Origin of the sequence: Streptomyces sp. NBC_00663 (assembly GCF_036226885.1) — a bacterium.
Taxonomy (GTDB): domain Bacteria; phylum Actinomycetota; class Actinomycetes; order Streptomycetales; family Streptomycetaceae; genus Streptomyces.
In genome coordinates, this window is record NZ_CP109027.1 from 57,672 (window position 1) to 173,014 (window position 115,343).

The 115,343-nt window shown below is 69.6% G+C and carries 91 protein-coding genes and 5 pseudogenes (2 of these 96 cut by a window edge); 42 read left to right on the top strand and 54 right to left on the bottom strand.

Annotation, left to right across the window (positions count from 1 at the left end):
- From OG866_RS00240 to OG866_RS00265, 5 genes are all read left to right on the top strand, one after another.
- Nucleotides 1–187: the 3' portion of a hypothetical protein gene (locus OG866_RS00240; protein ID WP_443063630.1), read on the top strand. It extends 146 nt beyond the left edge of the window; 187 of the gene's 333 nt are visible here — the last part of the coding sequence; the start codon falls outside the window, past its left edge; its stop codon occupies nucleotides 185–187.
- A 592-nt stretch (nucleotides 188–779) separates the two neighbouring features.
- On the top strand, nucleotides 780–3,482 hold the full coding sequence (locus OG866_RS00250; RefSeq protein WP_329331211.1) for an ATP-binding protein: 2,703 nt from the start codon (nucleotides 780–782) through the stop codon (nucleotides 3,480–3,482).
- Complete coding sequence (locus tag OG866_RS00255) at nucleotides 3,479–3,877, top strand: hypothetical protein (RefSeq protein WP_329331212.1); 399 nt, start codon at nucleotides 3,479–3,481, stop codon at nucleotides 3,875–3,877. Before OG866_RS00250 ends, OG866_RS00255 begins: the two co-directional genes overlap by 4 nt.
- Nucleotides 3,878–6,799, top strand: a complete 2,922-nt coding sequence (locus OG866_RS00260; protein ID WP_329331213.1) for a hypothetical protein — start codon at nucleotides 3,878–3,880, stop codon at nucleotides 6,797–6,799. It begins immediately after the preceding gene.
- Nucleotides 6,796–7,947 carry a C40 family peptidase gene (locus OG866_RS00265; protein WP_329331214.1) on the top strand — a complete coding sequence of 384 codons (1,152 nt, stop codon included), beginning with the start codon at nucleotides 6,796–6,798 and terminating at the stop codon, nucleotides 7,945–7,947. The genes OG866_RS00260 and OG866_RS00265 overlap by 4 nt, the downstream gene beginning before the upstream one ends.
- Before the next feature lie 51 nt (nucleotides 7,948–7,998).
- On the opposite strand, the gene OG866_RS00270 is transcribed toward OG866_RS00265, so the two are convergent.
- Nucleotides 7,999–8,505: an NUDIX hydrolase gene (locus tag OG866_RS00270; protein ID WP_329331215.1), complete on the bottom strand. Its 507-nt coding sequence runs from the start codon at nucleotides 8,503–8,505 to the stop codon at nucleotides 7,999–8,001.
- 391 nt (nucleotides 8,506–8,896) lie between these two features.
- On the opposite strand from OG866_RS00270, the gene OG866_RS00275 reads away from it, so the two are divergent.
- From OG866_RS00275 to OG866_RS00310, 8 genes and pseudogenes are all read left to right on the top strand, one after another.
- Nucleotides 8,897–9,388 (top strand): hypothetical protein, encoded by a 492-nt coding sequence (locus OG866_RS00275; RefSeq protein WP_329331216.1) that lies wholly within the window; start codon nucleotides 8,897–8,899, stop codon nucleotides 9,386–9,388.
- Nucleotides 9,361–12,000 carry an ATP/GTP-binding protein gene (locus OG866_RS00280; RefSeq protein ID WP_329331217.1) on the top strand — a complete coding sequence of 880 codons (2,640 nt, stop codon included), beginning with the start codon at nucleotides 9,361–9,363 and terminating at the stop codon, nucleotides 11,998–12,000. Before OG866_RS00275 ends, OG866_RS00280 begins: the two co-directional genes overlap by 28 nt.
- A 338-nt stretch (nucleotides 12,001–12,338) precedes the next feature.
- Nucleotides 12,339–12,602 (top strand): hypothetical protein, encoded by a 264-nt coding sequence (locus tag OG866_RS00285; protein WP_329331218.1) that lies wholly within the window; start codon nucleotides 12,339–12,341, stop codon nucleotides 12,600–12,602.
- 92 nt (nucleotides 12,603–12,694) lie between these two features.
- On the top strand, nucleotides 12,695–13,294 hold the full coding sequence (locus OG866_RS00290) for a hypothetical protein (RefSeq protein ID WP_329331219.1): 600 nt from the start codon (nucleotides 12,695–12,697) through the stop codon (nucleotides 13,292–13,294).
- Nucleotides 13,291–15,891 carry a hypothetical protein gene (locus OG866_RS00295; protein ID WP_329331220.1) on the top strand — a complete coding sequence of 867 codons (2,601 nt, stop codon included), beginning with the start codon at nucleotides 13,291–13,293 and terminating at the stop codon, nucleotides 15,889–15,891. Before OG866_RS00290 ends, OG866_RS00295 begins: the two co-directional genes overlap by 4 nt.
- A 196-nt stretch (nucleotides 15,892–16,087) precedes the next feature.
- Nucleotides 16,088–16,703 (top strand): annotated as a pseudogene (locus OG866_RS00300) (DUF2637 domain-containing protein); the annotation flags it as partial.
- A gap of 115 nt (nucleotides 16,704–16,818) precedes the next feature.
- A pseudogene (locus OG866_RS00305) lies at nucleotides 16,819–16,932 on the top strand (substrate-binding domain-containing protein); the annotation flags it as partial.
- Nucleotides 16,933–17,575: 643 nt separating this feature from the next.
- Nucleotides 17,576–17,914: a hypothetical protein gene (locus tag OG866_RS00310; protein WP_329344590.1), complete on the top strand. Its 339-nt coding sequence runs from the start codon at nucleotides 17,576–17,578 to the stop codon at nucleotides 17,912–17,914.
- Between the two features lie 312 nt (nucleotides 17,915–18,226).
- On the opposite strand, the gene OG866_RS00315 is transcribed toward OG866_RS00310, so the two are convergent.
- From OG866_RS00315 to OG866_RS00325, 3 genes are all read right to left on the bottom strand, one after another.
- Nucleotides 18,227–19,387 carry an alpha/beta hydrolase gene (locus OG866_RS00315; RefSeq protein ID WP_329331221.1) on the bottom strand — a complete coding sequence of 387 codons (1,161 nt, stop codon included), beginning with the start codon at nucleotides 19,385–19,387 and terminating at the stop codon, nucleotides 18,227–18,229.
- A gap of 65 nt (nucleotides 19,388–19,452) precedes the next feature.
- Entirely contained in the window at nucleotides 19,453–20,475 is a 1,023-nt protein-coding gene (locus tag OG866_RS00320; RefSeq protein WP_329331222.1) for a zinc-dependent alcohol dehydrogenase family protein, read from the bottom strand.
- Between the two features lie 78 nt (nucleotides 20,476–20,553).
- Nucleotides 20,554–21,792 carry an MFS transporter gene (locus tag OG866_RS00325; protein ID WP_329331223.1) on the bottom strand — a complete coding sequence of 413 codons (1,239 nt, stop codon included), beginning with the start codon at nucleotides 21,790–21,792 and terminating at the stop codon, nucleotides 20,554–20,556.
- Between the two features lie 138 nt (nucleotides 21,793–21,930).
- Here OG866_RS00325 and OG866_RS00330 point away from each other — a divergent pair, with 138 nt between their 5' ends.
- From OG866_RS00330 to OG866_RS00340, 3 genes are all read left to right on the top strand, one after another.
- On the top strand, nucleotides 21,931–22,878 hold the full coding sequence (locus tag OG866_RS00330; RefSeq protein ID WP_329331224.1) for a helix-turn-helix transcriptional regulator: 948 nt from the start codon (nucleotides 21,931–21,933) through the stop codon (nucleotides 22,876–22,878).
- Between the two features lie 1,268 nt (nucleotides 22,879–24,146).
- Nucleotides 24,147–24,731: a hypothetical protein gene (locus OG866_RS00335; RefSeq protein ID WP_329331225.1), complete on the top strand. Its 585-nt coding sequence runs from the start codon at nucleotides 24,147–24,149 to the stop codon at nucleotides 24,729–24,731.
- A 176-nt stretch (nucleotides 24,732–24,907) separates the two neighbouring features.
- Nucleotides 24,908–28,552, top strand: a complete 3,645-nt coding sequence (locus OG866_RS00340) for a hypothetical protein (protein WP_329331226.1) — start codon at nucleotides 24,908–24,910, stop codon at nucleotides 28,550–28,552.
- A gap of 80 nt (nucleotides 28,553–28,632) precedes the next feature.
- On the opposite strand, the gene OG866_RS00345 is transcribed toward OG866_RS00340, so the two are convergent.
- The 3 genes from OG866_RS00345 to OG866_RS00355 all read right to left on the bottom strand — a co-directional run bounded on the left by OG866_RS00345 (nucleotide 28,633) and on the right by OG866_RS00355 (nucleotide 30,966).
- Complete coding sequence (locus tag OG866_RS00345; RefSeq protein ID WP_329331227.1) at nucleotides 28,633–29,310, bottom strand: hypothetical protein; 678 nt, start codon at nucleotides 29,308–29,310, stop codon at nucleotides 28,633–28,635.
- A complete protein-coding gene (locus OG866_RS00350) occupies nucleotides 29,311–29,982 on the bottom strand; it encodes a toll/interleukin-1 receptor domain-containing protein (RefSeq protein WP_329331228.1) in 672 nt (223 codons plus the stop codon).
- A 480-nt stretch (nucleotides 29,983–30,462) separates the two neighbouring features.
- Nucleotides 30,463–30,966, bottom strand: coding sequence for an IS3 family transposase (locus OG866_RS00355; RefSeq protein WP_329331229.1), 504 nt, complete (start codon nucleotides 30,964–30,966; stop codon nucleotides 30,463–30,465).
- A gap of 747 nt (nucleotides 30,967–31,713) precedes the next feature.
- On the opposite strand from OG866_RS00355, the gene OG866_RS00360 reads away from it, so the two are divergent.
- Complete coding sequence (locus tag OG866_RS00360; protein ID WP_329331230.1) at nucleotides 31,714–32,001, top strand: alpha-hydroxy-acid oxidizing protein; 288 nt, start codon at nucleotides 31,714–31,716, stop codon at nucleotides 31,999–32,001.
- Nucleotides 32,002–32,103: 102 nt separating this feature from the next.
- Here the strand turns inward: OG866_RS00360 and OG866_RS00365 are convergent, their stop codons facing one another.
- Entirely contained in the window at nucleotides 32,104–32,796 is a 693-nt protein-coding gene (locus OG866_RS00365) for an SDR family oxidoreductase (protein ID WP_329331231.1), read from the bottom strand.
- A 174-nt stretch (nucleotides 32,797–32,970) separates the two neighbouring features.
- Between OG866_RS00365 and OG866_RS00370 the strand changes: the two genes are divergently transcribed.
- Nucleotides 32,971–33,279: a transposase gene (locus tag OG866_RS00370; RefSeq protein WP_443063479.1), complete on the top strand. Its 309-nt coding sequence runs from the start codon at nucleotides 32,971–32,973 to the stop codon at nucleotides 33,277–33,279.
- Nucleotides 33,280–33,937: 658 nt separating this feature from the next.
- Here OG866_RS00370 and OG866_RS45150 read toward each other — a convergent pair.
- Nucleotides 33,938–34,309 (bottom strand): annotated as a pseudogene (locus OG866_RS45150) (hypothetical protein); the annotation flags it as partial.
- A gap of 332 nt (nucleotides 34,310–34,641) precedes the next feature.
- On the opposite strand from OG866_RS45150, the gene OG866_RS00380 reads away from it, so the two are divergent.
- Both OG866_RS00380 and OG866_RS00385 read left to right on the top strand, forming a co-directional pair.
- Entirely contained in the window at nucleotides 34,642–35,358 is a 717-nt protein-coding gene (locus OG866_RS00380) for an AMP-binding protein (protein WP_329331233.1), read from the top strand.
- A 2-nt stretch (nucleotides 35,359–35,360) separates the two neighbouring features.
- Nucleotides 35,361–35,618: a hypothetical protein gene (locus OG866_RS00385; RefSeq protein WP_329331234.1), complete on the top strand. Its 258-nt coding sequence runs from the start codon at nucleotides 35,361–35,363 to the stop codon at nucleotides 35,616–35,618.
- 251 nt (nucleotides 35,619–35,869) lie between these two features.
- Here OG866_RS00385 and OG866_RS00390 read toward each other — a convergent pair whose 3' ends face one another.
- Complete coding sequence (locus OG866_RS00390) at nucleotides 35,870–38,236, bottom strand: LuxR C-terminal-related transcriptional regulator (RefSeq protein ID WP_329331235.1); 2,367 nt, start codon at nucleotides 38,234–38,236, stop codon at nucleotides 35,870–35,872.
- Nucleotides 38,237–38,497: 261 nt separating this feature from the next.
- Between OG866_RS00390 and OG866_RS45155 the strand changes: the two genes are divergently transcribed.
- Together OG866_RS45155 and OG866_RS00400 are read left to right on the top strand one after the other, a co-directional pair.
- On the top strand, nucleotides 38,498–38,812 hold the full coding sequence (locus OG866_RS45155) for a hypothetical protein (RefSeq protein WP_443063480.1): 315 nt from the start codon (nucleotides 38,498–38,500) through the stop codon (nucleotides 38,810–38,812).
- A 373-nt stretch (nucleotides 38,813–39,185) separates the two neighbouring features.
- A pseudogene (locus OG866_RS00400) lies at nucleotides 39,186–39,373 on the top strand (response regulator); the annotation flags it as partial.
- A gap of 87 nt (nucleotides 39,374–39,460) precedes the next feature.
- Here OG866_RS00400 and OG866_RS00405 read toward each other — a convergent pair.
- The 4 genes from OG866_RS00405 to OG866_RS00420 are packed head-to-tail and all read right to left on the bottom strand — an operon-like array spanning nucleotide 39,461 to nucleotide 44,253.
- On the bottom strand, nucleotides 39,461–40,582 hold the full coding sequence (locus tag OG866_RS00405) for an XdhC/CoxI family protein (protein WP_329331236.1): 1,122 nt from the start codon (nucleotides 40,580–40,582) through the stop codon (nucleotides 39,461–39,463).
- Nucleotides 40,575–42,701, bottom strand: a complete 2,127-nt coding sequence (locus tag OG866_RS00410) for a xanthine dehydrogenase family protein molybdopterin-binding subunit (protein WP_329331237.1) — start codon at nucleotides 42,699–42,701, stop codon at nucleotides 40,575–40,577. The genes OG866_RS00405 and OG866_RS00410 overlap by 8 nt, the downstream gene beginning before the upstream one ends.
- Complete coding sequence (locus OG866_RS00415) at nucleotides 42,698–43,690, bottom strand: FAD binding domain-containing protein (protein ID WP_329331238.1); 993 nt, start codon at nucleotides 43,688–43,690, stop codon at nucleotides 42,698–42,700. The genes OG866_RS00410 and OG866_RS00415 overlap by 4 nt, the downstream gene beginning before the upstream one ends.
- Nucleotides 43,687–44,253, bottom strand: a complete 567-nt coding sequence (locus OG866_RS00420) for a 2Fe-2S iron-sulfur cluster-binding protein (protein ID WP_329331239.1) — start codon at nucleotides 44,251–44,253, stop codon at nucleotides 43,687–43,689. The genes OG866_RS00415 and OG866_RS00420 overlap by 4 nt, the downstream gene beginning before the upstream one ends.
- A gap of 238 nt (nucleotides 44,254–44,491) precedes the next feature.
- Between OG866_RS00420 and OG866_RS00425 the strand changes: the two genes are divergently transcribed.
- On the top strand, nucleotides 44,492–45,070 hold the full coding sequence (locus tag OG866_RS00425; RefSeq protein ID WP_329331240.1) for a TetR/AcrR family transcriptional regulator: 579 nt from the start codon (nucleotides 44,492–44,494) through the stop codon (nucleotides 45,068–45,070).
- A gap of 505 nt (nucleotides 45,071–45,575) precedes the next feature.
- A complete protein-coding gene (locus OG866_RS00430) occupies nucleotides 45,576–46,049 on the top strand; it encodes a transposase (protein ID WP_329331241.1) in 474 nt (157 codons plus the stop codon).
- A gap of 192 nt (nucleotides 46,050–46,241) precedes the next feature.
- Here OG866_RS00430 and OG866_RS00435 read toward each other — a convergent pair whose 3' ends face one another.
- From OG866_RS00435 to OG866_RS00465, 7 genes are all read right to left on the bottom strand, one after another.
- Complete coding sequence (locus OG866_RS00435; RefSeq protein ID WP_329331242.1) at nucleotides 46,242–46,700, bottom strand: DUF3237 domain-containing protein; 459 nt, start codon at nucleotides 46,698–46,700, stop codon at nucleotides 46,242–46,244.
- Nucleotides 46,697–47,521: an ABC transporter ATP-binding protein gene (locus OG866_RS00440; RefSeq protein WP_329331243.1), complete on the bottom strand. Its 825-nt coding sequence runs from the start codon at nucleotides 47,519–47,521 to the stop codon at nucleotides 46,697–46,699. The genes OG866_RS00435 and OG866_RS00440 overlap by 4 nt, the downstream gene beginning before the upstream one ends.
- Nucleotides 47,514–48,533, bottom strand: a complete 1,020-nt coding sequence (locus OG866_RS00445) for an ABC transporter ATP-binding protein (RefSeq protein WP_329331244.1) — start codon at nucleotides 48,531–48,533, stop codon at nucleotides 47,514–47,516. Before OG866_RS00445 ends, OG866_RS00440 begins: the two co-directional genes overlap by 8 nt.
- On the bottom strand, nucleotides 48,530–49,402 hold the full coding sequence (locus OG866_RS00450) for an ABC transporter permease (protein ID WP_329331245.1): 873 nt from the start codon (nucleotides 49,400–49,402) through the stop codon (nucleotides 48,530–48,532). The genes OG866_RS00445 and OG866_RS00450 overlap by 4 nt, the downstream gene beginning before the upstream one ends.
- The gene (locus tag OG866_RS00455; protein WP_329331246.1) at nucleotides 49,399–50,349 is read right to left on the bottom strand and encodes an ABC transporter permease; all 951 of its coding nucleotides are present in this window, start codon (nucleotides 50,347–50,349) and stop codon (nucleotides 49,399–49,401) included. The genes OG866_RS00450 and OG866_RS00455 overlap by 4 nt, the downstream gene beginning before the upstream one ends.
- The gene (locus tag OG866_RS00460) at nucleotides 50,346–52,001 is read right to left on the bottom strand and encodes an ABC transporter substrate-binding protein (protein ID WP_329331247.1); all 1,656 of its coding nucleotides are present in this window, start codon (nucleotides 51,999–52,001) and stop codon (nucleotides 50,346–50,348) included. The genes OG866_RS00455 and OG866_RS00460 overlap by 4 nt, the downstream gene beginning before the upstream one ends.
- 79 nt (nucleotides 52,002–52,080) lie before the next feature.
- Nucleotides 52,081–53,772, bottom strand: a complete 1,692-nt coding sequence (locus OG866_RS00465) for a CocE/NonD family hydrolase (RefSeq protein WP_329331248.1) — start codon at nucleotides 53,770–53,772, stop codon at nucleotides 52,081–52,083.
- A 117-nt stretch (nucleotides 53,773–53,889) separates the two neighbouring features.
- On the opposite strand from OG866_RS00465, the gene OG866_RS00470 reads away from it, so the two are divergent.
- The 5 genes from OG866_RS00470 to OG866_RS00490 all read left to right on the top strand — a co-directional run bounded on the left by OG866_RS00470 (nucleotide 53,890) and on the right by OG866_RS00490 (nucleotide 61,681).
- Complete coding sequence (locus tag OG866_RS00470; RefSeq protein ID WP_329331249.1) at nucleotides 53,890–54,486, top strand: TetR/AcrR family transcriptional regulator; 597 nt, start codon at nucleotides 53,890–53,892, stop codon at nucleotides 54,484–54,486.
- A gap of 213 nt (nucleotides 54,487–54,699) precedes the next feature.
- The gene (locus OG866_RS00475) at nucleotides 54,700–56,169 is read left to right on the top strand and encodes an amidase (protein WP_329331250.1); all 1,470 of its coding nucleotides are present in this window, start codon (nucleotides 54,700–54,702) and stop codon (nucleotides 56,167–56,169) included.
- A gap of 637 nt (nucleotides 56,170–56,806) precedes the next feature.
- Entirely contained in the window at nucleotides 56,807–58,492 is a 1,686-nt protein-coding gene (locus OG866_RS00480) for a carboxylesterase/lipase family protein (RefSeq protein ID WP_329331251.1), read from the top strand.
- A gap of 109 nt (nucleotides 58,493–58,601) precedes the next feature.
- Nucleotides 58,602–59,951 (top strand): alpha/beta hydrolase-fold protein, encoded by a 1,350-nt coding sequence (locus OG866_RS00485; RefSeq protein ID WP_329331252.1) that lies wholly within the window; start codon nucleotides 58,602–58,604, stop codon nucleotides 59,949–59,951.
- A gap of 17 nt (nucleotides 59,952–59,968) precedes the next feature.
- Nucleotides 59,969–61,681 (top strand): carboxylesterase/lipase family protein, encoded by a 1,713-nt coding sequence (locus OG866_RS00490; protein ID WP_329331253.1) that lies wholly within the window; start codon nucleotides 59,969–59,971, stop codon nucleotides 61,679–61,681.
- A gap of 63 nt (nucleotides 61,682–61,744) precedes the next feature.
- Here OG866_RS00490 and OG866_RS00495 read toward each other — a convergent pair whose 3' ends face one another.
- Nucleotides 61,745–63,463: a carboxylesterase/lipase family protein gene (locus OG866_RS00495; RefSeq protein WP_329331254.1), complete on the bottom strand. Its 1,719-nt coding sequence runs from the start codon at nucleotides 63,461–63,463 to the stop codon at nucleotides 61,745–61,747.
- Nucleotides 63,464–63,622: 159 nt separating this feature from the next.
- Between OG866_RS00495 and OG866_RS00500 the strand changes: the two genes are divergently transcribed.
- The 3 genes from OG866_RS00500 to OG866_RS00510 all read left to right on the top strand — a co-directional run bounded on the left by OG866_RS00500 (nucleotide 63,623) and on the right by OG866_RS00510 (nucleotide 68,853).
- Entirely contained in the window at nucleotides 63,623–64,309 is a 687-nt protein-coding gene (locus tag OG866_RS00500; protein WP_329331255.1) for a carbohydrate ABC transporter permease, read from the top strand.
- A gap of 335 nt (nucleotides 64,310–64,644) precedes the next feature.
- Entirely contained in the window at nucleotides 64,645–66,411 is a 1,767-nt protein-coding gene (locus tag OG866_RS00505) for a tannase/feruloyl esterase family alpha/beta hydrolase (protein ID WP_329331256.1), read from the top strand.
- A gap of 1,020 nt (nucleotides 66,412–67,431) precedes the next feature.
- Nucleotides 67,432–68,853, top strand: a complete 1,422-nt coding sequence (locus tag OG866_RS00510) for a PHB depolymerase family esterase (RefSeq protein ID WP_329331257.1) — start codon at nucleotides 67,432–67,434, stop codon at nucleotides 68,851–68,853.
- A gap of 31 nt (nucleotides 68,854–68,884) precedes the next feature.
- On the opposite strand, the pseudogene OG866_RS45160 reads toward OG866_RS00510, so the two are convergent.
- Nucleotides 68,885–69,319 (bottom strand): annotated as a pseudogene (locus OG866_RS45160) (ISKra4 family transposase); the annotation flags it as partial.
- Between the two features lie 153 nt (nucleotides 69,320–69,472).
- On the opposite strand from OG866_RS45160, the gene OG866_RS00525 reads away from it, so the two are divergent.
- The gene (locus OG866_RS00525; RefSeq protein WP_329331258.1) at nucleotides 69,473–69,595 is read left to right on the top strand and encodes a hypothetical protein; all 123 of its coding nucleotides are present in this window, start codon (nucleotides 69,473–69,475) and stop codon (nucleotides 69,593–69,595) included.
- Nucleotides 69,596–69,911: 316 nt separating this feature from the next.
- Here the strand turns inward: OG866_RS00525 and OG866_RS00530 are convergent, their stop codons facing one another.
- The 18 genes from OG866_RS00530 to OG866_RS00615 all read right to left on the bottom strand — a co-directional run bounded on the left by OG866_RS00530 (nucleotide 69,912) and on the right by OG866_RS00615 (nucleotide 89,005).
- A complete protein-coding gene (locus tag OG866_RS00530) occupies nucleotides 69,912–70,106 on the bottom strand; it encodes a thiamine pyrophosphate-dependent enzyme (RefSeq protein ID WP_329331259.1) in 195 nt (64 codons plus the stop codon).
- A 71-nt stretch (nucleotides 70,107–70,177) separates the two neighbouring features.
- Nucleotides 70,178–70,648, bottom strand: coding sequence for a hypothetical protein (locus tag OG866_RS00535; RefSeq protein WP_329331260.1), 471 nt, complete (start codon nucleotides 70,646–70,648; stop codon nucleotides 70,178–70,180).
- 309 nt (nucleotides 70,649–70,957) lie between these two features.
- Nucleotides 70,958–72,205 carry a lactonase family protein gene (locus tag OG866_RS00540; protein WP_329331261.1) on the bottom strand — a complete coding sequence of 416 codons (1,248 nt, stop codon included), beginning with the start codon at nucleotides 72,203–72,205 and terminating at the stop codon, nucleotides 70,958–70,960.
- A 59-nt stretch (nucleotides 72,206–72,264) separates the two neighbouring features.
- Nucleotides 72,265–73,131: an ABC transporter permease gene (locus OG866_RS00545; protein ID WP_329331262.1), complete on the bottom strand. Its 867-nt coding sequence runs from the start codon at nucleotides 73,129–73,131 to the stop codon at nucleotides 72,265–72,267.
- Between the two features lie 32 nt (nucleotides 73,132–73,163).
- Nucleotides 73,164–74,201, bottom strand: coding sequence for an ABC transporter substrate-binding protein (locus OG866_RS00550; protein ID WP_329331263.1), 1,038 nt, complete (start codon nucleotides 74,199–74,201; stop codon nucleotides 73,164–73,166).
- A gap of 14 nt (nucleotides 74,202–74,215) precedes the next feature.
- Complete coding sequence (locus OG866_RS00555; protein WP_329331264.1) at nucleotides 74,216–75,793, bottom strand: carboxylesterase/lipase family protein; 1,578 nt, start codon at nucleotides 75,791–75,793, stop codon at nucleotides 74,216–74,218.
- Nucleotides 75,794–75,834: 41 nt separating this feature from the next.
- On the bottom strand, nucleotides 75,835–76,536 hold the full coding sequence (locus OG866_RS00560; RefSeq protein ID WP_329331265.1) for a GntR family transcriptional regulator: 702 nt from the start codon (nucleotides 76,534–76,536) through the stop codon (nucleotides 75,835–75,837).
- A 75-nt stretch (nucleotides 76,537–76,611) separates the two neighbouring features.
- On the bottom strand, nucleotides 76,612–77,463 hold the full coding sequence (locus OG866_RS00565) for an amidohydrolase family protein (RefSeq protein ID WP_329331266.1): 852 nt from the start codon (nucleotides 77,461–77,463) through the stop codon (nucleotides 76,612–76,614).
- A 40-nt stretch (nucleotides 77,464–77,503) separates the two neighbouring features.
- Entirely contained in the window at nucleotides 77,504–78,487 is a 984-nt protein-coding gene (locus OG866_RS00570; RefSeq protein WP_329331267.1) for an ABC transporter substrate-binding protein, read from the bottom strand.
- 106 nt (nucleotides 78,488–78,593) lie between these two features.
- The gene (locus OG866_RS00575; RefSeq protein WP_329331268.1) at nucleotides 78,594–79,472 is read right to left on the bottom strand and encodes a hypothetical protein; all 879 of its coding nucleotides are present in this window, start codon (nucleotides 79,470–79,472) and stop codon (nucleotides 78,594–78,596) included.
- A gap of 39 nt (nucleotides 79,473–79,511) precedes the next feature.
- Nucleotides 79,512–80,681: a DUF3500 domain-containing protein gene (locus OG866_RS00580; protein ID WP_329331269.1), complete on the bottom strand. Its 1,170-nt coding sequence runs from the start codon at nucleotides 80,679–80,681 to the stop codon at nucleotides 79,512–79,514.
- Nucleotides 80,682–80,751: 70 nt separating this feature from the next.
- On the bottom strand, nucleotides 80,752–81,663 hold the full coding sequence (locus OG866_RS00585; protein ID WP_329331270.1) for a hypothetical protein: 912 nt from the start codon (nucleotides 81,661–81,663) through the stop codon (nucleotides 80,752–80,754).
- 5 nt (nucleotides 81,664–81,668) lie between these two features.
- Complete coding sequence (locus OG866_RS00590) at nucleotides 81,669–83,321, bottom strand: thiamine pyrophosphate-binding protein (RefSeq protein ID WP_329331271.1); 1,653 nt, start codon at nucleotides 83,319–83,321, stop codon at nucleotides 81,669–81,671.
- Complete coding sequence (locus OG866_RS00595; protein WP_329331272.1) at nucleotides 83,318–84,385, bottom strand: amidohydrolase family protein; 1,068 nt, start codon at nucleotides 84,383–84,385, stop codon at nucleotides 83,318–83,320. Before OG866_RS00595 ends, OG866_RS00590 begins: the two co-directional genes overlap by 4 nt.
- A gap of 70 nt (nucleotides 84,386–84,455) precedes the next feature.
- Entirely contained in the window at nucleotides 84,456–85,316 is an 861-nt protein-coding gene (locus OG866_RS00600) for an HpcH/HpaI aldolase family protein (protein WP_329331273.1), read from the bottom strand.
- Nucleotides 85,313–85,978: an SRPBCC family protein gene (locus OG866_RS00605; protein ID WP_329331274.1), complete on the bottom strand. Its 666-nt coding sequence runs from the start codon at nucleotides 85,976–85,978 to the stop codon at nucleotides 85,313–85,315. The genes OG866_RS00600 and OG866_RS00605 overlap by 4 nt, the downstream gene beginning before the upstream one ends.
- A gap of 215 nt (nucleotides 85,979–86,193) precedes the next feature.
- The gene (locus OG866_RS00610) at nucleotides 86,194–86,988 is read right to left on the bottom strand and encodes an ABC transporter ATP-binding protein (RefSeq protein WP_329331275.1); all 795 of its coding nucleotides are present in this window, start codon (nucleotides 86,986–86,988) and stop codon (nucleotides 86,194–86,196) included.
- A 970-nt stretch (nucleotides 86,989–87,958) separates the two neighbouring features.
- Nucleotides 87,959–89,005: a LacI family DNA-binding transcriptional regulator gene (locus tag OG866_RS00615; RefSeq protein ID WP_329331276.1), complete on the bottom strand. Its 1,047-nt coding sequence runs from the start codon at nucleotides 89,003–89,005 to the stop codon at nucleotides 87,959–87,961.
- A gap of 108 nt (nucleotides 89,006–89,113) precedes the next feature.
- On the opposite strand from OG866_RS00615, the gene OG866_RS00620 reads away from it, so the two are divergent.
- From OG866_RS00620 to OG866_RS00635, 4 genes are read left to right on the top strand one after another with little or no spacing between them, the layout of a single operon-like run.
- Nucleotides 89,114–90,292 carry a phytanoyl-CoA dioxygenase family protein gene (locus tag OG866_RS00620; protein ID WP_329331277.1) on the top strand — a complete coding sequence of 393 codons (1,179 nt, stop codon included), beginning with the start codon at nucleotides 89,114–89,116 and terminating at the stop codon, nucleotides 90,290–90,292.
- 17 nt (nucleotides 90,293–90,309) lie between these two features.
- Entirely contained in the window at nucleotides 90,310–90,540 is a 231-nt protein-coding gene (locus OG866_RS00625; protein WP_329331278.1) for a hypothetical protein, read from the top strand.
- Nucleotides 90,541–90,563: 23 nt separating this feature from the next.
- On the top strand, nucleotides 90,564–91,568 hold the full coding sequence (locus OG866_RS00630) for a Gfo/Idh/MocA family protein (RefSeq protein WP_329331279.1): 1,005 nt from the start codon (nucleotides 90,564–90,566) through the stop codon (nucleotides 91,566–91,568).
- Nucleotides 91,565–92,584: a Gfo/Idh/MocA family protein gene (locus tag OG866_RS00635; RefSeq protein WP_329331280.1), complete on the top strand. Its 1,020-nt coding sequence runs from the start codon at nucleotides 91,565–91,567 to the stop codon at nucleotides 92,582–92,584. Before OG866_RS00630 ends, OG866_RS00635 begins: the two co-directional genes overlap by 4 nt.
- A gap of 81 nt (nucleotides 92,585–92,665) precedes the next feature.
- Here OG866_RS00635 and OG866_RS00640 read toward each other — a convergent pair whose 3' ends face one another.
- The 4 genes from OG866_RS00640 to OG866_RS00655 are packed head-to-tail and all read right to left on the bottom strand — an operon-like array spanning nucleotide 92,666 to nucleotide 96,722.
- The gene (locus tag OG866_RS00640) at nucleotides 92,666–93,688 is read right to left on the bottom strand and encodes a Gfo/Idh/MocA family protein (protein WP_329331281.1); all 1,023 of its coding nucleotides are present in this window, start codon (nucleotides 93,686–93,688) and stop codon (nucleotides 92,666–92,668) included.
- A gap of 27 nt (nucleotides 93,689–93,715) precedes the next feature.
- Nucleotides 93,716–94,618 (bottom strand): ATP-binding cassette domain-containing protein, encoded by a 903-nt coding sequence (locus OG866_RS00645; protein WP_329331282.1) that lies wholly within the window; start codon nucleotides 94,616–94,618, stop codon nucleotides 93,716–93,718.
- A gap of 5 nt (nucleotides 94,619–94,623) precedes the next feature.
- Nucleotides 94,624–95,703 (bottom strand): ABC transporter permease, encoded by a 1,080-nt coding sequence (locus OG866_RS00650; protein ID WP_329331283.1) that lies wholly within the window; start codon nucleotides 95,701–95,703, stop codon nucleotides 94,624–94,626.
- Nucleotides 95,703–96,722 carry a sugar ABC transporter substrate-binding protein gene (locus OG866_RS00655; RefSeq protein WP_329331284.1) on the bottom strand — a complete coding sequence of 340 codons (1,020 nt, stop codon included), beginning with the start codon at nucleotides 96,720–96,722 and terminating at the stop codon, nucleotides 95,703–95,705. The genes OG866_RS00650 and OG866_RS00655 overlap by 1 nt, the downstream gene beginning before the upstream one ends.
- A gap of 327 nt (nucleotides 96,723–97,049) precedes the next feature.
- Here OG866_RS00655 and OG866_RS00660 point away from each other — a divergent pair, with 327 nt between their 5' ends.
- Both OG866_RS00660 and OG866_RS00665 read left to right on the top strand, forming a co-directional pair.
- Nucleotides 97,050–98,549, top strand: a complete 1,500-nt coding sequence (locus OG866_RS00660) for a CoA-acylating methylmalonate-semialdehyde dehydrogenase (RefSeq protein ID WP_329331285.1) — start codon at nucleotides 97,050–97,052, stop codon at nucleotides 98,547–98,549.
- Between the two features lie 2 nt (nucleotides 98,550–98,551).
- Nucleotides 98,552–99,325, top strand: coding sequence for a GntR family transcriptional regulator (locus OG866_RS00665; RefSeq protein ID WP_329331286.1), 774 nt, complete (start codon nucleotides 98,552–98,554; stop codon nucleotides 99,323–99,325).
- Nucleotides 99,326–99,406: 81 nt separating this feature from the next.
- Here OG866_RS00665 and OG866_RS00670 read toward each other — a convergent pair whose 3' ends face one another.
- The 7 genes from OG866_RS00670 to OG866_RS00700 form a co-directional block, all read right to left on the bottom strand.
- Nucleotides 99,407–100,255: a sugar phosphate isomerase/epimerase family protein gene (locus tag OG866_RS00670; RefSeq protein ID WP_329331287.1), complete on the bottom strand. Its 849-nt coding sequence runs from the start codon at nucleotides 100,253–100,255 to the stop codon at nucleotides 99,407–99,409.
- A gap of 229 nt (nucleotides 100,256–100,484) precedes the next feature.
- Nucleotides 100,485–101,372, bottom strand: a complete 888-nt coding sequence (locus OG866_RS00675; RefSeq protein ID WP_329331288.1) for a sugar phosphate isomerase/epimerase family protein — start codon at nucleotides 101,370–101,372, stop codon at nucleotides 100,485–100,487.
- On the bottom strand, nucleotides 101,369–102,319 hold the full coding sequence (locus OG866_RS00680; RefSeq protein ID WP_329331289.1) for an NAD(P)-dependent oxidoreductase: 951 nt from the start codon (nucleotides 102,317–102,319) through the stop codon (nucleotides 101,369–101,371). Before OG866_RS00680 ends, OG866_RS00675 begins: the two co-directional genes overlap by 4 nt.
- A gap of 4 nt (nucleotides 102,320–102,323) precedes the next feature.
- Nucleotides 102,324–103,541, bottom strand: a complete 1,218-nt coding sequence (locus OG866_RS00685) for a Gfo/Idh/MocA family protein (RefSeq protein ID WP_329331290.1) — start codon at nucleotides 103,539–103,541, stop codon at nucleotides 102,324–102,326.
- A 20-nt stretch (nucleotides 103,542–103,561) separates the two neighbouring features.
- Nucleotides 103,562–104,332 carry an HpcH/HpaI aldolase family protein gene (locus OG866_RS00690; RefSeq protein ID WP_329331291.1) on the bottom strand — a complete coding sequence of 257 codons (771 nt, stop codon included), beginning with the start codon at nucleotides 104,330–104,332 and terminating at the stop codon, nucleotides 103,562–103,564.
- Entirely contained in the window at nucleotides 104,329–106,287 is a 1,959-nt protein-coding gene (iolD, locus tag OG866_RS00695; RefSeq protein WP_329331292.1) for a 3D-(3,5/4)-trihydroxycyclohexane-1,2-dione acylhydrolase (decyclizing), read from the bottom strand. Before iolD ends, OG866_RS00690 begins: the two co-directional genes overlap by 4 nt.
- A 30-nt stretch (nucleotides 106,288–106,317) precedes the next feature.
- Nucleotides 106,318–107,760: an aldehyde dehydrogenase family protein gene (locus OG866_RS00700; RefSeq protein ID WP_329331293.1), complete on the bottom strand. Its 1,443-nt coding sequence runs from the start codon at nucleotides 107,758–107,760 to the stop codon at nucleotides 106,318–106,320.
- Nucleotides 107,761–107,948: 188 nt separating this feature from the next.
- Here OG866_RS00700 and OG866_RS00705 point away from each other — a divergent pair, with 188 nt between their 5' ends.
- Nucleotides 107,949–108,869 carry a 2-hydroxy-3-oxopropionate reductase gene (locus tag OG866_RS00705; RefSeq protein ID WP_329331294.1) on the top strand — a complete coding sequence of 307 codons (921 nt, stop codon included), beginning with the start codon at nucleotides 107,949–107,951 and terminating at the stop codon, nucleotides 108,867–108,869.
- An 82-nt stretch (nucleotides 108,870–108,951) separates the two neighbouring features.
- On the opposite strand, the gene OG866_RS00710 is transcribed toward OG866_RS00705, so the two are convergent.
- Nucleotides 108,952–110,346, bottom strand: a complete 1,395-nt coding sequence (locus tag OG866_RS00710) for a hypothetical protein (protein WP_329331295.1) — start codon at nucleotides 110,344–110,346, stop codon at nucleotides 108,952–108,954.
- A gap of 266 nt (nucleotides 110,347–110,612) precedes the next feature.
- On the opposite strand from OG866_RS00710, the gene OG866_RS00715 reads away from it, so the two are divergent.
- Nucleotides 110,613–112,010 (top strand): alpha/beta hydrolase-fold protein, encoded by a 1,398-nt coding sequence (locus OG866_RS00715; protein WP_329331296.1) that lies wholly within the window; start codon nucleotides 110,613–110,615, stop codon nucleotides 112,008–112,010.
- A gap of 12 nt (nucleotides 112,011–112,022) precedes the next feature.
- On the opposite strand, the gene OG866_RS00720 is transcribed toward OG866_RS00715, so the two are convergent.
- Entirely contained in the window at nucleotides 112,023–113,384 is a 1,362-nt protein-coding gene (locus OG866_RS00720) for an aminomethyl transferase family protein (protein WP_329331297.1), read from the bottom strand.
- Nucleotides 113,385–114,449: 1,065 nt separating this feature from the next.
- On the opposite strand from OG866_RS00720, the gene OG866_RS00725 reads away from it, so the two are divergent.
- Nucleotides 114,450–115,343, top strand: the 5' portion of a protein-coding gene (locus OG866_RS00725) for a cytochrome P450 (RefSeq protein WP_329331298.1). It continues 336 nt past the right edge of the window; only the first 894 of its 1,230 coding nucleotides appear in the window; it begins with the start codon at nucleotides 114,450–114,452; its stop codon lies beyond the right edge, outside the window.

Consider the following 115,343-nt stretch of genomic DNA (forward strand, 5'->3'; position numbering starts at 1 on the left):
CGGGATCGGCGCCCTGCTCCTGATGATCGTGGCGCTGGGGTTGTACAACTCGCGCGAAGACCTGGCGAACATGTTCGAGGACGAGGTCAACAACCCCGCCCAGGGCGCACCCGCTGTCCCCGGCATCATCTCCCCGCCACCCGTGTCCGTATCAGAGCACACGCCGTCCAAGCGAGGGGGGCTGTGAGCGCGGCGGGCGCGGTCGCCGCGCCTCGGGTAGGCCGCTTCTACACCGCAGCCCGGCGTCACCCCTGGGTGCTGGGAAAGGTCGCCGACTGGAAGATCCCGCTTGGCCCCTACACGCCAGCGCAGCTCGCGGTCGCCGTCGGCGGCGGATTCCTCCTGTTCAAGACAGTCAGCTGGTGGTCGTGGCTGGGACCGCTCCCGGTGATGCTTTGGCTTCTGGCCGTCTGGGCGGTGCGCCGCCAGACCATCCGCGGCCGGGCCCCGCTGCAGGCAGCCCTCGGTCTCCTGCTGCTGGGCTGCCAGCCGCAGGGCGGCCGGATCGGCGGGCGAGCCGCCCGCGACCGCCCACCCCGCCCTTTGACCGGCGGCTTCACCATCGAAGGCGCGCCCGCACCACGCCCCGCCTCACACCGGGCCCCGTCCCGCACCGCCCGACGGCGCACCCCCGAGGCCCTGCGCGGGCCGGGCCACGCCGCCGCGCCCCGACCCGCCGCGCGCCGTCCTCGGCATGCAGCTGTGGGCCGGCCGACGGCGAAGCCAGAGTCAGGTATGCAGCAGCTACTGGTTGCTGGCGTGCCGTGTGGGGGTGCGCGGTGAGGGTTCCGATCCGGCACATCGCCGGGCATCTTCTGTGGTCCGTGCAGGGCAGCGTATGGGCGATATACCGCCTGCATCCCCGCCCCGACGCGCAAGGGCAGGTCGAGGAAAGGGTGCAGGGCACCTATGTGCCCGCCGCGGTCCGCGATGAACAGCTCGCCAAAATAACCCACTTGGTGCGTTCGCTGTCCGGGGCGCCACGGCTGTTCGGGCTGTGCGCGCAGGTCGATCCGGGTGAGGTCGCGTTGAAGATGATCGAGGGCATCGAACCCGCCGAGCAGACGTCCAGCGCGGGCCCGCATCCATGGGTGGAGAACGTCGAGGCCGCGCTCGAGCTGCTGGACGAGCAGGAGATGCACCAGCGCACGCTGTGGCTGGCCGTGCCGCTGCGTACCGACTCCGCCGGACTGCAGGTGTCGGCCCAATTGGGTGCGGTGTGGGCGGAGTTCGCGCCGATGCTCGGCCTGCGGGCGGCGCCGGTGTCCCGGCGGGAGGTGAACGCGTATCGCGAGCAGGCCGCGAAGGTGCAGGCGGCGCTCGCCGGCGGCATCGCTTTTCGCCCGGCCCGTGCGGCGGAGATCGTGTGGATGATCCAGCACGCCCTGCACCGCGGCCTGCCCGAGCCGCTGCTCGCGGAGTCCGAGGGCAGCGGCCTGTACGGCGGGCACCTGCACCACGGGGTACTGCGCTCCCCCAGCTACGCCGACCTCGGACAGGTGCGCCTGCAGGAGGGCGGCATCGACACCGGCCTCGACGACGCCGGCGAGTTCCGCCGACCGACGCAGGTCAGCCGGTCGGGGCGGGCGGCGTGGTGGCGGCGCACGGCCGGCTCGCCGCTTGCGCGGCGCTGGCTTCAGGTGGAATCCGACACCGGCACCGGCTACCAGGCCCAGCTGGTGCTGGCCGAGTGCCCGCCCGCCGTCAGCCAGGGCACGGCTGATCTGTTCGCGCAGCTGGAGAGCCTGGACTTTCCCGTCGACTACACCATCGATCTCACCCTGGTGAGCGCGGAGAAGGCGCGCACGCAGGTGCAGCGCAAGAAGAACGAACTCATCGACCAGGCCGACCAGTACGACGCCCGCCCCACCGGCATGCCCGCCTCACTAGCCGAGGCCGCCCGTGACCTGGGCGAGCTGGATGCCCGGCTGTCGCGCACCGGGGTGGAGGTGGAGGTGCAGTCGGTGACCGTGCTGACCGTGTGGGGGCCGAACGCCGCCGTCTGCGATGCCCGCGCCCGGGCGCTGGCCGCGCTGCTGGCCGGCGCCGACTACCGGGCCGTGCGCCCGGCGGGCCTGCAGGAAGCCCTGTTCACTGTGGGCCTGCCCGGCACGGTGCGGCCGGGCGTGGCACGGGAGTTCACCCAGCACCAGGTATCCGAGGACTGGGCGCTTTCCGGGGCCTTCACCTCCGCGGAGGTGGGTGATCCGAACGGCATGTTCCTGGGGATCGATCTGGACTGCGGTACCACCCGCCCCGTCATGATCAACGTGGCGGATGCGCCGAAGCAGGACGCGTCCGCGTCGATGGGCATCGTCGGGGATCTCGGCGCCGGCAAGAGCGTCCTGCAGAAGCTGATCGCGGAGGCGGTGTGGGCGCGCGGCGGCTGCGCGATCTGTATCGACCGCACCCCGGTACGTGAGTGGGCCACGTTCGCCCGCACCGCGGCCGGCGGCCGGGTGCAGATCGTCGACGCCGCCCGGGCCGAGGTGTCCATCGACCCGTTGCGGATGTTTGCCGGGCCGGAGGGACGCCACTACGCCCTGTCCTACCTGACCCTGCAGCTCGGCGTCGGACCGATGAGCACGCACGGCGAAGTCCTCCACCACGCCGTCGAGCAGGCCGCCACCAGTGACGCACCGTCGATGCGGCGCGTGGTGGAGGTTCTGCAGGACATGGCCGGCCAGCAGCCGGGCCGGCGCCAGGACGCGGCCGCAACCCTTGCCGGACTCCTGCACGTGGTCGCCGGCAACTCCCTGGCGGCGATGGTCTTCGACCCCGCTCTGCCCCCGGTGCGGCTGGACGCGTCCAGTGCCTGCGACATGATCGTGATCACGACGGCCGGGCTGAAACTTCCTCCCAAGGCCGCCTTCGCCAACCCCGAGATACTCCACCAGCAGCCCCTGGAAGCGTTGATCGGCCGGGCGGTCCTGTATCTGATTGCCGCGCTCGCCCGGCAGAGCGCCTTCGAGGACCCCGGCCGCTTCACCGCCGTCGTGCTGGACGAGCTGTACTGGCTGACCTCGTCGGCCGAAGGCACCGCCCTGGTGCACGAGATCCTCCACGACGGACGCAAACACGGCGCCGGACTGATCGCCGGTTCCCACGACGCCGAAGAACTCGGCCCCGACCGCGGCCTGATGGCCTACCGGGCGCTCGCGCGGACCACGGACCGGGAACGGGCCCGCCGCGGACTGGAGTTCGTCGGCCTCGACCCAGGCGATCCAGAACTGCTGCGGCTGGTGACCACCGGCCTGTCCCCGGTCGGCCAGCGGGGCCGGGAAGGCGAGTTCCTGCTGGCCTGCCCGCGGCAGAACACCGGCCGCGTCAAGGCGATCATCCCCCGCATCGCGCGGATCGCCTCCTCCATCACCACCACGCCAGGCCCTCGAACAAACCCTCCGCCCCCATCTCCCCCACCTGGCGCCGCCGAGACCAGCACCGCGGCCGCGGTGGCTCTGCCCAAGGAGAACACGGGATGAGTATCCGTCCCTTACTGCCTGCGTCCCGGTCGCCGTTCCCCTCCCGCGCCCGGCGCCTGGCCGCCGCGGCCGGCGTCATCGGCGTCATTGCCATGCTGGCCGCTCTGGTCGCCCTGCTCATCACGGCGGGACGGCCCGAGCCCTGGTGGTCCCAGGCCGACGCCACGTCCCACACCTCCGCCTCCGCCGCCCCCGCACCGCGACGCGAGGGGTGTGACCTGATCGCAGGCCCGGCCCGCACCTACTGCGAGCACGACCCCGTCTCGCCCGGACCGCTCGCACCCAGCGGGCAGGACGTGGCGCGGGCAGTGTGGCGGCTGATCCCCATCGCATCAGGCCTGGCCGCGCTGATCGTCTGGCGCCGCAGCAGGGCTCATACGCGAGGTGGGTGCTGAATGTCCCGCCTCCCTCAGCCCTGCCGCCTCTCCTACCACCGGCTCCGGCCGGCCGTCACGGTCGTGGTCCTGGCCCTCGTGTTCGTCGTCGTCAACACCCAGGTCGTGTATGCGGCCAGCGGCGACGGCGACACGGGGGATTTGCTGTCCCCGCTGAACATCACCTCCAGCGAGGGCATACCGATCGACGGCTACGAACTGGGCGCCCAGGGCGGCTCGATCTTCAGTTTCCAGTCGCAGTCCCTGGCGTTCGCCCTGTCCGGGCTGTTCACCGTGATCCGGCTGCTGGTCGGGCTGGCCGGGTGGGCGATCGAGCTCGCCTTCCGCTTCCCCCTGCTGACGATCCTCATCAAGCCGGCGCAGCGGGTCGCCGACGCCTACAACACGGTCGTCGTCGACACGATGGGTCTGAAGGGGCTGCTGCTGGCGTGGGCGTTCATCTTCGCCGCCTTCATGATCGTGCGGGGGCGCATCGGGCGCGGCCTGGGCGAAATCTTCCTCACCCTGACGATCGCCGCGCTCGCCGCGTCCGCGTTCGTCCGCCCCGACTACCTGCTCACACCCAACGGTCCGCTCGGGCAGAGTCAGCAGGTGGCCGCCGAGGTCGCCAAACAGAGCGTCAACTCCTACGACTGGGGCGGCAAACTCGCCTCCTTGAGCCCCTGCGACCGGATGGCCGGCGTGCAAGAGGCCAAGTGCCTTCAAGAAGAGGCCGAGGCGCCGGTCGCGGCCACGGAGGTGGCCCGCCCGCTGCAGGACTCGATCACCAACGCGCTGATCGTCAAGCCGTACATGCTACTGGAGTACGGGCGCATCCTCGACCCGGCCAAGCCATCCGACCGCAAGGCCTACGCCGTCCACCTCAAATGGATCACGGGGGGCTACAACGCGGGCAGCGGAGAGGTCAGCGAGGAACGCAAGGACACCTGCAGCAAGATCAAGGGGCCGGCGAAGCAGTACTGCGAGCAGGAAGGCAACTCGAGTGACGCCGCGGCTGACATCCCGGAAGGCGCGGACGATTTTGGGCTCGCGCCGGGCCAGTCGCTGGCGGATGTCGACAGTGCCGCCTTCAGTGACGAGGGACGGCAGTTCGCCGCCTTCCTCGAGGATCTGAAGAACGCCGGGGACGTGGGCAAGGCGTGTGCCGCCTACGCCGAGAAGCCCACCTGGTGGCGGGTGGGCGGCGCGTTCCTGCTACTCATCGCCGCGTTCTTCATCTGCGGCATGCTGCTCTCCAGCGCCATCGTGCTCCTGGGCACCCAGGGCATCGGCGCCGCGGCAGCGGCAGGCGGGGCGATGACGTTCATCGCGGCCATGCTGCCCGGCCCGCCCCGGCAGTCGGTGTGGAAGTGGCTGTCGATCTGGGGCATCGCCATCTTGGCCATGGTCGGCATCTGCGCGTTCGTGCCGTTCTTCGGTATCGCCGTGGACGCCACCGTCACCGACGGCCCCGATCTGATGGTCGAGCGGATCCTGCTCATCGATGTCCTGGCGATCGCCGGGGCGGCCGGGCACCGCCGCCTGGTGACCGGCATCAGTTCCTTCGGGCGGCGCATGGCGATGCGGATGCGCTACGCGAAGATCGGCGGCACCCACCTGCCCGGTGACACCTCCGAACTCGGCGCCGCCCTCGCCATGAATTCCCCTGCCGCACTTGGCGGTTTCGGCGGCGGCTTGCGTGCCTTCGCCGGCGGCGGGGGCCGGTTCGCGATGCTCGGCACCCGCCAGCGGCTGATGGGCGCCCTGTCGTCGGTGTTCGACGGGGCGGGCATGCCCATCGACACCGGCCGCATCCTCGCCGACGCCACCGCCGAAGCCGGACGCGGGCTCGCACCGGTCACCGCGGCCGCCGCCGTAGGCGGACTCGGCGCCCGCCTCGGCCTGAGTGGCGCACGGCTCGGGGCGAGGGGCGCGCACTGGCTGCTGATCGGGCGCCGCCCCGACCGGGACAAGCTCGCCCAGTGGCAAAAGCCCACCGCCGACGGAGATACGCACCCCGGCGGCCCGTCCGGTGGAGGCGCAGGCTGGGGCGGTGGTGGGGGGCCGCGGCGGCCGGGCGGGCCACCGGACCGCTACCGCAACGACGACGGACAGATCATCGACCCGCGCACCGGCGAGGTGCTGCACGACCAGAACCGTGACCGCACCCTGCTGTCCACCCGCGCCCACAACCGGCTCGTGCGCTACCGCGGTTACCGCATTCTGCACCGCGGCGGCCGGATGCTGTACGGGGCCACCGTCGGCCTGCCGGCCAATGCCCGCCGGGCCCGGCAGGGCGGTTCACGCTACTCCCAAGACGCCCGCCAGCAGGTGCTGGTGTGGGGAAACACCGGCCGCGAGGACCGACGCGCCTGGGGCGACATGGGCCGGCACACCGCCCAGGTCACGCGCGAACACCTCGACGACCGCGGCGGCACCGGCCCCTTCACCGGCGCCCGCCGCCTGCCCACCACCCCCAGCACCCCTACCGTCACTCGCCCCGCTGCCGCGGCAACGGCCTCGCCACCATCTGCGGCAGACGATGCCGACGCCAACGTGCCGGATCCGTCTGTCCCGCTCACCCGGGAACAGGCCCGACGCCGCGCGGAAGGTCTCCGCGCGCCACGGGCAGCGAGTCGGCCTCCTGCAGGCGGGCGAGCACCAGGGCCGGTCCTGTCGTCCACTCGGTCTGCTGCCGGGCGCGGGCACTCGGGCTGGCCGCCTGCCGGCGGTTCGTCGAACGCCCCCGCGCCACAGTCCGGCCCGCCCGCAGAGCCGTCTGCACCGCACCGGGCGCGTCCTGGTCGTGCCTCCGGGCCCTCCATGCAGCCGGATGCCACCGGGCCGGCTTCGCGGGAGCAGGCACGACAGATGATCCAGCGGATCATGCGGCGCAACGAAGAACGCGCCCGCCGCGAGGGGGAAGGCGGTGAGCCCGAGTGAGGCCCCGCCGGCGCCGCCTGGGGCGGTGGGCCTGCCTGGTGGTGCTGTTGCTGTCCGTGGCCCTCTGCTGCACTGCGCCCGTCTCGGGCGCGATCAGCGCCTACCTCGCACTGCAGGCCGGTGCCGGAGCCGAGGACGGGATCGCCGAGGGCGGCAGCGCGGCGGACATCCCGGCCCGGATGCTCACCGCCTACAAGAGGGCCGTGCAACTGACCGGCCGGCATGTGCCGACATGCCGGGGCATGCGGTGGCCGATCCTCGCCGGAATCGCCAAGGTCGAATCCAACCACGCCACCGGCCACACCATCACCGCGAGCGGCGACATCCGCCCCCGCATCTATGGCGTCCTCCTCAACGGGTCCGGGGCCGGCGGCAACACGACCCCTGTCCCGGACACCGACCACGGCCGCTGGGACGGCACAGCGAGCGGTGAGCGTGCTGTTGGCCCCTTCCAGTTCCTGCCCTCCACCTGGCAGAACATCGGCGAGGACGCGAGCGGCGACCAGGTGGCTGATCCGCACAACGCCGACGACGCCGCGCTCGGCGCCGCCCTCTACCTGTGCGGCGACGGACGGGACCTGACCCAGCGCTCCCAACTCAAAGCGGCGATCTACCAGTACAACCACTCCACCGCGTACGTGGCGAACGTCCTCGGATGGATCGACCAGTACACGGGGGCCGCCAACAGCCCGGGTCTGAACGGGGTTTCGGGCACGGTCCGTACCGTCATCGAAGCGGCGCTCGCCCAGCGGGGCGTGCCCTACTCGTGGGGCGGCGGCAGCACCACGGGTGCCTCCTACGGGATCTGCTGCTCACCCAGCGGCAAAAGCGGTACGCACATCAAGGGCTTCGACTGCTCGGGCCTGACCCTGTACGCGTTCGCCCGGGCGGGCATCCGCCTGCCGCGGACCGCGGCGGCACAGGCCGGGGTGGGCCGGCGCATCCCCGCCAGTCTCGGTACCGGCGCGCTCAAGCCGGGTGACCTCGTCTTCTACGCCTACGCCCCCGGCCGCGATTCGACGATCTATCACGTCGGCCTCTACCTCGGCAGCGGGCAGATGATCAACGCCGCCCGTCCCGGCACCGTCGTCCGCCTCGACGCTGTCAATGCCATGTCCGGCTACGCGGGAGGAGCCCGCCTGCTATGACCACCATCTCCGCACGCAGTCCCGTAACGATGCGGCACCGCGCACCGCAGTTCACTCCGCTACCGCCCGTCCGGGCAGGGCCTGATAGCGGTCGAAGGCCTCCCGCGCATCCTCAACGAACTCCCTATGCCGGGCCAGCACGGAAAGTTCGCGCTCGGCCAGCCAGCCGTACCAGGCCACTTCCGAAGGGTCCGGCTGGACGGGACGGGTGACGACGGCCTCGTGCACAGCGAGCCAGTACGGACTGATCACACCCCGGCACAAAAACTTGAACAGGAAACGAGGGCAGGCATGCACACCTACTTCTTCCACCAACTCGCGCGCAGCAGCCTCCTCATACGACTCGGCCACGGTCACTGCGCCCCCGAGCATCCAGTTGATCTGTCCCGGAAACAGCGCCACACCTTCGGGACGCCGGTGCACCAGGAACCGTCCCTCCCCATCACGGCACACGATCGTCGCTACCCGGTGCAGCCACCCGCGACGAATCGCCTCTGCCCGCTCGACCACGGCCAGCACCTCGTCGTGCTCGTCCACCCGCTCAACCAGCTCACCCATGGGGCACACGATGGCAGAGGAAACCGACCAGCCTTCCGCAGCGGGCCCTGCGCCCGGCAACACCAGCTCGTGCCATGCCCGCAAGCAGAGGGCGGGTGCGCTCATCGATCCGGCCCACAGCCCGGCCAGAACGCTGCGGAACGCCCCGGGTTATCGGAGCCATGGGCGACACGTCGGATCGCAGACCTCACCTCAGCGCTCACCTCGGCTGCTTGTGGTCCTCGTGTTCCTTCTGGTGAGCGCCGGTATCGCCCTGCTGGCCATGGCACATGCCCAGCAACCGTCCACGACAGCGTCCACGCCACCCGCACCCGCCGACGCATCCGGGGCCAGGACAGGCCTGTCCGCTGCGGCTACCGGCCCATCCTTTGCGGCCACCAGCCCGCCGGAGGTGACGGTTTCAGCTGCCGGCGGCCCGTCTGCCGCCGCGAGCACCGGCACCACGCCCACAGCGTCGCCTCCAGCCCGCTCTACGGCGGGGCTGGCACCGCACGGCGAGGGCGCGGCAGGCGACCGCGTCATCCAGGCCGCGCTCGAAAAGGCCTGGCCCGCCGATCTTCCCGCCGGCCAGGAGCGGGAGCTGCTCGCCGCGGGACGCGACCTGCTGAGGGCGGATGCCACCGGTATCGGCCGCATCCGGTGGCCCACAGTCTTTCCCGACCCCCACCGAGGGATCGCGCCGGGGTTCGCTGCCGCACGCTTTCGCATCCAGGCCGCGATCGCCCGCCGCGCCGGCCGCCCGGACAAGGTGGTGGTGCATCTGGTGTGGGCCGGTGCCGACCGCGGTGGCACCTACACCGACCTGCGCCTCAGCGACTGGTACTTCACCCGCACCCACACGAAGGGAGCACCCGTATGGGCCCCGCAACAGCCCCGCACCTGACCGCCACACACAGCCTTGCCTCAACGGCGGCGGCCGGCCCAGAAGATGACCTGCTGAGCGGAACGGTCGAGGTCGCGGGTTGGCTGTTCGGACACTGGTGGGTGCTGGTGCTGACCGTGGCCGGCATCTGGGGCGCGGCCGAGTGGCTCATCCGGCGTCTTGCCGCACGCGCCTCCGCGGAGCGGATGGCTCTGGAGCTCGTCCCCAGACGGTATTTCGACCCTGGTCTGGAGGAGATCTTCCGACGCGGTGTCCAGCTCGCCCGTGCGTCCACGGCCATGCCGTGGTGGGTACCGCGGCGGGCGAAGGCGGTGCAGATCCGGTTGCGCGCTGACGGCAGTACGCCGCTGCGTTACCGGATCGAGGGCCCGGCCGGCGGACAACGGCTGCTGTCCATCACCCCGTTCGGACCAGCCGTCACCGTCCAGCGGGCCCGCCCCATCCACGACGGCCCGCGCACGCACACGGTGCGCGCGGAATTCGTCCTGCGCGGCACACCCACCGCGCCACTGCGGGAGGTGCCGCTGGCCCCGGACCCACTGCAACCGCTCATCGACGCGGTCTCGGACCTGCGGGCCGAACTGGGCGACCTCGCCGAACTCCGGCTCGACCTCCAGCGCGCCCCGAAGTGGGCGCTGCGCGCCCGCCGCGGGCAGTTGATGAGTGCCGCCCGCCGCGCCGAGCGCCGCGAGGCACAGCGCGCGGCCCGGTGGCTGCGCCACGACACCGCCGGCCTCGAGGACTCCCTCGCTGCCCAGCTCCGCCAGCTCGTCACCGGCCGCGACATCGGCCCGGGCAGGCGGCTGGTGATGCCGCCGGTGCCGCGGCGGGTGGAACGGGAGGAGGCACTGGGAAAACTCGCCGCCGACGACCACCTCGTGCGGGTGCAACTCTTGGTGATGTGCGCCTCCAACACCCAGGGGCGCGCCGAGGCCCGCCTCGCCCAACTCCAGGCCGCCCTCGACGTGTTCGGCGGCCGCTCCCGCTGGGCGATGCGCGGGCTGCGGCTGGGCCCCTGGCGCCTGGGCGCCGATCACTGGCCCACCCGCCGTGGCTTCGAACAGCGCTGGAACCTCGGCCTGTGCCGGCCGCCCCGGGCGAACTGGGTACGGCTGGAAGAGATCACGGGCTTGCTGAAACCCCCCACCGTGCACTGCCGTCTGCCGCTGCTCCCTACGGACCTGCCCACCTTCCGCTTCGGAGATCCCGACCTGCTGCTCCAGGGCATCTACCACCATCCCGACGGCCGCCGCCGCCTCGTCGCGACCCACACCGCGGAGACCCTGTTCGAGTGCGCGGTCGGCAAAGCCGGCGGCGGCAAGACCGAACGCGCCCTCGCCCAGGCCATCGCCTACGCCCACGCCGGTGGCGCTTTGATGTTCCTCGACCCGCACCGCGACTCCTGGCCCCGCGCCGCCCCCTTCCTCGCCCACCCCCACCTCATGGCGCGCATCGCCCTGATCGACCTCAACGCGGTCGGACCGGATCCGCTGCTCAGTTCGTGGAATCCCCTGGCCCTCCAGCACGGCCACGCCCCGCACGAGGTCGTGGAAGCGGTCACGGACGCCTTCGCCTCCGTGTTGGGCTGGGACGACGCCACCGCGCCCCGCGCCCTGACCATCCTCACCGCCGCCCTCACCGTGCTCACGGCCGTCAACCAGACCGCCTGCCAGGCCGGCCAGCTAGAGGATCAGGCCACCCTCTTCCAGATCCGGCCCCTGCTCACCGACCCCGACTTCCGCGCCGCAGCGCTGGCCGCCACCTCAGGCCGGCTCGATGCCGACACCCGGTCGTGGTGGCAGACCGTCTTCCCGCACCTGCCCGCGGACGCCTTCGCCGTCGTCCTCAACCCGCTGGCCCGGCTCGCCGCTCACCCCGTCACCCGCGCCTTCCTCGGCCAACCGTCCGGCGTCTACAACAGCCGCGCCGCCATGGACAACCAGCTCATCGTGTGGATCTGCCCGGCCGGCACCGGACCCACCGACCGCCTTGTGACCGCACTCATCGCCCGCGACCTGCTGCGCGCCGTCCGCTCCCGCCGCGACACCCCCGAACAGCAGCGACGGCCGTTTCGGCTGTACTTTGACGAACTGATCACCCTCACCGGAGCCGCACCGGAAACCATCGCCGCCATGTTCGAGGACTTCCGCAAATACCGCGTCAGCGTCCACGGCATGACCCAACTCCTGGGACGACTCCCCGCACCGGTACGGATGTCACTGACCCAGAACGCCTCCACGCTCGCCTCCACGGCCGGCTCCACCGCCGCCATCGCCCCCATCACCGCCGAATGGGGCGACACCCCCACCCCTCACGAAGTCGCCGCACTCGACCGGTTCGAGCACTACACCACCGTGACCGTCCACGGACGACGCATCGGCCCCCTGCGCCTGACGGGACCCCACCTCAACGACGTCTTCGCCGACCAAGCCCGCCCCCACCACACCCGAGCCCTCGAAGCCGCCGCCCACACCACCGCCCGCGCCCGCCCCCTGACCGAACTCACCGCCACCGCCGCCGCCCAGCAAGCCCGCGTCACCGCCTTCGTCACCCAGCATGCCGCCATCACACCCCCCACACGCCCCAGCACGGAGAACGGGGGATACCAATGACCACCACCCCTGCCCGGCGCCCCGTCCCCTCGGGCACCGCTCCCTGTCAGATCGCCGCCCCACACCCGATAGCAATCCTCCGTCCCCCGCGTCAGTGAAACCCCTGCCGGCCCTGTGGTGCTGCAGGGCATCGCAGCCCACGGACCACCGCGAAGGCGCGGTGACCCGGCCGGGAGCGGCGCTACGTCGAGAGGTCGCGGCGACCATCGAATGTCGCAGCTCTGCAACTACCCCGAAACCACTTGCACTTTGCTTCAGTAAACAATAGATTCGCTCCTGTCACTCAATGCACAGCCGCATACCCCGCCCGCCACTAGCTGCACTTGAGGGAGGAACCCATGCACCGTCCCACACCTTCAGTTCGCAGTCACGAAGCATCAGATACGGGTGATCGTGAGAGCACCGGTGACGCCGCGGGCCCGGACAGGTGGCCCCCGTCCACCCAAGCCGTCACCCACATCGGCCGGGCCTGCGTCATCCAAGGCCACACCGACTTCACCCCCGACGACCTGCGCCTGGTCCGTGACCGCTTCCCGCACCGCCACGTCACCCTCGACGGCGACGTCATCACGGTCTGGCCCACACCCCTCCCCCGTCCCTGACCACAACACCGGCGCACGGCCGGCAACCGCCGCGCCCGCCACCCAGAACCCTCACCAAGCGCCCTCCTACTGCCGAAAGGAAGAGCGTTCCCATGACCAGCCTGGGCACCACCAGGTTCACCCGGCGCCTGTTAGCCGTCACGATCACAGCAGGCCTCACCCTCACCACCACCCACTGCGCCAGCCCCCCACCCACCCCTCAAGCCGACCACACCGCATCCACCCCCACCCTCACCGCAACCGACGCCCCCGCCGACAGCAGCACACCCCACGCGCAGACCGGCCAGGCGAAAGCCCTGCTGGCCGAACTCGACGGGCCCGCCAGCCTGACCCTCGCGCTCACCGCGGCCGAACGCGACCACAGCGGCTACCTCACCCTGCGCGGCATCCTGCGCAACGACGCAGACGTCCCCGTCACCGTGCCCGCCCAACTACGCGGCACCGAGGACAAAATCGTCCAGACCAGCCCCTCCCTGGCCGGCGCCACCCTCATCGACTTCACCCACCACAAGCGCTACTACGTGCTGCGCGACACCGACGGCAACCCCCTGACCACCATCGGCCTGACCCGCCTCAAAGCCCGCCAGAAGGTGGAGGTGTTCATGCAGTTCCCCGCCCCACCCGCCACAACCGACCGCGTCGGCTTCCAGATACCCCTGTTCGACACCGCCACCATCACCATCACCGGATGAGGCGCGCCGTCATGCACTCACTGCGAGCACACCTGACGGCCCACCGCCTGGCCCTCGTGTTGGTCCTCATACTCGTGTCGGCCGACGCCATCGGCACAAGCCGAGACCTCACGACTACAGCAACCACCGCCCACAGTCGCGCTGGATCTGACGCCCCGTCGCCGACACCCTCCCTGGCGCTGCGCCCCGGCGCCCGCCTCGCGCCCGAGCGTGTCCTGGACTTCTTCTCCACCCCGCTGGCGTTGGACTACGTCATCACCGACCAGGACGCTGCACCCCCCGACGACGGCGCTGGCGGGCCGCACGCCTCCAGCACACCCGGCCGAGGCAGTGGCGAGGAGCCCGGCACAGCCACCGCCGAAACGTCCGCACCTGTCACGCCCAGCGACGGCGCCGCCTCAGCAACGGCATCGGCCGCGCCGTCCAGCGCCTCCTCCCCCGCAGGCGCGCACTCCTCACCCCCGTCCGGCGCCGGCCACACCGTGAGCCTGTACAGCCTGCTCGGCACCACCGCGCTCCTCGTAGCCGCCGTCACCGCCGCCCTCGCCCTGCGCACAGCCCGACGACGTACCCAAGCCGGTCGCGACACAGACACAGCGCCGAGCGCGGACTCATTGACTGCGGCGGACGGACCACAGGACCTCATGCTCCTGGATAGGGCACTGCGCACCATGGTCCACCACCATGCCCAGCTCCCGCAGTCGGCAGGCCTGCCTGCTCTACGCGGCGCCGTCATCGCCACCACCACCACCGTGGAGCTCCTGCCAGAGGACCTCCACACCGAGCCGCCCGCGCCGTTCACGGCCAGCGACGACGGCCACTGGGAACTGCCGGAAGGCGCCGACCTCCTGAACGCCGAAACCGCCGCCCAGGTACCCGCCCCCTACCCCTCGCTGGTCGCCCTCGGCACCACCGATGACGGCGAACTGCTGCTCCTTAACCTCGCCTCGCTGCGCGCCCTGCTCCTCGACGGCACGCCCGAACACATCGGCGAGGTGTGTACCGCTCTGGCCGTCGAACTCGCCACCAGCCCCTGGAGCGACCACCTCGACCTCATCACCGCCGGCTGCGGTGACGGCCTCGCACCCCTCCTGCCTGCCGTACGGATCACACACGCACCTGACGCATCGCACGCCCTGCACGAGGCCAGTGAACGACTCCTGGAAACACACCAGTTACCTGACACGCGCCAACAGCCGCTGCTGGTGCTGTGTGCCAGCCCGCTGGATACCGACACCGCCCGGCAGTTCGCCGACCTCACCACCACTCTCCGCCCCCGCCCCCTCACCCTGATAGCCCCCGCCCACACCACCGCACTCTGTCTTGAAGACGCGCCCGTCCTGGACGCCTCGGCCCACCAGGCGCAGTACCTCGAGCATCTGGACGCGCACGTCACACTGCAGCGCCTCACCCCGGCCGCCCACCAAGAGATCGCCACGGCGCTCCGGGACGCGGCAGCGACACATCCACCCGGATGGCACAACGCCGGACGCGACACCGGGCAGGACGACGTACGGGGCGCCCCCGCTCCTGCCCAAGGCGAACAGACCTCCGGCACGGACCTGCCCACACCCGGCATGTCTTCGGTCAGCGGTCCTCCGGCCGTGCCAACGACCCCCGTTGACGACAGTCCCGGCGGTGAGGACGGCATCTTCCCCGCACTGCTCACTTCGCTCCGCCCGGCCGGCCCCGGACCCATGCCTGACGCCGCCCCGGCTTCTGACCGCAGCCAGGGCTCCAACCCAGCCGAGACGACTCCCACCGCTCAACCCCCCGCACAGGCCATCAACCCCCAACAGCCCGGAGACACGAGCGCTCGACGCGCAGCAACTGCGGTGGAGGGAACTAACCGGAATGCGCCGCAGATCCGGGTGCTGGGACCGGTCGAGGTCGACGGCGTCGACACCGGCGGACACGGCCCGCGCATCGCCCAACTCGCTGCGTTGCTCTATTTCAAGCCCGGCCGCACCGCCGACACCCTGCGCACCGACATGGACCCCGCCCACCCCTGGTCCACCACCACCCTCAACGCCCGCCTCCACGGCCTGCGTTCCGCGCTCGGCAAAGACCCCACCGGCCACCCCTACGTCCCCCGCCGAAAAACCGGCGACGACCCCTACCACCTCCACCCCGCCATCACCTGCGACTGGACCTACTTCCAACACCTCACCCAACACCTGGCATTCGACGGCCCCGACCAGCTCGTTCATGTCGAACGGCTCGAAGAAGCCCTCGCTCTGGTCCGCGGTACGCCCTTCGACGGCAAAGCCCTGCCCTGGGCCGAACCACTCCAGCAGGAAATGACCACCGCCATCACCGACGTCGCCCACACCATCGCCACCCGCCGCCTGAACCCCGGCCCGCAGCACGACCTCGACAAAGCCCGCCAAGCCGTCTCCCACGGCATCGACGTCGACGACAGTGCTGAAATCCTCTACCGCGACTGGATCTTGGTCGAGGAAGCAGCCGGAAACCGGCACGGCGTCCACACCGCCATCACCCGCATCCAACACATCAACCGCAGCCTCAACCGCCCCCTGGAAGAAGACACCGAACGCCTCATCAACACACTGCACGGCCCTGCCCGCCACACCTAGGCCACCACCCATGACCACCACACCCCGAACCACACACCACCAACAACCCACCAGCCACGCCACCACCCACAGCCGGCCGAGACCTCCCGCGCCACCCCCGCAGGCCCGAAGCACCCCTCAACCCGCCACACCCGCACCCGGGACCGCGTCAACCGGTACAGCGGCGCCGGCGGCGACCAGGACACAGCGGCTCCTCATCGCCGCGATCGCTATCGGCGCCGTTCTGATCGCCGGGATCGGTTTCACCGGCTCCTACACCGCCGTCCGCGACCTCGCTGCCAGGAAAGGCTTCGGCAGCTTCGCCTACCTGTTCCCCATCGGCATCGACGCGGGCATCTGTGTCCTGCTTGCCCTCGACCTCCTCCTCACCCACCACCGCATCCCCCTGCCCCTGCTGCGCCACACCGCCTGGCTCCTCACAGGAGCCACCATCGCGTTCAACGCCGCCACCGCCTGGCCCGACCCTCTCGCAACCGGCATGCACGCCGTCACCCCCCTGCTGTTCATCACCACCATCGAAGCCGCCCGCCACGCCACCGGCCGCCTCGCCCATATCACCGCCGGCACCCACATGGACGGTGTCCGCCCCGCACGCTGGCTCCTCGCCCCCGCACCCACATTCCTGCTGTGGCGGCGCATGAAACTCTGGGAACAACGCTCCTACACCCAAGCCCTCACCCTCGAACAACAACGCCTCCTCCACCAGGCCCGATTGCGGAGCCGCTACGGACGTGCCTGGCGACGCAAGGCCCCCGCCCAAGCCCTCATCCCCCTGCGCCTCACCCGCTACGGCATCCCCCTCCCCCACACCACCCCACCCCCACCGGTCACACCTAGTCACACCACCCCGCCACCCGACCCACAACCAACACCCCGCCGAGCGCCGTCCTCGCCTTCAACGACCGCTGTGCCACGGGCGTCCTCGACGTCCTCCTGCGAGCCGGTGTCACCGTCCCCGACGAAGTCTCCGTGGTCGGCTTCGACGACACCCGCCTGGCCCGCCTCGCCCACATCGACCCCACCACCGTCGCCCACACCTGACGGCCATGCGCAGCGGCTGCGGGCCGTCTATCAGGCGTTCACCACTGCCAGCCGGTCGGCATCCACCCCCACGCACTGGACCTGGTGGTACCGACAGGGCAGCCACCCCTCCGCGACCGACAGCCATACACGCCGTGCAGGTGCGGCCGGCAGGACCGATCCCGCACGTCACGTTCCACCACCGGATGATCCACACGCGAGATACGTGTCCAGCCCGGCCACCCGCCCGCAGACCGGACCCGGCCCAGGCGGCACCCCGCTCATCCACCATGAGTACCGGGAGCCGGACCCTGCGGACACCTCCGCCCCCACACCTGTGCAACTCGAAGACGGCACCGGACCCGCACCCGAGGTCCATCGGTCCACGGCCCTTGCACCGAGAAAACAGCCGGTCACCGGCTCCACCCGTGGCCCCCTTACCCCGCCCCGCGAGCCAGACCCTCCAGCCACACCCCGAACACAGCGGACCGACACCCGAGACGACCCCAGACCGCCAAACCCCCCACCCCACCAGCCGACCGAACACCCGCCCGCCACCGCCCCACACGAGCACCACCCCCCGCACCCCGACGGCGACAACGCCTCACTCCAGACCTCCAGCAGCACCCGGCTGACCCTGACCGACCGCTACTACCTCGAATGGATGAACTACCAGAGCCAACACGGCACCGAACCCACCCCCGAACAACTCTCCACCCACCTCGCCCAGAAAGGATTCCTGGGCCAAGGCGGCAAACCCCTCAGCCCCTCAAACCTCCGCCGCCACCTCCTCAACTGGCGCATCTACAACCTCTGGACCACACACCACACCCCCAACGAAGCCCCGTCCGCCGCCGACATCGCCCACCAATGCGCCACCCACCACATCACCGGCCAGTACAACCGCCCCATCACCCCCACCTACATCACCCAACACACCCACGAATTCCAACGACGCCAACACACCCTCACCCACCACAACCACCACCCCCAGCAGCCCTGAACAACCCCGGCACACACACCACCCCACACCCGGTCACCAACACCACAACCCGACAACACCACCACCCCTCGTTTCGCCACTCCAGCAAAACCGGAGACCCCCGGTCACAGGTTGATCACGCCTGAACTGCGGCTTCGGTCGAGCAAAACACGCCGGCTTCCACCGGACCGGCGAGCTATCTGCCACCGCAACTGCACGAAGCATGGTGCTGCCCACCAGCTCCGACGCTTGCAGCCTCCGATGGACGAGTAATGCTCTTCGACCAGGACCGAGCGCGACCGCCTCCGCTCACGCGCCTTGGCCGATCTCCCGTCAGGCGGCGAGGTGCTCGGTGAAGAAGCGCGTCAGCTTGTCGAACGGGATCAGGCCGACGCGGTCGTAGAGGTCGACGTGACCGGCACCGGGAACCCAGTGCAGCTCCTTCGGTTCGGCCGCACGCGCGTAGGCGTCCTCGCTGAACTCCCGGGAGTGCGCCTGGTCGCCCGTGATGAACAGCATCGGCCGCGGCGAGATCGTCTCGATGTCGTTGAACGGGTAGAAGTTCATGAACTTGACCTCACCGGTCAGCGGACGGTGCGTCGTCAGCTCGGGCGACGAACTGCGCGGCGTGTACTCGCCCCTCTTCGTACGGTAGAAGTCGTAGAACTCACGCTCGATGTCGCTGGACTGGGGAGTGATCTCGTGCGGCGTCCCCGTCGTGTACACGGTCTCACCGCCGGTGAACTCGACGTAGCGCTGCTCGTAGGCCTGCGCGAGAACTTCCTTGCGCTGCTGGAGCGACTGACCGTGCCGCAGACCATTGCGGTTGACGGCTCCCATGTCGTACATGCTCACGGTCGCGACCGCCTTCATACGCTGGTCGAGCTTGGCCGCGCTGACGACGAAGCTGCCGCTGCCGCAGATCCCGAGCACGCCGATCCGCTCCCGGTCGACGATCCGCTGGGTCCCCAGGAAGTCGACGGCGGCGCTGTACGCCTCGGAGTAGACATCGGGGAGCACCGCCTGCCGCGGGCTGCCCTCGCTCTCACCCCAGAACGGCAGGTCCAGCGACACGGTCACGAACCCCTGCTCGGCCATCTTCGTGGCGTACAGGTTCGCGCTCTGCTCCTTCACCGCACCCATGGGGTGCCCCACGACGATCGCGGGATGAGTCGTGTGCCGGTTCAGGTTCTTGGGCGTGAAGAGGTTTCCGACGACCGTCATCTTGTACTGGTTCTTGAACCGGATCTTGCGGACGGTGACGCGGTCGCTGGTGTAGAAGTTGTCCGCGCCGTGCGACAGGTCGCCCGGTTCCGTAGCCCTCGACGAGGGCTTCGGCGCGCTGTACTGCGGGGTCGCCGACGCCGCAGCACCCGTCAAGGACGTCACCCCGACCGCGGCTGCTCCCACTCCGGTCGCCTTGAGCAGGGCACGACGGCCGAGCCCGGCACCGCTGCTGCCGTCGCGCTTCTCAGTCTCCTGCTTCTCGTTCATCTTTTTTTGATCTCCTCGTTCCGATGTGTGGGGGTAGCGCAGGTCAGGAAGGCGGGTGAGGTGTCTCAGAGGGTGAGGAGCACCTTGGTGGCGCGGCGCTCGTCCATGGCCTTGTAGCCTTCGGGGGCCTGGTCCAAGGGCAGGGTGAGGTCGAAGACCTTGCCGGGGTCGATCTTGCGGTCCCAGATGAGCTGGATCAGGTCCGGCAGGAACCGACGTACCGGAGCGGGACCGCCCAGCGCGTGGATGCCGGCGAAGAACAGCTCGATCCCGGGAATGCTCACGTCGTAGTTCACGCCCACGTAGCCCAGGTGCCCGCCGCCGCGGGTGGCGCCGACGGCCTGCATGAACGATTCCTGGGTACCGACCGCCTCAACGACCGAGTGGGCGCCGAGACCGTTCGTGAGTTCCTTGATCTTCGCGATGCCCTCGTCCCCGCGCTCCTCGACGATGTCGGTGGCGCCGTAGTAGCGGGCCAGCTTCTGCCGCTCGGGGTGGCGGGACATGGCGATGATGCGTTCCGCGCCGAGCTGCTTCGCGGCGAGGACGGCCATGAGGCCGACCGCGCCGTCGCCGACGACCGCGACCGTCTTGCCGGGCCCAGCCTCGGCGGCCACGGCGGCGAACCAGCCGGTGCCGAGCACGTCGGAGGCAGCGAGCAGGGCGGGGATCAGCTCGGGGTCGGGCTGTCCCGGGGTGGCGACGAGCGTGCCGTCGGCGTGCGGGATACGAGCCTTCTCGGCCTGGGTGCCGATCCCCGCGTGGACGAACTCTGCGTGCACGCACTTCGACTGGAAGCCGGCCTGGCAGATCTCGCAGGTGTTGTCGGAGATGACGAACGATCCGACGACGAAGTCGCCAACCTTGACGTTCCTCACCTCGGAGCCGACCTCCTCGACCACGCCCACGTACTCATGGCCCATGAGCGTGTGATCGGCGGGCTCGATGCCGCGGTAGGGCCACAGGTCGGAACCGCAGATGCAGGTCGCGGTCAGCTTCACGATCGCGTCGGTCGGCTCGACGATCTTCGGGTCTTCACGCTCCTCGACCCGGACGTCACCGGCCTTGTGCATCACTACGCCACGCATGTGTGGATCTCCTTGTTTCTCGTTGACTGTGCTTGTTGACTGTTGCCTGCCGGCTGTTGCTTGCCGGCTGTTGCTTGTCTAGAGACCAGGCGCCGGACGGCGGCGGTGGACAAGCGCGATCACGATCGTCGGGATCAGGGTCAGCGCCGCGACTGCGGTACCGACCACGGCGGGGCCCGTGGCTCCGAGGGCCGAGCCGAGAGCGAGGCCGGCGATCCAGGAGCCGGCCGCGGTGCCGAGATTGAACGCCGACACGGTGAGCGCGGACCCCAGGGTGGGTGCCCGGCCCGCGAATCGGACGGCCAGGGAGATCAGTACCGGGTTGGCACCGAGCCCGAACATTCCCAGCAGGGCGACCAACACGATCGTGGGGGCGGCGTAGCCCGACAGCAGGCAGATCGCCAGCAGGATGACCGTGGTGGACGCCGCCGCCGTGATGGTCGTCGCATACGGGCGGACATCTCCGAGCCGGCCCCCGACGAGGAAGCCCACCAGGGCACCGGCGCCGAAGCCGACGAGCACCAGCGGCACGAGCGCGGAGGCGAGGCCGGCATGGTCGGTGAGCAGCGGCGCAATGTAACTGTAGGTTCCGAGCACGCCACCGTTGGTGGTCGCGCAGGCGGCCAGCGCCAGCCACAGGCGGCCGGAGCGCAGCGCCGACAGTTCGGATCGGATCGACACTGCTCGTTCACCCGCGCCGTCGTGCGGGACGTAGCGGGCGATCAGCGCCATGGCGGCGGCTCCCAGGACCGCGAGCGCCCAGAACGGCCCCCGCCAGCCCGTGAGCTGCCCGGCGAATGCGCCGAGCGGCACACCGACGACATTGGCGAGCATGGCACCGGAGCCCACCACGCCCAGGGCGCGGGAGCTCGCGGCGGGACCGGCGATGCGCGTGGCGACCACGTTGGCCACGGCCCAGAACGCTCCTGTCGCCAGCGCGGTCAGGAACCGTGCGGCGAGCAGCAGTGCGAAGCCGGAACCGAGGGCGACGATGACGTGTCCGGCCGCGAAGACGCCCAGGGCGAGCACGAGCGTCAGTCGCGCGGGCAGCCGCAGTGTCAGCATCGCCATGAGCGGAGCGCCGACGATCATTCCGACCGCGAACCCAGTGATCAGCAGGCCGGCCCGAGCCACGCTCACCTGCACGTCGCCCGAGATCTCCGGCAGCAGACCAGCCACCACGAACTCGGTCGTGCCCATCAGGAAGGTGCCGAGCGCCAACACGTAGATGACGAGCGGAAGCCGGGCGGGCGACCGCTCGCTCGCTCCGGCACCCAGGTCCGCGGGTGCGTGGAGAGTTTCTCCTCGCGTGCTCATTGACTCTCTTCTCCAAGGGGGACACGGTCGAGCTGCGAGACCCACGAAACCGGCTCCATCGCGCGGGAAGAAGGTCGTGTTTATGGGGGGTACAAGCTCAACCTCCCTTTCCGGCGGCTTCCGCCTACCGTGGAGGACATGGATCAGCAACCCGACAACCGCTCCGAGATCCGGGACTTCCTTGCCACCCGGCGCGCCAAGATCACCCCGGAGCAGGCCGGGCTGCCCACCAGCGGCCGACGCCGGGTCCCAGGGCTACGGCGCGAGGAGGTCGCCGTACTCGCCGGCGTGAGCACCGAGTGGTACACGCGGCTGGAGAAGGGCCACATCAGCGGTGTGTCCGAGGACGTCCTGGACGCGGTCGCCCGCGCGCTGCAACTGGACGAGGAAGAACGCACCTACCTGTTCGACCTGGCCATGGCCGCCCAGCGGTCCAGTCGCACGCCCCGTCGACGCAAGGCCGTGGACATCCCACCCCGCGTCCAGTGGCTGCTCGACTCCATCACCCTGTCCGCGGCATTCGTGACCAACGGCCGTATGGACATGGTGGCTTCCAACGCACTCGCCCGCGCCCTGTTCGCGCCGCTGTTCGACAGCGAGACCACGGACGAACGCGGTCGCCCCAACTTCGCCCGGTACTGGTTCCTCGACCGTGGCGCACGCGACTTCGCCGGCGACTGGGATCGCGCCGCGAACACCACCGCCGCCATGCTGCGCGTCGAAGCCGGGCGCTACCCGCACGACAAGGCGTTGCGCGAGCTCATCGGTGAGCTGTCCACCGTCAGCGCCGAGTTCCGCACGCGTTGGGCCGCTCACAGCGTGCGCATCCACCACGGCGGCGTCAAACGCTTCCACCACCCCGTCGCCGGCCCACTGGAACTCACCTACCAGCCGATGGACCTCCCCATCTCCGCCCACGAGGCCCACTCCCTGACCCTCTACACCGCCGAGCCGGGCACCACCGACGAAGACCGGCTCAAGCTCCTCGCCAGCTGGGCAGCCACCCCTGCCGAACACCAGAGCCGACCCACCGCCCACGCTGAGCCCAAGGAGAGCGGCACCGACACCCGCGGTCCGTCCCAGTGAGGCCGGGCGTGCAGTCCCTGGGGTGCAGGCGAGCCATTCACATGCCTCGTCGTCATGAAGGCCAGGCACCAGGCGGCGTCGGCCTTCACCTCGGTGAGCCCCCTGGCAGGGGCCGTCGACAGGCCCTCCAGCACCTCGCGGTGGTGCTCACGCCCGGTCAGGGCCTTGAAGGAGCCAGCCCATCATTGTCCACCACGGTAGATCTCGACGTGCGTGACCAACTCGCGCAGGCTCTGCGGGTCTTCGCCGACGCCCTCGGGGCCGCCGTCACGCCGGTGGACGTCAGCAGCAGGGCTGGGACTCCTCCGAAGTGCACCCCTGTTCAGGCACATGGCCGCCCAGGGCCATGTGTTCCAGCGCCAGACAGGCATGGATGAGCCCTCAGGGACGTGCCCGAGCTCCAGGCGTTGTCCGGCGGCCAGCGGCAGCGCTCCGCCATCGCCCAGTAGGCAGCGTCTGCCAGGCAGAAGTATCTCTACGGAACAGCTGGTCAGTGCGACCGCAGTCGCATTTCCAAGGTCCGCCGCAGGGCGCACCACCCGTGATCGAGTTCAGCCAGAGCGGGCTGACAAGAAGACACCTCGTACATGTACTTCCGAATGCATCCGCCGCCTGAATGGCCCCCGCAGACTGGCGTTGGACCACATTCAACGCCCGGAATGCCCGGATCTGCCGCGCGGACGGTGGACAGGGGCGACAATACGCGGACGCGGATTCGACCCGGATTCGACCCGGACAGTTTGTTCAATGAGAGAACATGGCCTCTGACCTGCGGAAATGTAGAGCGGCAGACGAGTCAGGTTGTACGCCGGGTTCGCATCCCGTTTCATACTCCTCCACACGGCCGCCGATCCGGTGCGGGGGCGGGGCACTCCCGGAGCAGGGCCATCGGCCCGACTTCGACCGGCTGATCAAACGTTCCCCGAAGGAGAGATCCGCCCTTCCGGTGCGGTCGCGGATCAAGATCCGGGCCATTCGCGGGCCAGAACGCTCACCATCTCCTTCGAGGCCATTTTCGATGGTCAGCAGCCTGTCACCTCTGTACCACCAGCAGACCAAGAATCTGCTGGTGCCCCCTGGGCGCAACGTCGGCCACCTTAATTGCCGTGAAGAACCGGATTCGTGATCAGTCAGGTATGGCCGCAGGGGCACGACTGGTTGACGCGGAACCACCCCAAGGGATTCCTCAAATTCTCCAACTCCGTCACGCTTCAGCCCCTATAGTGCCGCTGCCTGGACCGGAGCATGATGAAGCGTGAGGTAGAGCCTTGGCCATGTTGATACTTACGTCTCTGCCAGGCGCAGTGGTGGGTCTCATCCTGGCCGTGTTGTTCGAAGATCCACTCAAGGACACAGCGGCACGCGTCGTAGGCCGGGTACGTAGACCCAACAGGGAGATCGCCGGCGAGTGGGCAACGTACTGGGGCGTCGAATCGGACCCGACCTCCTCGCCCACGGCTCGCGTGACCACTACCACGATCATGACCTTTAGCCTGCAGCACCTGCGGAGCCGAGTGACGGGCAGGGATGTTGAGCGCTCAGCAGCCGGGATAACTGCCAGCCTCAAGGACGAGACTTTCCTAACCGGGACGTGGTACGACCACACCGGGGAGCGCTACCAGTGGGGATCCTTCCAGCTGTGGTGGTCCCCTAACGGCCAGGGAATGATCGGTAAGTTCACAGGCAAGGACTCCAGGAACCACATCAACCATGGCATCTGGCTCTGGGCACGGAAAGAACACGATCTGCTAAAGCTCGCAGACATTGCGAGTGAGCGAGGCTACCAGTTCGATGACCTGGAAGCCTTCAAGGAGGGAATCAGAACCGCCCTGTCGCAGACATCACCGAACTAATTGCGCCCCGTCAGGCGATGGGCGTTTTTCAACGTAGAAGATCATGCATTGGATGCAGGGCCCACATCTTCCCTGGCGAACCTCGGTAGCGAGGCCGCATGCGCGGGCCACCCGGCGGGTACGGTGAGGATGAACTCCAAGCCACTCTCCAACCAATGAGGCCACGGCATCAACTGATGGATGAGCTTGAAGGGGAGGGCGGAGACCCCCCTCGCGAACCTTGCCCCGAAGGTCGCACCGCATCGACTGGCAACATCTTCCACGGGCCCGCAGCGCTCGTCCAGGGCACCGGAAACACCCAGATCAACCACTTCGGCGGTGGCCCTCAAGATGACCGCGAAGACCAACTGACCGAGTATCTCGCGGCCGCTCTGGACGTCTCGAAGGAGCACCCGTACCCCGCAGTATTGCCACGGTCGAGGCCCTCGCTCGACGACGTCTATGTCCGACAGCGTCTCGGCAATCTAGCCGAAAACGGTGTCCCTCTCGAAGCCGGCGCACTCGAACGGATCCTGACGGGTGAGCGTACATGCGTTGTCCATGCAGGTGCGGGTGGCGGGAAGTCCAGCCTGTTGCGCACCCTGCTGGCGATGGGCGCGAAGCGGCACCTTGACAGCACGGAAGAGGGGCCCGTACCGGTGCTTGTCCCCGCCGCGGCATGGGAGGGTCGATCGCTGTCCGAGGCGCTGGCCCTCGCCGTTCGGCTGGAATTGAAGGGTCTGGTGCGGACGCTGCCACCGCGACTGTTCGAGCACGCTCCGAAACCGGGGGCTTACTGGCTCGTCCTGGTCGATGAACTGGATGAGATCGCAGATCCAGTGCGGCGTCGCAAGGTGCTGCTCAAACTGAAGGCGATCGAAAACAGGCAGCGGGAACCGGGGTACCGCAAGCGGCGCGAGCCACGGTACCGCTTCGTCATCGCCACCCGCCCACTGCCCGAGGGCGAACTGAAGGTGCTCGGGTCAGGTGTCGCTCACTACGAGCTGGAACGGTTCCAGCTCACGGACGTGGAAGCAGTCGCTCACCGTTGGTTCGGCGCCCACGGTCTGAGCGATCCTCGCGGTCAAGCTCGAGTGTTCGTCGCGGATCTGAATCGATCGCGATTGGCGGGACTGGCGCGCATCCCTCTGACCGCTTCCTTGTTGTGCCAGCTTCGCGCAGCGGCGCCCACAGCCCCGTTGCCTGGGGTCCGCGGCGAGATCTACAACGAGTTCGCACGCCTGCTCCATGAACGGCAGTACAACCCTGCCGAGCCGGGTAATCCCCGTGAACTACCTGCCGGATTCCAGCGATACAACGATGCTGCCGTGGAGCGGGCCGAGCATACGCTCACCCGCCTCCCAGACCTCATCGACTATCTAGCCGACCAACGGCGCACCGGTAATCCGCTCAGCGCAGTCGAGATCGTATGGTCGCACCCCGACGCCGAGGCCCCGCCCTACCCCGTTCCTCGAGACGTGTGGCGAGAGTTCCTCGCCACGGCCCTCAGCCACAGCGGGTACCTGACATTCGGCGCCGGGGATCACCATTTCGCCCACCAGACCCTGCTGGAGTACTGCGCGGCTCGTCACATCACGCGCGATATGCAAGGCCGAGCGCTCCGCCGCCTCTTGGCGCAGTGGCGCAGCGCCGATCCCTCGTACGTAGGCTTCGTCATCGACACCGCCTCGCCGGCCGCCCAGCAGGAGGCCATGCCCCAGCTGTACCGTCTCGCACGGCGCGGCGGGCTGCGCGGCTGTCTCTTCCTCGCGGAACTCGCCCGACTCGGAACAGGATTGTCCGGCGCAGTCCTGGATGCGGTGACTCAGGGCCTGTCGGATGCAGCCCGGAACAGCGCCAAAGCCGAACACCTAAGGACGCGAGCCGTCCTGGCGCTGACCGGCCTCCCAGGCCCCGAAGTCCAGGTGAGTCTTCACCGCCTCGTCCAGTCCGGTGCACTCAGCGGGACTCCGCTCGTCGCCGCAATCGCGGAGCTGCTCGAACTAGGGGATCCCCAAGTGCGGGAGATGCTCCATAACCTGGCAATGAGCGAGGCACAGAACTCATCTCAAAGGCTGTGGGCAGCGGACCACTTGGCAGTATTCGGCGATCCTCGGCTGGCCGACGTACTGTATGCACTGGCACTCAGCTCACGTGCCCAAGGCGCGAGCCGGATGGCTGCCGCACAACGACTCGCAAACCTGAGAGATCTACGCGTCCCCGACGCTTACCACGCCATCTCGATCTGCCCCACCGTCAAAAGCACCCATCGCTTCGCTTCCGCGGTCGAGCTGGTGACACTGGGAGACGACAGAGTTCCTGATGTGCTGTACAGGCTGGCCGAGGACCGGAAGATCGAGCCCCCCGCCCGGCAATGGGCTGCCCGGCAGTTAGTCGAAAGCGCCGATTCCCGCATCTCTGGCCTCCTACTCAGACTCGCCCGAGATCACGACCTGGGGCAGAACTTCCGCAGGTGGGCAGCTGGCAGACTGACCGCCCAGGGACACCCTGAATTGCCCGACGTCCTGTATGACCTCGCCTGCGACCCGCAGTTCGACGGTCGTGCCCGGGTCAGGATGGCTTGGCATCTCGCTCGCACCGGCGACCCACGTGGCCGCGACCTACTTCGAACCCTCGCACTGACGGATCCTTCATCCCTCGCGCCTCATGCTCTTGAGGACGAGGACTCACGCGCTGGAGCGGCCTCCGCCCTGGCGGCCCTTGGTAGCCCGGACGCTTCGGAAATCATCGTCGAACTCGTCGAAGACGCTAACCGCACCCCCTTCGATCGTCGCAACTCAGTCCGACAACTAGCCGACCTCCCGGACTCACGCGCTGCCGACGCCCTTCACTCCCTCGCACTCGACGTTGGCTTACACCCCTCCCTCCGTGCCGAGGCAGCCTTCGAAATAGCCGACCTGCATGACCCTCGGGCGACCGACCTACTGTGCACCCTCGTGTGCGACACCACAGTCCCTCAGCACATGCGGGCTTTTGTCGTGCTCCGCCTCTGTGAACACCCGGACGACCGCGTACCCGGTGTCCTCCGCGATCTGGCCACGCGGGAAACTCTCGACATCGTCTGCCGATCCCGGGCCATCGCCAGTTTGGCCAATCGTAACGAAGTCTGCGTACCCGACCTGCTCTTCAACGTGGCCGCAAACCCTGATGTCACCGAGTCGGTGCGAAGCATGGCAGCGAAGGCTCTCACGACACGCGACGACATAAGGGCACCAGAGCTACTGCATGCCTTGGTAACCGATCCGGCATTAAGCCAAGCAACCAGGAATGCGGCCATGGCCTGGCTCGGCCGAAGCCTTCTGCCCCAGGCCCACGCCCTACTGCGTGAGCTGGCATCCTCTCCAAGTCTCGACTCCGGCCACCGCTACCTCGCGGTGCGCACTTTGGCCGACCACAACTCCCCCGCGGCGTCGGAACTGCTGGTTGCGCTTGCTCTTGATGGCGATGCTTTACCACGGGACCGCTCTGCCGCGATCCATAACCTGATCAGCCAAGGCGATCTGCGCGGCCCTGATCTTCTCCGTTCCCTAGCCCAGGATCCTTCGGTAGACGACGAACACCGATTCGAGGCAGCCGAGGAACTAATGGAACTCAGGGACCCCCACAGCTCAGACCTCCTCCACGAACTCGCCCTCGACACCAAGCTCAGATCCTTCACCCGGCGAGCGGCGGTCAGAGAGTTGGCCCGTCACCATGATCCTCGTCTCCCCACGCTACTGCGCACCCTTGCCGAGGACCCGACCCTCGACGACGCCTCCCGGCTGTCCGTGGTCCGCCGCCTCGCCATCATTTGCGAACGAGACCCAGAGTTGCCGCCGTAGGACGCTCCGGACGCCGGCGCCGGAGTCATCTGCAGCAGGCTTGTGGGCTGCCGAGGACGTTCCCACTCAAAGGAGCTCAGCTACTCATCTTGCTGCTGGAGCTTCCGCGCCCGACCGTCCCCCGTATTCACCAGAGCATCGACGATGACCTGGTAGTGCGCGCGAGCTTCGCCATCGAAATAGGGGGATGCTCTCAGCGCCCTCAGCCACTCGATGATCAGAAAGCTCCCGGTACTCGCGGTTCCCGTCTCAGGGCGAATAAGCGCTCTTACCCAGGGGAGACCAAGCCTGAGCTGTTGCTCGATCGGCGAGGCCCGGAGGAACCCGATCAAAGCGTCGACAGCGAACCGGACACCGACGGCCTGCGGAAGCCATCGCGGAACCAGATCGGCAAGTTCGACGGCAGCGGGCCAGCCGTCCCAGGCTTGCTCGATCGTCGCCGCCAGGTCCGGGTCCCAGGTGAGTGGCGACGGATCAGGAATCAGAGCAGTCACCATGTCCTCCTGCGAGGAGTGCGACCTTTCGTGGCCGAGCGGCGCATCAGGCATGGCGACGATGGTCTGTAGCACCTTGGGCCAAAGTGTCTTCAGTTGCGCTCTGCGTTCGTGATGGTAGGTGGCTGCCGTACACGCGGCATTCAGCAGGGTGGCCGCAGCTGTCGAGCGTCCACCGAGAGCGCTGAGGACGTCCAGGAACAGACCGGGCGCCTTCACCGTGGCGGCGAGGAGCGAGTCAGCGACGCTGACCGAAAGACTCACTTAGCCAAAGTTGTTGGTCTGCTGATTGCCATCACCGATCTGCACAGCCGTCGGGCCATTGAAGGTGTTCCCCGCGGCCGCCCTGCCCGTCGCACCTGTCGCCGTCGTGTCACCCCGCGGTGGCAGGTGCGGCCGGGAGCCGAGAGTCGGCTCAGTCTCGTAAGGCTGGTCGGTGAGGTAGCGCAGCAGCTTTTCTGCACCGCTGAAGTCGATCGGATCGACCGTGTAGTGGGTGACGGTATGACCACCAAGGAACGCCGGCAGATCCTCCCGGCTGCCACCAGGGAGCACAACGCGCAGGATCCGCTCATGCCACGTGGTGGGGTTGGCATAGACAAAGGCTTTGATCAGCGCAGCCTCCCATGCCACACCTTCCCCGATTCCGGGCTCCTCCGCCCCCTCAGCGCGACGCTTGTAGGCGGGCGAGGCGATCGTCAGTACATAGTCGGCAGCCTCGAACTCCCGTTGCATCCACGCCGCCCAGTCCTGAGGCCGCTCCGCAGCCGGGCGATCCAGCCGTGCATCAATGCCGTGTTGGCGCAGAAGAATCCACAGCGCCCGCACCCGCTCCGCATGCGTGTCGCCGTCAGACTCGTGGGCGTAGGAAATGAAGACGCGAGGGCCGTCGGCCGAACTCGCACCGCTATTCGCCCCCGCCGAAATGTGCGTCATCCTGTGGTCCCGTCACTCTGGTCACCCGTGGTTGCATAACAACCGCCGCTGGCTGTGAACGACATGTACCACCGACCTCGAACCACCCCGCAGCATCGCCATGATAGGTACTGGTCCACGGCGTTCTGGTCAGCAAGCATCGTTTCGACAGATCTGCCGCGACCACGCGGCCGGATGACGAATCACCGCGGAACGTGCCACACGCTCGGGCCACTGGTTCCCGACCCGCCTCGATTAGCCGCGCCAGCAGGGCCAATCGGCCCCACGGCTTGTCGAACCTGCACAGGCCGACAGCCTGAGGACGAGTTCCCAGCACCGGGACCTCACTCGACCACGCACCAGGCCAGCTCCGCCCCACCAGCACCGAAGCAGCGCCGCTCGACTCAGACAGCACCAGCGCGGAAGGACGTCTCTGAACCGCTCCGGGTCTGATGGAGGCTCCGGACTGTCCCGAGCTGGGCGGAGTCGAGTTGCTTGGTTTCACGCTACCGGCGGGGAACGGAGTTCGTACTCCACCGGGCTGAGCATGCCCAGCACGGAATGCCTGCGCTGTCGGTTATGGAAGATTTCCAGGTACTCGAAGAGCGCGGTGGACAGCTCCAGTCGGGTCCGCCACCATCTGCGGTTGAGGAGCTCGACCTGGATCCGGGCCCAGAAGGACTCCATCATCGCGTTGTCCACACAGTCCCCGATGGAGCCCATCGAGGGCAGCAGGCCGGAGGCCCTCGCGCGTTGAGTGAACGCCCAGGACCCGCACTGCACTCCGTGGTCGGAGTGGATGATGGTGCCACCCGGCCGCGGGGAGCGGTTGCTGATGGCCATGGCCAGAGCGTTGGTGGTCAGCGCCGCGGTGGGTGAGGCGTCGATCGACCAGCCCACCACGCGTCGGGAGAACGTGTCCAGGACGACCGCCCAGTACACCTTGCCCTCAAAAGTGGGGTGCTCGGTGATGTCGCTGGACGTGAGCCGCGAGGCGATACGCATCGACGTGTGCCGTACGGCGGCCGGGGCGGCATGCCCGGACTGCGGGAGCGAGTCGACCCGGGTGCACAGCTCTTACCTGCGGTTTCCTGTGGACGTGCCGAGTGGGGGGACGTTTGGTGGTCCTGCAACTGCGAGTCCGGCGGTTCTTCTGTTCGGAGTTTTCGTGTGCTCGGCGGACGTTCGTTGAGCAGTTGCCGGGGCTGGCCCGGCGGCACAGCAGGTGGACGGAGCGGTTGCGGTCGACTCTTGCCGCGGTAGGTCTCGCCCTCGCCGGCCGGGCTGGCGCCCGGATGGCACGGGCCTGAGGGTGCCCGTCAGCCGCAGCGCGGTGTTGCGGCTGCTCGACGCGTTTCCCGAACCTGTGGGCGGACCAGGGCTACCGCGGCGCCGACTTCCATGCCTGGGCCCGGGAAGCCACCGGCATCCACCGTGGAATTCGTGCAGCGTCGCGACGGAGGATTCCGCTCGACCTGGGCGAGGGTAGGGCAACCGCCTCCGGCCGTGCCCTTCTTCGCGGTGGTCCCGCGGCGTCGGGTGGTAGAGCGGACTCGCCTGGCTGGGACGGTGCTGCCGGCTGTCGAAGGAGTACGAGTATCTGCGCGTGTGCTCGGAGAACGCGATCTGCCTCACCATGGCCATGCTCTTCGTGCGGCTCCTCGCACGATCAGCCCGCTGACAGGCTTGTCAGACGCCCTCTGACCACGGCGGTCACCAGCTGGACTTCTCCCGCAGTGCCCCCCGACGCCCTTGCCGAGATCGTGGACGCGGTCGCCGGGCTGTGCGCAGTCGTCTTCGACGGCGGGGCTCGGCACGGCCGACATCGCCAAGACCCTGTGCCTGGGCGCGGACGCGGTAATAGCCGGATGCTCGGCCCTGCGGGAGTTCGTCCACTCCGGAGCGGAGAGCGTCGCGGACGTCCTGTGGCTGCTCATGGGCGAGTTCGAGGAGGTTATGGCCCTGATGAGGGCGCCCACCGTGGTCGACTTCGAGCGGTCCGGGGTGGTCGTTCGCAAGGGCGCCCGCTTCTCCCCCTGACTCCGGGCGTCCACCGGATGCCCGAAGACGCCTTCGGCCTGCACCGCGTAGCACGGGGCGGGGCTCAAGGCGCCTTGTCGTAAGGTCGTTGGGAGCGCGGCGTCAGCCGAGCTGTCCGGTCGGCCGCATGGTGATGTGGTTGATGTCCACGCCCGCGGGCTGGTTGACGGCGAAGACGATCGTGTCCGCGATCTGCTCGGCGGTCATCGCCGCCTCGGGGGTGCCGCCGCGCTCGTCCCAGAACGGGGTGTCCACCACCCCGGGGGCGACGACGGTGACGCCGACTCCGTCCTTGGCGACCAGCAGCCGCGTGTTCTCGGCCAGCGCGTGCGCGGCCCACTTGGTGACTGAGTAGAGGTTGCCTGGCGTGTTGCGCACCCCGGCGACCGAACCGATGATCACGATCCGGCCCTTGGACTCCCTGAGATGCGGCAGGGTCTCCCGTACCAGCAGGGCCGGGCCCAGGACGTTGGTGAGGACCATGGCGCGCATGTCCTCGGGGGCGTGGCTCTCCAGGTTGCCGGGCAGTGAGAAACCGGCATTGGCGATGACGTTGTCCAGTCGGCCGCACACGTCCACCACGCGGCGCACCGCAGAGGTGACGTCGTGCGCGTCGCTGGTGTCGCCTGTGATCGTCAGCAGCCGTTCGCCCACTCCTGCCGAAGCGGCGAAGGCGGCCAGCTTGTCCGCGTCCCGTCCGGTGACGGCCACGCGGTGGCCCTGCTTGAGCAGGGCACGGGCGGTGGCGGCGCCGATTCCGGTCGAGCCTCCGGTGATCAGCGTGACGGGTTCCATGGGACGGCCTCCTCAGCGATATGGGGCATCGGGGCTCCGCCAGGGTCCCGGATGCCGATGAACGCGAGGTGGCGCGTGAGGTCGGCCGACTCCGGGTCGCCGGTTCCCCGAAACGCCTGCACTATACCCAGCGATCTTCCCTCCGAGCCGGTACGTCATCGCTGACCGGCCACGATGCCGTACGACCACTCCGACCACGGAGTGCAGTTCGGGTCCTGGGCGTTCACTCTACGCGCGAGGGCCTCCGGCCTGCTGCCCTCGATGGGCTCTATCGGGGACTGTGTGGACAACGCGATGATGGAGTCCTTCTGGGCCCGGGTCCAGGTCGAACTCCTCAACCGCAGACGGTGGCGGACCCGACTGGAGCTGTCCACCGCGCTCTTCGAGTACCTGGAAATCTTCCATAACCGACAGCGCAGGCATTCCGTGCTGGGCATGCTCAGCCCGGTGGAGTACGAACTCCGTTCCCCGCCGGTAGCGTGAAACCAAGCAACTCGACTCCGCCCAGCTCGGGACAGTCCGGAGCCTCCATCAGACCCGGAGCGGTTCAGTTCCTCGGTCAATTGGTGTTGCCGATGGTGTTGCGGGCCGCGAGGCGGAAGTCCTTGACTGCTCGGTAGAGGGTTCGCTCTCGTTCGGCGGCAAGGGCAATGTCTTCGGCCTTGCGGGCGGTGTTTCCCGCGTGAGCGTTCTCGGCCATCCGTCGCATGACGTGGGAGAGATCGGCGGAGGCGTTGGTAATACGCTCCGCGGCTTCGGCGACGGGTGCCGGCCCTTCGAGGATGACGAGTTCGCAGGCGCGGTGGACTTCGCGGGCCAGGGTGATGAAGCGGCCTATCTTCTCGTCGATGTCGGGCAGGTCGGGTTGGTCCGCGCGCAGCGCGTCGAGGACGGCGTCCATCGCGATGTCCCGGTGATGGAGAGCGCTCAGGTAGCCGACGTATGCGTCGCGGCGATGCTGGCGGCTCCAATGCGCGTGCTGAGACCGTGCCTGGGCACGGCCGTTGACGATCGCGGCCCCGAGGGTGCTGGCGGAACCAACGGCGGCGCCCAGCAGGGCGGCAAGTCCTGAGTCCATGGGCCCACTCTGCCGTTCTTGCCGTTCACCCAGTCCGCCGGGGCTTCGCCCCCAGAAGCAGAGAGACACGGACGCGCTGTCCCAGCCCAGCACGACCGCCGCCCGCCTGGTCTCCGGCCCATCGGCTCCCGCGTCCAGTGCGGCGGCCATCAACGCCTGGTAGTCCAGCGACAGATCCTCGACATCGGCCCCGTTCTCCCGGAGAGGCACCGCGCGCCGCGGCCCGACAGGCTTCCAGGGCGACGCCCCGGCGGCCACCACGGCGGGCGCCTCCTCCTTGGCCAGCGCCTCCAGATACTGCTCCAGACCGATCACCCGGCGTCTGAGGACCTCTTCCGCAGAGACCAAGTCCGTCTGCAGACCCGCCAGTTCGGCTTCGAGCTCCTCCACCCGCACCGCCGTGGCCTTCCGCCGCGCTTCCAAAACCGCCCGCATCGACGGCATCCGCGGCCCCCACAGCATCCCGACCGACAACGAGCCGAGACTTCCGAGGCAGCCGCAAACCCATGCCTGACCGGGGTGGGCCCGTGCGAGAACGGTGGGACAAGCTCAGGCATACGTACGCCCATACCGATGGTGCTTACGCCCTACGTATCTGTGCCGCGAGGACTACGAATCACGCGCGGGACATCATCCGGCGGCGAGCCGCGCACCGCAGAGTTGTTCACGCACCGGTCGACATGGACCGGCACGACCTGCTTGTCCAGCACCGGTTTCTCTGCAGAACGCGCAGATGCTCGGTGTGCTCCAGGACGGAAAGAACTGACGTGAGCAACCTCGTTACGGCCCTGGCGAAGGCGGCCGAGCGATACCCGCATCAAGTGGCGGTGCAAGGCGGCGACGAAGCCCTGAACCTTGCCGAACTCGACGAGTTCAGCGCCCGGGTGGCCGGCGGGCTGCTCGCCCACGGCGTGCGCCCCGGTGACCGCGTGGGGCTGAGGCTGCCCTTCGGCGTTGCCTTCGCGGCGCTCTGTTTCGGCGTCCTGCGCACCGGGGCGGTCGTCGTTCCGTCGCATCCGGCGCCTGCGTCGTTCCCGGAACAGCGCTGCGGCAACGCCCTCGGTGCACGACTGGTCTTCATCCCGCCCGACACGATGGCCGCCGAGGAGGCCGGGAGGGGCGGCACTCTGCTCGTCCCGGTCGGCCAGGACTTCCTCTCGCAGGTGGCGTTCTGGCCGAACCACTCCGTCGTCGTCCCCCGGGCGGGTCAGGACCCGGCTGTCCTGATCCGCGCTGGAGCCGCGACGGGCATGGCCCGGGACACCGTGCTCAGCCACCGCGCGGTTCAGGACCGATCCCTGGCCGTCGCGCCGCACAGTGGATCCGGCCGTCGGATTTACGGTCTGCGGGCGGTGCTTCTCAGCTGCTCCTGCCTGTCGGCGACCGAGAGAAGCGCCTCGCCCGTCTCGCCGGTCCCGGCTGTCTCGCGCGGCTCCGGTGAACCGCCGGCCGTCACCCGGCTCGCACTCGCCCCAGGGACCTGACGGTGACCGCGTGGCGGGCACTTCTGGCCGGGCTGCAGGACCGCGATCTGGACGACACCGCGCGCGAAGCCATCGTGGCGCGGGCAGCGGTCCGGCTGGCTGCAGATCGTGCTGCCGGGGGGCGGCGGCCCACGATCGAGGAGATCGTGTCCATCGCACGCGAGGAGTTCGCCGTGATCATTGACGCCGCGCAGGCCAAGGCCGCACGCCGCGCCTGGACCGGTGCCGGTGCCAGTGCCGGTGCCGGTGCCGGAGAGTAGCCCAGATGCAGATGTCTCCCGAGGTTCCCGGACCGTCGGCTCGGGGACGACGACAGGGTCCACCCGCGGCGAGCGCCGGTGGCGAGGCGGACCCGTGCAGTGAGCTGGAGCCGATCTTCACCCGCCTGTCCCGGGAGTGGCAGGTGGCCGGCCGGTTTGTGCCCGGCCGGCGGAAGCCGATCGGGCAGTCCCCGCCTGTGGCGTCAGCCGGCCGTCGCGACACCACTGCCGGCTGACGCGAGCCCCGATGCCTACTCCCCGCCGGGCAGGCCCGTGACAGCCGCGTTCTTGCTGAGTTCAGCGATCATGGCGGCGACCTGGGAGCGGGAGTTGAAGCCGAGCTTGGAGAATATGTTCTCAATGTGAGTGTCAGCCGTGCGCTTGGAGATGACCAGGCGCTCGGCGATGTCACGGTTGCTCAGCCCGTCCGCGAGGAGCTGGGCGACTTCGCGTTCTCTCGGCGTGAGCGGGCCCAGCGGGCTGCCGTCGAGGGTGCCGAAGGCGAGTACATGCTTGAGCCGCGAGTCCTCGCCCGCCACACCGATCAGGTCGGCCAGCTCATGAGGGGGAAGGCCCGCGCCGTAGGTGTAAAGCTGAGTGAAACGCTCGGCGCCGAGCGCGGCCATCAACTCGCCCTCGGTGGCCGTGTGCAGAGCGGTCAACCCGCTTTCGCCCCACAAAAGCGCGCCGACCTGGCGCCACAGGGCTCCCGCCCCGCCCAACAGGGCCGTGGCCAGCTCGAACTCGCCCTTGCCGCAGGCCACCCAGGACAAGTACTCCGCGGAGACCCCCGCACTCATCGTGTCGCCCTGCTCCAGCGCGTCGAGCAGAACGGTCCGACCGAGATCCCGGGCTGGGTCCAGCTCGCCCGACGACCACAGGCACAACACCTTCATGGCCAGCAGATAGCTGCGCAGCCATCGCTCCTGGGGCATATGGGCCAACTCCTGAAGCCCCATCTCCACTTCAGCGAGTGCCCTTTCCTGCTCGCCGTGCCCGGCGAGCAGGGCCGAGCTCTGACAGTAGGACGCCACGAGGGCGAACTGGTCGTGGGTCGCTCTCAGCAGCTCACGCGTGTGCGCGTAGGCATCCATCGCGCGCGGCACGTCCTGGCCCCACAGGGTGATCGCGAATACCTCGTTCGCAGCGACCCGGCCCCGGAGGAAGTCGTCGTCCAGCAGCTCCGCGACCTCACTGCAGCGGCGATGCAGTTCGAGGGCCGTTCGATCGCCCTGCACCATGCCGTAGTAGGTACCGTGCCACAGCGCCAGACCGTGCTCGAACGTCCTCTGCGGCTCGGCTTGGAGTGCCTTGCTGATCCACCGTCGGGCTTCGGTCAGGCGGCTCTTGCTCTGCCAGAGCCCTGCGAGGCCGTTGACCATCTGCAGCGCGGCCTCGTCGCCCGGGTGTCTGGTCGCGAACTCCATGGCGAGACGAAAGTTGTCCAGGTTGATGGCGAGCCGCTCGCTCCATTCCGTCTGCCGGTCCCCGAACCACTCCTGGCGCGCCTGTTCCGCCATGCGCTGGAAGAACTCCTGATGGCGCCGTGCGTAGGTCTCGCTGTTGCCGGTTTCTTCCAGAGCGGCGGCGCCGAACTCGCGGATCGTGTCCAGCATCCGATAGCGGGGACCGGCGGGACCGTCCATGTACTGGACCACTGACTTGTCCACCAGCGAGCCCAGCAACTCCACCACGTCGAGCCCTTCGAGGGCGCCCCCTTGGCAGACGTCCTCCACCGCCGCCAGAGGAAATCCGCCGGCGAACACCGACAGCCGGGCCCACAGTTCCTGCTCGGCCGGGTCGCACAGATCATGGCTCCACGCGATAGCGGCCCGCAGTGTCTGATGCCGAGACTGCGCGGACCGTGCCCCGGCCAACGTCTGGAACCGGTTGTCAAGGCGTCGCAGGATCAACTCCAGCGGCATCGTACGAAGCCGCGCCGCGGCCAGCTCGATCGCGAGCGGAATGCCATCCAGGCGGCGACACAGGGCCAGGACCTCCGAACGGTTGTCCTCGCACAGCTCGAAGGAAGGGCGGGCCGCCCGCGCCCGGGCGGCGAACAGCTTCAAAGTGTCGTTGTTCGTCTCGTCGGAGCCGGCATCCGGCTGGGGCATGGGACCGATGGGCAGAACACGCTCGCCCGCCAGTGCCACGGACTGCCTGCTGGTCAGGAGCAGCACCAGCTCGGCGGTGTTCCCGACCAGGACGTCGGCGAAGACGGCAATGGCGTCGACCAGGTGTTCGCAGGTGTCGAGGACCAACAGGGCCCGCTCGTCGGAGAAGTAGTCGATCAGCTGGTCGATCGGTTCCATGCCGGCCGCCTCCGGCAGACCCACCGCACAAGCCACGGTGTTCGGCAGGAACTCCGCGTCCCGCAACCCGCTGAGCTCGGCGATGGTGATGCCACCAGGGAATTCGTCGTCCAGGTCCTGCATGGCCTGCAGAGCGATACGTGTCTTGCCGACACCGCCCGGCCCGGTCAGTGTGATCATCCGCGACTGGCTCACCCCCGCCCGCACCAACTCCAACTCCCGGGCACGTCCGATGAACGCCGTGGCCCCGTACCGGAACCCGGTACGCGCCCAACTCCACTGTGAGCTCTCGCTGCGTTGTGTCACGGCCACAGATTGTGCACGAGCCGCAGCGGCCTGTGAGGGGGTTCCACCAAATGATGACGATGTCGGCAGGGGCGCGAAGCAGCTCTGCTCACCTCACCAGCGACGAGACACAAGCCGTCACCACACACATGAGCGCGTGGACGCTTACCCAACTGTCCGGCCGGGGACGTCCCTTGGCCCCTCGCTCACGACGGGGCAGAAGAGCCGAGCGAACGCTGGCGGCCCGCACAGGGGAAGGTCGTGTGGCTACTCTGCTCGGCAATGACACCTACCACGAGACGAGCACAGCGCCCGCGCAAAGCCGCTCTGCGCTACGCCACCACCGCCGGTACCGCGGACATCGTGATCAACGCGAACCCCGGCGACAGCACCCTGGACCGGCTCACCACCTTGCGGGACGAACTCGCGGGCAAGATCGTCAGCGACGTATCCGACGCCATCCGCGGCGCCGCCGACGGGACTGCCCGGCGACCCCTTTTCTACTGCTGCGCCCTCGGGGAACGGCGCGACCGCCGGACTGCCTCTCCCCAATGTGCGGCCCTGCCTTCTCAAAGCGGGGCTGCACCCACCCCGTAGCGGCCCGACGCGCGGCAGTTACACGGTGGCTACTGGGCTCGACTCCCAACGCGGAATGTCCCTGTATCTGTTCAGGTTGCGCAGCGGGTACATCGCGGCTTGCGTCCGCTCCGCCTGCGCCAACCGCCGAGGCGCCAACTTACGCTCGGCAGTGGACAGTTCGAGCAGCCGGGGACGACCCGACACATCGTCGTCCCTCAGGAAGGCATGCGTGACGAGTGCCGTCGGTGCCGGGGCGGACTGGTCGTTGGACCGCCCAGCCGCTTCCCCCGCTGCTCGGCAGTGACGGTGCCACGAGGCGGCTGTGGGGATCCTGAAGAACCCTGAAGGCGTCTTCAGGAATCGCGCGTGAGCGTGCGTCATCCTGAGTGTCGTGCGAATACTGGTGGTGGAAGACGCCCCGCGTCTGGCCGGGTTACCGCGCCGCGGCCTCGTCGGAGAGGGCTACGCCGTCGATCTCGCCCACGACGGGTGCACGGGCTGGAGTTGGCCCTCGTCAACGGCTACGACGCCATCGTCCTGGACGTGATGCTGCCCCGCCTCAACGGCTACCGGCTGTGCGAGCAGCGGTGCTGTCGCACTGCCCGCCCCTCTCCCCTCCGGCCGCGAGTCCAGGACTGCGGTGACGCCCGCCGCGGGCGGCGCGCCTCAGTGTGCGCCGCTGTGGTGGATGGGTGTGCTCGCTCCGGTCAGGGGCCGGCCGGTTCCGCCGCGGCGGGTCGCGACGATCTCGGCGGCGATCGACAGGGCCGTCTCCTCCGGGGTGCGGCCTCCGAGGTCGAGCCCGATGGGAGAGCGCAGACGCTTCAACTCCGCTTCCGCCAGGCCTGCTTCACGCAACCGCCGGTCACGGTCGAGGTGGGTGCGCAGCGAGCCCATGGCGCCCACGAAGGCGACGGGCAATCGTAGAGCGATCTCCAGCAGGGGGATGTCGAATTTGGCGTCATGGGTGAGGACGCACAGGACGGTGCGGGCGTCGGTCGTAGTGCGGAGCAGGTAGCGGTGGGGCCACTCCACGACGACCTCGTCGGCCTCGGGAAAGCGCGCCCGGGTTGTGAAGACCGGACGCGCGTCGCACACGGTGACGTGGTAGCCGAGGAACTTGCCCGCGCGCACCAGCGCGGCGGCGAAGTCGATCGCGCCGAAGACGATCATCCGAGGGGCCGGCATGCTCGATTCGATCAGCAGGGTCAGTCCGCCGGGGCAGTGCGCCCCGTCCTCGGACACCTCGACCGTGCCGGTGCGGCCCGCGTCGAGCGCGGCACGCGCCTCGGCCATGGTGGTGCGGTCCAGGTCCGCGCCACCGCCGAGGGTGCCCTGGTGCGAGCCGTCGGGCCGCACGAGCAGTCCCGCACCGAGCTGCGGCGCCGGGCCGCGGACGACGCGGACGAGGGCGACCGCCTCCCCCGCGGCGGCGAGGTCCAGCGCGTCGCGCACCAGGGCCCGCAGCGGCGCGTCGACGGGCAGCGGGGTGACCAGCACGTCGAGGACGCCGCCGCAGGTCAGCCCTACGGCGAAGGCGTCCGCGTCGCTGTAGCCGAAGCGCTCCAGCATGCTGAGGCCGTTGTGCAGGGCCTGTTCGCACAGGTCGTACACCGCGCCCTCGACGCAGCCGCCGGACACCGAGCCCATGACGGTGCCCTCGGAATCGACGGCGAGGGCGGCGCCGGGGCCGCGTGGTGCACTGCCGGCGACGGACACCACGGTGGCGACGGCGACATCGCGGTCCTGGGCGAGCCAGCGTCGCAGGTCGGCTGCGAGATCAAGCAAGGCGACCCGCCGACAGGACGCGGTCGGGGCGGATGGGCAGGCTGCGGTGGCGGACTCCCGTCGCGTGCCAGACGGCATTTGCCACGGCTGCCGCCGCGCCGACGATGCCGATCTCGCCGATGCCCTTGATGCCGACGGGGTCCTCGGGGTCGGGATCGTCCACCCAGTCCGCGTCGATGTGGGGTATGTCGGCGTGGGTGGCGACGTGGTAGCCCGCAAGGTCGGCGCCGAGCGGGCCGCCGTAGACGCTGTCGCGCCTCGCCTCCTCGTGAAGGGCCATCGAGATGCCCCAGATCATGCCGCCGGTGAACTGTCCTTTGGCGGTCAGGGGGTTGACGATGCGGCCCGCGGCGAAGATGCCGAGCATGCGGCGCACCCGCACCTCGCCCGTGTTCGTGTCGACGGCGACCTCGGCGAACTGTGCGCCGAAGGAGTGGCGTTCCTTGCGGGCGAGCGCGGCGACGACCTCGGTGGTGTCGGCGCGCACGGTGATGCCCTGCGGTGGGATCTCCATGCCCGGCACCATCCGTTCGCGCAGGTCGCGGGCGGCCGCCATGACGGCCCAGGACCAGGAGCGGGTGCCCATGGATCCGCCGGCGATCATCGCGGGTCCGTAGGCGCTGTCCCCCAGCCGCATCCGGATGCGTGTGGTCGGCACGTCGAGGGCGTCGGCGGCGACGAGTGTGAGTGCGGTACGGGCTCCGGTGCCGATGTCCGCGGCGGCGATGCTGACGGTGAAGTCGCCGTCGGCCTGCGCGGTGATGGTCGCGGTCGACGGTGCGGCACCGGCTCCGAAGGATGCGCCGGCGGTGCCGGTGCCCAGCAGCCAGCGCCCGTCGCGGCGCACCCCGGGCCGCGGGTCGCGCTGAGCCCAGCCGAAGCGGCGGGCCCCTTCTTCGAAGCAGGCGCGCAGGTTGCGGCCGGCGAAGGGCAGGCCGGAGACCGGGCCCTTGTCCGGTTCGTTGCGCAGGCGCAGTGCGATGGGGTCCATGCCGCACTTCTCGGCGAGTTCGTCGAGGGCGGCCTCCAGGGCGAAGGAGCCGGGCGCCTCGCCCGGTGCGCGCATCCACGTGGGGCTGGGGACGTCGAGCCGCACGACCTGGTTCTCGGTGTGGTGCGCGTCCGCGTCGTACATCACCCGGGCCACGCCTGCGCTCGGCTCGACGAACTCGTAGACGGTGGAGGTGCGGCTGAGGGCGCGGTGGTCCAGGGCGCGCAGGCGTCCGTCGGGGTCCGCGCCGAGCCGGACCCGCTGGATGGTGGGGCTGCGGTGTCCGGCTAGCGTGAACATCTGACGTCGGGTCAGCACGACGCGAACGGGCCGCTGCAGGACCGTGGCGGCCATGACGGCCGCGACCTGGTGGGCGCGTACTCCCTTGCTGCCGAAGCCTCCGCCGACGTGTTCCGAGCGCACGCGCACGGACTCCGGGTCGAGGGAGAAGAGGTTGGCCAGTTCCCCGACCACCCAGGTGGCGCCCTGGTTGGAGTCGGTCAGCTCCAGGCGGCCGTCGTCCCAGCGGGCGGTGGCCGCGTGGGGCTCCATCGGGTGATGGTGTTCCTCGGGCGTGGTGTACTCGGCGTCGATCACGACCGCGGAAGCGGCGAGTTCGGTCTCCAGGTCGCCCTTGTCCGTGACGGCGGGCATGTGTCCGTCCACGGGGTAGGCGTTGGGGTCTCCGCCCGTGAACTCGACCTCGTGGGGCTGCTGTTCGTAGCGGACGACGAGTGCTTCCGCGGCCTCGCGTGCTTGTTCGGGGGTCTCGGCAACGACCAGCGCCACCGGCCAGCCCGCGTGCGGCACCTCGTCGTTCTGGAACACGGCGCAGGTGGGGTCGGGCCTGGTCCCCAACAGGCCGACGAAGTCGGTGTGCAGGCGCAGGGCGTTGCCGTGGTGGAGGACGGCAAGGACACCGGGCATGGCGAGGACGGCGCCGGTGTCGATGGCCTCGATACGGCCGCGGGCGGCGCTGGAGAGCGCCAGCCAGCCGTGCGCGAGGTCGGCGAAGGGGATCTCCCCCGCGTAGCGGGCCGTGCCGGTGACCTTGTCGCGGCCTTCGACGCGGACGTGCTCGGTGCCGATGGCGCCTACCGGCGCGCCCTTCACGGTCGTCGAGGTCATCGGCCGGCCTCCTCGGCGAGTTCACCGAGCACGGCCACGGTCAGGTTGCGCATCAGAGTCACCTTGTAGTCGTTGTGCGCCAGCGGTCTGGCCGCGGCCAGTTCGGCGTCCGCGGCGGCGGCGAAGGTCTCGGTGACGGCCTGGGCCCCGATGAGGACGCGTTCGGCCGCGCGGGCCCTCCAGGGGCGGCTGGCAACCGCTCCGAAGGCCACGCGGGCGTCGTGCACGACTCCGTCACGGACGTCGAGGGCTGCCGCGATCGAGCCGATGGCGAAGGCGTAGGACGCGCGTTCGCGCACCTTGCGGTAGCGGGAGCGGGCGGCAACGGGTGACGGCGGCAGGGTGACGTGGGTGATCAACGCGCCGGGCGGCAGGGCGGTTTCGCGGTGCGGGGTCTCGGCCACGGGCAGGTACATCCATCCGAGGGGCACTTCGCCGGGGCCGTCGACGCTCTCGTAGTGCACCACACCGTCGAGGGCCGCCAGGGCGACCGCCATGTCCGAGGGGTGCACGGCCACGCAGTGCGAAGAGGCGCCGAGTACGGCGTGGTTGTGGTGCTCACCGCGGATGGCGGGGCAACCGCTGCCGGGGTCACGCTTGTTGCACGGCTTGCTGAGGTCGGTGAAGTAGGCGCACCGCGTGCGTTGCAGGAGGTTGCCGCCGACGGTTGCCATGTTGCGCAGCTGGCCCGAGGCAGCGGCGAGGACGGCCTGCGCCAGCAGCGGGTAGCGGCGACGCACTTCGGGGTGTGCGGCGAGGTCGCTGTTGGTGGTGGTGGCACCGATACACAGTCCGCCGTCGGCGGTGATCTCGATGCGGTCCAGGGGCAGTTCGCGCACGTCCACCAGCCGGGCGGGCCGTTCGACACCGCTCTTCATGAGGTCGACCAGGTTGGTGCCGCCCGCGAGGAAGCGCGCTTCGGGGTCGGCGCCGAGCAGCGCGACCGCGCCCGACACATTGGCGGCCTTCTGGTAGGTGAACTCCTTCATGCCGCCTGCTCCTCCGGGTCCGCTCCGGTTGTCGCCGTTGTCCCGGCCGCCCGTGCGATGGCGTCCACGATCGAGGGGTAGGCGGCGCAGCGGCACAGGTTGCCGCTCATGCGTTCACGTATCTCTTCGGCGGTCAGCGGCGGCGGTCCCGACTCGGGCCGCAGGTCGTCCGTGGCAGCGCTCGGCCACCCAGCGGCGTGCTCCTGGAGCACACCGATCGCCGAACAGATCTGTCCCGGTGTGCAGTAGCCGCACTGATAGCCGTCGAGGTCGAGGAAGGCCTGCTGTAGGGGGTGGAGCGCCTCGCCGTCCGCCACGCCCTCGATGGTGGTGACCTCACGCCCCTCGGTCGCCACCGCGAACTGCAGGCACGCCACGGTGCGGCGGCCGTCGACCAGTACCGTGCAGGCACCGCACTGTCCCTGGTCGCAGCCCTTCTTGGTGCCGGTCAGGTCGAGTCGCTCGCGCAGCGCGTCGAGGAGCGTGGTGCGGTGATCGACGGGCAGCGCGAACTTCTCGCCGTTGATGTGCAAGGTGATGACGCTGGACGTCGGTAAAGCCATGAGCCACTTCTTTCAAAGGTGTCGATGGCAATCGAAAGGGTCGTTCCGGGGAATCGCGGCAAGGCCCGCATGCCGTTGCGCGGGACGCGTCCGGCGATGGCGCGCGCAGGCTGCCGCAGGAGTGGGGGCAGGGCTAAGATGACAGAAACGGACAGCTGTCCGTTCTTCGGTAAACGTAACGGACACCTGTCCGCTTAGCAAGGGCGGGTTTCGGCCCAGGGCCCGTGAGGAGTCCCGCGTGCAGCACAGCGACAACGCGCCCCTTCGCTCGGACGCGCAGCGCAACCGCGAGCGCATTCTCGACGTGGCCGTCGCGGAGCTGACACGCTGCCCCGACGTGCCCCTGAGCGCCATCGCCAAGAAGGCGGGCGTCGGCCAGGGCACGTTCTACCGGAACTTCCCCAACCGCGAGGCGCTCGTCCTGGAGATCTACCGCCACGAGATGCGGCAGGTGGCCGAGAGCCCGGCCCAGCTTCTTGAGCGCATGTCACCGCCCGAGGCCCTGCGAGCGTGGATGGACCGGCTGGCCGAGTTCGCCATGACCAAAGCGGGACTGGCGGACGCGATCCGCCTGGCCACCAGCGCTCCCGGCGGCCCCGCCAAGCCCTCCCCCACGCCCGTCACCGACGCGGCCGACCTCCTGCTCCGCACGAACGAGGAAGCCGGCACCATCCGCCCCGGCGTCACCGCCGACGACTTCATGCTCGCCATCGCCGGCCTGTGGCAGATCACCCCCGCCGAGGACTGGCGCCCCCGAGCCACCCGCCTCCTCGACATCGTCATGGACGGCCTCCGCGCCGGAACACCGCGCAACTGACAGCAGGCAGCAGCCGAAGCCACCGGGGCAGGGCAGACCGCAGGCACGCGGCGTCAGGAAAAGGACTGCGGTGCACGTGAGCGCCAGGACCGAGACAGCTGCACAGCGGCGGCAACCGGCCTTCGGCGAGGAGGCGGCGTGCTCCGTTGCGGCCGGGCCTGCCCGGGTGCACCCGCTCCCAGCCCGACACGCATCCTGCACATCCTCAACGTTTCCCTGCGCCCGGCCCCCGTCTGGCCGCCGCGCACTGACCAACCCCCCGCAGCAGAACCAGCCAATGGCCCCTGTCAGGTGATGTACATACGTCCCCTGCGCGGCGGATCCAATCCAGGCGCTTGCCGCCCGCCGCGCCCTGGCTCAAAGCAAGGACTCTTCGACGGATCGGGTCATCGAGAGCCACCAGTTTCAGTCCGCCCCCGAACTCCATGAAACGGTGCGTGTGCGCGTAACTGAGCGGATCGTCGTGCCCGAGTACCTGGTCTGCGTCCGACAGGACTGAGCTGTAATGACATGCCCCGACGAACTGCGTGAGCCCGCGATCCGCGAGGTCCGCACCACCGGCCGGCCCGTCGCGTACGTCGCGAAGGACCTCGGCATCCACAAGGAGGCCCTGCGGCAGTGGGTCCGCCAGGCTGAAGCCGATCACGGCGAGCGCGATGACCGGCTGACCACCGCCGACGCGTCCGCGCGCATCGACGGATCACACTCGAGCGGCTATCTGCCGATCGAGCAAGGCGACGGGCCGCATCTCGTCGAGTACGCGGAGATCCCTTTGATGGTGGGGGCGGGCGGCACTACCGCGAAGGACCCCAACCGGTTCGTCGACGCCCTGCTCGACGGCCGGCTGCTGCCGGCTCGGCTCCTGGCCGAGATGCAGACACCCGGCGTCGCGGGCAGGAACTACGAACCGGGGCCGGCCTGGAAGGACACCTCGTGCGGGTTCAGGCCTACGGCAACGACGGCGATGCCCGTGGCGTAGCAGGCCGGGTCGTTCGCCGCTGAGCACGGACAACTTCAGGTCACGGTCGCCCTCACACCCGGCTTCCGCGGCGACCCCGACGGCGCGGTCGACGTTCTTGTGGACCAGGCCGTCTGCGACTGACGGACGGTGGCAGGCCTCTCCGGCTCGGTGGCGGCATGTCCGCGTCGGTCGTGCCGATCGCGGCCCGTCTCAGTCCAGGCTGTAACAGCGGATCACGATGTGACCGTCCTCCTCCCGTGCCAGGCCGACGAAGACCGTGCGGGCGAGCCAGAGATGGGCCGGGGCGTCGGTGCGGAACACCGGTGCGGTGCGGAAGTAGACGCCTGCCTCGGCCACCTGCAGGTCGCCCTCGCGCAGGGCAGGGCTGTCCGCGTCTTCGTGGTAGTAGCCACGGTTCACGATGTCGATCACCGCGCCGTCGTCGGCACGGATGAGGTAGCGGGCCTCCAGGGCGCAGACGCTGCCCCGGGTGTCGGACCAGTCGCCGCCACCGGCGAGGACTGTGCCGTTCAGCCGGGGGCCGCGCACGCTGCCTCCGGTGATGGGGGTGAACTCGGTGCGCTCTCCGTCTCCGTGGCCGATGTGCAGGCTCGGGGAGACTTCGGCGCGGATCTCGAAGGCGAAGGTGAGGGAGGGGACTGTGGTCATCTGGCTGATCCGTTCGCGGAGGCGGTGCGCCGGAGGGGCTTCCAGCCCTTGCGGGGGACACTGTCGAGGAGTTGGCGAGTGTAGGGGGCGGCGGGCGCGGACAGGACGGCCGTGGCCGGTCCGCGTTCCACGATGCGGCCGTGCCGCATGACGACCACGTCGTCGCTCACATGCCGGACGATGCCCAGGTCGTGGGTGATGAACAGGTAGGCCACGCCGGTCTGTTCCCGGATGGTGGCCAGCAGGCTGACGATCTGGGCCTGCACGGAGACGTCCAGAGCGGCGACGGCCTCGTCCAGGACGAGCAGCCGCGGCCGTACTGCCAGGGCCCGGGCGATGGCCGCGCGTTGGCGCTGGCCTCCGGACAGGTCGCGGGGCAGTGCAGCGGCCTGCCGTTCGTCCAGGCCCACCTGGTCGAGCAGTTCGGTGACGCGCTCGCGCAGTCCGTCACCTCGAAGACCGGTGTGCAGGGAGAGCACCTCGGCCACACACGGCCCGATCCGCTGGTGCCGGTCGAGGGAGGAGTAGGGGTCCTGGAACACCATCTGCACATCGCGGGCCGCGTCCAGGCGCGGCCCGCCTCTGGGCCTGCGCGACGGGCGCTGCCGTCCGGTCAGCCGGATGCTGCCGGAGGTGGGTTTGTCCAGGCCGGCGATGATGCGCGCGGTGGTGGTCTTGCCCGAACCGGACTCGCCGACGACGGCGAGCGAGCCGCCGGCGGGAATGGCCAGGTCGACGCAGTCCACGGCGGTGAAGTCCCCGAAGTCCTTGCGGAGGGCGACGACTTCGAGGGCTGGTGGCTCGGTGGCGGGTTCAGCCATGGGCGGTGCTCCTGTCCGCGTCGGGGGCCCCGCCGCCGGCGTCGGCGGCGGTGAGGAGATGGCAGGCGGCGAGGCTGTCGGCGGCGGCACGCAGTGGCGGGCGCCGGGTGCGGCAGACGTCCTCCGCCTGAGGACAGCGGGGCGCGAACGCACAGCCCTCCCCCGCCTCGAAGGCGGACAGCGGCCGGCCCGTGATCGCCCGCAGCACTCCGTCCTCGTCCGCGGGATCCGGGCGCGAGGCGAGCAGGGCCCGGGTGTAGGGGTGCCGGGCGTCGTCGTGCAACCGGTCCGCGGGGAGTTCTTCCACGATCGCGCCCGCGTACATGACGGCGATGCGATCGCAGACGGCGGCGGCGAGCGCCAGATCGTGGGTGATGAACAGCATCGCGAGGCCGCGCACTGCGCGGGCCTCGTCGATGACGGCCATGACCTCGGCCTGGGTGGTGACGTCCAGCGCGGTCGTCGGCTCGTCGGCGAGCAGCAGCCGCGGCTCCACAGCCAGGGCGGCGGCGATCATCACCCGCTGAAGGAGGCCACCGGAGAGTTCGGCCGGGCGCTGCCGCAGCCGCCGGGCCGCGTCGGGGACACCGACGTCCGACAGCAGGGCCGTCACCTTCGTCTCGGCGGCCCGGCGGCCGGTGCCGCGGGTGTGGACGAGTGCCTCGGTGAGGAAATCGCCGATGGTGCGCACCGGGTTGATGTGGGCGCGCGGATCCTGGAAGACCATCGCCGCGTCGTGGGTGCGCAGCCGGCGCAGGGCGGCGACATCCGACTCGGTCAGAGGGACACCGTCGAAGCGGATCGCGCCCTCCCGTCGCGCTCCGTCGGGCAGCAGCCCCAGGACGGCGCGGGCGGTCATCGACTTGCCCGAGCCGGACTCGCCGACCAGGCCGACGGAGGTTCCGGCGGCCAGGCTGAGGTCGACGCCGTGCAGGACGGGTTGCCGCTGACCGCGCACCGGGAGGGTGACACGCAGATCGCTCACTTCGAGCAGGGGCGGGGTGGAGGTCACCGGGTCTCTCCCAGCAGTCGTCGGGACAGGGCTCCCCCGAGAAGGTTGCAGGCGACGACGAAGACGACGATCACCACACCGGCGTACAGGGACTGTTCGGGACGGCCCGCCAGGATGCCGGTGGAGCCGCCGGCCACCATCAGTCCCCACTCCGCGGTCGGCGGCTGGGCGCCCAGGCCGATGAAGGAGAAGGCCGCCACGTCAAGCAGGGTGTAGCCGAAGGAGGTCACGATCTGCACCAGGACGAGGGGCAGCAGATTGGGCAGGGCGTGGCGCAGGCAGATCCTGCTCCCCGACATCCCGAGCAACCGCAGGGCGGAGACATAGGGCAGGCGGGTCTCGCGCAGGGCGGCGCCGCGCACCACGCGGCCGATGTACGGAAGGTAGGCGACGGACAGGGTCAGCACCGCGATCTGGAGGCCGGCGCCGAACACGGCGGCCGCCACCACCGCGAGAACCAGTCCGGGAAAGCCGAAGACGATGTCGAGGAAGGCGGTGACGAGCCGGTCGTACCAGCCACCGAGCCAGGCGGCGCTCACCGCCAGCGCGGTTCCGGCGACGCCGGCGATGAGGGTGACGAGCGCGGGGGCCACCAGGCTGGGCCGGGCGCCGTGCAGCAGCCGGGAGAGGATGTCGCGGCCGGTGTCGTCGGTGCCGAGCCAGTGCGCGGGCGAGCTGTCCTGATAGACGGCGGTCGGGTCGACTGCGTCGGGGGCGTACGGCGCGATCAGCGGTGCGCACAGGGCGGTCAGGACGACCAGCCCGACAACCGTGCCGGAGCCGAGGACCACCCAGTGGCCCCGGGTCGCGGCGCGCAGTCGCCCGAGCCGGCCGCTGAGGCCGGTTGCAGGGAGTGGGTAGGTGGTCATGCGGCGCCCTCCAGGGAGACGCGGTGGTCGAGTGCGGCGCTGACCACGTCGACCAGGGTGTTGACGGCGACGAAGACGACGACGGTGACCAGTGCGAGGGTCTGGACGACGGCCATGTCCTGCTTGGCGGCGCTCTGCACGAGCAGGGCGCCGACCCCGTTGACGCCGAAGGCCTGTTCCACGACCGCGCAGCCGGCGATCAGCCCGGCCACGGCGACGCCGGAGACGGAGAAGATCGGTCCGGATGCGTTGCGCAGGACGTGCTTGCGGACGACGACACGTTCGGGGATGCCGCGGCTACGGGCGGTCTGGACGTGCTCGGAGGCGAGTTCGCCGCGGACGGCGGAGCGGGTGACCTGGGCGACGTAGGCGATCCACGCGGCGGCCAGGGCCAGGGCGGGCAGGGTGAGGTGCTCCAGCCGTCCGGTGAGGCCCGCGCCCGCGCCGTACGCGGGGAACCAGGCCCATTGCACGGACAGCCACCAGATCAGCAGCACCGACATGACGAAGGTGGGGACGGCCATCAGGGCGGTCGTCACGATGGTCACGGCGGTGTCGCCGGCGCCGCCGCGCAGGGCGGCGAGCGTGCCCAGGGCGACGCCCGGGACGATGATCAGGACGGCGGCGTAGGCGATGAGGAAGAGGGTGTTGCCAGCGCGCTGGCCGAGCAGGTGGGTGACGGAGTCGCGGTAGGCGAGGGACTCTCCGGCGTCGCCGTGCAGGAGGCCGCCCAGCCAGCGGGCGTAACTCTGCAGGAACGGCTCGTCGAGGTGGTACTGGCGGTGGATCTCCGCCAGGAGCTGGGGGTTGGGTGGCTTGCCTCCGCCGATGAGGAGGGTGGCGGGGTCGCCCGGTGCGATGAACAGGGCGCCGTGGACGGCGAGTCCGGCGACCAGCACGGTCACCAGGAGCATCGCCGTTCGGCGTGCGAGGAAGCGCCAGATCATGAGCCGGCCTTGTCGGTTCCGCCGAGCATGGCCGCCCAGGGCATGTTGATGTAGGCGAAGGAGGCCGGGGCGCCGCTGATGCGCTTGTTCATGAACATGCGCTCGTAGGGGGCGGAGATCGGCACCATCGGCAGGTCTGCGGCGTACAGGGCCTGGGCCTGGGTGAACAGTTCGGCCGACGCCCTCGGGTCGAGGCTGGCCTGCGAGCGGGCGAGGAGTGCGGTCACCTCGGGGTTGTCGTACTTGGTCCAGTTCAGTGGAGAGGCGGGCGAGGTGAACATCTGGGCGTAGGACAGCGGGTCGGGGATCTCGATGTAGCCGAGTGCCATGGTGGCGTCGAGGCCCTTGCGCAGGGACGGGTCGTAGAAGAGGCCGGACATCTGGGTGGGCTGGAGCTGCTTGATGGCGATCTTCAGGCCGATCTTCTTCGCGGCTGCCTGGAGGAAGGTCAGGGTCTGAAGGGACTGCTGGTCGCCGGCTCCCATGGCGATGGATATGGTGCGCTGTTTCGGGGCGGCCTCGTCGACGAGCGTCTTCGCCTTGGCCACGTCGACGTCGGGGACGGCGGGCAGGGCGTCATAGCCCTTGGCGTAGACGTCGGCGGCCTCGGACTTCTGCCACACCAGGGAGGGGATGAAGGTCTTGAGTTTCTGTGCGGCCCCGTCGTACACGTTCTTGACGAGGGCGTCGCGGTCAAGGACCAGGGAGAGTGCCTGGGCGATGCGGTGGTCGGCGAGGGGGGATTTCGGGCCGGTCGGGTAGACGAACACCGTCTGTGCGGAGGGGCCGTAGTAGAGGGTGCCGGTGTCGGAGGAGCTGAGGGCCTTGGCGGCGGTGGACGGTATCTCGTAGCTGCCGTCGATCTGTCCGGACAGCAGCGCGCTGGTGAGGGTGCTGTTGTCGGTGACGAAGAGGAAGGTCAGCTTCTTCACCTTGGGGCGCAGGGAGGCGTCCCAGTAGGCGGTGTTGCGGACGGTGGTGAGGGAGTCGCCGGCCTTCCAACTGGACAGCTTGAAGGGGCCGGTGCACATCAGGCCGCCCTTGGCGGTGCCGTAGGAGGTGCCCGCCTTCTTGAGATAGGCGGCCTCGCTGACCGCACCGAAGCCGTTCGCGAGGTATTTGAGGAAGAGTTCGTCGGGTGTCTTGAAGCGGACGGTGACCTGGTGGTCGCCGGTGGCGGTGATGGTCGAGACGTTGGCCAGGACTTGGGTGTTGACGCTCTGGGTGGCGGCTTCGCGCTGCCGGGAGAGGCTGGCGACGACGTCCTTGGCCGTCATGGCGTGGCCGTTCCAGAAGCTGACGTCGGTGCGCAGGTCCAGGACGAGGGTCTTGTCGTCGGGGTTGCTCCAGGACGTGGCGAGGCCGGGGGCGAGGGAGTAGTCGGGGCGGATGCGCAGCAGCGGGTCGCAGAGGTTGGCTTCTACAGTGTTGGGCGAGTAGTCCCCGACCTTGGCGGGGTCCAGGGTGGTGGGCTCGCCGAACGGCAGGTTCCAGGTGACCTCGTCGAGGGTGCCGGAGGCGGCGGGTGTGGTGCTGGTGAGCTTCAGGGCGCCGGGGGAGGCCGCCTTGCCGCCGGTGCCCATGCCCGAACTGCAGGCGGCCAGGGCCAGCAGGGCGGTGAAGGTGAGGGCGGTTGTTCTGGGAGCGTGCATGGTGGTGCTCCTGAGGAGGGTGCGAGGGGCGGTGTGGATCCTTCGGAGTGGGGGCGGGCGGGGCTGACGGGTTGGGGGGTCAGCCGGCCGAAGTGGGGCGGACGGTGACGGTCAGCCGGGACGGGGTCGCGGGGCCGGTGCGCAGCGTCTGGGTGCTCGGCTTGGCGGCGAGCGTCGTCCAGGGGTTGTCCTCGCTGCCGGAGCAGGGCAGGAACATGGGGTAGTCGCTGGAGGCCAGCAGCAGGGCCAGCCGGTGTCCGGCGCGCAGCCGGTATCCCGTGTGGCCGCAGGGGATGTGGACCTCGCGGGGCCCGCCGCCGTCGCTCACGTTCGCCTCGCCGCGCACGATCAGGTGGGCCCGCCCGTCCGGTGCGACGTCGAGGACCTTCACGAACACGTCGTAGACGGGGGCGGAGGAGCTGGTGTGCAGGTCGGCAGCGATCGGTCCGGCGAGGTCGAGGTCCTCCTCCAGGGCGCCGGTCGTGAAGGCGAGGACGTCCTCACGGGTCGCCAGTGGACCTACGTCGGGGTGGATGCGCAGGTGGGCGAAGGAATTGGGGACGAGGGAGGGGACGAGATCCTCGGGGTCGTAGGCCCAGTTCGTCTCGTGGTCGTGCGGGGCCTGGGAGTCGGCGAGGACCGCCCCGGGCAGAAGGCCGGGGGGTGCCGGGCGCGTGGTCAGCCACCAGGTGCGTTCGGTGGCGTCGGGCGGCGGCCACGCGGTGGAGGTGTACCGGCCCGCGTGGCCCAGCTCCCAGGACACCTTGGGAAGTTCGGTGGCGCGGCGTACGCCCTTGAGGAAGACGTCGAAGAACTCCAGTGCGGGGCCCGCGTAGTCCGGCAGCATCCGTTCCAGGGCGGTGCCGTCGAGGGCGTGGTCGGCGGCGTCGGTGACCGGGGCCAGGTCCAGGTGGTAGTTCTCGTGGTCCACGGCTCCGGCCCACAGGTACTGCACGGCGTCCCAGCCCGGACGTGAGGCTAGTTCGAGGTAGTCGCGCATGTGCGGCAGGCCGATGTTGTCGTACCAGCCCACGCAGTGCAGCACCGGGACCGGCCGGGCGTCGAACGGGTGTCGGCCCAGGGCGTGCAGGACGTCGGTGAAGCGGGGTGCCAGCAGGTCGAACCAGGCGGAGCGGGCGCCGATGGCCCGGAAGGCGCTCTCGTACTGCTCGATGACGGGACGCACGGAACGGTCGGGTTCGAACTCGTAGGCGCCTTCGTCGATCCAGTGGTGGGCGTAGTACTCGATGCCCTCCAGCCAGACCGGACGGCCGACGCCGGTGTGTGCCTCCTGTGGGTCGACGAGGGTGGCGTTGAAGTCGGCCGTGGTGACCCGGGGCACGATCGCCCGCAGCGCGGGGTGCTGTGAGGCGACGGCGGCCCACTGGGTGAAGCCGTAGTAGGAGTCGCCGAACATGCCGACCGTGCCGTCGGACCAGGGCTGGTGGGTGATCCAGTCGATGGTGTCGTAGCCGTCGTCCGGCTCCAGCAGGAAGGGCAGGGTCCGGCCGTCGGACCGGAACTTGCCCCGCACGTCCTGCACGACGAAGGCATAACCGCGCTCAGTGAACAAGCGTGCGACTCGGTCGAGGAAGACGTAGCGGCTGTTCTTGTCGTAGGGCAGCCGTACGAGGACCGCGGGGACGGGTCCGGCGTCGGCCGGGAGATAGACGTCGGCGGCCAGCCTGGCTCCGTCGCGCATCCGCACCAGGTGCTGCCGCGCATGCTCGGGAACGGGGCCGGCGCCGGTTCGTTCGAAGGAAACGCTCATCCGTGCACTCCGGGGAACTCCGGGGAATGAGATACAACGCCGTCATGTAACAGCGTTGTATGACAACATTGCAGCTCCGTGTGAACGGGGTCAACCCATTGCGTTAAGGTCAACGACATGCCGATCGAGGTAGACGAGGCGCGGCGGCTCGACGAGATCGCCGCCGCCACCATCCAGGTCGCCCGGGACAAAGGGGTCCGCTCGGTCACCATCCGGGCTGTCGCCGCCCGGCTCGGCGGATCCACGGCGATGGTCACCAACTACGTCTCCAGCCGCAGCGCCCTCATGGTCAACGCGCTGCGCCGCACGGAGGAGGAGTGGGGCCAGGAGATGGACAACGCCCTCGAGGGACTCGTCGGCGAGGCTCGCCTGGAAGCGGCGATCACCTGGATGTGCACGACCCAGGACGACGACGAGGTCATGCGCCGCCTGCTGATGGAGATCGCCAGCGAAGGCCCCGAAGCGGGAGCCGCGATCGAGGAGATCAGGACCGCCACCTCACGCCGCTACCGCGAGGAACTGCGCACCCTGGCCGCCGAGGCGGGCCTGCCCGATCCCGCACTGAGCGCGGACATCCTCCACCTGGTCATGCGCGGCTACTGGCTCACCACCCTGGAGGACCCGGAGAGCTGGCCGGACGAGCGGGGCGCCCACGCCGCTCTCGCGGTGGTCGGCCTGCTGCGCGGGTCGCCCGGCCAGGGCTCCGCCGACTGACACACCCACACCGGCACCCCCTTGACAGCGCACCTGTCCCCGGCACAGGCTGACCGCGAGATAAAACACCGTTGTACAAACGGTGGGCCCCGGCCCTCCCCTGTCCGGGCGCCGACTCACAGCCCTCCGCCCCGCCCGTCTATGCCGCGTCGACCGGACGACAGCGTTCCTCCGCGCCCGGCAACCCGAGGCTCACCTGCGAAGAGGTATCCCATGGCGTCCCCCGCCCGCCCCACCGAACTCTGGCAGTTCGGCGCAGCCGAACTCGCCACCGCCGTACGCTCCCGCGAAGTCTCCGCCGTAGAGGCCGCACAGTCCTGTCTCGATCGCATCGAGCAGACGAACCCCACGCTCAACGCGCTGGCGGACGTCCGCACTGACGAGGTACTGTCCGCCGCGCGCGCCGCCGACGACGCCCTCGCCGCGGGCAAGGAGGTCGGGCCCCTGCACGGCGTCCCCGTCTCCATCAAGATCAACACCGAGCAGCGGGGACACGCCACCAGCAACGGCCTGCCCGCCCTGGCCCACTCCCCCGCCGAACACGACGCCGCCTGCGTCAGCGCGCTGCGTGACGCAGGTGCCCTCCCGCTGGGCCGCAGCAACGCACCCGCCTTCTCCCTGCGCTGGTTCACCAGCAACGCCCTGCACGGCCGCACCCTCAACCCCTGGGACCACGGCAGGACCCCCGGTGGCTCCAGCGGCGGCGCCGCCTCCTCCCTCGCCGCCGGAATGACCCCGCTCGCCCAGGGCAATGACATCGGCGGCTCCATCCGCTTCCCTGCGGCCTGCTGCGGAGTGGTGGGTCTGCGTCCCACCGTGGGACGCATCTCCGACTGGGCACCGCCGGCCGTCATCGACACCCCGGGCGGGCCCGTCGAGATGAGCTTCCCGCCCACCGTGCACTTCTGCGCGGTGCAGGGCCCCCTGGGCCGTACGGTCACGGACGTCCGCCTGGCCCTGCGGGCGATGACAGCACCGGATCTCCGGGACCCCAGCGGCGTTCCGGCCGTGCCCGACCGGCCGCGAGCGGCGGGGCCTGTGAAGGTCAGGATGGTGCGAACGCTCGGCACCCTCAAGAACCACCCCGCCGTGGACCGTGCCCTCGACAGCGCGGCGGCGCACCTCACCGACGCCGGCCACGAGATCGAGGAACTGACCGACTTCCCCCTCCTCGCGGAGGCGAGCCGCCTGTGGGCGCTGCTGCTGACGGAGGACACGCGCTCACTGCTGCCGACGGTCGAGCAGCTCGGCGACGACGACATCCGCGCCGCCCTGGCGGGACACTTCGCCGCCGCCGCACAACTGTGGGGCGAGCAACCCTCGTTGCAGACCTACATCGACGGCTGGGCGCGGCGCGCCACGCTCATCACCCGCCTCCAGGAATTCCTCGGCCGGGACACGGTGCTGCTGACCCCGGTCTGCGCGGAGCCGGCTTTCGAACAGGACGCCGACGTCACCGACCCCGAGCGCTCCAAGTCACTGGCGTCGACCATGTGGCCGATGACCTCGGTGCCGATCCTGGGCTTCCCCGCCGTGACCGTCCCGGTCCTGGTGGACGAAGGCCTGCCGTTCTCCGTTCAGGTCATCGGGGGGCGCTTCGAGGAGGAACTCGTTCTGGAGATGGCGCACGATGTCGAGACCCGCGCCGCCGTGCCCCAGCTCTGGAACGGCACCGGGGCGTGAGCACACGGATGCTGGACGGCGGCCGAGTCGCCCTCGTTGCAGCCCTGACCGCCGGCCAGACCAGCCGAGCTCAACCGCTCGCGCCACACACCGGCCTCTCAGCGACTCGTTGGCCAACAGTTGCCTGACGTAGGGGCGAAAACCGGCCACCATCGTCTTCGATGTCCGACCCGGCCTCACCGACGCCGAGAATGGCCAGCGGTCCGCCCGTCTTGAGTGCGGCGAGCGTCGGATCGTCACATGACCGAGGACGTGGTTCCCGCGCGCGCTCATCGCCTTGACGACCTCGACGAGTTCGCGTTCCCGCAGAAGCATCACTGGCCGAGTACTCGGACGGGCCACGCTCCCCGCCTTCTCGCAGTGAAGGCAGGAACCCGGTGGCGCGGCGCGTCGCTTCAGAGATTGTAGGAAATTACGTCAGGGATATTGCTCACAATATTGCCGGGCGGTTACGTTCTCGTACGCACCAGCACGCCCGGATGGCACAGGGCTCGCGACGTTCGCATCCCGCCGGTGCCGGCGAGCCTTCGGCCGACCAGCGCCGACACGACCCCCAACCCACGTCGCCCTCCTCACAAGCCCTGCTCCCTGCCGTCCAGTTCACCGTTCCCGATCACAGAGTCAGGAGCTGGGAACCATGACCGGAACGAGAACCTCCGACGGAACCTCCAGCAGAGCCGCCGTGGCATGGGCCGCGGCGGGCGTACTCGGCCTGGGACTGCTGTCCCCGGTCGCCGCGGACGCCCTGAGCGCCGGATCCGGCCCCGCTGCCGCCGCGCACCCGTCCTCCCTCGTCGTGCGGACGGACGCGGGCCGGGTCCGCGGGGACAACCGGGACGGTTACGACGAGTGGCTCGGCATCCCCTACGCCGCCGATCCCTCCGGCGCCAACCGATGGAAGCCCCCGCAGCCCGTGGCCAAGTGGTCCGGGGTGCGCAACACCACCGCCTTCGGCAACCGGTGTGCGCAGAACAGCGGTTGGGATCCCGGTTACGAGAAGACCATCACCAGCGAGGACTGCCTCGCGCTCAACGTGTACGTCCCCGACGGCGCCAAGGCGAACACCCCTGTCGTCGTCTGGATCCATGGCGGCGGCAACACCGGAGGCGCGGGCCAGGACACGAACCCGCGCAAGTTCGTCGAGCAGACCGGCGCCATCGTCGTCACCGTCAACTACCGCCTCGGCGCCCTCGGCTTCCTCAACCTGCCCCAGCTGCAGGCCGAGACCAGGAACGGTCCCGGCAACTACGGTCTGCTCGACCAGCAGGCGGCCCTGCGCTGGGTCCACACCAACATCGCGCGGTTCGGCGGCGACGCGAAGAACGTGACGATCGCCGGACAGTCCGCCGGCGGCGGCGCGGTCTGCGACGAACTCGCCTCGCCCACCGCCAAGGGCCTGTTCTCCCACGCCGTAATCGTCAGCGGCGGCTGCAACCTGCAGTCCACGGCAGCAGCGCAGACGCAGGGCGCCGCCTTCGTGAAGTCCGTCGGCTGCGACACCGCCTCCGACGTCCTCGCCTGCCTGCGCGCCAAGCCCGCCGCCGAACTCCTGGCCGCGCAGAAGACATCCGGCGTCTCCCCGTCCGTCGGCGGAGCGGCGTTCCCGCTGAACCCGGCGACCGCGGTGCAGACCGGGAACATCAACCGCGTTCCGGTGATGGTCGGTCAGACCAACAGCGAGCGTGGTCTGTTCACCTTCCAGAACTACGACTACCTCGGCACTCCCATGACCGCCGCACAGTACGAGCAACAGGTGCGCGCCACCTACGGGACCAACGCCGACAAGGTGCTCGCGGAGTACCCGCTGAGCGGGTACAGGACCCCGGGCGAGGCCTGGACCGCCGTACAGAACGACTCCACCTCGTACACCCGGCAGCAGCTCTTCACCTCCCTGTCGAAGTATGTGCCCACCTACGCCTACGAGTTCGCCGAGAGCGACACCCCGCACTTCACCTCCATCCACCACATCCAGCAGAAGAGCCAGACGGCGCGCGACTATCCCTTCGGAGGCGCGGTCCACGTCGACGACCTCGGCTACATCTGGGACTACCTGGGCCAGACGCTGCCGTACGACGACGACCAGCTGGAGCTGTCGCACCAGATGATCACCTTCTGGGACCGCTTCGCGGCATCGGGCGACCCGAACGGTTCGGGTACGCCGACCTGGCCTGCCTACGACCCGAAGACCGGCGCCCTGATGTCCCTCAAGGCCTGCGACACCGCCCCGGCGAGCCACGACGCCCCGGCGGCCTGCTCCAAGGTCAGCACGGGCTTCGCCGCCGAGCACGACCTCGCCTTCTGGGCCGGCCTGCCGACGGCCTGACGGCCGGCCGCGCCGCTCCCCGGCCGGCGTCCCGCAGTCGCCGTCACGGCGCGGGCCGGACGCCGGCCGCCCCCACAACTCCCCCACCGCTTCCGGGAGTCCCTTCGCCATGCCCTTCCCCACTCCGCACCGCGCCTTCGCCGCCCTGGCCGCCGTCCTGGTCCTCACGGCGGGCGGCAGCACCACGAAACCCGACGAGAAGCCCACCGTCGAACCCCGTACCGCGTCCCCCCAGGTCGTCCACACCGGCACCGGCCCGACCGGCTACACGGTCACGTTCCGTTACCGGGACCCCACCGCCACACGGGTCCAGCTCAAGGGCGAGTGGTACTTCGGCAACCCCTACGACCTGTCCGCGCTCACCACCGACGACGGGACCGCCCTCGAAACACCCGGCACACTCCCGGCGGACTGGCGGCCCGGGGACATCCCTCTCCCGTACCCCAACTCCCCCGCCGCCAACTGGCCCGTGATCGACATGAAGAAGGGCCGCGACGGCGTGTGGACGTACACCACGCCCCTCCCGTCAGGGGTGTTCACCTACTCCTTCTACGTCGACTGCGCCGATGCCACCCAGACCACCTGCACCGCCGTCTCCGATCCGGCGAACCCGCCATGGAACGAGACGAACGGCAAGGTCGCCGGGACCGTCGAGCGCACCAGCCAGGTGTACGTCCCCTCGGACCGGCGCTTCGGCACCGTCGACGCCGGCTGGCAGGGTCCGAGCCCGACCGGCACGCGCGGCACCCTCCGTCACGTCACCTATCCGGCCCCGACCTCGGTCACCCCACCCGGCGAGAACCACCTCTCCGTGTACACCCCACCGGGCTACAGCCCCGGGCGGGCGAAGCCGTACCCCACTCTCTATCTCTTCAGCGGTGACGCCACCGAGATGGACTGGAGCACACAGGGCGACGCGGGCCGCATCCTCGACAACCTGATCGCCACCGGGCAGATCCCACCGATGGTCGTCGTCATGCCCAACACGGCCGGTTTCCCCGCTTCCACCGGCTATGCGGCCTTCGACCAGAACCTCACCGACACTCTCATCCCCTACGTGGAGTCCCACTACCACGTCTCCACGGCCGCCGCCGAACGCGCCGCCGCCGGCCTCGGCTACGGCGCTTCCCTCACCAACTCCCTGCTGTTCGGGCACACTTCGGCATTCGGCTCGTACGGCGTCTTCAGCCCCGGCCGGCGCGGCGACTACACGCTGCCCGCCGCCTCCACCGTCACCGGCACCCAGCTCGCCGCGCTCAAGCGGGCGCGAATCCACGTCGGCGGTGGCTGGCAGGACCCGAGCCACGACTACCACGCCGCGGAGGTCTCCCTGCTGACCGGCCTCGGTGTCCCCGTGACGCCTGGCTTCGTCAACGGCGGTCACAGCTGGTTCGTGTGGCGCCTCAACCTCAGGGACTTCCTCACCCAGACCGCCTTCTTCCCGCCCGTGACGGGCTGACCGACCAGGAGATTTCCATGACCGAGCCAGCACACGATCTCCCCCGCCGCACGGGCACCGGGTTGCCGCGACGGGGCTTCCTGGGCCGCACCGCAGGCCTCGCCGCGGGGGCCGTCCTCCTCGACGCTCTCGCCGCGCCCTCGTCATCCGCGCGGCCTTCGCGGAGCAGCCCGGTGCGCACTCAGTCCGGACTCGTCTCCGGTGTGCCGGCCGCCGTGTCCGGTGTCACCGTCTTCAAGGGGATCCCCTACGCCGCTACCACCGCCGGACGCAACCGCTGGTGTCCGCCGCAGCCGGCGCCGTCGTGGCAGGGAGTCCGCAGGGCCGACACGTTCGGCGACGCACCCCCGCAGGCGTCGACCACGCTCACGATGAGTGAGGACTGTCTCAACCTCAACATCTGGACCGGCGCCACCGGCGGCCGGGAGCGGCGGCCGGTCTATGTGTGGCTCTACGGCGGCGGCTTCTCGGCCGGAACCGGATCGGACCCGAGCTTCGACGGGTCGGTCCTCGCGAGCAAGGGCGCCGTCGTGGTGACCATCAACTACCGCCTGGGTGCCCTGGGTTTTCTCGCCACACCCGAACTGAGCGCGGAGGACCGTCACGGTGTGTCGGGCAACTACGGCCTGCTCGACCAGATCGCGGCACTGAAGTGGGTGCGGCGCAACATCGCCGCGTTCGGCGGCGATCCGCGGCGCGTCACCGTGGGCGGACAATCCGCCGGCGCCGGCTCCACCGACATGCTGTCCATGTCTCCGCTCGCCACCGGCCTCTTCCGGCGTTCCGTCGCCGAGAGCCAGGTCCGCTACCCGAGCGACCCGGAACTGCGCTACCTCGGCGTCTCCCTGCGGAGAATGGACACCGCCCTCGAACAGGGACCCGCCTACGCCGCGTCGAAGGGCGCGAACACCCTGGCGGAACTGCGCGCCCTGCCATGGTCGAAGTTCACGGACGGCGCCTCGCTCAAGGACGAGACCGTCGACACCAAGTCCGTGGCGAAACCACCCCTGTTCAGGCCCGTCGTCGACGGATGGGTCCTGCCGGCCGGCTACATGGCCACGTATGAGGCCCGTGCGCAGAACGACGTCTGGTACCTCGCCGGCAACAACCTCGACGAGAGCGGAGCCGTGCCCGAGACCGCCTTCGACTACTGGCGTTCCGCGGGCTACCCCGACCGCCCCGGCGCTCCGCCGGTCCACGTCACCCTCGACGACTACGTCACCGCGGCACGGCAGAAGTTCGATGCCATGGCCGATGAGTTCCTCGCCCTCTACCCCGCCGCCACCGACGACGAGGCCGCCCTCGCCAGCAACGACGCCATCCGCGACAACTCACGGGTCTCCACGTACCTGTGGGGGACCAAGTGGACCAAGGGCGCCGACCGCCCGGTGTACACGTACTTCTGGACACACCGCCCGCCGGGCCCGGACCACGACATCCGGGGTGCCTACCACGGCTCCGAGATCGTCTACTTCTTCGGCAACCTGTACCCAGGTACCCAGGGATGGACCGACCAGGACCGCGAGATCGCCGACACCATGTCCTCGTACCTGGCGAACTACATCAGCAACGGCGACCCCAACGGGCCCGGTCTGCCGAAGTGGCCCGCCTACCGCCCCGGCTCTCCCACCGTGATGCAGGTGGGCGAACACTACGGGCCCATGCAGGTGGCGTCTGCCGACAAACTCCGTTTCTGGACGCGGTACTTCGCCACACAGGACGCCTGGTGAGAAACACCACCGCGCTGCCGTCGGTCGCCGCGAGTACCGCGGCGACCGACGGCGGCAGGCGGATCAGTACGCGGTGGTCTGCGACTCCAGATAGCGCTTGAGGAATGCGAACTTGGCGTCGCTGTCCGCAGCGGGGACCGGCTCGAAGCCGTCACCGAGGTTCATGGACAGCGGCCTGTTCGTCCTGAGCGCGGGCCACACCGGCAGCGAACGGGCGCCGCGGGCGGGACCGTTCGGGTTGCCGGTGGCGGCGAAGTTCACCACGTACGACGAGACCGTGTCGGCGATCTCGTGGTCCCGGGCAGTCCAAGGTCGGTCCGTGCCGTCGAGGCCGCCGAAGAGGTAGTACAGGTCGGCTCCGTGATAAGCACCCGCTGTGGAGGCGTCCTGCCCCGGCATGATCGGATTGGTGGTGTCCGCGCCCGGGGGGACATGGCTCCAGAAGTAGTTGTACACCGGACTCCGGTTGGCGGCCGTCTTCCGGAACTGCGTACCCCACAGGAAGGTGGAGACCCGTTCCTCGTCGCGGGCGTAGGCGTTGTACTGCCGCGCCGCGTCCGCGTCCGTGGCGGCCGGATACAGGGCCAGGAACTCCTCGGCCCGGCTGCCGAATGTCGTGGCCGCGTATGCGTTGAACTGCGCGACCGTCATGACCAGGGTCGGTGAAGCGCCGTTCTCGTCCTTGCTGTTGCCCGTGCAGACCGGCACATCGGTCTCCGTGCCCGCCTCCATGGCGCCGGTATAGGTCGCGGGCAGGACGTACCCGTCCAGGACGTTGCCGAAGCTGGTCCCCGCGCTCGGGGCGCCGGACGCGTAGACCTTGGCCACGATCTCGTCCGCCGACAGCTCCCTCAGTCCGGCCAGGGAGGTGGCGCCCATGTAGGCGGCGAAAGCGGTGCCGTTGACCTCTGCCGCGGACAGGGTGCCGTAGCCGCCGGCCACATGGCCGAGGGCAGGGTCCTTGGTGTACTGCACGCCGGACGACAGCAGAGCGCGGTGATACAGGCCACGGGCGAGCCGGGAGATCATCAGGATGTTCACGAACGAGGAGCCGTGGGACCAGCCGCCGAGGGTGACCCGGTCCGGGTCACCGCCGAACGCGGCGATGTTGCGCTGTATCCACTTCAGCAGCGCCACGGTGTCCATGACGCCCCAGTTGCCGGAGGCCTGATGCCCGGACTCCGCGCTCAGCTCCGGGTGGGCGAGGTTGCCGAAGGCTCCGACCCGGTGGTTGAAGGTGACGACGACCGCGCCCTTGGCGGCGAGGTTCGCGCCGTCGTAGACCGGCTGCGACGCCCACATCGCGCTGGCGCGACCGCCGTAGATCCAGACGAAGACCGGTCGGCGTTCGCGCGATGAGGCGGCTCCTGTCCAGATGTTGAGGTTGAGGCAGTCCTCGCTCAGCGGCGGCACCTTGTCGGCGTCGATGCCCGTGACGGGCTGCGGGCAGGCCGCCCCCCAGGTGTCGGCCTTGCGCACGCCCTTCCAGGACGGCGCCGACCGCGGCGCGCGCCAGCGGTTCTCCCCGGCCGTCGAGGCGGCGTAGGGGATGCCCTTGTAGACGGTGATCCCTTCCGCGCCGGCCGGGACTCCGGTCACCAGCCCCGACTCCGTTCGCACCGCACGGTCGGCGCCGCCGCGGGGAGCGGCCGTGGCGGGTCCGGCCGCCGTGCCGCCGAGAAGAGTGGCTCCGGCGGCGGCACCCGCGACACCGCCGAGGAGACTCCGGCGTCCGAGCGCGGTGTCGGCGGGGGGCGGGTGGGGGACGTCTCGCAAGCTCACAGGGTCTCCCTGTCGAAGAGGAGAGCCAGGGGTGCCGGTTGGCGGCTCCACTCCCGGCCCGCCTGCGGATGAGTCGCCCCATGCTGTGCACACTTCCCGCGTGCCACAACGGGCCCGGCCCGGACTCACAGCGTTCGTGGTGCAGGCTGAGTTTGCGCGATGGACGGGTTGACAACATCGCCGGCGGACGTCCACCGCCAGGATGCGCGCATACAACTCAGACTGCGCAACAGCGTGCTGCTGGCGCTGCCGACGATCCTGGCCGTCCTGCTGCTCGGATCCATGGCGGCATGGTCGTACGCCCGGTCCGGGGCGCGGCCGCTGAGGTTCGCGTACTACACCTCGGCGCTGTCCATCATGCTCCCGCCCGCCATCGTCCCGACGATCCACGTGCTCTCCCAACTGGGCCTCAACGGGACCCAGTTGGGCTACATGCTGGTGATCGCCGGCACACGGGTCGGAGTGGTGGTCTTCCTGGCGACCGGATTCGTGCACACCCTGCCGCACGACTTCGAGGAGGCAGCGCAACTCGACGGAGCCGGCAAGTGGCAGATCTACCGACGGATCGTGCTCCCCATGCTGACGCCGGTGCTCTTCACCGGCGCGGTGATGCTGATCATCTCGGTGTGGAACGACTTCTACTTCGCGCTGTTCCTGCTGCGCGGCTCGGAGCGGGCCACCTTGCCGCTGACGCTCTACCAGTTCGCCTCGACGTCGACGCACGGGGTCAGCTGGAACCTGGTCTTCGCCCATGTCGTCCTCACCAGCCTGCCGCTTCTGCTGCTCTACGCGGTGCTGCAACGGCGAGTCCTCGGCGGACTCACCGAGGGGGGTGTGACCGGCTGAGCGCAATCGACCCATTTAAGCCAGGTTTCCAACAACCGGATCACACCAGGCCGCGGAATCGGTGGTCGCACGGACCGTGGAGGCCCTGCACGACATCCACGACTCGCGCTGACACATCGGCAACAATCGTCAACAATTTCGTTGACGAACCTTGCGACACTGCCCCCACGGGACTACGGTCCTCGCCGTACCACCCTTGTGAAGCCGCAGTTGCAAGGGTCGGGTGAGCCGCAGGGCACGGCCCATTTCGTGGCCCGTGCGGGCCGACCGGGCTGCCTCCGGCACCGGTACGACGGATCACTCGCGTCTGTTCAGCAATCGAACGGAGACAGAGCATGCGTATGCTCCCCGGCTGGTGTCGGTGGACATCAACCACCTTCATGGCCACCCTGGCCGCCGCCCTCGCTCTCGTGACGGGCGCGAGCATCGCCCTCGCGAACGGGGCGACCGACAGCACGCAGACCACCACGGCCGCAACCGCGGTGACCGCCGGTGACACCACCTCCGGCATCGCACCGGCCATGTCCTGCGCCGGAGTCTCCGCGCTGGACCTGGCGAGCTCCGTACCGGGCGCCCCCTTCGAATTCACCTCGGCCGCAGTGATGAGCGCGGACGACAACACCCTGGGCGACTGGGCGGCCTGTGACGTCAAGGGTGTCATCGCACCGCAGATCCACTTCGAACTCCGGCTGCCGCAGACCGGCTGGCAGGGCAACTACCTCCAGGTCGGCTGTGGCGGCCTGTGCGGCAACGTGAATGTGGGCAGCGCCCCCGCCTCCAGCGGCTGCGTCCCGCTGACCGACGGCGCGTTCGCGGTCGCGTCCAGCGACGAGGGCCACTACCAGGGCGGCGGCCTGTTCTCCACCGACCCGACCCTGCGCGCGGACTTCGGCTACAAGTCCGACCATCTCCTCGCCCAGGTGGCGAAGGTGATCGTCCAGAAGTACTACGGGCAGGCGGCCGAGCACTCCTACTTCGACGGATGCTCGCAGGGCGGCCACCAGGCGCTGACCGAAGCGCAGCGCTACCCGACCGACTTCGACGGCATCATCGCCGGCGCCCCGGCCAACAACTTCACCGCCCTCAACACCTTCTCCCACGCGTGGACCGCCCAGTCGGTCTTCCTGAACGGGGGCCCTGCCACCATCACCACAGCCGACCTGACTCCCCTCCACAACGCGGTCCTCAAGGGCTGCGGCGCGACGGACGGGGTCATCGTCGACCCGCTGAGCTGCACCTGGGACCCGGCGAGCATCAAGTGCAGGACGGGGCAGACCTCCACCGCATCCGACTTCTGCCTGACGGCCGACCAGGTGACCACCCTCCGCCGGATCTACTCCGGCCCAACCGACGAACACGGCAAGCTGCTGTACCCCGGGTACCAGCTGCGCGGTTCCGAGCTGAACTGGGCCGGGATCATCATTCCCACCACGGCCACGGGCACCACCGGCGACATGAACTTCGTCCGGGAGACCATCCGTTACCAGGTCTTCGACAGCCCTCAGCCCGCGCTCACGTACAAGGACGTCAAGTTCACCGCGGCCTACTTCAAGAAGATCATGCAGCCCAACGAGGGCATGTACGACGCCACCGACCCGGACCTGACGGCGTTCAAGAAGGCCGGCGGCAAGCTGATCCTCTGGCACGGCCTCGGTGACCAGCACATCCCGGCGGTCGGCACCATGGCGTACTACAACGCCGTGGAAAAGGTCATGGGCGGCAGCGCCAAGACGGAGGACTTCGCCCGGCTGTTTCTGCTCCCCGGCGTCGCGCACTGCGGTGGCGGTCAAGGCCCTGACACCTTCGACGCGCTGACGGCCATGGTGGACTGGGTCACCGAGGGCAAGGCACCCGCCAGCCTGCTGACCAAGACGGTCGACAGCAGCGGGAAGGTCACCGCGAGCCGACCGACCTATCCCTTCCCCTACACCGCCCAGAACACCACGAGCGGCCCCGCCGACCAGGCCGACAGCTACACCCCGGTCCTGTCGAAGGCCGAGGCGAACCTGACCCTGAACTGGCTCGGCTCGTTCCGCTCCGGCTACGAGACGGTCGGCAACTGGGTCCACGGCGAGTGGGTGGTGAGCAAGGGCAAGGCCTGATCACTCAAGAGGGGGCTGGCGCCCCCTTGCATACGGCGCGGCTGCTCCGGCATTGCCGGAGCAGCCGCGCCGGACGTTGGTCACCAAGTCCACGGGCACCGTGCGGATGGCCGGCGAAACGGCACCACACCTCACACCACACCTGTCCCAGTCGCTCTGGCGCTCGCTTCACGGCGAGCGCCGCACCGCGGCACTTCGGTAGCTGTCGGCACGCGGCTGGCGGGGGCGGGCAGGCCGGCAGCCGTGAATCCCGCACGAGCTGAGGTGCGAGCAGCGTTTTGACGATGAGGCAGTGCTCGGTGGCCGCGTCGGCGCAGGCCGTGGCGGTCTCGTTGGCTGCGGCGCGGTGTCCGCCCAGGGCAAGCAGCTGCAACCGCGGGGGACGGTGCAGTTCACGTTGATCACCACACGGCCGGCGCGGCGGCTCTGTGACGCCAGATGTGGCCGCCCTGCTCCGGGCCACCACACACGCCCACATAGACGTTCACACACAGTTACGCGTACGACGACGAGATCGAGGCGGCCAAACCGACTACCCGCGGGATCTGGCGCTGAACCACTGCAGTCCGCTGACGGTACGCAGCTATGGGTCGCGGAGCTGATCCGGCCAGCCGCTTCCCCCCGGTCACCACGGCCCTGCCGATGGGACCCGGCACCCGTCCGCCGCCACCACAATGCCCAGGCGGGGCAGGCGCGCGAGCTAGCTGTATTGAACACGAGCCTCGTTGTCGTGCACTGCCGGACCCCGGACAAAGGTATGCCGGGATGCAGACGACCCCTTCGTCAGCGAACCGATCACCGCCAGACAGGGCGAGCGTCACGGCTTTGAATCATCTGAGATTGTCAACAGAAATGTTGCCAATCGTTGTCGCGTAACCGAGCATTGCGGAAAAAGGCGCCATTCTCTCGCGGGAGTGCGGACGCCCAGCGTGTCGCATGAGCGGATCCGGGGGCAATCGGCCGCAGCACGTGGCAAAGGGCGCCACGCCACCCTTACGGACAGAAGGAGACAAGCAGACAGTGAAGCGCAGGAGCATGCTCGCCGGAATCACCGCGATGACCGCCGCACCCCTGGTCACCGGCTGTTCCTCCGACGATTCGGCGAAAGCCGACATCACCGCCGCCGTGGCCACATCGGTCGCCCACATCATTGGGGCGACGGCCATCACAGAGGTGTTCGCAGACGGGCAGAAGCTCACGACGGTGGCGCTGAAGTACGACAAGGAGATCGCCAGGTCGAGCGTGTCGCTGGCCGCCTTCAGGGTGAAGGACAGGACAGTGACGAACGTGTACACCAACGCGACGGCGGCGAAGGCAGGCCACGGGGCGAACGGGGCCTACGTCATCATCGAGCTTTCACCCCACGACGCGGCTGCCCGCGTGTACACGGACGCCTTCACCGGCTCGTCGGCCTCCGCCACCGGTGCCTCCTCGGCCGGTGCCTCCTCGACCCGACCGTCGGGTCCCCCGACCGGATCGGCCTCCGGTGAGCGAAAGGGCGGGGGAATGTCGTCAGGGGCCACCCTCAAAACGGCGACGGCTCAGGTCACCCAGGTCGCCACGGTGAAGACGACCGACGGCGACAGCTACGCCGCGAGCAGCACGGCCGTCAAGACCAGCAAGGTCGTGAACCTGATCGTCGACGACTTCCAGCAAGGTCTCAAGTACACGGACTCCGCGACCGGCAGCTCACTGACGTACAACCTCTACATCCCCGAGGACTACGACAAGACCAAGTCCTACCCCCTGGTCCTGTTCATGCACGACGCCGGCACGACCAGCACGAACCCGCTCATCACACTCACCCACGGGCTCGGCGCCGTGGTCTGGGCCGACCCGCTGTGGCAGCAGGAGAACCCCTGCTTCGTGCTCGCACCCCAGTTCACCGACCAGACCGACGAAGGCAGCGACGGCAACGCCACTGCTCTGAAGACCATCAAGGGCCTGATCGACTCGGTGACGTCGAAGTACTCGGTCGACAAGACCCGGCTCTACACCACCGGCCAGTCAGGCGGCGCCATGACGTCGATCGCGCTGGACTTCACCTATCCCGACCTGTTCGCCGCGTCCTTCCTCGTCGCCGGCCAGTGGGAGGACCTCGAAGCCGTCAAGCCCCTGGCCCGACAGAAGATCTGGGCCGTGGTCTCCCAGGGCGATGAGACCGCGTACCCCGGCATGACCGGAATCATGGACACCATCACAAAGGAAGGCACCCCAGTCAGCCGGGCGGTGTGGAACGGCCAGCTGACGCCCAGCGAATTCGCGCCTCTCACTGCCGAGATGCGCGCCAAGAACACCCCTGTCAACTTCGTCGCGCTGAAGAAGGGGACCGTGGTCTGGCCCGGCCTGGAGGAGAGCAGCGTCGACAACCACATCTGCACCTGGCGGGCCGCCTACACCATCACAGGCATCCGAGAGTGGGTCTTCGAGCAGAAGAACTGAGCTGGATCCGGAGGATCCTCCGAAGTAGTGGTCAGCATCGAGCAGTGAGGCTGTAGTCCTGCTGGTCAAGGCTTGGGCGGGCAGAGGCGCTCGGGTTCGCGTGCCGCGTGGAGGATGCACCAGTCCTCGAAGTCACCGTTCGTGATCAGTGCGGAGTTGGAGGACGGTTGCGGCACCGTCGAGTCCCAGCGGGCGCCGGTGATGTCCAGGCGATCGGCGATCAGGTGACGGCAGACCTCTTCGGCCTCGCCGGTGGCGCTTGGCCGACCGGCTGCGCGAGCGGTACCACGGTGGATCCGATCGAGGTGGCCGGTGGGGTGACGGGGCAGGTGGCGGCGGCCTGGGTACGCGCGGCAGGAAGCCTTTCGGCTGCGGTCTGGGCGGTCATCTCGGTGGCGGCGCGATCGGCGTGTCCGGCCGGAACCGCGGTGGTTTTGTCCGCGGCCCACGTCTCGGCCTCGATCGACAACCGCGACACGACCGGCGTGCCCATGGAGGACGGCCTGCTCACAGCCGGGGTGGGAGAAAATTCACCGCCTGGCACAAGGGCTACTCCGACTTCGGCGAAGCACGTGCCGACGCCTTCCAGAAGTGGCTACTCCCACGCGCCGACTGGTGCGTGGCCACCATCAGCCGTCGCCGCCGAGCACAGGTCGCCAAGGTGACCCACACGGTGAAGATCCTCGGCGCCGGCGCCGACCTCGCCGGGACGCAGCACAGCGCCCGGATCGGACCTGAGTGAGGTTGCGGTCGAGGCCCTCCCGCAGCCTGACCGCGTCGACGATGTCCCAGAGGCCCCGCTTGGGCAGCACGGAGAAGCAACTGGCGCTGTTGTCGTCGCTGTAGTGAAAAACGCTTCCTTCGTCTCCCGGTAGCGAGGCTGCGCCGCCCACCTGACCGATGCCGTGCCGGTGTCGTTGATCATCGTCGGCCTGCCCTCCGTCACGCTGAGACGGTAAGTGCCGTTTGGGTGGGCGAGTTTGAGGAACGGCCGGGTGTGCGGGTGGTCACCGAGACCACGCTCATCGGTGTCTCACGATGCTTGTCGCTCATGGCCCTCACACATCCTCGCCGTACTGGATGCGGCGGTACGGCGTGCTGAGCACCTCGCGGGTGATGCGGACGTCAATGACCGTGGGCCGGGGCTCGCGGACGAACCGCGCCAGTGCGTCGCGCAGCTCCTGCGCCGTGCGGACCGTGGCACCACCACCGCCCAACGCCTGTGCGACGGCGCCGAGTTCGGGCGTGGACATGCGTGCGGCCGGCCACGCACCGTGGAGCCGTCGGCGTCGACCTGCATCAGGCGCCTGGTGCGCCGGTGCACTCAGCGGGCCGCACGCCGGGTCAGCGTGGCCATGTCGACAGGCTCCTCGGCTTCCTCCCGGTCCCGGGCCGGCGCCAGGTCGACCAGTTCCTCGACCAGCCCGCTCAGCTCGCGAGTCTCTCCCTCGACGTCATCGAGCAGTCGGTCACGGGCGTCGGCGGACAACCGGTCGGCGTGGCTCAGCACGGCGGCGTTGGTCCGCGGACTGGCCGGCGGGCTGCGCAGGTCGTGCGCGGCGTCCTGGACCAGCCGCGCGCGGCTGTTGCGGGCGGCGGCCAGTCGGCTGAGCATCCGGTCGAACGGCGCGAAGAGCCTGCCCACCTCATCGCGTCCGCCCTTCAGGAACGCTTCAGAGAGCATGACGGTCGAACCGGACGAGCTGATCTCCTCGGTGAGCCTCGTCAAGCGGCGCGGCCGCGCGGTGACGCCGCGGGCCATGACGAACCCGAGCACGGCGGCGGCCAGGGTCACCGCCAGTCCCTGCCGCGCCCGTGGGCCGCGACGCGGGGGCCTGCCGGATGCGCCGCAAGACCGCCGGCTTTCCCACGGCGCCGTCGTCATCCGGACGCCACGGACCTCGCGGTGCACTGTTGACCTGGGGCGTCGCCGCGGCTGCCGTCGGGGTCGCCATGCCCGCCCTCCCCTGGGCTCACCAGCACAGGCAAGCACTCGCTGACGCCCCGCCGCGCACCGTCCACATGCTCCTGAACGACGGAAGCGGCACGGCTGTACGGGTGCGGTCACACGGTGCAAGTGGCCGCTCCCGCACAGGCGCCGAGCTCAGGGTCGGGTGGATGACATGGTGCCGCGGGGCCGACGGATGCTGACGCAGTCGGGGTTGGGTACGGCCACGGACGTACCGGTGTCGGTGAGTTGCCCGGTGCCCGGGTCCACGCGGAAGAGGTTGACCGTGCTGCTCGCCTCGTTCGCGACGAACAGCCACCGGCATTCGGGGTGCAGGGAGAAGCTCCAGGGGGTGACACCCCCACAGGGCAGGCGCTGCGCCTCGGTGAGCCGACCGGTCCGCTGGTCGACCGCGAAGACGACCAGGGCGTTGTCGCCCCGGTTGGAGACGTAGACATGCCGACCGTCACGGCTGACGGCGAGTTCGGCGGCGCTGGTGACGCCGGTGTGCCCCGGCGCGTTCGTCGTCAGGAGCTGGCGTGGTGTCAGTGTTCCTGTCGTGGCGTCCCACGGCAGGACCTCGATGTCCGCGGTCAGCTCGTTCAGCAGGTAGACCGTCCGTCCGCGCGGGTGGAAGGCCAGGCGCCGCGGTCCCGATCCCGGAGCCGTCGCGTAGGCGCTGGGCGTCGGGGTGCTGTCGGACATCCGGTGGGTGGTCCGGTCGTAGCGGTGGACGAACACACGGTCCGCGCCGAAGTCCGCGACCAGCGCGAACCTGCGGGTCGGATCGATGAGTACGTGGTGCGTGTGGGGGCTCGTCTGCCGCGGGCTCGGCCCCGAGCCGGTGTGCTGCACGGTGGAGGCCACCGCGCCGAGTCCGCCGTCGCGGTGGACCTGGACGGTCGACGCGGAGCCGGCCGCGAAGTCGGCGACCAGCAGCGTGTCGGCGTCCTCGTCCAGACCGATGTAGGACAGGCCCCCGCTGCCGCCCGGAACCGCTTCGGTCTGTATCTCTCCGGTCTGACGGAGGGCACCGGAGGCGTCGTCGACATGGAAGGTGCGGACGAGTCCGCCCTGCTCCCCGCCTGCGACGTAGAGGACGGGCCGCGTCGGGTGCACGGTGACCCAGTTCGAGCTGACCTCCGCCACCGAGCCGAGGGGCGTCATCGTGCCGCGGGCCGGATCGAAGCGGATGGCGTGCACCTGGCTTCGTCCCCAAGTGCCGATGTAGAGCAGGTCGCTTGGGCGGTCTTCGGCGGCGGCCGGGGCGGTGGAGATCAGCGGCAGGGCGGTCGCGGTCGATGCCGTCAGGGCGGCGAGGACGGTTCTGCGGGAGGGGCGCCGGGCCGGTGGCGGGCCGGCGGCCGGTCGGAGGGGTGGTGCGGTGCGAGGCGGCTCGTTCATCGGCGGAATGCGCCTTTCTCGAAGGTGGGTCGGGCGGCTCGTGTGTCACCGTTCGAAGCTCAGCCCTTGGGCTGCGGGCGCCGGCGGGCCGCGAGGCCGAGGCACTTGAGGGCATACGTGTCGAGCGCGCTCAGGACTCCGTTGAGCGCGAGAGTAAAGGCGACGAGGACGATGAGACCGGCGAACTCGGCTGCCGCGTCGAGGTTCTGGGCCGCGGTGAAGAGCTCGTGGCCCACTCCCTCGGAGGACGCGATGAACTCGCCGCCGATGACTCCGAGGATGGCGAGCGGTCCGCCGGTCTTGAGCGCGGCGAAGAAAGGGGCCGCGAGCGTCGGGATCGTGACGTAGCCCAGGACGTGGTGCCTGCGTCCACCCATCACCTGGACGACCTCGACGAGTTCGCGTTCCCGCAGCCGCAGGCCGAGGTAGACGTTGTAGAAGACCACGAAGGCGACGCCCGTCATCGCGATGGTGATCTTCGACCAGGGGCCGATGCCGAAGAACAGCAGGAACAGCGGCGCGAGTGCGATCTTCGGAATGCCGTTGAGCGCCGCCACGAGCGGTTCGAGGACGCGGCCGAGCAGCGGGAACGAACCAAGGACAAGGCCCATCACGGTGCCCGCGGCGACTCCGAGGCCGAAGCCGGCCAGCACCTCGACGGCGGTGACCCGGATGTCGGTCCAGCCGGTCGCCGAGCCGAGCATGTCGACTAGCGCGTCGTACACCTCGGTGGGCTTGCTGACCGCGTACTCGGGTACGACGGGTCCACTCATCATCTGCCACAGAGCGACGGCGACCACGATCACGAGCACGCGAAGTGCGATGACGGTGGCGGTCCTCTGCCCGCCTGCACGGCTCTTCTTGGCGGGTCGGCCTCGGGCCTCGGTCTCGGGCTCGGTCACGGCCTTCTGGGTGACGGTTGCCATGGTCTGCTCCGTTCCGGTTGGGGTCGGCCGATTCACGGCAGGTAGGTGTTGGTCCAGTTGTCGGAGGTCACCTTCGCGTCGGGCACCGCGCCGATGCCGTCCTTCACGAACGCGACGGTCTTCTCCCATCCGGCTTCGTCCTGCTTAGCGGTCTCGGGCCATTCGACCTGTTCGACGGCCGCGCTCAGCACGTCGTCGGGCACACCCGGCAGGGTCTTTCGCGAGGCGGCCAGCACGCTCTTGTCGTCGGAGGGGTGCGAGCTGAGGTAGGTGGTCGCCTGCTGCACCGCGGTGGCGAATCCCTTCACCGTCTTCGCGTCGGTCTTCGCGTAGCTCTTCTTCACCACCACCGCCTGGCCGTAGCCGGCCTGTTCGTACGACCACTCGGGGACCTTGGTCGGATCGGCCACCACGACACCGTCGCCCTCGTGCTGGACCTGCAGCGGAATGGGTTCAGAGGTGATGAACCAGTCGACCTCGCCCTTGACGAGCGCGGCCTTGTCTGCGGCGGGGCTCGGCAGCGACACCCACTTCAGCTCGTCCGGGTCGACGCCGTGGGCCTTGAGGAAAATGCCCGCCTCCGCCTTGGTGTTGGCGGAGCTGGCTCCCGCCGTCGAGTCGGCCAGGGCCTTGGCCACCTGGTCCGCGGGGGACTTGGAGGTCAGGCTGTGCTTCTTCGCGAACGCGGTGCTGACGACGATGCCGAGCGGGTTGCCGCCGCCGTTGTGGGCTATGGACAGCTCCGGCAGCCCCTTGGAGAGACCCGCGAGATAGCTCGTCGGGCTGGAGTTGAGGAACTGCACCGAACCCGACTGAAGGGCCGACGTTCCGGTGGCGGCGGTCAGCGTCACATACTTGATCTTGATGTTCTGCTGGTCGAAATAGCCCATCTCCTCCGCCAGGCGTATCGACAGGTCGAAGACGTTTCCGCTGACCCCTACCGAGACGGTCGTCTTGCCGTCCGCGCCGACCGACGAGGAGCCGTCGTTGCCGCAGGCGGTCAGCAGCGCGGCGCCGCACAGCAGGGAGACGGACAGGACGAGCGAGGGGTGCTTCCTACGGTGGTTCATGGGAACTCCTTTGTTCACCAGGCTTGTTGCGTACGGAAAAAGCGCGTCCAGAAATCGATGCGTGCCGGGTCCGACACCGGGGTCGGACGGAACTGCGCGCCGAGTTCCATCACGGTCGCGGTGTCCGGCGAGAAGGCGGGCCAAGGGGGCAGCCCGCTGCCGTTGGGGTCTCCTGAGGCGACGAAGTTGACCCAGTACGCGGAGAGGTTCCGTGCGGCCTCGTGATCCTCTTCGGTCCAGGAGGCCGTGCCGCCGTCGGGGTTGTGGAAGACGTAGTCGATCTCGGATCCGTGTGACGCCCCGCGCAGGCCGCGGCCCTTCGCCCGAGTGCGGTGGGTCCAGAAGTAGGTGTGCAGGCTGCCGCTGGTACGGCGGGTCCAGTCCACGCCCCACAGGTAGGTGGACAGGCGGGAGTTGTCACGCGCGGCGGCGCTGCTCGCACGCGCCGCCTCGTCGTCCGTGCCGGCTGGGTACAGCCTCAGGAATTCGTCGGCGAGCGGGCCGAACTTCCGGCGCGCGGCGCCCCGGTGCTGCTCCAGTGTGAGGTGGACCGGCGGCGATCCGGGCCGGACCGTACGGCGGCCGGTGCGCAGGCTTGCGACCAGCACACCGGGGACCGCGCCGCTTTCGTCGAGGTTGTTCCCGGTGAGGTAGTCGACGTCGTTCTGCAGCCCCTTGGAGTAGGTCTCGTCGTAGCCGGCGGGGATCGCCCATCCGTCGAGAACCGGGCGCAGCAGCGGGGGTGCCGCGGTGCCGCACGTGTCCACGCCGGTATCGAGGGGGTGGCTGCCGTCGACCAGCTTGTGCCAGTCCAGGGAGCGGAGCTGACCGATACCCCGGGCGCCGCGTTCGAGCAGGTAGCGGATGCCCGCGCGCTCCGCGTCCACCGGGAGGCGGTACGAGGTGGACAGGTAGCGCAGCTCGGGATCGCGGGCGTAGCGGGCGTGGCTCTGGGCGATCGCCCGGTGGAACAAGCCCTTGGCGAGCGGGGACATGGCCAGGAAGTTGACCAGGCCGGCGCCCGCGGACTGGCCCGCGATGGTGACGCGGCCCGGATCGCCGCCGAACCGCTCGATGTTGTCGCGTACCCAGCGCAGAGCGGCGACACAGTCCAGCAGGCCGTAGTTGCCGCTGGAGCCGTGCTCGGACTCCGCGCTCAGTTCGGGGGTGGCGAGGAAACCGAAGACGCCGAGACGGTAGTTGAAGGTGACGACGACGATGCCCCGGCGGGCGAGCTTCTCACCGTCGTAGCGGGGGTGCGCTCCGGTCCCCTCGCGGAAGCCGCCCCCGTAGATCCAGACCAGGACCGGGCGCTTCTCCTCGCCGGAGGGTGCGCCCGTCCAGATGTTCAGGCTGAGGCAGTCCTCGCTCATCGGCACGTCGACGCCGGTCGCCGCCGCCTCGGTCGGGGCCTGGGGGCACATCGGGCCGAACCGGTCGGCCGGCCGCACGTCCTCCCAGCGCGGTGGTGGCTGCGGCGGTCGCCAGCGCAGATCCCCGACGGGCGGGGCCGCGTACGGGATGCCGCGAAAGACGGTGACGGTGCGGTCTTTGCAGGCGATGCCCTGGACGCGTCCGGCTTCGGTGTCCACGGTGGGGTGGTGCATTCGGTCCTTTCCACCCCGTCCGCAGGTCAGTCGACAGGCGGCTCCGGGGACTTGTCGAGCAGCAGCGCCCGGCGGGCGGAGCCGACGTGATGGCGCATCGCGGCTTGCGCGGCCTCGGGGTTGCGGGTGACGACGGCCAGGAAGATGGCCTGGTGCTCCTCCAGCGACCCTGTCCTCGGGTGCTGGGCGGAGAGGTTGCGGTACTGGCGCATCACCAGCGGGTAGAGCAGCGTGTCGTAGGCGCGGGCCAGGGTCCTCTGGTGCGCGGCCTCTTTCATCTGCTGGTGAAAGCGCCGGTTGCACTGCGAGTAGGCGTCGCGGTCGCCGCGGGACTGCGCCTCCTCCATCTCGTGCAGGATGTGGCGCAGTTCCTCGACCTCCGAGGGCGTGGCCCGCTCTGCGGCCTTCCCGGCGAGCGCGGCCTCCAGGATCTCCCTGGCCTCCAGGATGTCCGCCGCCTCCTCCGCGGAGAAGCTCCTGGTCCGCACCCCGCGGTTCACCTCGCTGGTGACGTAGCCCTCCTGCGTCAGCCGGGCGAGCGCGGTGCGCATGGTGCTCCGCGACACGTCGAACATCCGGGTGAGGTCCGCCTCGGTCAGCCGGGTGCCGGGCGGGATGCTGCCCGACAGGAGCAGGGAACGCAGTCCCTCGTAGGCGTGGCTGTAGCGAGTCCCCGACGTCTTCGCCCCGGTTTCGACGTCGATGCTGCCGCTGTCCGAGCTGTTCACCGTGACCGCCTTTGTGTTCCGTGGAGATGAGGACCGAGGCGGGAACAGTAACCGACGGCATGTGTGGCCAGCTCCCTATGCGCCCAGGGCCGCGTACAGGCGCCTGGATGTGCCCGCGAAGATCTCCTGCCGGTCCTCCTGCGGCAGCTTGGCGAGGACTTCCTCGGCGAGGGCGAGGAGCTCGGGCAGGGGCTGCTCCGCCGCCGGGCAGTTCGAGCCCCAGGCGATCCGCCGTGCCCCGAACGCCTCGACGACCGGGGTGAGGAAGTCGTCGGCCCGCTCGCCGGCGTCCCGCAGCCGTTCGAGGTTGCGGTGGGTGAGCTTGAGGTGCAGGCCCGGGTGCACACCCAGCTCCGCGACGTCCGCGCCCGCACGGGCCGGCGACGCGGTGATGTCGGGGTATCCGATGTGGTCGAGCAGCACCGTCACACCCGGGAACCGTTCAAGGAGTTCGACCAGCTGCCGGGTGGCGGGACCCAGGCGCATCTGGAGACACACCGGCACGCCCAGCTCGCCGGCCTGCTCCCAGAAGGGGTGGGTCTCCGGTGCGGCGAACCACTCGCCCTGGGTGGGCACCGTACTGCCGCTGGTGAAGAGCCGTACCCCGGACAGGCCGCCGTCGCCGACGGCGATCTTGAGGGAGGTGGCGGCGTCGGGCCGGAGCGGATCGACGGTGCCGACGGCCACGAAGCGCTCCGGCCACCGCCGGCAGCTGTCGAGCACATAGGAGTTGTCGTAGCCGTAGTTCGTGGTGGCCTGGACCAGGACGGCCTGACCGATGCCGGTGGCGTCCATACGGCTGACCATGCCCTCGGCGGTCACCGGCCGGGTCGCCGCCCACTCGGACTGCTTGCCCCCGAGCGGGGCTCGCGGGTAGGCGGTCAGGTCCTCGGAAATGATGTGGCAGTGCGCGTCGACGACGTCCACGTCGCGTGCTCCTTACGTCTGGGTGTGTCGGGGGAAAGGTTCAGGCGTCCGGGTAGTCGCCGGGGGCGAAGAGCGAGGGGAGGTCGGTGGGGACGTCCCTGTCGAGCAGTCCCTGGTCCTTCGCGAACCGCGCCATCGCGTGCAGGCTGCGCTCGTTGGCCTGGATGCCGTACGGGACCGGGTCGCCGCCGATCGCCCGGCTCTGGCGGGCCAGCCGGGGCACCGCCGACCACTGCGGATGGCCGGCGAGGTGGCGGCGCTTGCTCTCGGCGAACGCCGCGTACAGCTTGGTCGGCAGTCCTGGATCGCGCTCGACGAGCTCGGTGCGCACCGAGATCAGCGAGTGCAGCGGGTAGACGCCGGTCCGCAGGTAGTGGTCCACGGCGAGCGTGTCCGCCTCGGGGAAGAGCGGGTAGGGGCTGTCGTCGGCTCCGGGCTCGGGCTCGGCGGCGGCCGTCCAGCCGGCCCGCGGTGAACCCGCGCGGCCGGTGCCTGCGTTGCCGGTCAGTGCGGCGTCGATCTCCCCGGCGCGCAGCAGTTCGCCCAGCGAGCGGCCGTCGGTGACCCGCTCGACGTTGGCCGGGACCCGGCCCTCGATGTGGTCGTCGTCGTCGACCACCCAGGTGATCGTGTCGATGTCGACCCCGTACTCCTCGCGCAGGACGCCCCGGACCCAGACTCCGGTGCTCACCGAGTAGGCGCGCACGCCGATGCGGCGACCTTCCAGGTCCTTCGGCACGCGGATGCCGGAGTGGGCGGCGCACTGGATGTCGCCGTGGTGGAAGCGCCGGTTGAGGAACACCGGCACCGCGGTCAGCGGTATCCCTTCCTGCCGTGCCATCAGGTAGGAGACGGGCGCCAGTTCGCACACGTCGAACTCCAGGTCCCGGATCATCCGCCGGTAGGCGCCGATGACGGGCTTGACGTCCACCGGATCGACCGCGTAGCCGTCCGGTTCCACGTCACCGTCGAGCAGCGGCTGCCCGTGCGGGAAGTCACCGAGAACCACCGTGAGCTTGTCCATGCTCAGTTCGCTCCTGCTTCCATGTGCTTGCGTATACGTGTGCTGTGCGTGCGTGTGTCTGGGTGTGCGTGTGCTGCTGTGTGTCTGCCGGCATCGTGCCGCCGTCTCAGCCGCCCAGCCGGGCCGGTGTCACCGCGAGCGCCGCGCAGGACCGCTCGACGATCTCGTCGTAGTCGACCGGCCGCGGGATGACGCCCTGTTCCAGGGCGTAGGCGGCGGCCTTGGTGAAGGCGCCGCGCAGCGCCTCGAAGCCCACGGGGTGCAGCGGTACGGGGCCGGGCTCGGCGTCGGCGGTGAGCACCGACCGCATGGCGTCGTACGCGGCCAGGACGGCGGCGGGGTGTTCTGCCGCGGCCTGCGCGGACACTCCGACCACGTGGTTGACCGGGATGAATCCCTGGTCCTTCGACCACTGTTCGGCACGCTCGCTCGCGTTGTCGACAGCCGTCCGGATACGGTCGTCGGAGGGGAGTCCGTTGCCCATGATCCCGAAGTCGATCCGGCCTTCCAGGAAGTCCGCTTGCAGGGTGGCGCCCGCCGGCGCTCGCATGACCCAGTCCGGATCCTCCGCGCCGTCGACGTGGCTGCCCTCGTAGGTCGTCCAGTCGGCCTTGCGCAGGTCGACGCCGTACTGTTCGGTGAGGAAGCCGCGCATCCACACACCGGTGGTCTGGCTCCAGGAGCGGACTCCGACGCTGTGCCCCTCGACGTCGGCGACCGACAGCGTGCCGAGGGTCACCAGGGTCTGGTGCTGGTGCCGTCCGAGCGTGGTGACCGGCAGCAGCAGCACCGGCCTGTCGTGGGCGACGGCCTGCAGAACGGTCACGATGGCCAGTTCACACACGTCCGCGTCCGACGCGTTCACGAAGCCGTGCGACGCCTTGTGCACCGGGCTGATGTCGAGCCGCTCCGCCTCCGTGCCGGTTTCGCATACGGCCGATGTCGCGGCCGCCGCGAGATCGTCGCGGCCGAGCACCAACTTCATTTCTCTCTCCTTCTTCTGCATGTGTATGTGGGGGGCGTGTCAGTCCTGTTGCTCGTGGCCCGCGGCCCCGGGCCGGTGATGCCGCTCGTGATGGCGGCGCAGCAGATCGACGCCGTAGTCACCGCCGTTGGGGGTGCGGACGATGGAGTGGATGTGCCGGCGCGAGGGGTAGTCGTTTCCGAAGTACACGCCGGGCATGTGCTCGAACTCGATGAGGATCACCGGGCTGTGCAGCCGGTAGTAGAAGGTGCCGTCGGGGTCCCCGGCCCAGGCGAAGTGGGTGTCGCCCTCGTGGGCGAGGACCTCCTCCATCCGCACCCGGGCGTGCGGGGCCGCGGCCCGGTCCACGTAGCGGCGAAGGAGCTGCAGTGCGGTACCCCGCTGACCGGGGGACAACTGGCTCAACGGCAGCCCGCGGCAGTCGAGTTCGAAGTTGTCCCGGAAGGCTCCGACGTACAGCTCCGCCGGCAGCGTGTCCGCGATGACGGCCCGCTCCCGCTGCTTGGGGTCGAGGTCGGTGAAGAGTTCCTGGCCGAGTGCCTCCTCGTGCCGGAAGGCCACCGTCCCGGCGAACTTCCCGGACCCAGCGATCACCGGCTCGGCGCCGAGGAACGAGGGCGTGAGGACCATCTGGTCCCCGATGAACACGCAGTTGATGTTGACGTGGTGGCCGTCGAGCTGCCAGCCCCACGGGCCGCCGTTCTCGGGCTCACCGTAGACGGAGAACCAGTACAGCCACTCGTTGAGCCCGTCCTCGTCGCCGGTCAGCTCGCCGATGGTCCGGTTGAGGTGCATCAGGTCGATCATCTGGCCGTACCCGTCGGCGCTGAGGCTCTCGCGGATGACGGCCAGGGCCCGGCCCCGCAGGTCGTCGTCGAACTCCTCCAGGCAGATCCCGTGCCGCAGGAAGTACCGGGCGCCGTTGTTCCAGTGCCGCCAGCTCACATCGTCGAGCGGGAACCGGCCCGCGGCGAGCTGCTGCTGCGTGAGGCCCGCCAGGTAGTCCTCGGCGGCCCGGTACACCGCGCTGACGTCCGCGCCCGTGCTGCGCAGCGCGAACAGCCCTGGCCGGATGCCGGCCGACGTACCCACGCCGCGGAAGGGCTCGTCCGCGGCCTTCACCCGCCAGGCGACCTTTTCGAGCAGGTCGTCCGTCCAGACGTCCGGCTTGCGCGTGGGCGCGTTGCCCCGCTTTCGCAGCGCCACCATCGCCGCTTCTCCTCTCGCTGTTCGTTCCATGAGGGCGCCGCCGGGCGGCGCACCTGTGGCCGGGCGCTCCTCAGTCGGTGAGGAGGGCCGCCCTCTCCTCGATCGCCGCGACGTCCACCGGTTCCCCGATGAGGCCCTGCTCCAGGGCGTACTGCCCGGCGATCTCCAGGCAGGCGGCGAGCGTGTCGCTCCAGCCGGCCGTCACCGCCCGTCCGGCCGGTGAGTCGTCGCGCTCCCCCGCGGTCGACCCGATCGCCTTCTCAAGCGCCCGGTACACGGCCCGTACGTCGTCCCGCCGGGTGTTCAGCACGTCGTCGCGCACCACCAGCAGGTGGTTCGCCGGTACCGTTCCGTGCCGTTCGATCCACGCCAGCCCGGCGTCCTCCGCGTCCTTCACGAGCGGGACGAGGCCCGCCCCCTGCCCGCCGAGCGCCTTGGGACCGAGCACCGCCGCCGAAACGTCCGCGGCGTGCAGCAGATCGGCGACCCGGTCGCGGTCCGACCGCTCCACGTACGAGGGGTTGCGGAACTGAGCGACGTGCACGTCCTCGGTGGTCACCCATGTGACGTCCGAGGACTCGACGCCGTACTCCTCGCGCAGCCAGCCCCGCACCCACAGGCCGGTGGTCTGGCCGTACGAGCGCACTCCCACGCGCCGCCCGACGAGGTCGGCCGGGTCGAGGTCCTGGCCGTCGGGCAACCGGGTCAGGGAGCGATGGTGGGTGCTGCCCACCAGGACCACCGGCAGGAGCGTCAGCGGGACACCGGCGTCTCGGGCCTGAAGGTAGGTGGCCATCGGCATCTCGCAGATGTCGTAGGCCAGGTCGCGGACCATCCGGGCGAAGGCCGGGGGCAGCGGCGCGAACTCCGGGTAGCGGCAGTCCACTTGCTCGACAGGGACGCTGCCGTTCTTCAGCGGCCGGGTGTGCGGGTGGTCACCGAGCACCACGCTCATCGGTGTCTCACGATGCTTGTCGCTCATGGCGCTCACACGTCCTCGCCGTACTGGATGCGGCGGTACGGCGTGCTGAGCACCTCGCGGGTGATGCGGACGTCGATGACCGTGGGCCGGGGCTCGCGGACGTACCGCGCCAGTGCGTCGCGCAGCTCCTGCGCCGTGCGGACCGTGGCACCACCACCGCCCAACGCCTGTGCGACGGCGCCGAGTTCGGGTGTGGAAATGGTGGCCAGGTCCGGGTCGAGGCCCTTGGCCTTCGCCTTGTGGTACTCGGCGCCAAGGCCCTGGTCGTTCATCACGACGACCAGAAGCGGGACGTCGTAGCGGCACGCCGTCTCGAACTCGGAGAGGTGCATCAGGAAACTCGCGTCGCCCTCCACCACGAACCCGGGTTTGTTGCCCCGCGCGATCATCTGGCCGAGGGCGATCAGCGGGGCCTGCCCGATGGCGCCGAACATGCCGTAGTTGGAGAGCACGTCCCGTGAGCGCTGGAAGAGCATGGTGCCGAAGTCGGTCTGGTGTCCGCTGCCGAGGACCAGGCCCATGTCGCCGGGGAGTTCGTGGTCGAGGATCCAGATCGCTTCGCGCGGGTCGAGCCGGCCGGGCTCCCGCACGTACTCCGGCTGCTGCACCCGCGCGCTCAGATGCTCCTTCACCTGGTCGGTGTGGAAGCCCTCGAGCCGGACGGAGCGGTCCTGCAGGGCGCGGGTCAGCTCGGCGAGTGCGGTGACGGCGTCGGCCTGGAGGTAGCAGTCGGCCACCTTGCCGTTGCCCATCACCAGGTGCGGGGCAGTGTCGATCTGGATGTAGTTGGCTTCCGGATAGAGGTAGCCGCTCTCGATCGTGTAGTGGTTCAGGCTGGCGCCCACCGCGATGACGCAGTCGGCCTCCTGGAGCAGCTCCATCGACAGCTTGTCGCCGAAGAGACCTGACAGACCGACGTGGAAGTCGGTGCGGTCGCACAGCCAGTTCTTCGCCTGGAGCGTGGTGGCGAGGAGCGCGCCGGTCCGTTCCTGCAGCGCGAGGATCTCCTCGCCCGCGTCGGCTCCGCGCGCGCCCCGGCCGGCGATGATCACCACACGTTTGGCGTCCTGGATCAGGTCGCAGGCGGCCTCCAGCCTGGCCGGGTCGGGCAGCAGCCGGGTCTTCTCGATCAGGGCGGTTGACGGTGCGAAGTCCTCGTCGTAGTCGTCGAGTTCGGTGATCTGGACGTCGAACGGCGCGCTGATCATGACCGGCCTGGACTCGGTCCGCGCGAGGTAGAAGGCCCGCCGCACCGCCTCCTGCGCGTTTTCGGGACGGGTCACCCGGATGAACTCGCACTCGATCGCTGCGGCGAAGCGGCGCTGGTCGAGGTACTGGGTCGCGCCTTCGTCCCCCAGGGCGGTCTCCCCGCAGAAGGCGACGAGCGGAGTCCGCGCCCGGCTCGCCACGATCATGGACGTGGCCAGCTGCGAGACGCCGGGGCCGCTGGTCGTGGTGACGACACCGGGCTGTCCCGCGCCGCGGGCCCAGCCGTCGGCCATGCCGAGGCCGGAGCCTTCGTGCCGGACCTCGTACAGCCGGACCCCGCGGTCGGCGAGCGCGGCCATCCAGTGCATGTTGGCGTCGCCCATCATGCCGAAGACATCGCTGGTGCCTTCCTTGACGAACGCCTCGGCCAGGGCTTCGTAGACCTTCACTTGCCGGACTCCTTCACGTTCGCCGCGGCCGTCGCGCGCGCTTTCAGGACGCCGTCGAGCCGGGAGAAGACCCGCAGCGCGTTGCCTCCGTAGACCGCCTGCCGGTCCGCATCGGCCATGTCGATGGAGTCGAGGGTGTACTTGGTGTCGTCGAACCGGCGGCCCGTCTGCGGGTCCACGCTGCGGACGGCGCCGATCATCTCCGAGGCGAACAGGACGTTGCGGACGGGGATGACGTCCAGGAGCAGTTCCATGCCGCGCTGGTGGTACACGCAGGTGTCGAAGTAGACGTTGCCGAGGACCGACTCCTCCAGCGGCGGCCGGCCGCGATCCTGCATCATGCCCCGGTAGCGGCCCCAGTGGTACGGGACGGCGCCGCCGCCGTGCGGCAGGATCAGCTTCAGCGTGGGGAAGTCCTGGAACAGCTCGGACTCGCACAGCTGCATGAACGCCGCTGTGTCACCGGCCAGGTAGTGGGCGCAGGTGCCCTGCAGCGCGGGGTTCCGCGACATCGCGACGTGCACCATGGCCGGCACGTCGAGCTCGACCATCTTCTCGTACAGCGGGTAGTAGACGCGGTCCGTCAGTGGCGGGGCCTGGTAGTACCCGTCCGACGGGTCCGGGTTGAGGAGACAGCCGACGAACCCCAACTCCTCTACACAGCGCTCCAGTTCGACGACCGAGTTGCGTACGGAGGCGGCCAGCGCGTCACCCGGCGACTGCGGAAGCTGGCACACGCCGACGAACCGCTCGGGGAACAGGCGGCACACCCGGGCGATCAGGTCGTTGCTGACCTGGGACCAGTCGAGGCTGGTGCGCTCGTCACCGTAGTGGTGGGCCATCTTGCCCGCGCCCGGCGAGAAGAGCGTCAGATCGGTGCCGCGCTCGGTCTGCAGCTTCAGCTGGCCCTGCTCGATGGCGGTGCGTATCTCGTCGTCGGTGATGCTCAGTTCGGCGGGCGAGACCCGTGCGCCCGAGTCCTCGTAGGCCCGGATCTGCTTCTGTCGCCACTCCCCCAGCGCCGGGGGCGCCGTGGTGAAGTGGCCGTGACTGTCGATGATCATGGGTTGCTCCGGAGTTCGTGTTGCGGTCGTCGCGCGTCGCGCGGTGTACGTCCGCGTCGGGAATGCGTCGTCAGTTGCGGCCGGTCAGCTCGCGGGCCTTGTCCAGGCCGGGGTAGGTGCGCACCGGGGCGGACATCAGGAACCGGTAGCCGTCGTCGAGGACCTGTTTGACGTTGTCGGCGGTCACATGCGGGTGGCCGACGGCGATGCCGCGCGCACCGCAGATGTCGAGGATCCGCCGCTTGCACTCCAGCACCCGCGGGTGTTCGTACTGGCGGGGAAAGCCGAGTTCCTGACTCATGTCGCCCTCGCCGATGAGGATCAGACCGATCCCCGGCACCTGGTCGAGGATGTCGGGCAGGTTCTCGATGCCGAGCTGGTCCTCGATCATGAGGCCCACGAGGATCTCCCCGTCCGGGGCCAGCGGCCAGACGTCGGCGCTGGCGTAGTACTCGATGTTCGAGATGCCCCAGTAGCGCGTCGCCGCGTGCGGGCCGTCACCGCGCAGTCCGGCGGGTTCGTAGCGGGGTGCGTCGGGCAGGCGCGGGTAGCGGCAGGCGGCTACCGCGTTGCGGGCCTCCTCCACCGTGGAGATGTGCGGCCAGATGATGCCGAACGCGCCGAGATCCAGGGCCTGTTTGGCGTGCCACTGTGCCTTCTCGGCTCCGTTGGCGGGGATGCGCACCATCGGAGTGACGGCCGGTGCGAGGCTGTCGGCGCCGAAGATCTGACGGCGGCTGAGCAGGTACTGGAAGCTGTCCCGCAGGGCGTTGATGTCCCAGGGCTTGTGTTCCATCTCGAACACCACCGTGTCGTACGCCGTGGTGGTGAGCTCGACCGCGGACGTCGGGTCGGCCGCCGAGAAGGTCGCGAAGACATGCTGTCCCGCGTCCAGCGCGCCGATCACCTTGTTGAGCCTGGACGTTGTCATCGTCGGCCTCCTCGACCGAGTGCTTCACCTGATGTGTTCGCGGAGTCGGCCTGCATCGGCGGCTGCGGCTGACGCCTGGAGCGCCGCCCGGACCACCACGCACGGAGCCGGGCGAGCAGACCGGCCCGACGGGCGGGAGCCGGCCCCGGGGCCTGGCCGGCGGTCTGCGCCGCGTGCGGGCCAGGGGCGGCCCGCGTGACCGGCTCGGCCGGCGGGGCGCACTTCCGGATCAGCTGCTCGGAGAACTCCTTGGTCATCCGCGAGATCACCGCGCCCGCGCCGGACTCGATCAACTTGGCCAGCTTGCCGTTGAGTTGGACCTCACCGTCGACCGCGACCACCGAGGTGCCGGGGTTTTCGCCCGCGACGACCCGGAAGGTGGCATGGGCGCTGAAGCGGGTGGCGCCCTGCCCGTCCTTGCCCCGGGCGGAGAGGCGGCCCTCATGTCCGGGCTCGTCGAGATCCAGCGAGACCCGGGCGCCGAACTTGACGCGGATGCCGCCGAATCTGACGACCAGGGTTCCGTCGAAGGAACCGTCGTCGTGCGACGGACCGAGTTCGGCACCCCCGATGCAGGACACGACGTCCTGGGGGCTGGAGACGACTTCCCAGACGCGTTGAGGCGGATGGGGTACGGCGATCTCTTCCGTGATCGATAGCAATGCTGTGAACCTCACTCGGCAGCAGGCGTGACGGCATGCGAAAGGAACGCGGCAGCGCACGCTGCGTATGGGACGGGGCGCGGGGGGGGGAAGGCACCGGGCACGGCCGGGCGCGCAGGAATGCACCGGGCATGGCTGGGGCGCGGGGAATGCACCCGGCCGGGACCCGGGAGCCCGCTCACGCGACGGGCTCTGAAAGCGGTGGTTCGGCCGCGTCAGGCGGCTTCCTGTTGCTCGGAGGCGAACAGGCTCCACAGGTCGTTGTAGAGCTCCGCGAACTCGGGCGTCTCGACGAGGGAACCGATGCTTCGAGGACGCTCGAAGGGCACCTGGATGACACGGCGGATCGTGCCCGGCCCCCGCGACATGACGATGACCTCGTCGGCCAGGTACAGCGCCTCGTTGAGGTCGTGCGTGACGAAGACGAGCGTCCCGTTCTGCTCCTGCCAGATATTGAGCAGTTCCTGCTGGAGGTTGAGGCGGGTGATGGCGTCGAGCGGCCCGAACGGCTCGTCCATCAGCACGATGGACGGGTTGTAGATCAGCGCCCGCGCGATCGCGCAGCGCTTCTGCATGCCGCCGGACAACTCCCGCGGGAAGTGCTTCTCGAAGCCTGTCAGGCCGACGAGACTGATCCAGTGGGCTATGCGCTCCTCGCGCTCCTCCTTGGGTACCTTGCGGAACTTGAGCGCCAGACCGATGTTGGCCCGGACACTCAGCCAGGGCAGCAGATGGGACTGCTGAGTCACGTACGCCGCGTCGGAGTTGACGGTCGTGACCGGTTCGCCGGCGTAGTGGACCTGCCCCTGGGTGGGGGTGAGCAGTCCTGCGGCCAGGTTGAGGATCGTGCTCTTCCCGCAGCCGCTGGGGCCGATCACGGCGACGACCTTGCCGCGATCGACTTTCAGCGACACGTCCTCGACGGCCGGTCGGTGCGTGCCGGGGAACTGCAGGGTGACGTTGTCGAGGCGGAGTGCCTCCGGGTGGGTGGTGCGCTGTGTGGTCGACATGTCTGTCTCCTCGGCCGCCCCTTCTCTTTGACGAAGAGAGGCGGAGGCCGTGCGCTCGCGTCTGTGGCGGTGATCGTGAGTGGCAGTGCGGTGAACAGGCTCAACTGCGTGGCGATGGTGCGTCCGGCACACGTGAAGAGGCTTCGTGGCCGGGTTCGGCTCTCTCACTGATTCAACCTCTGACGACACCATTCGCCGCCAGGATTGTCTGACAACCTTCGAAGGGAACGTAACACCGCCCCAGGGGAGGCACAAGAACTGCGCAGGGAAAACGTCACACTCACAGGAACGCGGCCACCCTAGAGGAATAATTGTCGGACAAAGACTTCTGGCGTCACATGCCCGAAGCCGTCAATGGGATGGCGCGGAACGGCAGTTGGCACACAGGGAGGCCCGGGCAGTGGCGAGCCCGCGCACCACGGCCAGTGACTCGTGATCGCAGGCGACCGCGCTGGGGCACCGGGAAGCAGTCGCTCGTCTGCACGGATGCCGGCTGACGGTTGACCGCTGACTGCCTGCTGGTTGTCCACGGCGAGCGACGAAGCGCGATCGGAGCACGACGCCAGAGATCCCCAGCCGCGTACCGGCGCACACTGCTGCCGGAGACCGGCATCAGGTCGACGAATGCCGACCCGTAGGCGTCGTCGATCCACCGCAACCGGGGCGTCGCGGCATCCGGTTCAGCTTCGGCTGCACCGCCGCGTGGGCGTTGCCAAAGACCGGTACCAGCAGCAGCGCGCGCAGGCGGGAGTGAACGGGGCCGCGCTCCGCTCAGCACGAGGCGCAGGCCGCACTCCGTGAAGACGGCCTGCACCATGGTGGTCGGCTTCGACCAGGGCCTCGCAACTGAGGCCAACCGCGGGTGGTCCAGGCGCGGTCCGAGGACACGCTCCGGGCCGGGGGAACGGGGTGTGCAGGAGGCCGCGTACCCGCGGTGAACTCGGCCCGAGAACGGGACAACATCGCTACTTCACCCCGCGAACGGCACCGAAGAAACGTCGGGCGGCAGGTTGAACGGAGTGACCACCTGGATCGCCGAGGGGAGGGTCGGGCCGTCGTCCGGCAGGGCCCCGTGAGCCCGCATGACGGTCTGGCAGGCGCGGCGTACGTCCTGGCGCAGATCGTGGTGGAGGACGGCCGAGAGGCGGCGCTCCCGCAGGAGCCGCGTGTTGTCGTGGTCGAGGTCGTGTGCGACGAAGACCGCACACGACCGGCCGAGGTCGTCGAACGCGTCGAGTGTGGCGAGGTTGCCGCCGCCCATGGAGTAGACCGCGACGATGTCCTCGTCCTTCTTGAGCGCCTCATGAACCAGGGCGCGCTGGGTGGCGTCCAGGCCGTCGCTGTCGGTGACCTCGACCAAGGCTCGTCCGGGGTCGGCGACGCGCATGGCGCTGCGGAAGCCCATCTCGCGCTCCTCCTCACCCCTGAACGAACCGCGGCTGATCGTGGCGAGCACGTTGCCCGGCCGGTTGCCGAGCCACTGCTGGAGGAGGTAGGCGGCGGTGGCGCCCGCCGCGCGGTTGTCGATGCCGATGTACGCCAGGCGCGGACTGTGCGGCAGGTCGGTCACCAGAGTGACGACGGGGATACCGGCGGCGACCAGTCGCCCGACGGCGGCGGCGATCTCCGGCAGGTCGGGGGCCTTGAGGATCACGCCTTGCGAACCGCGCTTGGCGATCTTGTCGAGGGTGCCGACCAGCTCCGCCGACGGACAGGTCTCGCGGAAGTGGAAGCGTGAGCGCACGACGGCGGGATGCAGCGAGGGAAGTTCGGCCTCCAGCGCCTCGCGTACAGCGGTGGAGAACCGCTCCGGCGTCTGCATGACGATGTCGATCATGAAGGTACGGCCAGCGATCCGAACCTGGGTCTGCTGCCGGTCCAGGTCCTTGATGGCTTCGTACACCTCACGAATGGTGCTCTCCCGCACATTGCCGCGGCGGTTGAGCACGCGGTCGACCGTGGCGGTGCTCAGCCCTGCCTGACGGGCGATTTCCCTGATCGGATAGGGGTGACGCATGGCTGGCCCCAAAGGATGATGATGGATTTTTGATTCACTTCTGAGGATTGCTTGATGGATGCGGGTTCTCAAGACTGGCAGAAAAGCAGGCACTGCGAAAGGACCTGGATGTCCTCCCCAGCGACAGCGAAGCGGACATGGCTCACCGAGGCCGACTGTGATCTCGGCGCGCTCCGCTCACTCGTCGAGCAGAAGACCGACCTCGGGGCCTACCCGTCGGCCTCGGGCGTACAGCAGAACGTGTTGCTCTACGAGAGCGACAGGCTCCGGGCCCTGGCGGACACCGTCGAAGGCTGTCGGCGCGTACAGGCGGAACTGATTCGTGCACTGCTCGACGGGCCCGGCGTCGTGGTTCTCAAGGGCGCCTTCCCCAACGAGGCGGTCGTGGACGGCGCGTCCGACGCCTTCCACGCGCTGATCGAGGAGGAGCGCGCGAGCGGCAGGGCCCGCGGCGACCACTTCGCCGAGCCCGGCGCGAACGACCGTGTCTGGAATGCCCTGGACAAGGTGGCCGTACGGACGCCCGAGGTGTTCGCCGACTATTACGCCAACGACGTCCTGAAACTGGTCTGCGAGGCCTGGCTGGGCCCCGCCTATCAGGTCACCTCACAGGTCAACGTGGTCAACCCGGGCGGCGCGGCGCAGAGCGTGCACCGCGACTACCACCTCGGTTTCCTCTCCCAGGAGCGCGCCGCCGCCTACCCGGCGCATGTGCACCGCCTCTCCCCCGTGCTGACGCTGCAAGGCGCGGTGGCCCACTGCGACATGCCCGTCGAGTCCGGACCGACCCTCTACCTGCCGCACTCGCAGAAGTACGAGCCGGGCTTCCTCGCCTGGCGGCTGCCGCGGTTCGTCGAGTACTTCGACAGCCACCACGTCCAGCTCCCCCTGAACAAGGGCGACGCCGTCTTCTTCAACCCCGCGCTCTTCCACGCCGCCGGACACAACCGGTCCACCGGCATCCGTCGCATGGCCAACCTGCTCCAGATCTCCTCCGCGTTCGGCCGCGCGATGGAGACCGTCGACCGCGAGGCAATGGCGAACGCCCTGTTCCCGGTACTGCTGCGCCGCAAGACCGAAGGCGCTTCGGACGACTGGCTGCGCCGTGTGGTCGCCGCCACAGCCGAGGGCTACCCGTTCCCCACCGACCTGGACCTCGACCCGCCGGTCGACGGGATGGCTCCGCCCTCCCAGGCCGACACCCTCTGGCAGGCCGTGACCGAGGAGTGGGCCCCCGAGCGGCTGCGCAAAGAACTGCGGGCGGCAGCCACGCGCCGCCGGAACTGACAGGAGGCAGAACGTACATGAGGCCGGTCGGAGACAAAGTGGTCATCGTCGACCGCGGGCATCAGGGGGCCGCGGACACCGGCGCGCATCGTGAGGCGGAGCTGTTCGACCAGCACCTGGCGATCAATCTGGCCGCGTCCCCCGTGGCGAACGCTGGTTCGTTCGACCCGGCGCTCCCCCACAACACCGGTGTCGTCACCCGCTGGGATCAGAGCACCTTCGGCTGCGGAACCGAGCCGCTCAGTTGAGACAGAGGAAAGAGAAGAGACGCATGCGCATAGGCATCATGGGACTCGGCCGGATCGGCGCATTCCATGCGGAGACCCTGGCCGGGCTGGACGCGGTGGACTCCCTGGTCGTCACCGACCCGGTGGCCGCGGCCGTCGCCTCGGCCGTCGAGAGATTCGGGGCCACCGCGGCGGAATCCCCCGAAGCCGTGTTCGCAGCCGGCGTGGACGGCGTCGTCATCGCCGCCGCGACCGACGCACACCCCGCGCTCATCCTCGCCGCCGTGCAGGCGGGCGTCCCGGTCTTCTGCGAGAAGCCCGTGGCCCGTGGCGTCGAGGCGAGTCTGGAGGTGCTGCGCGCGGTGGAGGCCAGCGACGTCGAGGTGCACATCGGCTACAACAGGCGCTTCGACGCGGGATGCGTGGCCGCGCGGCAGGCCGTGGTCAGCGGTGAGCTCGGCGACCTCCACACCATACGGTCCACCACCCTCGACCCCGCCCCGCCGCCGCCCGCCTACGTGGCCGTCTCAGGCGGCATCTTCCGGGACTGCAGCGTGCACGACTTCGACATCGTGCGCTGGGTCACCGGCCGGGAGGTGGTCGAGGTCTACGCGACCGGCGGCAACCGGGGCGCGGACCACATCCGGGAGGCGGGCGATGTCGACACCGCTTCCGCGCTGCTCACCCTCGACGACGGCGCCATCGCTGTCATCTCCAACTCCCGGCACAACACCCGCGGTTACGACGTACGCCTGGAGCTGCACGGCATGAAGGACAGCATCGCGGTCGGGCTGGAGGACAAGCTGCCGCTGCGCTCCGTGGAGCCGGGTGCCGGCTTCCCGGCCGGCACGCCGCACCACTTCTTCATGGACCGCTTCACCGCCGCCTACCGCGCCGAACTCACCGCCTTCACCGAGGTCGTCGCCGGCACCCGGCCCTCTCCCTGCACGGTGGCCGACGCCATCGAGGCGAGCTGGATCGCCGAGGCGTGCACCCTCTCGCTCCACGAACACCGGCCCGTACGACTCGACGAGGTGCGCAAGGCATGACGAACGAACCGCTGCGGATCGGCGTCCTCGGCGCCGCCCGGATCGCCGAACTCTCGATCGTCGGACCCGCCCGTGCGGGCGGCCACCGTCTCGTCGCGGTGGCCGCCCGCGACCGCGGCCGGGCGGAGGCCTTCGCCGCCGCCCACGGCGTCGAACGCGTCGCCGACTCCTACGCCGACCTGATCGCCGACCCCGAGATCGACGTCGTCTACAACCCGCTGGCCAACAGCCTGCACGGGCCGTGGAACCTGGCGGCGCTGCGGGCCGGCAAGCATGTGCTCACCGAGAAGCCGTCCGCGAGCAACGCCGAAGAGGCGATCGAGGTCCACGAGGCCGTCGCCAAGGCGGGCACCGTGTTCATGGAGGGCTTCCACTACCTGTTCCACCCGGTCACCCGGCGCCTGCATGAGCTGCTCGACAGCGGGGAGCTGGGCGAACTCCGGCACGTCGAGGCCATGGTCGCCATGCCCGCACCGCCGGACAGCGACGTACGGTGGTCGCTTCCGCTGGCCGGCGGCGCGCTGATGGACCTCGGGTGCTACAGCCTGCACGCGCTGCGCACGCTCGCACCCTGGGCCGGCGGCGCTCCCCGGCTCGTCGCCGCGCGCGGCGGAGAGAAAGCCGGGGCCACGGGCGTCGACGAGTGGCTGTACGCCGACCTTGAGTTCCCGAGCGGAATCACCGGGACCGCCAACTGCCATATGGCGTACGGCAAGTGGCAGATGAGCTGCCGCGTCGTGGGCACCCGTGGTGAGGCCACGGCGATGAACTTCGTGCAGCCGCACCTCGACGACCGGGTGGTCGTTCGCACGGCCGCCGGCGAGCGCACCGAGGAACTCGGCCGCCGGTCGTCGTACACCTTCCAGCTGGAGGCCTTCGCGGCCCACCTGCGGGATGGCGCGCCACTGGCGCTGGACGCGGACGACGCGCTGACCACCATGCGGCTCATCGACGACTGCTACCGCGCGGCCGGGTTCCCGGTCCGGCCGCGTACGGTGCTTCCGGCCGCCGGCTGACGAACGGCACAGCGGGAGAGGGCGGCACCGGTCCGGTGCCGCCCTCTCCCGCTGTGTGCCGCCTGCTGATAAGGGGCGGGTCTACTGATAGAAGGCGGGTCGCTCGATCAGCTCGACCTCGACACGCCGGCCCTCTCGCTGGGACAGCACGCCCGCCTCGCAGACGGCCGCGGCCGCGTATCCGTCCCAGACGCTGGGCCCGGTCGTCTCGCCGCGCCGCGTGGCGTCCACCCAGGCCTGGACCTCGCGGTCGTAGGCGTCCTCGAAGCGTTCGAGGTAGTCCGGTGTGACACGGCCACCCCAGCGGCCGTCAGCGGTGGTCAGCCGCGGCCCGTGCTCGTCGTCCATCCGAACGATGCCACGTTCACAGACCGCCTCGGCCTGCACCTGATAGCCGAACCCGCAGTGCCCGAAGATCTCGACATCGACGAGAGCACCCGACTCGGTTTCGAAGAGCACGAACTGAGGGTCACTCATACCGGCCGGGGCATTCGAGGTCGAAGCCGGTTTGTGCACGGTGACCGCGGTGATCTCCTGGTCGAGGAGCCAGCGGGTCACGTCCATCTCGTGCACCACGGAATCGTTGATGAGCATCTCCTCGGTGAACCACTCCGGCATGGCCGGATTGCGGTGCCGGTGGTGCAGCATCAGCGTCCGCCCCAACTCCCCCTTGCTGAGAAGCCGCTTGAGCTTCATGTACTCGGCGTCGTACCGCCGCATGAAGCCCACTTGGACGCGGCGGTGTCCGAGCTTCTGCTCTGCCGCAAGGACGCGCAGCGCGGAGGCCGCGTCGGGGGTGAGCGGTTTCTCGCACAGCACCGGCAGGTCGCGGTCGAGGGCTTCGAGCAGGGCCGCCTCGTGGGCGGGCCCCGGGGAGGCGATGAGGACGGCGTCCACGTCCCGCGCCGCCATGGCCGCCGCGGGTTCGGTGTACGCCGCGCAGCCCTCGATCGCGTCCGCGAGGGTCTTGGCGCGCTCCGCCTCGATGTCGACGACGGCCGTCACGCGGGCCCCGCTGATGCGGTGGCGAAGTCTGCGCACATGGTCGGCGCCCATCTTGCCGGTGCCGACGACGGCAACGCCGAGCGCTCGCTCAGATGGCATGTTCTGGTGCCTCCGGGGTTGGTGAGGTCAATGGGACTGAGGGGCGCCGACCTGAAGCTCGTCCTCTTCGGGGAGTTCCTCGACGTCGACTCCTCGGACCTGAGCCAACTCATGCTTGAGGGCCGCGAGTTCGGCCCCGCCGGCCATGTGGTTGGTCAGCTCTTCGAGGGTGATCTCGCTGCGGGCGGCGGACAGTTCCATGGTGCCGAGGCGCAGGACGCTGAAGTGGTCGCCGACCATGTAGGCGTGGTGCGGGTTGTGGGTGATGAAGATGACGCCGAGACCGCGGTCGCGGGCGGCGGCGATGTACTTCAGCACCACGCCGGACTGCTTGACGCCGAGGGCTGCGGTCGGCTCGTCCAGGATCAGTACCCGGGCGCCGAAGTAGACGGCGCGGGCGATGGCCACACACTGGCGCTGGCCGCCCGAGAGCGTGCCGATGGGCTGTTCCATGTCGTCCAGGACGATGCCCATGTTGCGCAGTTCCTCGTCGGCGGTCTTCTTCATCCGCTCGATGTCGAGGCGCCGCAGCGGCCACGGGCCCTTGGTCATCTCGGAGCCGAGGAAGAAGTTGCGCCACACCGGCATCAGCGGGACGGTCGCCAGGTCCTGGTAGACGGTGGCGATGCCCTTGTCGAGCGCGTCGCGCGGGGTGGCGAAGCGCACGGGCCCACCGTCGACGAGGAACTCGCCCTCAGTGTGCTGGTGCAGTCCCGAGATGATTTTGATCAGCGTCGACTTGCCGGCGCCGTTGTCGCCCAGCACGCAGGTCACCTGGTTGGGCTGGACCTTGAGGTCGACGCCGTGCAGGGCACGGATGTTGCCGTACGCCTTGCCCGCGTTGCGGAGTTCGACGATCGGCCGGGCCTCGCCCCCGGGGGCGGTGTCCTGGAGGACGGCTCCGTGGATGCCGGTTACGTTGCTTGTCATGGGGGTCACCTCCGGGTCGCTGTGCGCTGGACCCACAGATTGATGAGGACGGCGCCGAGGAGCATGACGCCGAGGAATGCCTTGAACCAGTCGGGGTTCCAGCCGGCGTAGACGATGCCCTGCTGCACCATGCCGAACATGAAGGCTCCGAAGACCGGGCCGATCGCCGAGCCGGCGCCGCCGGTCAGCAGACAGCCGCCGATGACCGCGGCCGAGATGTAGATCAGCTCCTGGCCCACGCCCTCGCCGGACTGCACGGTGTTGAAGGAGAACAGCTGGTGCATGCCGATGAACCAGGCACCGAAGCCGACCAGCATGAACAGCGAGATCTTGCTGAACGTCACCGGGACACCGACCGCGCGGGCGCTGTCCTTGTTGCCGCCGACAGCGAAGGTCCAGTTGCCGTACTTGGTGCGCAGCAGCACCCAGGTGGCGACGGCGGCGAAGACCAGCCACCAGACGACGGTGATCTTCACCTGGACCCCGCCGACGTCGAAGCTGGAGGCGAAGACCTTCTGCGCCTGGCTGAAGCCGTCCATGTCGCTGATGTCGTCGGTGGCCACGTTGCCGGTCACCAGCTTCGTCACCGCCAGGTTCACGCCCTGGAGGATCAGGAAGCTGCCGAGGGTGATCAGGAAGCTCGGCAGACCGGTCCTGACGACCAGCCAGCCGTTGAAGAACCCGATCCCCAAGGACACGAGCAGGGCGACGAGCACGCCGACCCACACGTTCACGGTGAGCTGGTAGCTGAGCATGCTCGCGGTCAGCGCCGAGGTGACCACCGCGACACCGGCCGACAGGTCGAACTCGCCGCCGATCATCAGCAGCGCGACCGGCAGGGCCATGATCCCGATGGTCGACGACTGGTAGAGGATGTTGGCCATCGAGCTGCCGTCGCGCACCGGCGGCGCGGCGACCAGGAAGAACACGTAGACCGCCGCGGCGCCGAGGAAGACACCCACTTCGGGGCGAGCCAACAGGCGTATGGCCAGCGACCGTTCGGAGGTGCGGCCGTCCTTCTCGAGGGCCGGCGGAGCCGGCGACGGAGAGCCCGTCGCCGGAGCCGTGGTCTGGGTCATGGTCATCACCGAGTGCCCTTCGCGGCAAACGCGGCGACCTTGTCGATGTTGGTCTTGTCGACAATGGCCGGGCCGGTCAGCACGGCCTGCGAACCGCCGCCGCTGTAGTTTCCGTTCGTCTTGTAGAGCCAGAGGGAGTCGACGGACAGGTAGCCCTGAAGGTAGGGCTGCTGGTCGATGGCCCACTGGATCTTGCCGGACTTGATGGCGGCGACCGCGTCCTTGTTCAGGTCGAACGTGGCGAGCTTGGCCTTGCTGCCCGACTCGGAGATCGCCTGCGTGGCGGTGAGGGCGATCGGCGCGGCGAGGGTCGCCACGAAGTCGATGGAGCTGTCCTGCTGGAGCTTGGCGGTGATCGTCGACTTCACGGACGGCATGTCGGTGCCGTTGACGTAGAGGATGTCGGTCTTGCCGCTGAAGGTCTTCTTCAGTCCGGCGCACCGCTGGGTGAGGCCGATGTTGCCCTGCTCCTGGATGACACAGGCCGTGTGCTTGGCGCCGACCTCGTTGAGCTTCTTGCCGAACGCCTCACCGGCCACCTCCTCGTCCTGGCCGAAGAACTCCAGCATGCCCACCTTCGTCCAGTCGCTCACACCGGAGTTGAAGCCGACGACGGGTATGCCGGCCTGCCCGGCCTTGGCGACGACGCTCTTGAGGGCGTCCGGCTTGGCCAGGGTGAGCGCGATCCCGTCGACCTTCTGGTCGATCGCGTTCTGCACCAGGTTGGCCTGGTTGCCGGCGTTGGGGTCGGAGGAGTAGACGAGCTTGACGTTGTCCTTGGCGGCGGCGGCCTCTGCGCCCTTGCGGACGATGTCCCAGAAGGTGTCACCCGGTGCGGCGTGCGTGATCAGGGCGACCGTCATGCGGGGAGTGGTGGCCTTGCCGGCCGAGACATCGTTCCCCGTCTCGTCGGCCTTCTTGCCGCCCGAGCTGCTGGAGCATCCTGCGGCGAACAGGGTGGCCGCCGCCATCGCGGCGACGACAGGCACATATCTGCGGGAACGGGAGTGGGACGAGCGGTCCATCTTTCGGCACCTCACTGTGCGGCAGAGAGAGGGGAGAAGGCTGACCGAGCGAGCGCTGCGGATCACATGCCGTGAACACGGCTGTTGCCTATGACGGAGATGGAACCGTCACCCCACCCCGGGGTCAACGCTTGTAATGACATCATTTATCCATCAGAGCAAGATGTCAGAACAATTACTTGACGCTGGTTATGCCTGACCTCTACACCTGAAATGACGGGATGCCCGGGGCCTCGAATAGACGGCCTTTTGACGCACTGGCGAAAGAAATATCGAAGGTCGCCCCGCCCGTGTCCGAGTCCGGCCCTGAAAGGAAACCCGCACACGATGAAGCCCCTCCGCCACTGGATCGACGGCAAGCCCCGAGAGGGTGCGTCCGAGCGCTACGGCGTCGTCCACAACCCCGCCACGGGTCACCCGGAGAAGCAGGTCCCGTTCGCCTCGGTCGACGAGGTGGACGCGGCGGTCCAGGCCGCCAAGGACGCGTTCGCCACCTGGGGCCGGTCCTCGCTGGCCAAGCGGACGACCATCCTGTTCAAGTTCCGGGCGCTGCTGGAGGCGAACCGGGACGCGATCGCCGAGCTGATCACCGCCGAGCACGGCAAGGTGCACAGCGACGCGCTGGGCGAGGTCGCGCGCGGCCTGGAGATCGTCGACCTGGCGTGCGGGATCACCGTGCAGCTGAAGGGCGAGCTGTCGACCGAGGTCGCCAGCCGTGTGGACGTCGCCTCGATCCGCCAGCCGCTCGGTGTCGTCGCCGGCATCACGCCGTTCAACTTCCCGGCGATGGTCCCGATGTGGATGTTCCCGATCGCCATCGCGACCGGCAACACCTTCGTGCTGAAGCCGTCCGAGAAGGACCCGTCGGCCTCCCTGAAGATCGCCGAGCTGCTGGCCGAGGCCGGTCTGCCCGACGGCGTCTTCAACGTCGTCCACGGCGACAAGGTGGCCGTCGACCGCCTCCTGGAGCACCCGGACGTCAAGGCCGTCTCCTTCGTCGGCTCGACCCCGATCGCCCGCTACATCCACACCACGGCCTCGGCGAACGGCAAGCGCGTCCAGGCCCTCGGCGGCGCCAAGAACCACATGCTGGTCCTCCCGGACGCCGACCTCGACGCGGCGGCGGACGCGGCCGTCTCGGCGGCCTACGGCTCCGCGGGCGAGCGCTGCATGGCCATCTCGGCCGTCGTCGCCGTCGGCTCCATCGGCGACGAGCTGGTGGACAAGATCCGTGAGCGCGCCGAGAAGATCAAGATCGGCCCCGGCAACGACCCGACCTCGGAGATGGGCCCGCTCATCACCAAGGTCCACCGCGACAAGGTGGCGTCCTACGTCACGGGTGCGGCGGCCGAGGGCTGCGAGGTCGTCCTGGACGGCTCCGGCTACACGGTCGAGGGCTTCGAGGACGGCCACTGGATCGGCATCTCGCTCCTCGACAAGGTGCCGACCACCGCGAAGGCCTACCAGGACGAGATCTTCGGCCCCGTCCTGACCGTCCTGCGCGTGGACACGTACGACGAGGGCATCGCGCTGATCAACGCCTCGCCCTTCGGCAACGGCACCGCGATCTTCACCCGGGACGGTGGCGCCGCCCGCCGCTTCCAGCTGGAGGTCGAGGCCGGCATGGTCGGCGTGAACGTCCCGATCCCGGTCCCCGTCGGCTACCACAGCTTCGGCGGCTGGAAGGACAGCCTCTTCGGCGACCACCACATCTACGGCAACGACGGCACCCACTTCTACACCCGCGGCAAGGTCGTCACGACCCGCTGGCCCGACCCGGCCGACGCCCCGGCGGGCGTGGACCTGGGCTTCCCCCGCAACCACTGACCATGCCCACACGCCGGAAAGCCGTCAGCGGTACGGCGGTGCTCGACATCGCCATCGACCGCGCGAGCCCGGTACCGCTGTACTACCAGTTCGCCCAACAGCTGGAGCAGGCCATCGAGCATGGCCTGCTCCTCCCGGGAGCGCTGCTCGGCAACGAGATCGACCTCGCCGAACGGCTCGGCCTGTCCCGGCCGACCGTCCGGCAGGGCATCAGAACACTGGTGGACAAAGGGCTGCTGGTACGACACCGCGGGGTCGGCACGCAAGTCGTCCACAACAAGTTCAAGCGCCAGCTGGAGCTCAGCAGTCTCTACGACGATCTCGAGAAGGTCAGCCGGAATCCGAGTACGCGGGTGGTGCGCAACGACGTCGTTCCCGCGTCCGCCGAAGTCGCCGAGGCCCTCGGTGTCAGGAAGGACGACAGCGTCGTCAGGCTGGAGCGAGTCCGATACGCCGACGGTGTGCCGGTGGCGCTCCTGCGCAACCACCTGCCGACCGGCCTGCTGCCGGACCTCGACGCGAGGCTGCTGGAGGCCACCGGGCTGTACCGGCTGCTGCGGGCGGCCGGCATCACCCTGCACAGCGCCCACCAGGCGATCGGCGCCCAGGCGGCGACCGCCGAGGAGGGCGGGTACCTCGGGGAGCCGGAGGGAGCCGCGCTGCTCACCATGCGGCGGACGGCGTACGACGCCGGCGGGGAGGCCGTGGAGTACGGCGCGCATCTGTACCACGCCGAGCGGTACGCGTTCGAGTTCCACCTGCTCACGCGGAGATAGGGGCCTCGTGCAGGAAGCAGGCATGCAGGAAGCAGGGGTGGTGGGGACGACCGTGGTCTCGTCCCCACCGCCCCTGCGGCTTTACCCCAGAAGCGCCGCGGCGCTTCGGTACGCCACTTCGGCGGCCTCCCGCACCGGCAGCGCGCGGTGCTCGTCGGAGAGGATCTCCACTCCCCAGGGGCCGGCCCAGCCGGCCGCACGGAGCGCGGCGATGATGCCCGGCAGGTCGAAGGAGCCCTCCCCGCACAGGCGACGGCGCCGGACGGTGTCCTCGAAGAGGGTGCCGACGACCTGGGCGTCGGCGTCGTCGAGCTCCACGCCCACGATGCGGGACCCGGGTACCTTCGCCAGTTCGGCGGGGGCGGTGCCGGCGCGCTCGGTGTGCCAGACGTCGATGATGAGGCCACCCGCCGGGTGCCCGGCCGACTCCACGAGCCGGAGACCGTCGTACACGGTCTTGAGGTTGGACCAGGGCAGGAACTCGACCCCGAGCCGGGCGCCCACGCCGTCGGCCTGTGCCGCCAGCGCGGCGAACTCCTTGGCCCAGACATCGGGGTTCCATGGCCGGTCCTCGACATCGGGGCCGACCTTGATGTGGCGTGCGCCGAGTGCCTCAGCGGCCGTCAGGACATAGCGCCGGGCGGCACCCGATGCGGTGTGCGCGGAGTCGCCGTTCCACCAGTCCGTGATGAACTCCAGCTCGACATGGCGGATCCCGTTGTCCTCGAAGATGGACCGGATGCCCGCGACCCCGTACGTGCGCTCGGCCTCCACCAGGTCCGGGTACAGCAGTCCGAAGCCCGTGAACCCGGCCGCGGCCGCGGCTTCCGCCCGTTCCCGCAGGCTCAACGGACTGCGCTCGTCGTCGCTTCCGGGGGTGGCGGCGCCTGCTGTGGTCCAGCAAGTCGCCAGCAAATCCTCAGTCGTCATTTTTCTGCAGCCCTTGATATTCCTGTGGCTTCGGAATGAGTAATTTCAATTCTGCAAGTCGGAGCCAAGTCGCCACGAAATTTATCGGCGCGACACACCTGCCGGTCAATCCCCGGGAAGCCATCAAAAACACATCATCCCGAGGTTTTCCGTCAAAGGATCTACCGAGGGCGGGGCTACCCGTGCGGTGAGCAGCCCCGCCCTCCCCGGGGAAATGGCTTGTATGCCGTCAGGCGGCGGCGCGCAGCACCGAGCGCAGATGCTCGGCGCTCGCCCACACGTCCTCGACCGGCCCCTTCGTCTTGGGTTCCTCGATGAGGATGGTGTCCTGTTCGAGGACATACCAGCCGTCGTATCCGCGGGCGCTGAGGTGGCTGACGATGGCCTGGACGTCGACGTCGCCAGCGCCGAGCGGGCGGTACATTCCTGCGCGCACGGCTTCGGTGTAGGTGAGACGGCCGGACTGGACCTTGGCGGCGAGGGCGGCGTCCACGTCCTTCATGTGGGTGTGGGCGATGCGCTCGGGAGCCTGCCGGGTCAGTTCGGCGGGGTCGGTGCCGCCGATGAGCAGGTGGCCGGTGTCGAGGCAGAGGGAGATCGCCGAGTCCTCCAGGACGCGGCGCACCTCGTCACCGTTCTCGATCATCGTGCCGACGTGCGGGTGCAGGACGGCACGTACCCCCCGCTCGGCGGCCAGCGCCGTCAGTCGGTCGAGGTTGGACAGCAGGAGCTTCCAGCCGTCGGCGTCGAGTTCGGGCCGGGAGTCGTAGCCGTCCTGGCCGGTGATGGCCGACAGGACGAGGACCTCCGCGTTCGAGGCGGTGTAGCTCTCCAGGAGCTGTTCCGTCTCGGGCAGCGGGTCGTGGCCGGGCACGTGCAGCAGCAGGGGGGTGAAGCCGCCGACGGCGTGCAGGTCGTGGTGGGCCAGGACCTGGGCCATGGCGTCCGGTGCGGCGGGCAGGAAGCCCTCGGGGCCGATCTCGGTGGCGGCCAGGCCGACCTCGCGCATCTCCTTCAGGACCCGTTCGGGCGTCAACTGGTAGCCCCATCCGGGTACTTCGCACACGCCCCAGGAGATGGGCGCGCCGGCGATCCTGTTCAGCGGTGAGGTGGTCATGCCGTGGCCTTTCGGAGGTGGTAGTCGGGGTCGGCGACCGCGGCCGGCGGGCGGTCGGCGAGGACGTCGGCGACGCCGCGCGCCGCGTCGACGAAGGTCAGCGTCATCGCCCGGCGGGTCATGCCCATCAGGTGCGGGGTGAGGACGACGTTCGGGTGGTCGAAGAGCGGGTGGTAGAGGGCCGGTTCGGGGTCGAACACATCCAGGCCGACGCCGGACAGCCGGCCCGTCTCCAGGGCGGCCAGGGTGGCGTCGAGGTCGAGCAGGCCACCCCGGCCGCAGTTGACGAGGATCGCTCCCTGCTTGACGCGGGCCAGCAGGTGCTCGTCCACGAGGTGCCTGGTGCCCTCGGTGAGCGGGGTGTGCAGGGTCAGGACGTCACCGGCCGCGACGAGTTCGTCCAGATCGGCGCAGGCGACATCGGACGGCGGCGGGCTGAACGGGTCGTACGCGAGCGTCCGCATGCCGAAGACGGCGGCGAGTTCGCCCACCCGGCGGCCGATGCGGCCGTAGCCGACGATCCCCATCGTGGCGCCGTCCAGGTCGCCGACCGGCAGGCCGGCGCGTTCGGCCCAGCGGCCCTCGCGCACCAGCTCGGTCAGCGGATTGAGCCGCTTGGTCAGATGCAGCGCCATGGCGAGGACGCCCTCGGCCACAGCCCGGCTGCCGCTGTTGGGGGTGACGACGACGGGGATCCCGCGCGCGGAGGCCGCCGTCACGTCGACCAGGTCGACACCCACCCCGGTGCGGGCGATGACCCGCAGCCGGGGCATCCGCGCGAGCAGGTCCGCGTCGACGTGCCGGTCCGCTCGGACGATGGCGCCCTCGGCGACCGCGAGTTCGTCGGGCGTGGGGTCGGTGACGAAGGTGACCCGCTCGCCGAGGACGGGGGCCACCGTGTCGGCGTCGACAGGACCGAGGGCCACGACGACATGCTGGGCAGCCATGCGATCAACTCCGCGCCGAGTGACCGAAGTTCGCGCCGTCCACGGCTGGAACCGGTTGCCACGAACCGCTCTGTGCGGAGGCCGCGGCGGCTGCGATCACCTCGGCGACGGCGTGCGCGTCCTCGATCGTCGAGTTGTGGTGCTCGACGCCGGCCACGGCGGCCAGGAACTTCTTGGCCTCGATGACCTTCAGGTCGTCGTAGCCCATGCTGTTGCCGGGGCCGGGCTGGAAGCTGGCGTAGTCGCCCATGTGGCCGTTGCCGAGCACCGTGGTGTAGCCCTGGTGGGGGCCGCTGCGGTCGAGGGCGACGCGCAGTTCGTTCATGCGCTCGAAGTTCCAGGTGACCGAGCCGTCGGTGCCGTAGATCTCGAAGCCGATGCCGCACTGCGGGCCGACGATGATCCGTGACGCCTCCAGCGTGCCGACGGCTCCCCCGCTGAAACGGACGAGAGCGGCGGTGTAGTCGTCGTTCTCGACCTCCGCCATCTCACCGTCCTCGATCACCGCGAAGTGCGTGCCCGAGCCCATGGGCAGCAGCGGGCGCTCGGTGTAGACGGTGCTGGTGAGCGCGGAGACCTCGTCGATCGGGGCCACGACGTAGCTGACGAGGTCCACGACGTGGCTCATCAGGTCGCCGAGCGCGCCGTGTCCGGCCAGGTCCCGCTTGAAACGCCAGGACAGGGCGCCCTTGGGCTCGGAGGCGTAGCCAGAGAAGAACGTGGCGCGCACGTTGGTGATACGGCCGAGCCTGCCCTCGGCGATGAGCTGGCGTGCGCGCTCGACGGCGGGGGCGTGCCGGTAGTTGTAGCCGATGGAGGTGACCACGTCGGCGGCGCGGGCCGCGGCGGCGACCTCGGCGGTCTCCTCGGCGCTGCGTCCGACGGGCTTCTCGATCCAGAACGGCTTGCCTGCCTTGGCGGCGGCGATGCCTATCTCGTGGTGGAGGATGTTGGGCGCGCAGATCGAGACGACCTCGACGTCCGGGTCGTCGAGAACGGCACGGTAGTCGGTGGATACCTTCTCGTAGCCGAGGACGTCACGGGCGTAGGCGGCCCGGTCCTCGGCCGTGTCGGCGGCGTGCACGAGGCGGGGCTTGATGCCCAGCTCGGGGTAGACGGAGGGCAGCGCCTGGTAGGCGCGGCTGTGCAGCTTGCCCATCCAGCCGACGCTGATGAGCCCGACGCCTATCTCGCGTGCGGCGCCCGGGGTGGTGGGGGTCATCTGTGTCTCCTGAGGGGGTTCTAGGCCCGGGCTCGGTCGAGCGCGCTGGACAGAGCGGCGGCGAGCAGGGTGGAGTCGGAGCCGATGCCGATGAAGGTCCATCCCTCGGCCCGCTTCGCGGCCGCGGCGGCGCCGTCGTTGACGAGGAGGCCGCACGCCTTGCCGTGGTCGGCGGCGGCCTTACGGACGCGCTCCAGCGCCTGCTGGTAGACGGCGGCGCCGAACTCGCCGGGCACGCCGAGGTCGTGGCTGAGGTCGCGGGGGCCGACGAACAGCACGTCGGCTCCGTCAAGGGCCGCGATGGCCTCGACCTCGTTCAGCGCGGCGGCCGACTCGATCTGGACCACGCCGAGGATCTCCCCCGCACGGTCCAGGGCTTCGGGGTCGAGGGCGAAACGGCAGGACCGGTTGTAGGTGGCCACACCCCGGTCCCCCGCGGGCGGGTACCTCAAGTGCCGGATGGCTTCCTCGACCTCGGCCGCCGTGTCGAGGCGCGGCAGCATGACTCCGGCGACGCCCTGGTCGAGGGCGCGGCCGATGCGGATGCGGGCCGCGGACTCGACGCGTACGACGGTCGGCACCCCGTAGGCAGCGGCGGCGGGGACGGTCGTACGGAGCTGCTCCTCGCCTCCGGCGCCGTGTTCGAGGTCGAGCAGCACCCAGTCGGCTCCGGCGGCGGCGCAGACCTCGGCCGAGACCGGGGAGGCGAGGCCGATGAAGGTGCCGAGGGTGGCCTCACCGGCGGCGAGGCGGCGGCGCAGGCGGCCGAAGTCCAACGGTGAGTTGTTCATCCGTACCACCTCTGGGAAGCGAGACCCTCTTCGTACTCACGGCGCAGCTGGGCGACCGTTTCCTGCTCGGAGACCTCGGCCGGGGCCACGTCCCACCACACGCCCGCGCCGGGGAGGTCGGCGTGCGGGATCACGGGGACGACGAGGACGACGGGCCCGGCGTGGTCGCGGGTGTCGGCCAGGGCGGCGCGCACCTCGTCGGCGGTGGTGGCGCGGAGCGCGCGGGCGCCGAGGCCCTCCGCCGTCTTGACGAGGTCGACCTGGAGGTAGTCGCCCTCCAGCCGGGCGGGCTTGTGCGAACCGATCTCCAGGCTGCCGTCCCGGTAACGGAACTCGTTGCCGAACTCCCGGCCGTTGCGGCCCATCTGGAGGCGGTGGATGACCTGGTAGCCGTGGTTCTCCGGGATCACGATGGTGAGCGGGAGCCGTTCCTGGGCGGCCGTGACCAGCTCGGTCGGCGCCATGAGGAAGGTGCCGTCGCCCAGCAGGGACAGCACCCGCTTCGACGCGTCCGGCGCGGCGAGGCGGACACCGATCGCGGCGGGCAGTTCGTAGCCCATGCAGGAGAAGCCGAACTCCAGGTGCGCGAGGCGGCCTTCGGTGGCGTCCCACACCTTCTGGAGGTCGCCGGGCGGACCGCCGGCGGCGGCGATGATCGTGTCGCCGGACTGCGCGTGCTCCTGGAGCAGACCGATCAACTGGCCCTGGGTGAGCAGCGCGTCGGTGTCGCTGACGACGTCGGGATCGGCGGTGGAGTGGTCGAAGGGGGTGTCTGGGTCGAGGGCGGCGGTCCGCAGCGCCTGCCACCGCGCGTCCAGCTCGCGCACCTTCTCCTGCCAACCGGCCGACGTGGTCGTGCCGTTGGCGCGTACGGCGTCGGTCAGCGCGGCGAGTGCCCGCTTGGCGTCGGCGACGATGCCGGTGGCACCCAGGCGGTCCGCGTCGTGCACGTTGACGTTGATGCTCGCGAAGCGCACGTCCGGGTTCTCGAAGATCGAGTGCGAGGCGGTCGCGAAGTCCGTCAGGCGCGAGCCCACGGTGAGTACGAAGTCGGCCTCCCGGGCGAGCGCGTTGACGGCCTGGGTGCCTTCCAGACCTATGCCACCGAGTCCCCACCAGGCGCGACGCTGGACGGCGCCCTTGCCCGCGAAGGTTTCGGCGACCGGGATGCCGGCCGCGTCGGCCAGCGCCTCCAACTCCTCGGTGGCACCGGAGTACACGACCCCGCCACCGGCGATGATCAGCGGCTTCTCCGCCTCGGCGAGCATCCGCGCCACCACGGCGACCTCGTCGGCGTCCGGCGCCGGTCGACGGATCGTCCAGTCGCGCTCGGCGAAGAACTCCACCGGATAGTCGTACGCGTGGGACTGGATGTCCTGCGGCAGGGAGACGACGACCGCGCCCGTGTCCACGTCGGTCAGCGCCCGCATCGCCGCGGGCAGCGCGGTCAGCAGTTGCTCGGGCCGGGTGATGCGGTCGAAGAAGCGGGAGACGGGCCGGAAGGCGTCGTTGACCGAGGTGTCGGCCTCGATGGGGTGCTGCAACTGCTGGAGCACGGGCCCCTGGTGGCGGGTCGCGTAGGTGTCGCCCGGCAGCAGCAGGACGGGCAGCCGGTTGACGGTGGCGAGGCCCGCGCCGGTCACCATGTTCAGGGCGCCGGGCCCGATGGAGGCGGTCACGGCGAGGGTGGAGTGCCGCCTGTTCGCCTTGCCGTAGGCGGTCGCGATGTGGACGAGGGCCTGCTCGTTGCGCCCCTGGATGAAGGGGAGTTCGTCGCTGAGCTGGTCCAGGGCCTGGCCGAGGCCGGCCACGTTGCCGTGGCCGAAGATGCCGAGCGCGGCGGGGATGAGGCGGCGGCGGTGGCCGTCGGCCACGGAGTACTGCCGGGAGAGGTAGGTGACGACGGCCTGGGCGACGGTGAGGCGCACCGTGCGCTGCGGGGTCGGGTCAGTCATGAGTCGGCTCCGATGCGAAGGAGTGCGGCGTCACCAGGGACGGCCGTGCAGAACGATGGTCTTGACCTCGGTCATCTCGCTGACCGCGGCGCGGGGGCCTTCCTTGCCGTAGCCGCTGCCCTTGAGGCCGCCGTACGGCATCAGGTCGGCGCGCCACAGGGGCGTCCAGTTGATGTGGACGGACCCGGCGTCGATCTCCCGGATGGCCCGCACCGCGCCGGCGATGTCGGAGGTGAAGATGCCGGCGCCGAGGCCGTAGGCGGTGCCGTTGGCCTGGGCGATGGCGGACTCCCAGTCGTCCGCCGAGCTGACGGCGACGGCGGGACCGAACAACTCCGTCTGGCTGAAGGCGGATCGGGGGTCGACGTCGGCGACGACGGCCGGCTGCACCACGGCACCGTCGCGCTCACCGCCGGTCAGGACTCGCGCCCCGTCCGCGGTGGCCTGGGCGATGGCCCGCTCGACGCGCTCCGCCTCGGTGGCCGTGATGAGGGCGCCCATCGTGGTGTCCGGGGAGGAGGGGTCGCCGGTGCGGATGGCCCGGACCTTGGGGACGAGGGCGTCCAGGAAGTCGCCGGTCACGGCGGGATGGGTGATCACACGCTGGACAGAGATGCAGACCTGTCCGGCGTTGACGTACCCACCCGCCGCGACGGCGCTCGCGGCGGCCTCGATGTCGGCGTCGGGGAGGACTACGACCGGGCAGGAGGCGCCGAGTTCCAGGGACAGCTTCTTCACGCCCGCGACGCGGGAGATGTGCTCGCCGGTGGCCGTCGAGCCGGTGAAGGAGATCTTGCGGACGCGGGGGTCGGTGACCAGCGCGTCGCCGAGCACCGAGCCGGAGCCGACGAGCACGGAGAGCACGCCTTCGGGCAGGCCCGCGTCCACGAAACACTCGGCGAGTGCCAGGGCGGTCAGCGGGGTCGTGGTGGCCGGCTTGAGAACCACCGCGTTGCCCGCGGCCAGGGCCGGGGCGAGCTTGTGCAGGACCAGCAGCGCCGGGTAATTGAACGGAGTGATCGCCACGACGATCCCGCACGGCTGACGCAGCGTGAAGCCGATCTTGTCCTGCCCGGTGCCGCGGTTGGCGTCGAGCGGAAGGGTCTCGCCGTAGAGCTGCGTGCCTTCGAAGGCGGCGAGCCGGATCAGGTCGCCCGAGCGAGACGCTTCGCCGGTGGCCTCGGTGATGGTCTTGCCGGATTCCGCGCTGATGGTCTGCGCGATCTTCGGGGCCCGCTCGTCGGCGAGTTCCGCGGCGCGCAGCAGGATGCGCATCCGCTCATGCGCGGGTGTGCGGCGCCAGACCGCCGCGCCGTGTTCCGCCGCGGCGAGAGCCACCTCTACGTCTTCGGTTCCGGCGAGCGCCACGGTGCCCACCGTCGAACCGTCGAACGGCGACGTGACCTCCCGGGTCTGCGCGGTTCCCTTGGCCGCTTGCCAGCGACTACCGATCAGCAACTCCACGGGCGCCATTGCCCTCTCCCTTCAGGAAGCCGTCAAAAACACGGCCATGCTCTCGGCCAAGCCGTTTACGTGTCGGCAACGCTAGGTCGGGCGGGGAGGGGTTGCGAAGCCCTCGAATCCATCATTTCGCCATCATGGATGCCATCATTTATCCCTCATGGTGGAGGTCCGTCACCTCCCTGACCTACGGTCGCGACATGGATCGGAACACGGACACGTCGCAGAAGGAGCTCCGCTCCGTCGCCTTCATCGGTCTCGGCATCATGGGCGGCCCGATGGCGGCCAACCTCGTCCGGGCGGGCTACCGGGTCACCGGCTACAACCGCAGCCGGGCGGCCGTCGACCGGCTCGTCGAGGCAGGCGGTCACGCGGCGAGCAGCGTCGCGGAGGCGGTCGTCGACGCGGACGCCGTCATCACCATGCTCCCGGCCGACGCCGAGGTCACCGAGGTCGTCCTCGGCGTGGGCGGCGTACTGGAACACGCCCGGGCCGGAAGCCTGTTGATCGACATGAGCACCATCAGCCCGCGCACCGCCGTCGCGCTCGCCGAGGCGGCCCGCGAGCGCGGCGTACGAGTCCTCGACGCGCCCGTCTCCGGCGGAGAAGCGGGGGCCGTCGAAGCCACGCTGTCCATCATGGCCGGCGGCGACGCCATGGACTTCGAGCGGGCGGCTCCCCTCTTCCACGCCCTGGGCACCACCGTCGTGCACGTCGGCCCGCACGGCGTCGGCCAGACGGTGAAGGCCGCGAACCAGCTTGTCGTGGCCGTCAACATCCAGGCCCTGGCCGAGGCCGTCGTCTTCCTGGAGAAGGCGGGCGCCGACCTGCCGGCCGCGCTGACGGTCCTCGGCGGGGGCCTGGCCGGTTCCACCGTCCTGAACCGCAAGAAGGACACCATGCTGAACCGGGAGTTCACCGCCGGCTTCCGCATCGACCTCCACCACAAGGACCTGGGCATCGTCACCGACACGGCCCGCGACATCGGCGCGGTCCTGCCGGTGGGCGCCCTGGTCGCCCAACTCCTGTCGTCCTGCCGGGCGAACGGCGACGGCAGCCTGGATCACTCGGCGTTGCTGCGGGGTGTCGAGCGCCTCTCCGGTCGAGCACGGATCGACTGAGCCAGTCACGCGCCCGGCTCACGCGATGTCAGGAGGCGCAAAGTTGGCTGACACCGTCAGAGCGGTGAAGCGCCGGGACGGCTCAGCCGCGCAGTGAGTGCAGAAGGTCGCCGATCTTCGCCGCCACGGTCTCGGCCGCGCCCTGGGCGTAGGACGAGTCCATCGCCTCGTAGGTGATGCGAGCGTAACTGCGGGCCTCGGCCATGTTCTTCGCCCCGCCCTCGAACATCGACATCACGGCGGTGTGCGGGAACGGTGAGTGCTTCCTGATGCCCAGCGCGGTGTCGGTGGACAGCTCCGGTGAGACGCCGACGAACACGCCGTCACCGACCTGGAGCACCCAGATCGGCACGTCGGCCGTGCCGGTGGGCGTGAAGTCGTACGACGTCGTCGGCCCCGTGGGATGACCGGACGCCGTCGTCTGCACCGTCACGCTGCTCTTGAGGAAGCGCAGCGTCGAACTCCCGCTGCCGCCGGCCGTCTTGACGGTTTCGCTGACCCGCACGGCCTCGGTGCCCAGCCGTTCGCCCTGCACGGTCAGCAGCAGCCAGCCCGCGTCCTGGGCGTCGACCTGGGACCAGTTCCGGTCCTTGTCGATGGTGTAGCGCTTGGAGCGGAACGCCGGGGACTGGTCGCCGCAGGAGCCCACGAGGAAGAAGCCGACGACATCGCCGTCGTACTGCTTCTCCAGGTGCTGCACGGCGGCGCCCGCGAGGTCGGCCGTGATCGGCAGGTCACCGTTGGCCATGACCGACTCCATCATGACCGAGGACTGGACGCTGTAGTTCATGAGGACGGCGATCGGGTTTCCGTCCAGGTCGTCGACGCGGGTGACGCCGACGCTCTTGTCGGAGGTGCCCGCCTCGCCGGTGCCCAGCCACCAGCCGTCCGCCGTGCGGACGTCGCGGTTGACGTTCACGTCGCACGTGCCGGTCCCGTAGCCGACCCGTGCGGAGCGCAGGCCCTTCACGGCGGCCGCGATCGCGGTCGAGGTGGCCTGCTCGATCTGCTGGACGTACCGCGCGGCCCCTGCGCTGCTGGAGGCCGCCTGCACATGCGGGGCGGAGAACGTGTGCGTCACCGTGACCATGATGTCGGCGGTCGCCACGCCGGCCGCCTTCGAGATGACCGACCGCATCGCGGCGATCGCCTCCGCGCTGATCGACGTCAGGTCCAGCACGGCGAGGACGACCCTGCGTGAGCCGCTTTCCAGCAGAAGGGTCCGCACGTAGAGGTCGTCATGGACGGTGGTGAAGTTGTCGAGCGGCAGAAGGGAGGCCGGGATGTCGATCGCGGCCCGGCCGGCCCCCGCCTTCAGGCCCGTCGCGGCCGCATGTGCGTCTGCCGCCGACGCCTGGGCGGCGGAGCCGACCCCGAGCGTCGCGGCCGTCACGGCTGCCGCGACGGAGCCGTTGAGGAACGACCTCCGATGCAGTGTGCTGCCCTGTCGATTTCCCTCGTCCTCGTTCTCACCCACGGAAAGCAGACTTTTATCCCGCATTTCATTCCCATTTCGCGTGACGGCCGCATGACGAAAAGCACAAAACGCGAGGACCGTGACACCGGTCTCGGCGAGCGTCAACAGGCACGGCACGCCATCTAAGGTTGCACACTGCGACACCCTGGAGATGACCAGGGAACCTCTCCACCAGCTGTGAAGAGCACGCCTTTTTCTCATCAAATCCATGACGTGGCCGGATACCTTGCGGCAGCGACTCATCCCCCACGAAGGAGTTCGAATTGATGGACAGGCGAACGCTCATTGCCGGGTCTGCGGCCGCCGGCGGCGTGGCCATGCTCGGCAGCGTGGCCTACGGCGCGACCTCCGACCCAAAGGAGTCGAATTCGAGAAACGGGGCAACCGGTGAGGTCACCGCGATCACGAAGGTCTTCGGTGACGGCCAGAAGCTGGTAGCGGTCGCGGTCGAGTACGACAGCGACATCGACGACTCCGCCCTGTCGACGGACACGTTCACGGTCACCGGGCGCACCGTCACCAAGGTCTACGCGAACAGGGCGGCGGCTCTGGCCGACCGGGGCAGGGACGGTCGCTATGTGATCGTCGAGCTCTCGCCCGACGACGAGGCGGCGGCACTGTGGGTGACCCAGCAGGGCTCGGGCGGCGGGTCCTCCGCCTCGCCCAGCCCGACGAGCAGCGCCTCCAGCGGTTCGGGCGATGCCGGCGGCGGCGTCGGAGCGGGCGGACCGAAGGTCGGTGACAGCACGCCGGGCGGGACCATAGTCGCGGCCGAGGCCACGCTGACCCAGAAGGGCACCGTCACCACCACCCGCGGTACCCGCTACCCGGCCGGCGACGCCACGCTGACCACCAGCTCGGTGGTGAACCTGATCGTCGACGACTTCAAGCAGTTCACGTACGACGACCCCGCGACCGGACAGACTCTGAAGTACAACCTCTTCGTGCCGAAGGACTACAACCCGCGCAAGCGCTACCCGCTGGTGCTGTTCATGCACGACGCGAGCGTGGTCAACGTCGCGACGGAAGGCCCGCTGGTGCAGGGTCTCGGCGCCGTGTGCTGGGCCAGTGACGCGGACCAGGCACGGCACGAGTCCTTCGTCCTGGCGCCCGAGTACGGCTCGGTCGTGGTCGACGACACCTACGAGCCGTCGACCCTGTTCGACGCCACCGCGAACCTCGTCGAGGCGGTGACGAAGAAGTACAGCATCGACCCCAAGCGGCGCTACACGACCGGTCAGTCGATGGGCGCGATGATGTCGCTGGGTCTGAACATCAAGTACCCCGACCTCTTCGCGGCGGCGTACATCGTCGCCGGGCAGTGGCCCTCGGACGTGGCCGCGCCGCTCGCCGACAAGAAGCTGTGGATCGTCGTCTCCCAGGACGACGACAAGTCCTACTCCGGCGAGAACGCCATCACCAAGGTCATCGCGGCCGAGGGAACGAAGGTCGGCACCGCCGTGTGGGACGGCCAGTCCACCGCGGCGCAGTTCGCGGCGGACGTCCGCACCCTGGAGAAGCAGAAGGCCCCGGTCAACTACGCCTCCTTCCAGACCGGTACGACCGTCGAGTCCGGCTCCTCCACCAGCGCGCACATGGGAACGTGGCGCATCGCCTACACGATCCCGGGCATCCGCGACTGGATCATGCGGCAGTCCCTGTAGGCCCCTTCCCGGCTACGGGACGGAGACGTCGGTGCGCCGCCGGTCCGGCTTGAACGGCAGCGCGGCCACCGTCGCCCTCACCTCACGCTGCGCTGTCCCGGGCCTGCCCCACAGCACCGCGACCTCCGTGCCGGGCGCCGCGTGGGCCCGGTCGACCACACAGAGGGAGATGGTCGAGCGCAGGTTCACACTGACCGTCCTGCCGGTGGAGACCCCCACGCGCCGGCCGTCGGCCAGGACCTGGTCGAAGACCGGGCCACGGCTGCGGGGCACCTCCATCGGGTCGGGCAGCACGCCTTCACCGAGCGGCGCGGAAAGGATGGCGGCCACGTCAGTGGTGTTCCACCGCAGGCCCACGAGCGTCCTGGGCGGTTCCCCGTGGGCGGCATCGGCGGCCAGCGCGTCACGGCCCAGGAAGTCGCGCGCGGGTAGGCCCTTGCGGAACCCCCAGCCGAGCTCGCCCGGCTTGCGGAAGTAGTCGGTGACCCCGTTCTCCGGTACGAAGCTGCCTCCGGGGGTTCCCCTCCTGAACTGCCTGGGCGCGCCCGGAGTCAGGAGGGAAGCCGGCAGGTAGTCGAGGCCGTTCGTGGCGATACCGGCCTCGATGTGCTGCACCGGCTGGGACCGCAGGCCCAGTTGACGGATGCCGAGCGGTCGGCCGCTGTCGACCGCGGCCGACCAGATCGCGTTGGCGTGTTCAGCCGGTCCGTGCAGCTCGTATCCCAGCTCGCCCGAGATTCCGGTGCGCAGAACCCGCACCGGTACTCCGCCGATCCGCGACATCCGGCTGCGGCTGAAGGCGATGTCGCGCAGGTTTTCCCCCGTCAGCCTCTCCAGCGCGTCCAGGGCCGCCGGCCCCTGGATGCCGAAGATGAACCGCTCCGGGCTGACGTCCTCGACCTCCACGTCCCAACTGCCCTGGCTCAGCTGCCAGATGAGCCAATCGCCGCTCCCGGCCGTGTACAGGAACTCCTCCTCACCGAGGCGGCACAGGACCCCCTCGGAGGCCACCCAGCCGTTCTCGTCGAGCTGCACATGGTGCTTGATCTGTCCGAGCTCGAAGCGGGACAGATCCCGCATGCCGAGCCAAGCGAGGAAGTCCAGTGCCTGGCTCCCCCGTACGACGACCTTGTGCAACGACGACCAGTCACCGATGTAGCAGGAGGTGACGTGGGCGGCGCTCTCCTCGACCCAGTCGCTGTATTCGAGAGGCAGCAGGGTCTGGGCGAAGTGGCCGTAGCCACCCAGGGTGTTGCTCTCGTCCTGGGCTGCCGCTGCCGGGCTGAAGTACGCGGGCCGCTGTGCGACGAACGGGGCGTCCTTCAGCCGCAGGACCACTTCGTAGGTACGACGCTGCATCTCTGCGATGTCCACGGGGATCCTCCTGCTCATCGGCTCTTCCGGCTGCTTCGACCTCCTCCGGCCGCGACATGGGCACGCGGCACCCGCCGACGACGTCGGGCGGGGCCATATGGGAGGGGAAGAAGCGTCCTGACCGTCTGCACCGTGCAGACCCGCCTTCGCTGGTCCGGTCACGAAGACGCACTAAATCGTTTAAGCGGAGACCGTAGCAGACGTCCGCGGCGACGGTGACGCTGCGACGAGCTCGGGGTGCCCTGCGGCAGTCCTACGCGGTCACGCCGGCGCACGGACGACGATCCGGCCGACCACGGCACCCCAGGTCACGCAGGGCGGTCAGGGCGCGCAGCGCGATGTCGTCGTCGAAGGACGCCAGCGTCGTCGTCGAAGGACGCCAGCGCGGTCACGTCCGCGTAGGCCGCCGGGAACACCTCGACCGCGGCCGCGCCCGCCTCCCGGGGCCGCGGTACGACGAACCGCCTCAGGGACGGAGGCCCTCGCCGCCAGGAAACTTCCCGGGTGAATCCGAGCCGGGCCTCGGTGAGCGGGAAGTCGTGGTCGGGCATCGCCGGCGGTCCTCGTGGGCCGGGACGCACTGCTGAACGCCAGGGAAGAACCCCTGCGCAGCAAGGGCACCCTGGTCCTCGACCAGGACGACGTCCGGACAGTCATCGGGCAGGGCGCGGATCCCGGTTTCGTCCTCTCTTGTGCCCGGCACCGAGTGGAGACCGACGCGGGGCTGGTCGGCGTCACCATGCAGAGCCCTCGATCGACCCGGTCGACGCCGTACGCAAAGCCGCACCGACGATGTCCGCGAAGTCGAACAGGCGAACCGGGGCCCACGATGCTGCAAACAAGCCATCACCCGAGACTCGTTCCGGCGCCCCCGGAAGAACGCCACACTCCACCCCTCGGTCCCCGCAACCTCTCCAATTTCCCTCAGTCAAAGCCCAGTTACGAATCTGATGTGACCTGCACCACGTCAGCCATCGGTCAGGCAACTGACCGGGTCGCGTCAAGATCCTCTGTTTGCATGTGCTCATCGAGGCTGATCCACGCCCCCCACGACCGAGGAGAGCCATGGCCGACACCCTGACCGGCGCCGCGCACGATGCGACCGCCGTCCCCGAGTTCCCCATGCCCCGCCAGTCCCGCTGCCCCTTCGACCCGCCGCCCGCGCTCAAGGAGCTGCAGAGCGAAGGGCCGCTGGTCAAGGTACGGCTGTGGGACGGCAGCGAGTCCTGGCTCGTGACCCGGTACGCCGAGCAGCGCGCCCTCCTCGGCGACCCGCGCGTCAGCGCCGACACCGACCGGCCCGGCTACCCGACCAAGGCCAGCGCCGAGGCCGGTGAGGGCAAGCTCAGCTTCATCATGATGGACGACCCCGAGCACGCCCGGCAGCGCCGGATGGTGACGGCGCCGTTCGCCGTCAAGAAAATCGAGGCACTGCGGCCGAAGGTGCAGAAGATCGTTGACGGCCTGATCGACGACCTGCTGGCCGGTCCGAAGCCGGTCGACCTCGTGGACGCGTTCGCGCTGCCCATCCCGTCGCTGGTGATCTGTGAACTGCTGGGCGTGCCGTACGAGGACCACGACCTGTTCCAGGAGAACACCAAGACAATGGTCCGTACGACCGCGACCCCCGAGGAACGGGGCGCGGCGACCCGGGAGATGGCCGGATACCTGGCCGGTCAGATCGGCAAGCGGATCACCGAACCGCAGGACGACATGCTCTCCGGCATCGCCGCCCGCATCACCGCCGGTGAGCTCACGCACCAGCAGGCGACCGAGATGGCCCTGCTCCTGCTGATCGCGGGTCACGAGACCACCGCGAACATGATCGCGCTCGGCACCCTCGCCCTCCTCCACCACCCCGACCAGCTCAAGTTGCTGCGCGAGACCGACGACCCGAAGCTCGTCGCCTCCGCGGTCGAGGAGCTCCTGCGCTATCTGCACATCACCCACCTGGGACGG

What these genes read in the sequence shown, in the direction of transcription:
- OG866_RS00255 (WP_329331212.1), top strand. Translation starts at nt 3,479, where the DNA reads ATGAGTATCCGTCCCTTACTGCCTGCGTCCCGGTCGCCGTTCCCCTCC.
- OG866_RS00260 (WP_329331213.1), top strand. Translation starts at nt 3,878, where the DNA reads ATGTCCCGCCTCCCTCAGCCCTGCCGCCTCTCCTACCACCGGCTCCGG.
- OG866_RS00270 (WP_329331215.1), bottom strand. Translation starts at nt 8,505, where the DNA reads ATGGGTGAGCTGGTTGAGCGGGTGGACGAGCACGACGAGGTGCTGGCC.
- OG866_RS00280 (WP_329331217.1), top strand. Translation starts at nt 9,361, where the DNA reads ATGGGCCCCGCAACAGCCCCGCACCTGACCGCCACACACAGCCTTGCC.
- OG866_RS00285 (WP_329331218.1), top strand. Translation starts at nt 12,339, where the DNA reads ATGCACCGTCCCACACCTTCAGTTCGCAGTCACGAAGCATCAGATACG.
- OG866_RS00290 (WP_329331219.1), top strand. Translation starts at nt 12,695, where the DNA reads ATGACCAGCCTGGGCACCACCAGGTTCACCCGGCGCCTGTTAGCCGTC.
- OG866_RS00295 (WP_329331220.1), top strand. Translation starts at nt 13,291, where the DNA reads ATGAGGCGCGCCGTCATGCACTCACTGCGAGCACACCTGACGGCCCAC.
- OG866_RS00310 (WP_329344590.1), top strand. Translation starts at nt 17,576, where the DNA reads ATGAACTACCAGAGCCAACACGGCACCGAACCCACCCCCGAACAACTC.
- OG866_RS00315 (WP_329331221.1), bottom strand. Translation starts at nt 19,387, where the DNA reads ATGAACGAGAAGCAGGAGACTGAGAAGCGCGACGGCAGCAGCGGTGCC.
- OG866_RS00320 (WP_329331222.1), bottom strand. Translation starts at nt 20,475, where the DNA reads ATGCGTGGCGTAGTGATGCACAAGGCCGGTGACGTCCGGGTCGAGGAG.
- OG866_RS00325 (WP_329331223.1), bottom strand. Translation starts at nt 21,792, where the DNA reads ATGAGCACGCGAGGAGAAACTCTCCACGCACCCGCGGACCTGGGTGCC.
- OG866_RS00330 (WP_329331224.1), top strand. Translation starts at nt 21,931, where the DNA reads ATGGATCAGCAACCCGACAACCGCTCCGAGATCCGGGACTTCCTTGCC.
- OG866_RS00340 (WP_329331226.1), top strand. Translation starts at nt 24,908, where the DNA reads ATGGATGAGCTTGAAGGGGAGGGCGGAGACCCCCCTCGCGAACCTTGC.
- OG866_RS00350 (WP_329331228.1), bottom strand. Translation starts at nt 29,982, where the DNA reads ATGACGCACATTTCGGCGGGGGCGAATAGCGGTGCGAGTTCGGCCGAC.
- OG866_RS00355 (WP_329331229.1), bottom strand. Translation starts at nt 30,966, where the DNA reads ATGCGTATCGCCTCGCGGCTCACGTCCAGCGACATCACCGAGCACCCC.
- OG866_RS00365 (WP_329331231.1), bottom strand. Translation starts at nt 32,796, where the DNA reads ATGGAACCCGTCACGCTGATCACCGGAGGCTCGACCGGAATCGGCGCC.
- OG866_RS00370 (WP_443063479.1), top strand. Translation starts at nt 32,971, where the DNA reads ATGCCGTACGACCACTCCGACCACGGAGTGCAGTTCGGGTCCTGGGCG.
- OG866_RS45155 (WP_443063480.1), top strand. Translation starts at nt 38,498, where the DNA reads ATGACACCTACCACGAGACGAGCACAGCGCCCGCGCAAAGCCGCTCTG.
- OG866_RS00410 (WP_329331237.1), bottom strand. Translation starts at nt 42,701, where the DNA reads ATGACCTCGACGACCGTGAAGGGCGCGCCGGTAGGCGCCATCGGCACC.
- OG866_RS00415 (WP_329331238.1), bottom strand. Translation starts at nt 43,690, where the DNA reads ATGAAGGAGTTCACCTACCAGAAGGCCGCCAATGTGTCGGGCGCGGTC.
- OG866_RS00420 (WP_329331239.1), bottom strand. Translation starts at nt 44,253, where the DNA reads ATGGCTTTACCGACGTCCAGCGTCATCACCTTGCACATCAACGGCGAG.
- OG866_RS00430 (WP_329331241.1), top strand. Translation starts at nt 45,576, where the DNA reads ATGACATGCCCCGACGAACTGCGTGAGCCCGCGATCCGCGAGGTCCGC.
- OG866_RS00435 (WP_329331242.1), bottom strand. Translation starts at nt 46,700, where the DNA reads ATGACCACAGTCCCCTCCCTCACCTTCGCCTTCGAGATCCGCGCCGAA.
- OG866_RS00440 (WP_329331243.1), bottom strand. Translation starts at nt 47,521, where the DNA reads ATGGCTGAACCCGCCACCGAGCCACCAGCCCTCGAAGTCGTCGCCCTC.
- OG866_RS00450 (WP_329331245.1), bottom strand. Translation starts at nt 49,402, where the DNA reads ATGACCACCTACCCACTCCCTGCAACCGGCCTCAGCGGCCGGCTCGGG.
- OG866_RS00455 (WP_329331246.1), bottom strand. Translation starts at nt 50,349, where the DNA reads ATGATCTGGCGCTTCCTCGCACGCCGAACGGCGATGCTCCTGGTGACC.
- OG866_RS00460 (WP_329331247.1), bottom strand. Translation starts at nt 52,001, where the DNA reads ATGCACGCTCCCAGAACAACCGCCCTCACCTTCACCGCCCTGCTGGCC.
- OG866_RS00465 (WP_329331248.1), bottom strand. Translation starts at nt 53,772, where the DNA reads ATGAGCGTTTCCTTCGAACGAACCGGCGCCGGCCCCGTTCCCGAGCAT.
- OG866_RS00470 (WP_329331249.1), top strand. Translation starts at nt 53,890, where the DNA reads ATGCCGATCGAGGTAGACGAGGCGCGGCGGCTCGACGAGATCGCCGCC.
- OG866_RS00475 (WP_329331250.1), top strand. Translation starts at nt 54,700, where the DNA reads ATGGCGTCCCCCGCCCGCCCCACCGAACTCTGGCAGTTCGGCGCAGCC.
- OG866_RS00480 (WP_329331251.1), top strand. Translation starts at nt 56,807, where the DNA reads ATGACCGGAACGAGAACCTCCGACGGAACCTCCAGCAGAGCCGCCGTG.
- OG866_RS00485 (WP_329331252.1), top strand. Translation starts at nt 58,602, where the DNA reads ATGCCCTTCCCCACTCCGCACCGCGCCTTCGCCGCCCTGGCCGCCGTC.
- OG866_RS00490 (WP_329331253.1), top strand. Translation starts at nt 59,969, where the DNA reads ATGACCGAGCCAGCACACGATCTCCCCCGCCGCACGGGCACCGGGTTG.
- OG866_RS00500 (WP_329331255.1), top strand. Translation starts at nt 63,623, where the DNA reads ATGGACGGGTTGACAACATCGCCGGCGGACGTCCACCGCCAGGATGCG.
- OG866_RS00505 (WP_329331256.1), top strand. Translation starts at nt 64,645, where the DNA reads ATGCGTATGCTCCCCGGCTGGTGTCGGTGGACATCAACCACCTTCATG.
- OG866_RS00530 (WP_329331259.1), bottom strand. Translation starts at nt 70,106, where the DNA reads ATGTCCACGCCCGAACTCGGCGCCGTCGCACAGGCGTTGGGCGGTGGT.
- OG866_RS00540 (WP_329331261.1), bottom strand. Translation starts at nt 72,205, where the DNA reads ATGAACGAGCCGCCTCGCACCGCACCACCCCTCCGACCGGCCGCCGGC.
- OG866_RS00545 (WP_329331262.1), bottom strand. Translation starts at nt 73,131, where the DNA reads ATGGCAACCGTCACCCAGAAGGCCGTGACCGAGCCCGAGACCGAGGCC.
- OG866_RS00550 (WP_329331263.1), bottom strand. Translation starts at nt 74,201, where the DNA reads ATGAACCACCGTAGGAAGCACCCCTCGCTCGTCCTGTCCGTCTCCCTG.
- OG866_RS00570 (WP_329331267.1), bottom strand. Translation starts at nt 78,487, where the DNA reads ATGGACAAGCTCACGGTGGTTCTCGGTGACTTCCCGCACGGGCAGCCG.
- OG866_RS00575 (WP_329331268.1), bottom strand. Translation starts at nt 79,472, where the DNA reads ATGAAGTTGGTGCTCGGCCGCGACGATCTCGCGGCGGCCGCGACATCG.
- OG866_RS00580 (WP_329331269.1), bottom strand. Translation starts at nt 80,681, where the DNA reads ATGGTGGCGCTGCGAAAGCGGGGCAACGCGCCCACGCGCAAGCCGGAC.
- OG866_RS00585 (WP_329331270.1), bottom strand. Translation starts at nt 81,663, where the DNA reads ATGAGCGACAAGCATCGTGAGACACCGATGAGCGTGGTGCTCGGTGAC.
- OG866_RS00595 (WP_329331272.1), bottom strand. Translation starts at nt 84,385, where the DNA reads ATGATCATCGACAGTCACGGCCACTTCACCACGGCGCCCCCGGCGCTG.
- OG866_RS00600 (WP_329331273.1), bottom strand. Translation starts at nt 85,316, where the DNA reads ATGACAACGTCCAGGCTCAACAAGGTGATCGGCGCGCTGGACGCGGGA.
- OG866_RS00610 (WP_329331275.1), bottom strand. Translation starts at nt 86,988, where the DNA reads ATGTCGACCACACAGCGCACCACCCACCCGGAGGCACTCCGCCTCGAC.
- OG866_RS00615 (WP_329331276.1), bottom strand. Translation starts at nt 89,005, where the DNA reads ATGCGTCACCCCTATCCGATCAGGGAAATCGCCCGTCAGGCAGGGCTG.
- OG866_RS00620 (WP_329331277.1), top strand. Translation starts at nt 89,114, where the DNA reads ATGTCCTCCCCAGCGACAGCGAAGCGGACATGGCTCACCGAGGCCGAC.
- OG866_RS00625 (WP_329331278.1), top strand. Translation starts at nt 90,310, where the DNA reads ATGAGGCCGGTCGGAGACAAAGTGGTCATCGTCGACCGCGGGCATCAG.
- OG866_RS00630 (WP_329331279.1), top strand. Translation starts at nt 90,564, where the DNA reads ATGCGCATAGGCATCATGGGACTCGGCCGGATCGGCGCATTCCATGCG.
- OG866_RS00635 (WP_329331280.1), top strand. Translation starts at nt 91,565, where the DNA reads ATGACGAACGAACCGCTGCGGATCGGCGTCCTCGGCGCCGCCCGGATC.
- OG866_RS00640 (WP_329331281.1), bottom strand. Translation starts at nt 93,688, where the DNA reads ATGCCATCTGAGCGAGCGCTCGGCGTTGCCGTCGTCGGCACCGGCAAG.
- OG866_RS00645 (WP_329331282.1), bottom strand. Translation starts at nt 94,618, where the DNA reads ATGACAAGCAACGTAACCGGCATCCACGGAGCCGTCCTCCAGGACACC.
- OG866_RS00650 (WP_329331283.1), bottom strand. Translation starts at nt 95,703, where the DNA reads ATGACCATGACCCAGACCACGGCTCCGGCGACGGGCTCTCCGTCGCCG.
- OG866_RS00655 (WP_329331284.1), bottom strand. Translation starts at nt 96,722, where the DNA reads ATGGACCGCTCGTCCCACTCCCGTTCCCGCAGATATGTGCCTGTCGTC.
- OG866_RS00660 (WP_329331285.1), top strand. Translation starts at nt 97,050, where the DNA reads ATGAAGCCCCTCCGCCACTGGATCGACGGCAAGCCCCGAGAGGGTGCG.
- OG866_RS00665 (WP_329331286.1), top strand. Translation starts at nt 98,552, where the DNA reads ATGCCCACACGCCGGAAAGCCGTCAGCGGTACGGCGGTGCTCGACATC.
- OG866_RS00670 (WP_329331287.1), bottom strand. Translation starts at nt 100,255, where the DNA reads ATGACGACTGAGGATTTGCTGGCGACTTGCTGGACCACAGCAGGCGCC.
- OG866_RS00675 (WP_329331288.1), bottom strand. Translation starts at nt 101,372, where the DNA reads ATGACCACCTCACCGCTGAACAGGATCGCCGGCGCGCCCATCTCCTGG.
- OG866_RS00680 (WP_329331289.1), bottom strand. Translation starts at nt 102,319, where the DNA reads ATGGCTGCCCAGCATGTCGTCGTGGCCCTCGGTCCTGTCGACGCCGAC.
- OG866_RS00685 (WP_329331290.1), bottom strand. Translation starts at nt 103,541, where the DNA reads ATGACCCCCACCACCCCGGGCGCCGCACGCGAGATAGGCGTCGGGCTC.
- OG866_RS00690 (WP_329331291.1), bottom strand. Translation starts at nt 104,332, where the DNA reads ATGAACAACTCACCGTTGGACTTCGGCCGCCTGCGCCGCCGCCTCGCC.
- iolD (WP_329331292.1), bottom strand. Translation starts at nt 106,287, where the DNA reads ATGACTGACCCGACCCCGCAGCGCACGGTGCGCCTCACCGTCGCCCAG.
- OG866_RS00700 (WP_329331293.1), bottom strand. Translation starts at nt 107,760, where the DNA reads ATGGCGCCCGTGGAGTTGCTGATCGGTAGTCGCTGGCAAGCGGCCAAG.
- OG866_RS00705 (WP_329331294.1), top strand. Translation starts at nt 107,949, where the DNA reads ATGGATCGGAACACGGACACGTCGCAGAAGGAGCTCCGCTCCGTCGCC.
- OG866_RS00715 (WP_329331296.1), top strand. Translation starts at nt 110,613, where the DNA reads ATGGACAGGCGAACGCTCATTGCCGGGTCTGCGGCCGCCGGCGGCGTG.